Source organism: Thiobaca trueperi, assembly GCF_004342175.1.
GTDB lineage: Bacteria > Pseudomonadota > Gammaproteobacteria > Chromatiales > Chromatiaceae > Thiobaca > Thiobaca trueperi.
In genome coordinates this window covers 1-113951 of sequence record NZ_SMAO01000008.1, presented here as the reverse complement: position 1 = coordinate 113951, position 113951 = coordinate 1, and the positions used below count along the sequence as shown (strand labels likewise).

General features: G+C 63.0%; 108 protein-coding genes, 1 tRNA gene and 3 pseudogenes (1 of these 112 running past the window's edge). 61 read left to right on the top strand and 51 right to left on the bottom strand.

Annotated features, from left to right (window positions below):
* Positions 1 to 325, bottom strand: partial view of a YajD family HNH nuclease gene (locus tag EDC35_RS14705; protein ID WP_132978013.1) — the 5' portion only. The gene continues 92 nt to the left of window position 1, outside the view; 325 of the gene's 417 nt are visible here — the first part of the coding sequence; it begins with the start codon at positions 323 to 325; its stop codon lies beyond the left edge, outside the window.
* 146 nt (positions 326 to 471) lie between these two features.
* Between EDC35_RS14705 and EDC35_RS14700 the strand changes: the two genes are divergently transcribed.
* Both EDC35_RS14700 and EDC35_RS14695 read left to right on the top strand, forming a co-directional pair.
* Positions 472 to 1011, top strand: coding sequence for a thermonuclease family protein (locus tag EDC35_RS14700; protein ID WP_165903449.1), 540 nt, complete (start codon positions 472 to 474; stop codon positions 1009 to 1011).
* The gene (locus EDC35_RS14695; RefSeq protein WP_132978011.1) at positions 1008 to 1664 is read left to right on the top strand and encodes an HMA2 domain-containing protein; all 657 of its coding nucleotides are present in this window, start codon (positions 1008 to 1010) and stop codon (positions 1662 to 1664) included. The genes EDC35_RS14700 and EDC35_RS14695 overlap by 4 nt, the downstream gene beginning before the upstream one ends.
* A gap of 90 nt (positions 1665 to 1754) precedes the next feature.
* On the opposite strand, the gene pnp is transcribed toward EDC35_RS14695, so the two are convergent.
* The 8 genes from pnp to EDC35_RS14655 form a co-directional block, all read right to left on the bottom strand.
* Positions 1755 to 3854, bottom strand: a complete 2100-nt coding sequence (pnp, locus tag EDC35_RS14690; RefSeq protein WP_132978010.1) for a polyribonucleotide nucleotidyltransferase — start codon at positions 3852 to 3854, stop codon at positions 1755 to 1757.
* A gap of 311 nt (positions 3855 to 4165) precedes the next feature.
* Positions 4166 to 4435 (bottom strand): 30S ribosomal protein S15, encoded by a 270-nt coding sequence (rpsO, locus tag EDC35_RS14685; protein WP_132978009.1) that lies wholly within the window; start codon positions 4433 to 4435, stop codon positions 4166 to 4168.
* 199 nt (positions 4436 to 4634) lie between these two features.
* Positions 4635 to 5552 carry a tRNA pseudouridine(55) synthase TruB gene (truB, locus tag EDC35_RS14680; protein ID WP_132978008.1) on the bottom strand — a complete coding sequence of 306 codons (918 nt, stop codon included), beginning with the start codon at positions 5550 to 5552 and terminating at the stop codon, positions 4635 to 4637.
* Between the two features lie 6 nt (positions 5553 to 5558).
* On the bottom strand, positions 5559 to 5942 hold the full coding sequence (gene rbfA / locus EDC35_RS14675; protein ID WP_132978118.1) for a 30S ribosome-binding factor RbfA: 384 nt from the start codon (positions 5940 to 5942) through the stop codon (positions 5559 to 5561).
* Between the two features lie 2 nt (positions 5943 to 5944).
* Positions 5945 to 8746: a translation initiation factor IF-2 gene (infB, locus tag EDC35_RS14670; protein ID WP_132978007.1), complete on the bottom strand. Its 2802-nt coding sequence runs from the start codon at positions 8744 to 8746 to the stop codon at positions 5945 to 5947.
* 18 nt (positions 8747 to 8764) lie between these two features.
* Positions 8765 to 10267, bottom strand: a complete 1503-nt coding sequence (gene nusA / locus EDC35_RS14665) for a transcription termination factor NusA (RefSeq protein ID WP_132978006.1) — start codon at positions 10265 to 10267, stop codon at positions 8765 to 8767.
* Positions 10268 to 10331: 64 nt separating this feature from the next.
* Positions 10332 to 10790 carry a ribosome maturation factor RimP gene (gene rimP, locus EDC35_RS14660; protein WP_132978005.1) on the bottom strand — a complete coding sequence of 153 codons (459 nt, stop codon included), beginning with the start codon at positions 10788 to 10790 and terminating at the stop codon, positions 10332 to 10334.
* 229 nt (positions 10791 to 11019) lie between these two features.
* A complete protein-coding gene (locus tag EDC35_RS14655; protein WP_132978004.1) occupies positions 11020 to 12069 on the bottom strand; it encodes a DNA-binding protein in 1050 nt (349 codons plus the stop codon).
* Between the two features lie 145 nt (positions 12070 to 12214).
* On the opposite strand from EDC35_RS14655, the gene EDC35_RS14650 reads away from it, so the two are divergent.
* From EDC35_RS14650 to EDC35_RS14640, 3 genes are all read left to right on the top strand, one after another.
* The gene (locus EDC35_RS14650) at positions 12215 to 13210 is read left to right on the top strand and encodes a tyrosine-type recombinase/integrase (protein ID WP_207896259.1); all 996 of its coding nucleotides are present in this window, start codon (positions 12215 to 12217) and stop codon (positions 13208 to 13210) included.
* A gap of 189 nt (positions 13211 to 13399) precedes the next feature.
* Complete coding sequence (gene msrP / locus EDC35_RS14645; protein WP_132978003.1) at positions 13400 to 14362, top strand: protein-methionine-sulfoxide reductase catalytic subunit MsrP; 963 nt, start codon at positions 13400 to 13402, stop codon at positions 14360 to 14362.
* A 46-nt stretch (positions 14363 to 14408) separates the two neighbouring features.
* A complete protein-coding gene (locus EDC35_RS14640) occupies positions 14409 to 15020 on the top strand; it encodes a protein-methionine-sulfoxide reductase heme-binding subunit MsrQ (protein ID WP_132978002.1) in 612 nt (203 codons plus the stop codon).
* A gap of 67 nt (positions 15021 to 15087) precedes the next feature.
* Here EDC35_RS14640 and EDC35_RS14635 read toward each other — a convergent pair whose 3' ends face one another.
* The gene (locus EDC35_RS14635; protein ID WP_132978001.1) at positions 15088 to 15837 is read right to left on the bottom strand and encodes an RNA methyltransferase; all 750 of its coding nucleotides are present in this window, start codon (positions 15835 to 15837) and stop codon (positions 15088 to 15090) included.
* A gap of 88 nt (positions 15838 to 15925) precedes the next feature.
* Here EDC35_RS14635 and EDC35_RS14630 point away from each other — a divergent pair, with 88 nt between their 5' ends.
* Together EDC35_RS14630 and EDC35_RS14625 are read left to right on the top strand one after the other, a co-directional pair.
* Positions 15926 to 16726 carry an inositol monophosphatase family protein gene (locus EDC35_RS14630; protein ID WP_132978000.1) on the top strand — a complete coding sequence of 267 codons (801 nt, stop codon included), beginning with the start codon at positions 15926 to 15928 and terminating at the stop codon, positions 16724 to 16726.
* A gap of 73 nt (positions 16727 to 16799) precedes the next feature.
* On the top strand, positions 16800 to 17066 hold the full coding sequence (locus EDC35_RS14625) for an SET domain-containing protein-lysine N-methyltransferase (protein ID WP_243651692.1): 267 nt from the start codon (positions 16800 to 16802) through the stop codon (positions 17064 to 17066).
* On the opposite strand, the gene EDC35_RS14620 is transcribed toward EDC35_RS14625, so the two are convergent.
* Both EDC35_RS14620 and EDC35_RS14615 read right to left on the bottom strand, forming a co-directional pair.
* Positions 17048 to 17548: an EVE domain-containing protein gene (locus EDC35_RS14620; RefSeq protein ID WP_132978116.1), complete on the bottom strand. Its 501-nt coding sequence runs from the start codon at positions 17546 to 17548 to the stop codon at positions 17048 to 17050. The genes EDC35_RS14625 and EDC35_RS14620 overlap by 19 nt on opposite strands.
* Positions 17549 to 17558: 10 nt before the next feature.
* Positions 17559 to 18269, bottom strand: a complete 711-nt coding sequence (locus tag EDC35_RS14615) for a DUF2726 domain-containing protein (RefSeq protein WP_132977998.1) — start codon at positions 18267 to 18269, stop codon at positions 17559 to 17561.
* Between the two features lie 220 nt (positions 18270 to 18489).
* Here EDC35_RS14615 and EDC35_RS14610 point away from each other — a divergent pair.
* Positions 18490 to 18566, top strand: a tRNA-Arg gene (locus EDC35_RS14610).
* 168 nt (positions 18567 to 18734) lie between these two features.
* Here the strand turns inward: EDC35_RS14610 and EDC35_RS14605 are convergent.
* From EDC35_RS14605 to EDC35_RS14580, 6 genes are all read right to left on the bottom strand, one after another.
* Positions 18735 to 19382 carry a hypothetical protein gene (locus EDC35_RS14605; protein ID WP_132977997.1) on the bottom strand — a complete coding sequence of 216 codons (648 nt, stop codon included), beginning with the start codon at positions 19380 to 19382 and terminating at the stop codon, positions 18735 to 18737.
* A gap of 112 nt (positions 19383 to 19494) precedes the next feature.
* Entirely contained in the window at positions 19495 to 20346 is an 852-nt protein-coding gene (locus EDC35_RS14600; RefSeq protein ID WP_207896256.1) for a hypothetical protein, read from the bottom strand.
* Entirely contained in the window at positions 20321 to 22882 is a 2562-nt protein-coding gene (locus tag EDC35_RS14595; protein ID WP_165903448.1) for a DNA-primase RepB domain-containing protein, read from the bottom strand. Before EDC35_RS14595 ends, EDC35_RS14600 begins: the two co-directional genes overlap by 26 nt.
* A gap of 10 nt (positions 22883 to 22892) precedes the next feature.
* Positions 22893 to 23135, bottom strand: a complete 243-nt coding sequence (locus EDC35_RS14590) for a helix-turn-helix transcriptional regulator (protein ID WP_132977995.1) — start codon at positions 23133 to 23135, stop codon at positions 22893 to 22895.
* A gap of 145 nt (positions 23136 to 23280) precedes the next feature.
* Positions 23281 to 24051 carry a hypothetical protein gene (locus tag EDC35_RS14585; protein WP_132977994.1) on the bottom strand — a complete coding sequence of 257 codons (771 nt, stop codon included), beginning with the start codon at positions 24049 to 24051 and terminating at the stop codon, positions 23281 to 23283.
* Positions 24048 to 25271, bottom strand: coding sequence for a hypothetical protein (locus tag EDC35_RS14580; protein ID WP_132977993.1), 1224 nt, complete (start codon positions 25269 to 25271; stop codon positions 24048 to 24050). The genes EDC35_RS14585 and EDC35_RS14580 overlap by 4 nt, the downstream gene beginning before the upstream one ends.
* A gap of 144 nt (positions 25272 to 25415) precedes the next feature.
* Here EDC35_RS14580 and EDC35_RS14575 point away from each other — a divergent pair, with 144 nt between their 5' ends.
* The 4 genes from EDC35_RS14575 to EDC35_RS14560 are packed head-to-tail and all read left to right on the top strand — an operon-like array spanning position 25416 to position 30840.
* Positions 25416 to 27491 (top strand): type I restriction-modification system subunit M, encoded by a 2076-nt coding sequence (locus EDC35_RS14575; protein ID WP_132977992.1) that lies wholly within the window; start codon positions 25416 to 25418, stop codon positions 27489 to 27491.
* On the top strand, positions 27449 to 28909 hold the full coding sequence (locus EDC35_RS14570) for a restriction endonuclease subunit S (RefSeq protein ID WP_132977991.1): 1461 nt from the start codon (positions 27449 to 27451) through the stop codon (positions 28907 to 28909). The genes EDC35_RS14575 and EDC35_RS14570 overlap by 43 nt, the downstream gene beginning before the upstream one ends.
* 51 nt (positions 28910 to 28960) lie before the next feature.
* Positions 28961 to 30022: an AAA family ATPase gene (locus tag EDC35_RS14565; RefSeq protein WP_132977990.1), complete on the top strand. Its 1062-nt coding sequence runs from the start codon at positions 28961 to 28963 to the stop codon at positions 30020 to 30022.
* Positions 30019 to 30840 carry a DUF4435 domain-containing protein gene (locus EDC35_RS14560; protein ID WP_132977989.1) on the top strand — a complete coding sequence of 274 codons (822 nt, stop codon included), beginning with the start codon at positions 30019 to 30021 and terminating at the stop codon, positions 30838 to 30840. Before EDC35_RS14565 ends, EDC35_RS14560 begins: the two co-directional genes overlap by 4 nt.
* Positions 30841 to 30992: 152 nt before the next feature.
* Here EDC35_RS14560 and EDC35_RS14555 read toward each other — a convergent pair whose 3' ends face one another.
* Both EDC35_RS14555 and EDC35_RS14550 read right to left on the bottom strand, forming a co-directional pair.
* Entirely contained in the window at positions 30993 to 31781 is a 789-nt protein-coding gene (locus EDC35_RS14555) for a tyrosine-type recombinase/integrase (RefSeq protein ID WP_132977988.1), read from the bottom strand.
* Between the two features lie 65 nt (positions 31782 to 31846).
* A pseudogene (locus EDC35_RS14550) lies at positions 31847 to 32720 on the bottom strand (IS3 family transposase); the annotation flags it as partial.
* Positions 32721 to 33390: 670 nt separating this feature from the next.
* Between EDC35_RS14550 and EDC35_RS14540 the strand changes: the two are divergent.
* From EDC35_RS14540 to EDC35_RS14515, 6 genes are read left to right on the top strand one after another with little or no spacing between them, the layout of a single operon-like run.
* Complete coding sequence (locus tag EDC35_RS14540; RefSeq protein ID WP_132977987.1) at positions 33391 to 33711, top strand: c-type cytochrome; 321 nt, start codon at positions 33391 to 33393, stop codon at positions 33709 to 33711.
* A 10-nt stretch (positions 33712 to 33721) separates the two neighbouring features.
* On the top strand, positions 33722 to 34990 hold the full coding sequence (locus EDC35_RS14535; RefSeq protein WP_132977986.1) for an NAD(P)/FAD-dependent oxidoreductase: 1269 nt from the start codon (positions 33722 to 33724) through the stop codon (positions 34988 to 34990).
* Positions 34987 to 35559: a 2-oxoacid:acceptor oxidoreductase family protein gene (locus tag EDC35_RS14530; RefSeq protein ID WP_165903447.1), complete on the top strand. Its 573-nt coding sequence runs from the start codon at positions 34987 to 34989 to the stop codon at positions 35557 to 35559. The genes EDC35_RS14535 and EDC35_RS14530 overlap by 4 nt, the downstream gene beginning before the upstream one ends.
* Positions 35556 to 35888, top strand: coding sequence for a 4Fe-4S dicluster-binding protein (locus tag EDC35_RS14525; protein WP_132977984.1), 333 nt, complete (start codon positions 35556 to 35558; stop codon positions 35886 to 35888). The genes EDC35_RS14530 and EDC35_RS14525 overlap by 4 nt, the downstream gene beginning before the upstream one ends.
* Entirely contained in the window at positions 35885 to 37126 is a 1242-nt protein-coding gene (porA, locus tag EDC35_RS14520) for a pyruvate ferredoxin oxidoreductase (protein WP_132977983.1), read from the top strand. Before EDC35_RS14525 ends, porA begins: the two co-directional genes overlap by 4 nt.
* Positions 37101 to 37997: a thiamine pyrophosphate-dependent enzyme gene (locus EDC35_RS14515; protein ID WP_132977982.1), complete on the top strand. Its 897-nt coding sequence runs from the start codon at positions 37101 to 37103 to the stop codon at positions 37995 to 37997. The genes porA and EDC35_RS14515 overlap by 26 nt, the downstream gene beginning before the upstream one ends.
* A 17-nt stretch (positions 37998 to 38014) precedes the next feature.
* Here the strand turns inward: EDC35_RS14515 and EDC35_RS14510 are convergent, their stop codons facing one another.
* The 10 genes from EDC35_RS14510 to EDC35_RS14465 all read right to left on the bottom strand — a co-directional run bounded on the left by EDC35_RS14510 (position 38015) and on the right by EDC35_RS14465 (position 47521).
* Positions 38015 to 38449, bottom strand: a complete 435-nt coding sequence (locus EDC35_RS14510; protein ID WP_132977981.1) for a DUF29 domain-containing protein — start codon at positions 38447 to 38449, stop codon at positions 38015 to 38017.
* A gap of 138 nt (positions 38450 to 38587) precedes the next feature.
* On the bottom strand, positions 38588 to 39379 hold the full coding sequence (locus EDC35_RS14505) for an enoyl-CoA hydratase (RefSeq protein WP_165903446.1): 792 nt from the start codon (positions 39377 to 39379) through the stop codon (positions 38588 to 38590).
* A 165-nt stretch (positions 39380 to 39544) separates the two neighbouring features.
* Positions 39545 to 40330 (bottom strand): CoA-transferase subunit beta, encoded by a 786-nt coding sequence (locus EDC35_RS14500; protein ID WP_132977980.1) that lies wholly within the window; start codon positions 40328 to 40330, stop codon positions 39545 to 39547.
* Positions 40327 to 41322 (bottom strand): CoA transferase subunit A, encoded by a 996-nt coding sequence (locus tag EDC35_RS14495; protein WP_132977979.1) that lies wholly within the window; start codon positions 41320 to 41322, stop codon positions 40327 to 40329. Before EDC35_RS14495 ends, EDC35_RS14500 begins: the two co-directional genes overlap by 4 nt.
* Entirely contained in the window at positions 41304 to 42482 is a 1179-nt protein-coding gene (locus EDC35_RS14490; protein WP_132977978.1) for a pyridoxal phosphate-dependent aminotransferase, read from the bottom strand. The genes EDC35_RS14495 and EDC35_RS14490 overlap by 19 nt, the downstream gene beginning before the upstream one ends.
* A 237-nt stretch (positions 42483 to 42719) precedes the next feature.
* Complete coding sequence (locus EDC35_RS14485; RefSeq protein WP_132977977.1) at positions 42720 to 44033, bottom strand: phenylacetate--CoA ligase family protein; 1314 nt, start codon at positions 44031 to 44033, stop codon at positions 42720 to 42722.
* 10 nt (positions 44034 to 44043) lie between these two features.
* Positions 44044 to 44802, bottom strand: coding sequence for a thioredoxin family protein (locus EDC35_RS14480; RefSeq protein ID WP_132977976.1), 759 nt, complete (start codon positions 44800 to 44802; stop codon positions 44044 to 44046).
* A 10-nt stretch (positions 44803 to 44812) separates the two neighbouring features.
* Positions 44813 to 45649 carry an ABC transporter permease gene (locus EDC35_RS14475; protein ID WP_132977975.1) on the bottom strand — a complete coding sequence of 279 codons (837 nt, stop codon included), beginning with the start codon at positions 45647 to 45649 and terminating at the stop codon, positions 44813 to 44815.
* Complete coding sequence (locus tag EDC35_RS14470; protein ID WP_207896254.1) at positions 45642 to 46499, bottom strand: ABC transporter ATP-binding protein; 858 nt, start codon at positions 46497 to 46499, stop codon at positions 45642 to 45644. The genes EDC35_RS14475 and EDC35_RS14470 overlap by 8 nt, the downstream gene beginning before the upstream one ends.
* Entirely contained in the window at positions 46496 to 47521 is a 1026-nt protein-coding gene (locus EDC35_RS14465) for an ABC transporter substrate-binding protein (RefSeq protein WP_132977974.1), read from the bottom strand. The genes EDC35_RS14470 and EDC35_RS14465 overlap by 4 nt, the downstream gene beginning before the upstream one ends.
* Positions 47522 to 47868: 347 nt before the next feature.
* Here EDC35_RS14465 and EDC35_RS14460 point away from each other — a divergent pair, with 347 nt between their 5' ends.
* The 7 genes from EDC35_RS14460 (at position 47869) to EDC35_RS14430 (ending at position 55176) form a co-directional block, all read left to right on the top strand.
* Complete coding sequence (locus EDC35_RS14460; protein WP_132977973.1) at positions 47869 to 48681, top strand: NAD(P)/FAD-dependent oxidoreductase; 813 nt, start codon at positions 47869 to 47871, stop codon at positions 48679 to 48681.
* The gene (locus tag EDC35_RS14455; protein ID WP_132977972.1) at positions 48663 to 48866 is read left to right on the top strand and encodes a hypothetical protein; all 204 of its coding nucleotides are present in this window, start codon (positions 48663 to 48665) and stop codon (positions 48864 to 48866) included. Before EDC35_RS14460 ends, EDC35_RS14455 begins: the two co-directional genes overlap by 19 nt.
* Positions 48867 to 49439: 573 nt before the next feature.
* On the top strand, positions 49440 to 51161 hold the full coding sequence (locus tag EDC35_RS14450; RefSeq protein ID WP_132977971.1) for a methyl-accepting chemotaxis protein: 1722 nt from the start codon (positions 49440 to 49442) through the stop codon (positions 51159 to 51161).
* 210 nt (positions 51162 to 51371) lie between these two features.
* Positions 51372 to 52226 (top strand): sulfate ABC transporter permease subunit CysT, encoded by an 855-nt coding sequence (gene cysT, locus EDC35_RS14445; RefSeq protein ID WP_132977970.1) that lies wholly within the window; start codon positions 51372 to 51374, stop codon positions 52224 to 52226.
* Complete coding sequence (gene cysW / locus EDC35_RS14440; RefSeq protein ID WP_132977969.1) at positions 52226 to 53116, top strand: sulfate ABC transporter permease subunit CysW; 891 nt, start codon at positions 52226 to 52228, stop codon at positions 53114 to 53116. The genes cysT and cysW overlap by 1 nt, the downstream gene beginning before the upstream one ends.
* Before the next feature lie 31 nt (positions 53117 to 53147).
* Positions 53148 to 54239: a sulfate/molybdate ABC transporter ATP-binding protein gene (locus EDC35_RS14435; protein WP_132977968.1), complete on the top strand. Its 1092-nt coding sequence runs from the start codon at positions 53148 to 53150 to the stop codon at positions 54237 to 54239.
* Between the two features lies 1 nt (position 54240).
* Positions 54241 to 55176, top strand: a complete 936-nt coding sequence (locus tag EDC35_RS14430) for a CysB family HTH-type transcriptional regulator (protein ID WP_132977967.1) — start codon at positions 54241 to 54243, stop codon at positions 55174 to 55176.
* 73 nt (positions 55177 to 55249) lie between these two features.
* Here the strand turns inward: EDC35_RS14430 and EDC35_RS14425 are convergent, their stop codons facing one another.
* Entirely contained in the window at positions 55250 to 55474 is a 225-nt protein-coding gene (locus tag EDC35_RS14425) for a DUF411 domain-containing protein (RefSeq protein WP_132977966.1), read from the bottom strand.
* A 172-nt stretch (positions 55475 to 55646) separates the two neighbouring features.
* Here EDC35_RS14425 and EDC35_RS14420 point away from each other — a divergent pair, with 172 nt between their 5' ends.
* From EDC35_RS14420 to EDC35_RS14410, 3 genes are read left to right on the top strand one after another with little or no spacing between them, the layout of a single operon-like run.
* The gene (locus EDC35_RS14420) at positions 55647 to 56510 is read left to right on the top strand and encodes an ABC transporter ATP-binding protein (protein WP_132977965.1); all 864 of its coding nucleotides are present in this window, start codon (positions 55647 to 55649) and stop codon (positions 56508 to 56510) included.
* Positions 56507 to 57679 carry an ABC transporter substrate-binding protein gene (locus tag EDC35_RS14415; RefSeq protein WP_132977964.1) on the top strand — a complete coding sequence of 391 codons (1173 nt, stop codon included), beginning with the start codon at positions 56507 to 56509 and terminating at the stop codon, positions 57677 to 57679. Before EDC35_RS14420 ends, EDC35_RS14415 begins: the two co-directional genes overlap by 4 nt.
* A complete protein-coding gene (locus tag EDC35_RS14410; protein ID WP_207896252.1) occupies positions 57676 to 58479 on the top strand; it encodes an ABC transporter permease in 804 nt (267 codons plus the stop codon). Before EDC35_RS14415 ends, EDC35_RS14410 begins: the two co-directional genes overlap by 4 nt.
* A gap of 61 nt (positions 58480 to 58540) precedes the next feature.
* Here EDC35_RS14410 and EDC35_RS14405 read toward each other — a convergent pair whose 3' ends face one another.
* From EDC35_RS14405 to EDC35_RS14395, 3 genes are all read right to left on the bottom strand, one after another.
* Positions 58541 to 59686 (bottom strand): trans-sulfuration enzyme family protein, encoded by a 1146-nt coding sequence (locus EDC35_RS14405; RefSeq protein WP_132977963.1) that lies wholly within the window; start codon positions 59684 to 59686, stop codon positions 58541 to 58543.
* Positions 59687 to 59758: 72 nt separating this feature from the next.
* On the bottom strand, positions 59759 to 60007 hold the full coding sequence (locus EDC35_RS14400) for an OsmC family protein (protein WP_207896250.1): 249 nt from the start codon (positions 60005 to 60007) through the stop codon (positions 59759 to 59761).
* Positions 60008 to 60026: 19 nt separating this feature from the next.
* Positions 60027 to 60269: a TOBE domain-containing protein gene (locus EDC35_RS14395; protein WP_132977962.1), complete on the bottom strand. Its 243-nt coding sequence runs from the start codon at positions 60267 to 60269 to the stop codon at positions 60027 to 60029.
* A 292-nt stretch (positions 60270 to 60561) separates the two neighbouring features.
* On the opposite strand from EDC35_RS14395, the gene EDC35_RS14390 reads away from it, so the two are divergent.
* Positions 60562 to 61416 carry an ATP-binding protein gene (locus EDC35_RS14390; protein WP_165903445.1) on the top strand — a complete coding sequence of 285 codons (855 nt, stop codon included), beginning with the start codon at positions 60562 to 60564 and terminating at the stop codon, positions 61414 to 61416.
* Positions 61413 to 63326: an anaerobic carbon-monoxide dehydrogenase catalytic subunit gene (gene cooS / locus EDC35_RS14385; protein WP_132977960.1), complete on the top strand. Its 1914-nt coding sequence runs from the start codon at positions 61413 to 61415 to the stop codon at positions 63324 to 63326. Before EDC35_RS14390 ends, cooS begins: the two co-directional genes overlap by 4 nt.
* 109 nt (positions 63327 to 63435) lie before the next feature.
* On the opposite strand, the gene fdhE is transcribed toward cooS, so the two are convergent.
* The 5 genes from fdhE to fdnG are packed head-to-tail and all read right to left on the bottom strand — an operon-like array spanning position 63436 to position 69877.
* Positions 63436 to 64323 carry a formate dehydrogenase accessory protein FdhE domain-containing protein gene (gene fdhE, locus EDC35_RS14380; RefSeq protein WP_132977959.1) on the bottom strand — a complete coding sequence of 296 codons (888 nt, stop codon included), beginning with the start codon at positions 64321 to 64323 and terminating at the stop codon, positions 63436 to 63438.
* Positions 64324 to 64353: 30 nt separating this feature from the next.
* Positions 64354 to 65247: a formate dehydrogenase accessory sulfurtransferase FdhD gene (gene fdhD, locus EDC35_RS14375; RefSeq protein ID WP_132977958.1), complete on the bottom strand. Its 894-nt coding sequence runs from the start codon at positions 65245 to 65247 to the stop codon at positions 64354 to 64356.
* 56 nt (positions 65248 to 65303) lie between these two features.
* Positions 65304 to 65924 (bottom strand): formate dehydrogenase subunit gamma, encoded by a 621-nt coding sequence (locus EDC35_RS14370; protein WP_132977957.1) that lies wholly within the window; start codon positions 65922 to 65924, stop codon positions 65304 to 65306.
* Complete coding sequence (gene fdxH / locus EDC35_RS14365) at positions 65921 to 66796, bottom strand: formate dehydrogenase subunit beta (RefSeq protein ID WP_132977956.1); 876 nt, start codon at positions 66794 to 66796, stop codon at positions 65921 to 65923. Before fdxH ends, EDC35_RS14370 begins: the two co-directional genes overlap by 4 nt.
* Before the next feature lie 3 nt (positions 66797 to 66799).
* Positions 66800 to 69877, bottom strand: a complete 3078-nt coding sequence (gene fdnG / locus EDC35_RS14360; RefSeq protein WP_132977955.1) for a formate dehydrogenase-N subunit alpha — start codon at positions 69875 to 69877, stop codon at positions 66800 to 66802.
* A gap of 483 nt (positions 69878 to 70360) precedes the next feature.
* Between fdnG and cysK the strand changes: the two genes are divergently transcribed.
* The 17 genes from cysK (at position 70361) to EDC35_RS14275 (ending at position 87882) form a co-directional block, all read left to right on the top strand.
* Positions 70361 to 71338 (top strand): cysteine synthase A, encoded by a 978-nt coding sequence (gene cysK, locus EDC35_RS14355; RefSeq protein ID WP_132977954.1) that lies wholly within the window; start codon positions 70361 to 70363, stop codon positions 71336 to 71338.
* Positions 71335 to 72321 (top strand): serine O-acetyltransferase EpsC, encoded by a 987-nt coding sequence (gene epsC, locus EDC35_RS14350; RefSeq protein WP_132977953.1) that lies wholly within the window; start codon positions 71335 to 71337, stop codon positions 72319 to 72321. The genes cysK and epsC overlap by 4 nt, the downstream gene beginning before the upstream one ends.
* A 123-nt stretch (positions 72322 to 72444) precedes the next feature.
* Positions 72445 to 73377, top strand: coding sequence for a family 2A encapsulin nanocompartment shell protein (locus tag EDC35_RS14345; protein ID WP_132977952.1), 933 nt, complete (start codon positions 72445 to 72447; stop codon positions 73375 to 73377).
* Positions 73370 to 75079, top strand: coding sequence for a family 2A encapsulin nanocompartment cargo protein cysteine desulfurase (locus EDC35_RS14340; protein WP_243651691.1), 1710 nt, complete (start codon positions 73370 to 73372; stop codon positions 75077 to 75079). Before EDC35_RS14345 ends, EDC35_RS14340 begins: the two co-directional genes overlap by 8 nt.
* Positions 75080 to 75508: 429 nt before the next feature.
* Positions 75509 to 76333 carry an EAL domain-containing protein gene (locus EDC35_RS14335; RefSeq protein ID WP_132977950.1) on the top strand — a complete coding sequence of 275 codons (825 nt, stop codon included), beginning with the start codon at positions 75509 to 75511 and terminating at the stop codon, positions 76331 to 76333.
* Positions 76330 to 76989, top strand: a complete 660-nt coding sequence (locus tag EDC35_RS14330; RefSeq protein WP_132977949.1) for an RBBP9/YdeN family alpha/beta hydrolase — start codon at positions 76330 to 76332, stop codon at positions 76987 to 76989. Before EDC35_RS14335 ends, EDC35_RS14330 begins: the two co-directional genes overlap by 4 nt.
* Positions 76990 to 77004: 15 nt before the next feature.
* A complete protein-coding gene (locus EDC35_RS14325) occupies positions 77005 to 78327 on the top strand; it encodes an O-acetylhomoserine aminocarboxypropyltransferase/cysteine synthase family protein (protein ID WP_132977948.1) in 1323 nt (440 codons plus the stop codon).
* Positions 78324 to 79487 (top strand): homoserine O-acetyltransferase MetX, encoded by a 1164-nt coding sequence (metX, locus tag EDC35_RS14320; protein ID WP_132977947.1) that lies wholly within the window; start codon positions 78324 to 78326, stop codon positions 79485 to 79487. Before EDC35_RS14325 ends, metX begins: the two co-directional genes overlap by 4 nt.
* Positions 79488 to 79638: 151 nt before the next feature.
* On the top strand, positions 79639 to 81027 hold the full coding sequence (locus EDC35_RS14315; protein WP_132977946.1) for a pyridoxal-phosphate dependent enzyme: 1389 nt from the start codon (positions 79639 to 79641) through the stop codon (positions 81025 to 81027).
* Complete coding sequence (locus EDC35_RS14310; protein WP_132977945.1) at positions 81024 to 82238, top strand: trans-sulfuration enzyme family protein; 1215 nt, start codon at positions 81024 to 81026, stop codon at positions 82236 to 82238. Before EDC35_RS14315 ends, EDC35_RS14310 begins: the two co-directional genes overlap by 4 nt.
* Before the next feature lie 209 nt (positions 82239 to 82447).
* Positions 82448 to 83245 (top strand): MetQ/NlpA family ABC transporter substrate-binding protein, encoded by a 798-nt coding sequence (locus tag EDC35_RS14305; RefSeq protein WP_132977944.1) that lies wholly within the window; start codon positions 82448 to 82450, stop codon positions 83243 to 83245.
* Positions 83246 to 83442: 197 nt separating this feature from the next.
* Positions 83443 to 84492: a methionine ABC transporter ATP-binding protein gene (locus tag EDC35_RS14300; protein ID WP_132977943.1), complete on the top strand. Its 1050-nt coding sequence runs from the start codon at positions 83443 to 83445 to the stop codon at positions 84490 to 84492.
* A complete protein-coding gene (locus tag EDC35_RS14295) occupies positions 84485 to 85153 on the top strand; it encodes a methionine ABC transporter permease (protein WP_132977942.1) in 669 nt (222 codons plus the stop codon). The genes EDC35_RS14300 and EDC35_RS14295 overlap by 8 nt, the downstream gene beginning before the upstream one ends.
* 43 nt (positions 85154 to 85196) lie before the next feature.
* Entirely contained in the window at positions 85197 to 86318 is a 1122-nt protein-coding gene (ald, locus tag EDC35_RS14290; protein WP_132977941.1) for an alanine dehydrogenase, read from the top strand.
* Positions 86319 to 86357: 39 nt separating this feature from the next.
* A complete protein-coding gene (locus EDC35_RS14285; RefSeq protein ID WP_165903444.1) occupies positions 86358 to 86810 on the top strand; it encodes a GNAT family N-acetyltransferase in 453 nt (150 codons plus the stop codon).
* A 291-nt stretch (positions 86811 to 87101) separates the two neighbouring features.
* A complete protein-coding gene (locus EDC35_RS14280) occupies positions 87102 to 87386 on the top strand; it encodes a type II toxin-antitoxin system TacA family antitoxin (protein ID WP_165903443.1) in 285 nt (94 codons plus the stop codon).
* 13 nt (positions 87387 to 87399) lie between these two features.
* A complete protein-coding gene (locus EDC35_RS14275; protein ID WP_132977938.1) occupies positions 87400 to 87882 on the top strand; it encodes a GNAT family N-acetyltransferase in 483 nt (160 codons plus the stop codon).
* A gap of 277 nt (positions 87883 to 88159) precedes the next feature.
* Here EDC35_RS14275 and galE read toward each other — a convergent pair whose 3' ends face one another.
* On the bottom strand, positions 88160 to 89173 hold the full coding sequence (gene galE / locus EDC35_RS14270) for a UDP-glucose 4-epimerase GalE (RefSeq protein WP_132977937.1): 1014 nt from the start codon (positions 89171 to 89173) through the stop codon (positions 88160 to 88162).
* Between the two features lie 114 nt (positions 89174 to 89287).
* Between galE and EDC35_RS14265 the strand changes: the two genes are divergently transcribed.
* Complete coding sequence (locus tag EDC35_RS14265) at positions 89288 to 89788, top strand: hypothetical protein (protein WP_132977936.1); 501 nt, start codon at positions 89288 to 89290, stop codon at positions 89786 to 89788.
* Positions 89789 to 89847: 59 nt separating this feature from the next.
* Here EDC35_RS14265 and EDC35_RS14260 read toward each other — a convergent pair whose 3' ends face one another.
* On the bottom strand, positions 89848 to 90312 hold the full coding sequence (locus tag EDC35_RS14260; RefSeq protein WP_165903442.1) for a protein YgfX: 465 nt from the start codon (positions 90310 to 90312) through the stop codon (positions 89848 to 89850).
* 6 nt (positions 90313 to 90318) lie between these two features.
* Positions 90319 to 90630, bottom strand: a complete 312-nt coding sequence (locus tag EDC35_RS14255; RefSeq protein ID WP_132977935.1) for an FAD assembly factor SdhE — start codon at positions 90628 to 90630, stop codon at positions 90319 to 90321.
* A 259-nt stretch (positions 90631 to 90889) separates the two neighbouring features.
* Between EDC35_RS14255 and EDC35_RS14250 the strand changes: the two genes are divergently transcribed.
* From EDC35_RS14250 to EDC35_RS14225, 6 genes are all read left to right on the top strand, one after another.
* The gene (locus tag EDC35_RS14250) at positions 90890 to 91525 is read left to right on the top strand and encodes a vWA domain-containing protein (RefSeq protein WP_207896248.1); all 636 of its coding nucleotides are present in this window, start codon (positions 90890 to 90892) and stop codon (positions 91523 to 91525) included.
* A gap of 36 nt (positions 91526 to 91561) precedes the next feature.
* Positions 91562 to 92614, top strand: coding sequence for a TerY-C metal binding domain-containing protein (locus tag EDC35_RS14245; RefSeq protein WP_132977934.1), 1053 nt, complete (start codon positions 91562 to 91564; stop codon positions 92612 to 92614).
* A gap of 110 nt (positions 92615 to 92724) precedes the next feature.
* On the top strand, positions 92725 to 93912 hold the full coding sequence (locus EDC35_RS14240) for a PP2C family serine/threonine-protein phosphatase (RefSeq protein WP_132977933.1): 1188 nt from the start codon (positions 92725 to 92727) through the stop codon (positions 93910 to 93912).
* 26 nt (positions 93913 to 93938) lie between these two features.
* Positions 93939 to 95429, top strand: a complete 1491-nt coding sequence (locus EDC35_RS14235) for a helix-hairpin-helix domain-containing protein (protein WP_341539441.1) — start codon at positions 93939 to 93941, stop codon at positions 95427 to 95429.
* A 104-nt stretch (positions 95430 to 95533) separates the two neighbouring features.
* Positions 95534 to 96226, top strand: a complete 693-nt coding sequence (gene rpe / locus EDC35_RS14230) for a ribulose-phosphate 3-epimerase (RefSeq protein ID WP_132978108.1) — start codon at positions 95534 to 95536, stop codon at positions 96224 to 96226.
* A 225-nt stretch (positions 96227 to 96451) separates the two neighbouring features.
* Entirely contained in the window at positions 96452 to 97123 is a 672-nt protein-coding gene (locus EDC35_RS14225; protein ID WP_132977931.1) for a phosphoglycolate phosphatase, read from the top strand.
* A gap of 138 nt (positions 97124 to 97261) precedes the next feature.
* On the opposite strand, the gene EDC35_RS14220 is transcribed toward EDC35_RS14225, so the two are convergent.
* Complete coding sequence (locus EDC35_RS14220) at positions 97262 to 98161, bottom strand: DUF6268 family outer membrane beta-barrel protein (protein ID WP_132977930.1); 900 nt, start codon at positions 98159 to 98161, stop codon at positions 97262 to 97264.
* Positions 98162 to 98261: 100 nt separating this feature from the next.
* Between EDC35_RS14220 and trpE the strand changes: the two genes are divergently transcribed.
* The 3 genes from trpE (at position 98262) to EDC35_RS14205 (ending at position 105559) form a co-directional block, all read left to right on the top strand.
* Positions 98262 to 99761 carry an anthranilate synthase component I gene (gene trpE / locus EDC35_RS14215; protein WP_132977929.1) on the top strand — a complete coding sequence of 500 codons (1500 nt, stop codon included), beginning with the start codon at positions 98262 to 98264 and terminating at the stop codon, positions 99759 to 99761.
* Between the two features lie 411 nt (positions 99762 to 100172).
* Positions 100173 to 104588 (top strand): response regulator, encoded by a 4416-nt coding sequence (locus tag EDC35_RS14210; protein WP_132977928.1) that lies wholly within the window; start codon positions 100173 to 100175, stop codon positions 104586 to 104588.
* The gene (locus EDC35_RS14205; RefSeq protein ID WP_132977927.1) at positions 104585 to 105559 is read left to right on the top strand and encodes a diguanylate cyclase domain-containing protein; all 975 of its coding nucleotides are present in this window, start codon (positions 104585 to 104587) and stop codon (positions 105557 to 105559) included. The genes EDC35_RS14210 and EDC35_RS14205 overlap by 4 nt, the downstream gene beginning before the upstream one ends.
* 163 nt (positions 105560 to 105722) lie before the next feature.
* On the opposite strand, the gene EDC35_RS14200 is transcribed toward EDC35_RS14205, so the two are convergent.
* The 4 genes and pseudogenes from EDC35_RS14200 to EDC35_RS14185 form a co-directional block, all read right to left on the bottom strand.
* On the bottom strand, positions 105723 to 106403 hold the full coding sequence (locus tag EDC35_RS14200; protein WP_132977926.1) for a response regulator transcription factor: 681 nt from the start codon (positions 106401 to 106403) through the stop codon (positions 105723 to 105725).
* A 26-nt stretch (positions 106404 to 106429) separates the two neighbouring features.
* Positions 106430 to 106657, bottom strand: coding sequence for a PepSY domain-containing protein (locus EDC35_RS14195; RefSeq protein ID WP_132977925.1), 228 nt, complete (start codon positions 106655 to 106657; stop codon positions 106430 to 106432).
* Positions 106658 to 106696: 39 nt separating this feature from the next.
* A complete protein-coding gene (locus tag EDC35_RS14190; RefSeq protein ID WP_132977924.1) occupies positions 106697 to 106993 on the bottom strand; it encodes a hypothetical protein in 297 nt (98 codons plus the stop codon).
* Between the two features lie 193 nt (positions 106994 to 107186).
* Positions 107187 to 107500 (bottom strand): annotated as a pseudogene (locus EDC35_RS14185) (DDE-type integrase/transposase/recombinase); the annotation flags it as partial.
* Positions 107501 to 107715: 215 nt separating this feature from the next.
* On the opposite strand from EDC35_RS14185, the gene EDC35_RS14180 reads away from it, so the two are divergent.
* The 4 genes and pseudogenes from EDC35_RS14180 to EDC35_RS18880 all read left to right on the top strand — a co-directional run.
* The gene (locus EDC35_RS14180; protein ID WP_132977923.1) at positions 107716 to 109557 is read left to right on the top strand and encodes a methyl-accepting chemotaxis protein; all 1842 of its coding nucleotides are present in this window, start codon (positions 107716 to 107718) and stop codon (positions 109555 to 109557) included.
* A gap of 407 nt (positions 109558 to 109964) precedes the next feature.
* A complete protein-coding gene (locus EDC35_RS14175) occupies positions 109965 to 110213 on the top strand; it encodes a cytochrome b (RefSeq protein ID WP_243651690.1) in 249 nt (82 codons plus the stop codon).
* Positions 110214 to 110344: 131 nt separating this feature from the next.
* Positions 110345 to 110482, top strand: coding sequence for a hypothetical protein (locus EDC35_RS19150; RefSeq protein WP_243651689.1), 138 nt, complete (start codon positions 110345 to 110347; stop codon positions 110480 to 110482).
* A 15-nt stretch (positions 110483 to 110497) separates the two neighbouring features.
* Positions 110498 to 110926, top strand: a pseudogene (locus EDC35_RS18880) (YceI family protein); the annotation flags it as partial.
* A 152-nt stretch (positions 110927 to 111078) separates the two neighbouring features.
* Here EDC35_RS18880 and EDC35_RS14165 read toward each other — a convergent pair.
* The 4 genes from EDC35_RS14165 to EDC35_RS18685 form a co-directional block, all read right to left on the bottom strand.
* On the bottom strand, positions 111079 to 111774 hold the full coding sequence (locus EDC35_RS14165; protein ID WP_132977922.1) for a phospholipase D family protein: 696 nt from the start codon (positions 111772 to 111774) through the stop codon (positions 111079 to 111081).
* Between the two features lie 201 nt (positions 111775 to 111975).
* Positions 111976 to 112548 carry a hypothetical protein gene (locus tag EDC35_RS14160; RefSeq protein WP_132977921.1) on the bottom strand — a complete coding sequence of 191 codons (573 nt, stop codon included), beginning with the start codon at positions 112546 to 112548 and terminating at the stop codon, positions 111976 to 111978.
* A 183-nt stretch (positions 112549 to 112731) separates the two neighbouring features.
* On the bottom strand, positions 112732 to 113460 hold the full coding sequence (locus tag EDC35_RS14155) for an AbiV family abortive infection protein (RefSeq protein WP_165903441.1): 729 nt from the start codon (positions 113458 to 113460) through the stop codon (positions 112732 to 112734).
* A 213-nt stretch (positions 113461 to 113673) separates the two neighbouring features.
* Positions 113674 to 113951 (bottom strand): hypothetical protein (locus EDC35_RS18685; RefSeq protein WP_207896244.1); only part of this gene is annotated, 278 nt, incomplete at its 5' end.

Here is a 113951-nt window from a genome sequence, read left to right as displayed (position 1 = left end):
CGGCGAGCGAGGCGAGGTGTTCCTCGTATTTCTGGTGCTCGTTGTCGTGACAGTAGATGCACAGCAGCTCCCAGTTACTGCCGTCCGGGGGGTTGTGGTCGTGGTTCATGTCCTTGTGATGGACGGTGAGTTCGCGCAGATTCTCGCGGGTGAAGGTGCGCGCACAGCGTCCGCAGACCCATTCATAGAGCTTGAGCGCCTGATCGCGATAGCCGGCGGCGCGCTCTTCGCTCGCCTTGCGCGCGTCGGCGACAACACGGTCGAGCCTGGCGCTGTCGATGGGTTTGCCGGTCTTGCCGTGGCGTGGACCCTGGTTTGTGGTCATGTGTGAAGACTCCGGGCGCTATAAGGACCAAGGCTGCAATCTTAGGAGATTTGCCGGAAACCTCATACCCGGAATCAGGCTTTCAAATGGACAGGATGAAGCGGATTGCTCAAGATTCACGTCGCTTTTCATCCTGGAACCCGACTATGGCCGCTTTTCGTATTCCCTGGTATCGCATTCTGTCGCGTCGTCAACGCCCGCCCCTGTTCTGGATCCTCGCCCTGCTCGCGCTGGCCTTCTGGCTGTTCGATGGCGGGCTTTCCTCTTTCTGGCGCGCCCAAAAGGACTGTCAGATCGACAGCATCTACGATGGCGACACCCTGCGCGCCACCTGTGGTCGCAAGGAGGTCAAGGTCAGATTCTACTGCATCGACGCGCCCGAAATGGGACAACGCCCCTGGGGTCGGGAGAGCCGCGACCATTTGCGCCGCCTCACCCCGGACAGGGTGCGACTGGTGGAGCATGAGACGGATCGCTATGGACGCATCGTTGGCGAGGTGTTCGACGGTGACAGGAGCCTGAATCTGGCTCTGGTTGAATCCGGACAGGCGGCGGTTTATCCGCAGTATTGCGATGAGTCACGCTTCTTCAAGGCGGAAAAACGCGCCAAAGAGCGTCGGCTGGGGATCTGGGAAAAGCGTGGCCTCCATCAGCGTCCCTGGGAATGGAGACAGCGCAATCATTGAACGATCTGCTCGCCAGCCGGGATGATTTAACGCCGCTCGTTCGTTGCGCCATCGCCTTGTTGCTCCAGATCCAACATAACGCAAATGCGCAAACAAGATTCGATATTGTTTACATCCTTGTCCCGATTTGCTTAAACTGGTTCATCTTCCAGGCTTACCCATCCAGGGGGCGATTGACCATGCCCGACACGACAAAAAACGTCGTCTTGTTCGAGATTTGTCACCAGATTCCGGGACGGATGCGTTTGCGCGTGCCGATTCTGCTGAAGGAGCCGGCGCTTGCCCTCCGGCTGGAGGAAGCGCTGGGCAGACTGGATGGCGTGCAGACTGTGCGATGCAATCCAGCCTGCGCCAGTCTGACCTTTCATCACCGGGTTTCTCAGGTTCCAGGCACGGATGATCTGACGCGACTGCTACAGCCGCTGATCGCGCCAACGCGGCATCGGCCGCAAATGACCAGACGCGCGCCCCTGAGCCGCGCGCCGGAACGTCATCCTGTGACAGTGAAATCGCCGCGAACGGGCTCGGGCTGCCTGCTCTGCCAGATGAAACTCAGCGCCGCACGCTGGATCCTGGCCGACATCTGGCGCTGCTGGCAACACAACCTGACGCAACGCATGCGTAACCTGCTGGTCACCGCTGGCATTGCCTGATGCGGCCATGCCGTGAGTGAAGCCCTCAAAGCGCACAGAAAAGGGGCCGTCAGGCCCCTTGTCGCACGCATCAATGAGCGATGAGTGGGATTATTCGCCCGCCTCAATCGCCTTCATGCTGAGCCGAATGCGACCCTGCTTGTCCACTTCCAGCACCTTGACGCGGACCTGATCGCCTTCCTTGAGCTTGTCGCTGACTGACTGCACACGCTCCTCGCAGATCTGCGAGATATGCACCAGACCATCGCGACCGGGCAGGATGGTGACGAAGGCGCCGAAATCCATCAGACGCGCGACCCGGCCCTCGTAGATCTTGCCGACCTCGACATCGGCGGTGATGAGCCGGATGCGCCGCTTGGCCTCTTCGCCCGCCGATTTGACCACGGAGAAGATCTTGACCACGCCATCGTCGTTGATATCGATGGTGGCCCCGGTCTCTTCGGTGATGGCGCGGATGACCGAGCCGCCCTTGCCGATGACATCGCGGATCTTCTCGGGATGGATCTTGATCTCGATGATGCGCGGGGCGTGCTCGGACATCTCGGAACGGTGCGCGGTGATGACCTTGCTCATTTCGCCGAGGATGTGCAGCCGTCCGTCCTTGGCCTGGGCGAGTGCGGTTTCCATGATCTCGCGGGTGATGCCCTCGATCTTGATGTCCATCTGGAGCGCATTGATGCCGGTGGCGGTCCCGGCCACCTTGAAGTCCATGTCGCCAAGATGATCCTCGTCACCCATGATGTCGGTCAGCACCGCGAAGCGGTCGCCTTCCTTGATCAGACCCATGGCGACACCGGCGACCGGCGCCTTGATCGGCACGCCGGCATCCATCAGGGCCAGACTGGTGCCGCAGACGCTCGCCATCGAGCTGGAACCGTTGGATTCGGTGATCTCGGAAACCACGCGCACCGAATAGGGGAACTCCTCGATGCTCGGCATCACCGCCAGCACGCCGCGCTTGGCGAGCCGTCCATGACCGATCTCGCGTCGCTTCGGCGTACCGACACGGCCGGTTTCGCCGACACAGAAGGGCGGGAAGTTGTAGTGCAGCATGAAATGCTCGCGGTGTTCGCCGTCGAGCGCGTCGATGATCTGCGAGTCACGTTCGGTGCCGAGCGTGGTGATGACCATCGCCTGGGTCTCGCCACGGGTGAAGAGCGACGAGCCGTGGGTGCGCGGCAGCACGCCGGTGCGGATGGTGATCGGGCGCACGGTCTTGGTGTCGCGGCCGTCGATGCGCGGCTCACCAGCAAGGATCGATTCGCGCACCGTGCTCGATTCCAGCGCCTCGATGGCGACCTTCACCTGGGCCTCGGTCCAGGCCGGTGATTCGCCAGCGCAGAGTTGCTCGACGATGGCCGCACGCGCCGTGTTGAGCGCCGTGTAACGCTCCTGCTTCTCTTTGATGCGATAGGCGCTGGCGATTGCTGCGCCACCGGACAGGTGCACCGCCTCGGTCAGAACCGGGTCGGTGACATGCGGTTTCCAGTCCATCGGTGGCTTGCCGGCTTCGGCTGCCAGTTCGCGGATCGCCTGGATCACGACCTGCATCTGTTCATGACCGAAGAGCACCGCGCCGAGCATGATCTCTTCCGACAGACCGCGCGCCTCCGACTCGACCATGAGCACAGCCTTGTCGGTACCGGCGACGATCAGATCCAGATCCGAATCGGGTCCGAGACCGATAACGGCCGGATTGAGGATGTATTCGCCGTCCTTGTAGCCGACCCGCGCTGCACCAATGGGGCCGTTGAAGGGCAGGCCCGAGATGGCGAGCGCGGCAGAGGCGCCGATCAGCGCCGGGACTTCCGGATTGACCGCCGGATTCAGCGATTTGACGGTGGCGATGATCTGGACTTCGCTGGTGAAGCCCTCAGCGAACAGCGGGCGGATCGGACGGTCGATCAGACGCGCGGTGAGGATCTCGCCTTCGCTCGGGCGTCCCTCACGACGGAAAAAGCCGCCTGGAATGCGTCCGGCGGCATAGGTCTTTTCCTGATACTCGACGGTCAGCGGCAGGAAATCGCGCGCCACGCCGGGACGTTTATCGACGACGACCGTGACCAGGACGACGGTATCGTCGATATTGACCATGACCGCGCCATCGGCCTGGCGGGCGATCTCGCCGGTTTCCAGCCTGACGGTCTGGTTGCCGAACTGGAATTCTTTAACGATTGGGGTGGGAATCACGGATAAATCCTCGGGATGTGTGGGCCGTCGATGCGGCGGCCCCGGATGCTCTGCAACCTTAAGATTGGCACCAGCGGGATGGTGTCTGACGGCGGGGTGGCGAGTCGTGCCGTCGCCGTCGGCTGGCATCGGGCGCGGGCGGATCGGGGGCCGTCTTGACCGCCCGATCACCCAAAAGGCTAGTGCAGCACCTTAGAAATTCCGAGGCCGTTCGTTGTCGTTGTCGAAGGTTCGCAAGCCGACGACGATTACGACAACGACAACGATCAGAGACGGTCTCGAAACACCTGCACTGCTGCACCAGGCTGGAATCAGCGACGCAGACCCAGACGTGCGATCAGCGCACGGTAGCGTTCCACATCCTTGCGCTTGAGGTAGTCGAGCAGTTTCCGTCGGGAATTGACCATGTGCACCAGACCGCGGCGCGAATGATGATCGTGCTTGTGGATCTTGAAATGCTCGGTCAGTTCCAGAATCCGCGCCGTCAACAGGGCGACCTGAACTTCGGGTGAGCCGGTGTCGCGCTCGCCACGCGCATAGTCATCGACGATTTTCTTTTTATCCGCTGCGGTCATGGTCATTGGTTGTCTCCTGAGTCATTAGGAATGAAAAAAGCCCTCATCCGGCGGTGTTGGCCGCCGGATCGATCACCCCGACAATGACTTCAGGGGATCGGGCCGGTTGACTGGTATTCGTTTTAAACAGACAGGATTAACAAGATTTTCCAAGATGGACATGATTCTTCAAGCTACTGTTTTTAATCCTGTTAATCCTGTCGAATTAAATCAGCCGCTTGGGCTGCACCTTGCCGTCGTCGAGAATGGTGCCGACACCGACGAAATGGGCCGATGGATCATACAGCCGCACCAGTCCCTCGGTCGGCGACTGAGGAATCAGCACCGCCTGTCCCTGCTTGAGATAAAAGGCGGCATCGGCTGACAGACGCACCGCCGGCCAGTGTCCGAGCGCACTGTCGAGCGGCAGCAGCAGCTCATCGAGACGTTTCGGGGTCTCGTCTTCGGACCAGGACGCAACCTGATCAAGCGTGACGAAGGGCGCGGCGGACTCGGCATAAGGACCGACCCCGGTGCGTCGAAGCTGGCTCACATGGCCGCCGCAGCCCAGTTCACGGCCAATATCTTCGGCCAGGGTGCGGACATAGGTGCCTTTGGAGCAATGCACGTCGAGTTCGATCTCGGGCAGGTCGCAGGCCAGCAGATCCAGCGCGAAGATCTCGATCTGACGCGGCTGACGCTCGACTTCGACACCCTGGCGCGCCAGTTTATAAAGTCGCTGCCCCTGATGCTTGACCGCCGAATACATCGGCGGCAACTGGTCGATGCTGCCAAGGAAACCGCTCAGCACCTCACGGATCCGCGTCTCGTCGATGCCTTCCACCGGGCGCGTCTCGACGACCTCGCCCTCGGCATCGGCCGTGGTGGTGGTGACACCGAGCCGCACCCGCACGCGATAGCGTTTGTCGGCGTCCAGCAGAAAGGCGGAAAACTTGGTCGCATCGCCCAGACAGCAGGGCAGAAGCCCGGTCGCGAGCGGATCCAGACTGCCGGTGTGTCCGGCCTTGGCGGCGCGGTAGAGTCGTTTGACACGCTGAAGCGCATCGTTTGAGGTCAGGCCAAGCGGTTTGTCCAGCAGCAGAATGCCGGTGACACTGCGCCCCGAATGTTGGCGACGTCCCATCTCGATTTAACGCTCCTGGTCCGTGCCCTGATCGTTGGTGTGCGAACCGACGGCCTGATCGATCAGCGAGGACAGGCGCTCGCCATAGCCGATCGATTCGTCGAAGACAAAATGTAACTGGGGGATGGTGCGCAGACGCACCTCCTGCGCCAGCGCGTGACGCAGGAATCCGGCCAGCGGGCCATTGAGCAGACGCTCCTGCGCGGCGGCCTCTTCATCCGACGGAAAGCAGGTGAAAAAGACCTTGGCGTGCGCCAGATCGCGCGTCACCCGCACCTCGTGGACCGTGATATTGGCGAGTCGCGGATCCTTGACCTGATCGCGTACCGCAACCGCCAGCACCCGCTTCAACTCGGCACCGATCCGCTCGGTGCGGTCGAATTCCTTCACGCTCACAGGACGCGCGCCCGTTCGGTGCGTTCAAAGACCTCGATCTGGTCGCCCGGCTGCACGTCATTGTAATTCTTGACGCCGATACCGCACTCAATGCCGGCCTTGACCTCGCTCACGTCATCCTTGAAGCGGCGCAGCGATTCCAGCGCGCCTTCGTAGACCACGACATTGTCGCGCAGCACGCGGATGGGGCTGTTGCGACGAATCGCGCCTTCGCTGACCAGACAGCCGGCGATGGCGCCGAACTTCGACGAACGAAACACGTCGCGCACCTGTGCCAGACCGATGATTTCCTCGGTGACAATCGGACTCAGCAGCCCGGAAATCGCCTTCTTCACGTCATCGATCAGCTCATAGATGATGCTGTAATAACGCAGATCGAGTCCTTTCTCGTCCACCACGCGACGCGCGGCGGCATCGGCGCGGACATTGAAGCCAAGCATGATGGCGCTGGAACTCACCGCAAGATTGGCATCGGATTCGGTGATACCGCCGACACCCGAGGCGACAATGGAGACCTTGACCTCATCATTCGTGAGCTTGAGCAGGCTGTCCTTGAGCGCTTCGAGGCTGCCCTGTACGTCGGCCTTGATGATGAGATTGACGCTCTTCTGCTCGCCGTCCTTGAGCTGCGAAAAGAGCTGATCGAGGCTGACGCCGCGCTGTTCATCGAAGCGGTTCTGGCGCGACCTCGCGGAGCGGAACTCGGCGACTTCACGGGCGCGACGTTCGTCGCTGACCGTCATCACATCGTCGCCGGCATTCGGCGTGCCCGAGAGACCCAGCACCTGCACCGGAATCGAGGGGCCGGCGGATTCGACCGGCGCGCCGGTTTCGTCGAACATGGCGCGCACCCGGCCATATTCGCCACCGCTGACGATGATGTCGCCGCGACGCAGGGTACCGGACTGAACCAGCACGGTCGCCACTGGACCACGTCCCTTGTCGAGACTGGATTCGACGATGGCGCCACGCGCGGGGCCGTCCACCGGCGCCTTGAGTTCAAGCACTTCGGCCTGGAGCAGAATGGCGTCCAGCAGTTCGTCGATGCCGGTTCCCACCTTGGCGGAGACCTTCACCATCATGGTGTCGCCACCCCATTCCTCGGTCAGCACCTCGTGCTGGGTCAGCTCCTGCATGACCTTGTCCGGATTGGCGTCCGGCTTGTCCATCTTGTTGACGGCGACGATCAGCGGCACCTTGGCAGCGCGGGCGTGGTGAATCGCCTCAATCGTCTGCGGCATGACGCCATCGTCGGCGGCCACCACCAGGATGACGATGTCCGTCACCTTGGCGCCACGGGCGCGCATCGCCGAGAAGGCGGCGTGACCGGGGGTGTCGAGGAAAGAGACCGTGCCCTTGTCGGTTTCGACATGATAGGCGCCGATGTGCTGGGTGATGCCGCCGGCCTCGCCGGAGGCGACCCGGGTGCTGCGGATATAGTCGAGCAGCGAGGTCTTGCCGTGATCGACGTGCCCCATGATGGTCACGACCGGCGGACGTGGCAGGGCTTCGGCCTGTCCTTCCTGTTCCTGAACCTCGTCGAGCAGGGTTCCTTCGGCGTCGCGCATGTCGGTAAGCACCGCCGTGTGGCCGAACTCCTCGACCACCAGGATTGCCGTATCGCGATCCAGAGCCTGATTGATGGTAACCATCATGCCCTGCTTGAAGAGCTCCTTGATGACCTGGGAGGTCTTGACCGACATCCGGTTGGCCAGTTCGCCGACCGAAATCAGTTCGGGGATCTCAACCTCCCGCACCACCGGCGCGGTGGGTCGCTGGAAGGCATGCTTGTCCTGAAGCTGCGGTTTGGTGCTCTTTTTCCGGCGACGCAATCCCCGGCCCACGCCACCCGCGCCTTCGACCTCTTCATAGTCAGCACGGGGTGTCACCGCCAGATCACGGGTACGGACACTCGCGTCTTTACGCACCGGCTTTTTGACCGCGCGGTCTTTTTCGGCGACTTCGGGTGGTTTTTTGACGCCTTTTTTGGGTTTGGCGGCCTCGGCCCGACGCGCGGCGGCGGGAGCGGCGTCCTCGCCATCATCCTCCGTGCCAATCAGGGCAGGCTCTGCGGGACGGGGCGCAGCGGGGGTCGTCTTGCGAATCGCCGCTTCAGTCGCCGCTGCTTCAGCCGCTTCGCGCTCGGCTTCGAGTCGCGCCTGCTCTTCGGCGCGGAGACGGGCCTCTTCCTCAAGACGACGCGCCTCCTCGGCGGCGCGCCGACGAATCTCTTCCTCACGTGCCAGCCGCGCCTGATCCTCCTGATCGGCCAGACGACGCGCCTCCTGCTCGGCGCGCATCGCCTGAAGCTCAGTCCGGCGACGGGCCTCCTCGTAGATCGAGCTGTTCGCCGCGTTGCGCTCGCGGGCGGTGGGCGGACGCGGACGCTCGACTGGTGCGCGGCGGGTGGTGACCGGAGGCGGAGGCGTCGGTGCGGCGTCCTCGCCACGTTTGACATAGGTACGTTTGCGTCGGACCTCGACACTGACGGTCTTGCCGCCGCGCGCGGGCGGTGCTGGACGCACCCCGGCGGTGCTGCGCGGAGCGGCGGCGGGCTGCTGGCGCAGTTCGCTGACCGACTTGCGCTTGAGCGTGACCTGGCTGGGATCCGTGCTGCTTTCGTCCCCTTCCTTGCCATGACTGCGGCGCAGGTAACCGAGGAGCTTGACTTTTTCCTGCTCCGTCAGAGTGGCATCCGCGTCGCTTGCGCTGATGCCCGCCTCGCTCAATTGAGTAAGGAGTCGCTCGACCGGAATGCCGACCGTGGAGGCGAGTTGCTTGACCGTGACTTCACTCATGGACTGATTTTTAAACCTCTATTCCTCTGCGGCATCGACGAACCAGGGTTCGCGTGCCTTCATGATCAAGCGCGCCGCACGCTCTGCGTCCATCCCATCGATTTCCATGAGTTCATCGACCGACAGCTCGGCGAGGTCATCCAGGGTGGTGACACCCTGGGCAGCCAATGCGGCGGCGAGAACATCATCCATATCTTCCAGGGCCAGCAGCGCTTCTGACGGATCCGGGGCAACACCCTCTTCCGACGCGATGGCGCGGGTCAGGATCACATCCTTGGCGCGCTCGCGCAGCAGCTCGATGGTTTCGTCGTCAAAGTCGTCAATGGCCTGCATCTCGGCAAGCGGGACATAGGCCACTTCATCGACACTGCTGAATCCTTCTTCGACCAGGATTGCGGCGAGATTCTCGTCGATCTCCAGTTGATCCATGAAGGTCTGGACTGAACGGCGGGCCTCCTGTTCGCTCTTGGCGACAGCATCCTTTTCGTTCATGACGTTAAGTTCCCAGCCGCTCAACTGGGTGGCGAGCCGGACATTCTGGCCGAAGCGCCCGATGGCCTGGGCCAGATTTTCCTCCTTGACGGCCACATCCATGCTGCGCGCCTCTTCGTCGATGACGATGGAGACCACATCCGCCGGCGACATGGCATTGATGACGAACTGCGCCGGATTTTCGTCCCAGAGGATGATATCGACCCGTTCGCCATTGAGTTCGTTGGAAACCGCCTGGACGCGCGAACCGCGCATGCCAACACAGGCGCCGACCGGATCAATGCGCGGATCGGCGGTTCGAACCGCGATCTTGGCGCGCGAACCCGGATCGCGGGCCGCACCGAGAATCTGAATCAGACCCTCGCCGACCTCGGGGACTTCGAGCCTGAAGAGTTCGATCAGAAGCTCGGGCGCGGTGCGGCTGACAAAGAGCTGCGGCCCCTTGGGCTCGGCGCGCACATCATAAAGATAGCCGCGCAGACGGTCGCCAGCACGAACCGATTCACGCGGGATCATCTGATCGCGTGGCACGATGGCCTCGGCGTTGTTGCCCAGATCGAGCAGCAGACTGCCACGATCCGATTTCTTGACGATGCCCGTCACCAACTGGCCCTTGCGCTCGGCGAAGGCGTCGATGATCTTGGCGCGCTCGGCGTCGCGCACCTTCTGGACGATGACCTGTTTGGCCGTCTGGGCCGCGATGCGTCCGAACAGCTCCGACTCGATTTCTTCCTCAATGAAGTCGCCGGGGCCCAGCGCAGGCTCCAGAATGGCCGCAGCGGACTGGGTGATCTGGCGTGACGGCGCATCCAGGACGCCCTGCTCGGGGTCCGGGATGATCTCCCAACGGCGGAAGCTGCTGTAATGGCCGGTTTTGCGATCAATGACGACCCGCACATCAATGTCGCCGCCATGTTTCTTGCGGGTCGCCGATGCCAACGCGGCTTCGATGGCCTCGAAGATCACACCTTCAGGCACGTCCTTTTCGTTGGAAACGGCCTCTACGACCAGTAAGATCTCTTTACTCATTCCACCTGTATCCAACTCAGAACTTGCAGCTTAGACATCAAATAGTGTGTACCGTCATCCAGCATCAGAATTCGGGAACCAGACGCGCCGATTCCACGGATGTCAGCGGGATCTCCCAGAGGCGACCCTCTGCATCCAGCCTGACAATCCCCGACTCGCAACCCTGAAGCAGACCCTCCAGCCTGCGGCGACCGTCGAGCTTTTCGGCCAGACGGATCCTCACCCGACTCCCCGCAAAGCGCGCGAAGTGTTCGGGGAACACCAGTGGTCGATCCAGGCCGGGAGACGACACTTCGAGGTCATAATGGCCAGGCAGAGGATCTTCGACATCCAGCACGCCGCTGAGCTGGTGGCTCACTGCGGCGCAATCATCCAGCGTGATGCCCCGTTCGTGGTCAATATAAACCCGCAGTGTCGCGCCGCCGGCTCCATGCTGGAAGAATTCGACATTCACCAGCTCGTAGCCCATGGGCTCCACGACCCGCCTGGTCAGCGTGATGAGATTGCCGTCAGCCGACTGCATAATCCGCCTTTTAGAAAAAAAAATTGGGCCATCGGCCCAACCTCTATGCCGCGCCGACCGGTTTGCCGACGCATGACATCACAAACTTTGCGAGAGCGATAAAAAAACCCCTTGACGGGGCCTTGTGGACGACTGGATTCAGACGCGCCGTTCTTCTCTCCTTAAGCTGCCGAAGTCTATACGCTCTGATCGAGAATCGCAAGGCTGGCAGCGATTCTTGATTTTGAGTTCATGCATCTGGTGCAGGCGGACCCTCTGCGTCATCCGCAACCGGTCGTATCAGGCCTGCAAGCTGCTGTTGCAGATCTGCGTACAGCGCGGCCTGGGCATCCAGTTGCGCCTGCATCTGCTGCCCGCCAAGCTGGCTCTCGACCAGTTGCGCACTCATCTCCCTGAATTCTTCGGTCAGTTGCCGGTTCGCTGCTTCAGCCGCCTGTAATCGCCCGCTTGCCTGATCGTGCATCACGTCCAGTCTGGCGTGCGCGACCGCCAGCCTGTCGGCTGTCTGCCGTTGTGCCTGAAGCTGTTCCAGGGTGTCCTGGAGTTGATGCCGGGCGTCGCTCAGTTCGGCAGCGAGCCGTGCCGTCTCCTGACTGAGATGCGTGATGGCGTCCTGTTTGACGATCAGCGTCTGCGCCTGCTGCCGATTTTCCGCCTGGAGCTGCTGAACCTGCTGTTCGTGACGGCGCTGCTCCTGCTCCCGCTGCTCTTTGGCGGCCTGCCGGAAGTGTTCCAGCGATTCACGCGCATGCCGATGTTTCTCTTCCAGCGACTGAAGGTGGCGCTCATGTTCCATCAGTCGCAAGTGCAGCGATTCGTTCTCCTTTGCTGCCTCGCTGGCGCGAATCCGTTCCGCCTGCCAGTTCGCATTCGCCGTCTCATGCGCCTGCCGTTCGGCGGACCAGCCTGCGTCCAGCTCCATCACACGCGCCTGTACCGCCTCCAGCTCCTGTGCCAGGCGAATGATTTCAGCCTCTTGTGTCTGTCGCTCCGTGTCGCGACGCGCCTGCGCGCTCGCGATCACCTCTGACGCTTCTTCATGCAGCCGCCCTGCCAGGCTGGCGATCAGCGCCTTGATCGGCTCACTCAGGCATTGCTCCTGATCGACCCTGATGCCTTCTTCGTCCGACAGTTCGCGCAGATAGCGATGGAGCGTGGTTCGGGAGCCGGTATTGCCGAGTTCGACGCGAACCGCATCGATGGATGGATGCTCGCCACGCGCCAGCAAGGCGTCACGCGCCTGCTGAACCCTGAATTTACTGATGCCGCTACGCGCCATGTGCCTTCGTCAATAAAATACTGTATTACATAGTATGTCTATACATACCAAAATACGGTCAATTTGAAAAGCGTCCCGATTAAAAATAACATGGGATAAGGCTGCATTATCCCATGTTAGGCTTCTCAAACACCCACAAAACCACATGCTGGTACGCTATCTCGCCCCATCCAGCCGATTCGTCGCCGAGGACAGACGCATGACCAGTGTTGACCGCTATCTGGAAGCCGCCACGCGGACAAACACCCGTCGCGGTTATCGATCGGCCATCCGTCATTTCGAAGAGGTCTGGGGTGGATTTCTGCCCGCCACGGCGGATGCGGTGGCGCGCTATCTGGCCGATCACGCTGAATCGCTGGCGCTGAATACGCTCAGGCTGCGGCTGGCAGCGCTCTCGCAATGGCATCTGGAGCAGGGTTTTCCGGATCCGACCAAAGCGTCGGTCGTGCGGAAGGTGTTGAAAGGAATTGGCGAGCTGCATCCGGCACGCGAACAGCAGGCGCGCCCATTGCAGATCGAGGAGCTGGCGAGGCTTGATGACTGGCTCGCGGCGCGCATCCAGGAGTCAGCCAATCATGACGAACAGGCGGCGCGGCGGCGTGCGACCCGCGACCGGGCCTTGATTCTGCTCGGATTCTGGCGCGCCTTTCGCGGCGACGAATTGAACCGTCTGCGGGTCGAGCACATCCAGGTCATCCCCGGAGAAGGGATGACGCTCTATCTGCCGCGCACCAAAACCGATCACTCGGCTCGCGGCAGCGAATTCAAAGTGCCGGCGCTCTCGCGTCTCTGCCCCGTGGATGCCTATCTGGACTGGATCAGTCTGACGCAGTTGACCGAGGGGCCGGTGTTTCGGCGCATCAACCGCTGGGGTGCGGTCGGTGATGAAGCACTCCATCCCAACAGCCTGATCCCATTGTTACGCAAGCGTTTTGTCGAGGCCGGGCTCGCCATGCCCGAGCACTACAGCGGACACTCGCTGCGGCGTGGTTTCGCTAGTTGGGCCAATGCCAACCACTGGGATGTGAAGTCGTTGATGGACTATGTGGGATGGAAGGATATGAAATCGGCGCTGCGTTACATCGAGCGCCCCGACGCCTTCGGGCGCGAACGCATTGAGCGCGCCCTGGCGCAAACCTGATGATCCGCATGGTGAAAAGGACTCGAATCCATAAGCAGGCGGACGTATCTAAAGGATTGGTCAACTTCCAGCAAACAGCCGCCAGCCTGGTTTTCCGGTCAGATTTCGACGCGACCGAGACGCTGACAACTGAAAGCGGGTCGCCCATGTTCGATTTGCCGACACCATCAAGCCAGCGGGAGACGCCTCATGCTCATCAAGCCGCCCTCCGACATCGCCTCGTCCGAGATCACTCCGCCCGCCATCTGGAAGCGTCGGCGCGAATTCATCCAGGCATCCGCCGCCGGGCTCGGCCTGATCGCGACCGGCGGGCTGCTGACTGCGCTGCCGGGTCCGGCTGTCGGCGGCGAGGCGATTCCCAACCTCAAGCCCAGCCCATTGAGCACCGACGAGCCGCCGACCAGTTTCAAAGACGTCAGCCGCTATAACAATTTCTACGAGTTCGGCACCGAAAAATACGATCCGAGCACCAATGCTCAGACGCTCAGAACACGTCCCTGGACAGTCGCGGTCGATGGCGAATGTGAGTCGCCCGGCGAGATCGGCATCGAAGACATCCTGACGGGTTTCACGCAGGAGGAGCGCATCTACCGGTTGCGCTGTGTCGAGGCCTGGGCGATGGTCGTGCCTTGGGTCGGCTTTCCGCTCGGCGATCTGCTACAGCGTTTCAAGCCGACATCGAAAGCCAGGTATGTCGCCTTTGAGACGCTGCATGACCCCGAGCAGATGCCCGGTCAGCGCCGCGCAGTGCTCGACTGGCCCTATCGCGAAGGTCTGCGGATGGACGAAGCCATGCATCCGCTGACCATTCTCGCCACCGGGCTCTATGGCGAGCTGCTGCCGAATCAGAACGGCGCGCCGCTGCGCCTGGTCGTGCCCTGGAAATACGGCTTCAAGAGCATCAAGTCGATTGTACGGATTCGTTTCACCGAGCAAGAGCCGCCGGCAACCTGGAACCGGATGCAGCCCAATGAATACGGTTTTTACGCCAATGTGAATCCGGAGGTCGATCATCCGCGCTGGAGCCAGAAGCGACATCGGGTGATCGGCGAGGGGCTCTTTGCCGGGAAGCGCGAGACCCTGCCTTTCAACGGCTATGCTGATCAGGTCGCGAGTCTTTACAGCGGCATGGATCTGCGTCGTTTCTTTTAGTCCGAATCAAGCCTTCACGATTCGCGCTATTCAGGAAACCGTTCCAATGACCCCATCCCGCACCGAGACCCTGGTTCGTGTCGGCAAGCCGCTCGTCTTCCTGCTCTGTCTGGCGCCGATGGGGCATCTGCTCTGGCGGGTCGTCATGGAGACCATCGGCGCCAATCCGGTTGAGACACTGATCCATGCGACGGGCGACTGGACGCTGCGTCTGTTACTGATCACGCTCGCGGTCACACCGCTGCGGCGTCTCACCGGTCAGGTCTGGCTGATCCGCTTCCGTCGTCAGCTCGGCCTCTTTGCCTTCTTTTATGCCTGTCTGCACCTGACGGCCTATCTCTGGCTCGACCAGTTTTTCGACTGGCGCGCGATCATCGAGGACATCGTCAAACGGCCCTATATCACGGTCGGATTCGCCGCATTCGTGCTGCTGATCCCGCTCGCTGTGACCTCGACCCGAGGCTGGACGCGCCGACTTGGCCGACGCTGGAAGACTCTGCACCGGGTGGTCTATTTCATCGCGATATTGGGCGTGGTGCATTACCTCTGGCTGGTCAAGGCGGATCGCTTTGAGCCCATCCTGTATGGCGTCATACTCGCGGGCCTACTGGCGTTTCGTATACCGTGGCGGAAGGGTAACCAGTCAGGCGTGAATTAGTTGCTCGACTCTCAAAAGCTCCCGATATTTCAAAAATTGTCGAGGACAATCCCGGCCAACTGCCAATTTATCTCTCAGCGTCGCATCTCGCCGTCTTGCCTCCCTGCGCCGCACTGAGTATGCCGCGCAGGATGTTCAGCTCGACCCGGTCAGGCCGCGCGCGGTTGAAGAGCCGACGCAGACGACGCATGAGTTTGTGCGACTGCTCGGGATCGCCGAAGCGGATGGCGAACAGCGTTTCGGTCAGATGACCGTAAAACCCTTCCATTTCCTCTGCCGTCGCCAGATCGCGGGGCTGATCGGTCAGTCGCTCGCCCTGCTCCGCGCGTGCGGTGCGGCGGATCTCATAGGCCAGCACCTGGGCCGCCGCCGCCACATTGAGCGAACTGAAATCAGGATTGGTCGGGATATGCACCAGCGCATGACAGCGCGCCAGCTCGGTATTGGTCAGCCCCGAACTCTCGCGCCCGAGCACCAGCGCCACGTCGCCCCCGGCTGACTCGTCGAGCAACCGCTGGGCGCACTCGGGCGGCTCCAGCAGCGGCCATTCGATGGTGCGCAATCGGGCGCTGGCGCCGATGACGAACCGACAACCCGCCAGCGCATCGACCAGCGTCTCATGGATGCCGGCGTGTTCGAGCAGATCGTCAGCGCCGGAGGCTCGCGCCAGCGCCTCGGCGTCCGGGAGCTGGCGGGGCGCGACCAGTTCCAGGCGCGACAGGCCCATGGTCTTCATGGCGCGGGCGACGGCGCCAATGTTGCCGGTGTGGGTCGTTTCCACCAGCACGAAACGGATTCGTGCCAGCGATGCGGTCATTTGGTCTATCATGAGCGGCTGTTTCGTCAAGACTCTCGCTGTATCCTGACGCTATGATACAGCGACCGCCCTGGATAGCCTTCACAACATGCACCCAAGTCTCAACATCGCCATCCGCGCCGCCCGCAGTGCCGGCAAACTCCTGCTGCGCTACTCGGACCGGATCGACCAGATCAGTTTCGAGTCCAAGAGCCGCAACGACTTCGTCAGCGACATGGACCGCGCCGCCGAGGCCACCATCATCCAGGAACTGCGCAGTCGTTTCCCCGATCATGCGATTCTGGCCGAAGAAAGCGGCGAGCAGACGGGCAAAAGCGATTTTCAGTGGATCATCGATCCGCTCGACGGCACCACCAACTATCTGCACGGCTTCCCGCAGTTCGCGGTGTCGATTGCGCTCAAGCACAAGGACCAGCTCGAATGCGGCGTCGTTTACGATCCGCTGCGCGAGGAGCTGTTCACTGCTGCGCGTGGCCGAGGCGCACAGCTCAATGACCGCAAACTCCGTGTCACTAACCGCCCGTCACTTGAGGGTGCGCTGATCGGCACCGGATTTCCCTTTCGCGATCAGCGGCACATCGACACCTATCTCGGCATGTTCAAGGCCATGACACTCGCCACCGCTGGCCTGCGACGCCCCGGCTCGGCCTCGCTGGATCTCGCCTATGTCGCCGCCGGGCGCACGGATGGTTTCTGGGAACTCGGGCTCTCGCCATGGGACTGCGCCGCCGGCGCCCTGCTGATCCTGGAGGCCGGCGGCGCCATCACCGATCTGAGCGGCGGCAACCGCTTCCTCGACACCGGCAACATGGTCGCCGGCAATCCCAAGGTTCACCGCGCCATGCTTGATCTGCTCAAACCCTTCCTGAACGACTCGTTACGGGCCTGAGTCATTGCGTCGCGCTCATCGACCTGATGCGCTCAGTCGCCGAGTCTGCGCCGCGCCCTCGCCGATCCACGGTTTGGGCTGTTTCGCCAGAATCGGCTTCGCGGTCGGCGATTTCATCGGCACCTTCGAGGGTGCCGAAGTCGATGAGGACGGCACTCATGTGCTCTGGCTCTACGACGATGAGACCGGGGTGCTGGTCGGGCGGCGCGGCGACAATCTGCTGCGCTGGCTGAACCATCGGGATCAGCCGAATGCCGAGTTCGACGGCTTCGATCTCTATGCCTGTCAGCCAATCAGCATTGATGATGAAATCACCATCGACTATGGCGCCACACCCTGATTCAGCGGCTGCGCCAACTCTTCCAGCCCCAGAATAAACGCCCACTGTGCCGAGTTGACCGGCATGATCGAAAGCCGGTTGCCGTTGCGTACCAGCGGCATTCCTTCCAGTGCGCCCTTCGCTGCCCCCTTGAGTTCAGCGAGCGGGATGGTCCGTCGCAGATGACGGACATAACGCACATCAACCAGATACCAGCGCGGGCGGCTGGGATCACTTTTGGGATCGAAGTATCGAGCCTCGGGATCGAATGCTGTGGGATCCGGTCGCGGCGCGCTCGCCACCTCAGCGAGCCCGACCACGCCCGGCACCGCGCAGTTGGAATGATAAAAGAGAATGGGATCACCGACCCGCATCTGATCGCGCAGCATGTTGCGCGCCTGATAATTGCGCACCCCATCCCAGGGCTCGGTCTGATTTGGGCGCGCCGCCAGATCGTCCAGACTGAAGGTGTCGGGTTCGGACTTCATCAGCCAGCCGTTCATCGAGAACCCCTCAGCGGTCATCCAGCTCGCCGTCGAATTTGAAGACCGGACCCTCATCGATCCCATCCCGATCCTGAACGGTGGCCGATGCCGGCTTGTGCAGTGACAACGGCGCCCGACGGCTCTGCAAACGTGGCTCCCGGTCCGTCTCGCGGATCTCCCCGGAGAGTTGATGCAGCGCGTCCGCCGCCTCGTCGAATGGGATTTCGTCGTGTTTGGCGTCGGTGACACGCAACTGCATGGCGGCAGCGATCCGCTCCTGAACGTCCGGCAGGACATAGTGATCGCTTTCGCGGAAACGCACGAAAGGCAGTTGAGCCGCCGCACAGATGCGATCAAGCCGGTCACGGGGCAGACTCTTTCGCAGCCGCGAACGCGGCACCAGATTGATGGCGCAGGCAATGGCTGAGGTGTCCGGGCGACAGACGACGAAGTCAAAGCAATGCTCGCCGAGGCGCTCATAGGCGCGCTCACGGTCGCGACGAGGCATACGCGGTCGCACATCAATGATGTCGGCCACCCGCACCCGGCCATAGACCCGATAGGTCTTGCCAACGGCCTGTTCCAAAACAGCCTGAAAGGCGCGCTGCGCGGGGGTGAACAAGGTTCTGTCCGCCAGATAAGGAAAACGGAAACGCTTGCTGAGACTGCGCCGCAGACTCAAGAGAAAGGCCAGCAGCACGATAGCGGCGAGTCCGAGCAGAAAATACAGATGTTCCATGTTATGGATAGACCTCAGAGATACCCGGCACCCTGGATCAGAGCGTGATCCAGAGCGATTTCCAGGAGCGGCGGTAAACCGATACTATAAGACCTGCCGACAGACTATAAAATATTTGGTTGACAACAAATCACAGCGCATGGATAATTTCGCGGATCGGGTGTTTGCGTGATGATTTTTAAAAATATTCGCACATGTCCGTCAAGTTAAAAATTTTTATGCGCCCGTAGCTCAGCTGGATAGAGTACCTGGCTACGAACCAGGTGGTCGGAGGTTCGAATCCTTCCGGGCGCGCCAAATAGAACAAAGGCTTAGCATCAAATAAGGTGCTAAGCCTTTTTTGTTTTCGGGTCAAACCCGAAAATTACCCCCACTTTTACCCCCACCCCAGCAACGCTAGCTCGCGATCTTCAGGTGGAGCGGCATGTTTCGCGCTGGAGCCGCTGCCCATTTTGCGAAACAGATTCACCACTCGACATCCAGATCATCCAAGAGTCCGCCCAGGCCGTGCTCGGCCAGCCGCAACCGCGCGGCCATCCCCGCAATCGACGATCTGACGAATGCGTCGTGCTGGGCCTGCAAGCGCTCGAAGGTCCGCCGGTGCATCCCTTTTGGGCGGCGACCGGGAAAGTTCAGGATACCGGGCTCCCAACCCATCCGTTGGCGGGTACGCTCCGCCCGACGTGTCGCCCGGTCGTCGTCGCTTTCCCGCTGACAGTCGTAGGCGAGCCGATAACAATGACGGCAGACGAAGAGGCCGGCACGGCCAATGTAGAGCAACGCGACCCGGCGTCCGCATCCATCCGCCGGACAAAGGAACCAGGGACGCGCACCGCCATAAGTGCAGGCGGTCCAGTCCAACCGGACGGCGTACTCCATCGGATGCCATTCATCGCTACCGCAGCGGTGCCGATAGCTCAGAATCACCTGATCGGCGGCCGTCCTGATGGAGGTGGAGGCCAAGGCCTCCCCGTCACATTTCCAGTTCCATCCGAAAGCCTGTCCCTGTGTCAGCAACCCCTCGCGGTGCAGCCGGCGAACATCCAGTGACCGGTAATCGCTCGTCGTGTTCTTGCCGCCTTGATGGTGTCGTCCGCTGCCGATCCCGCCCATTTTTACTCCCGGATTTTGCCGAAATCATCAGTCAATTTGATTTCCCGATTGCTGCCAAAACGGGTAGAAGTCATGCCCCGCCTGACTTCAAATGTAATTCCACTGACCGCTTTTACCCGCTGCGAAGCTGTTTCAGCTTCAAAATCATGGCCAGGGTGCGCTCGAATTTGCGATCCAGATGGGTTTCGTAGCGGTTCAGCTTCTCCAGGCGATGCACTTGCAGCCCTTCACCGAGGGTTTGCACCTGGATCGCGGGGATCAATCGGGCTTCCTGTTCCATGCGAATACAGATAGGCTCCAAGGTCTTGTAAATGAACTCCGCCAACCCTTCGGCAGTCGCTGGATACTCGCCCTCCTCGACATGCTCGTCCCACCAGTCGCGGGACTCCTGAATCAGCGCCCGCCGCGCTTTCTCGTAGGCATTGAGTCCACCCTTGCGCAGGATCGCCGCCGCCTTGCGGGTAGCCGCCAGATCCAGCGCCGCATGTCGCTGTCGCTCGGCGATCTCCTCCGCACTGGCCGTCAGCAGGTCGGGCAGATCGCATCCTTCTTTCAACAGCCCTCGCTCGAAGGGTGCCGCCGCCGGGATCGGGCTGTCGTGCTGGCTTTGGGCGACGCTGCGCAAACCGCGATTGATCGCCGCCCCTTCGGCCAGCAAGACTCGGCGTTTGCGCCAGATGATCGACGCCAGTTCTTCAACCAGATGCCGCTCGGTCATGCCCGCCGGGCGATGCTCCTCGATCAGCGCCGCCAGCAGATCGGTAAACTCGGTCTGATCTTCATGCGCCAGGACCGTCAGCCTGGACAGAATGCCGTGCTTCATCGCGTTGAAGCGTACCGCCTCATAATTGCCGCTCGATGCCATTGGCACGATTTCAGCCTGAATCAGATCGGCCCCTACGCGTTCATTGTCGTGCGCCTGCATACTGAATTCCTCGTTACTCACCGCGACTGGCGCGGGCATAGGCTTCGCTGTCATCCGCCGCGACACTTGTTGCAACCGGTGCCGGGGAAACCGGAGAAAGCGACGAAACCGATTCCACCTTCCATGCCTCTGCCGAGCGGTTGCCGCTGACGCGGACAAACCGCCGGCCATCGACGATGCGTCCGGCATGGCGCTTGATCCACCAACCCAGTCGCCGCCGGTTGATCTCACCGCGTTCGTCGGCGATGTCATGCAGCACCTCGCGCAGCTCGACCTGCTCCTCGCGGAAGGCCGATGCCTCTCTGACCGCATCGCGCACCATCGCCGGGGTTTTGCCAAAAACCGTCTGCCAGGCGGTCAGGAGTCGCGCCAGCGTCTCCCGATCCGGATCTTCGGCGATGGCCTCGAATACCGAGGTGGTCGGATCGGCGCCACCCAGCCAAAGCAGCGGCTGTCGGCACAGGTCGGACCAGTCCCCATAGCTCGCCAGCGACTTGCAGTCGGTCTTGGGTCGCCCCGCCACGATCCAGGCGCGCACGATGGTCAGGGCCGCCGAGACGTAACGACCGCGCTCGCGCAGCACTTCCCGCACCAGATCGGGCCGCTGGAAATGGCGCGCCGCCGGCACCTCGCACAACGGGGACAGATTGATAGTGATACAGCGCCGGCTCATGTCCTGGATCGGCCCGACGTTGTTACCGCTGGAGAGAAACAGGGCGCGGGTGTTGACGGTCGCAGTCTTGGAGACGCCCAGGATGCGCCCGCTCATGTACTCGGCGGTCAGCGCGGTGCACAGGCTCTTGTGCGCCACCAGATCGCCGGTCAGATTGTCGAACTCGATCACCGCCGGTGCGCGCAACAGCTCCGCCAGCAACAGCTTGCGGCATTCCTCGTCATCTGCCGGGAAGGTCGTCGGGGTGCCCCGCTGGGGCGTCGCGAAGGCGGTGATCAACTCGCAGAGATAAGACTTGCCTGAGCCCACCATGTGCGCCCGCGCATGAAACATGGGCGCAGTCGCCAGACTGGAGCGGATCGCCGCCGTCAGCATCGCCGACTGCGTCGCCGCCCGATCGCTGTCCTGAGCAAAGCTGAACTCGCTCAACAGATCGTTCAGCGTGGCCAGCGCGGCCTCCGCCTCGGCGCGGGTCGGCCGCTCGGGAACGGAGAACGCCCGCGCATCGAAGACCCCGAACATCCCTGTCGCGGCGTCATAGCCCGCCGCCGTCATCAGACTGCCATCCGGACGCAGATAGGGCTGGCGCGCCAGGCCATTGAGCACCGGCAGATGCGGATAACTGGTGGAATCGAAGAGCACCGCCGCGTGCCGGGCCGGCGGATCGGTGCGTACCCAGTCCTCGCTGCGCGCATCGAACCGCTCCCAGGTCGCCGCCCCTGCCAGGGCGCGCACCAGCGCCGGTTGCGAGATGTCCTGCACCCGCGTCTCACGGGTTCCGGGATCGGTCACGACCGTGACGATCAGTCCGCCACGCTGATAGAACCGCAGCGACTGCGCCAGCTCCCGCTCCGCTGCATCGACGACACGATGGATCTCGCCGGCCACGACATGGATGGTTGGTTTCATGCGCGCGGCCTGGATCTCGATGTCGAGCAGGCGCAGCAGGTCGCGGATATGCCGCTCGGTGCAATGACCATGCAGACATTTGAAGCCACCGATCGGCCACTGATCGTCCGGTTCAAAATAGGCCGTGCCGCCATCCACCGCGCCCGTATGCTCATCGACCCAGGGGCAAGTGATGTCGTGCTTACCGTTGCCCAGCGGGGACTTATAGAGACCCCGCGCGCGCAGGGCCGCCAGCACGGCGTTCTCGTCGGGACGGGGAATCCAGACCGGATCGCCATCGGCGGGCCGCTCCTGGACCGGACGCGCCGCCGGACGCTTGACCCGCGCCGTTGGGGTCATCTCCAGTTGCAACCCCGCGACCAACTCCGCCAACGCATAACGCCGCTCGGGTGCCCAATCGGTCAGCCGGCAGTCGAACGCCGGGCGGTGCTTGCCATTGACCGCGACGGGCAACCGCGCCAGCCGGGCCAAAGGACCGTTGGCACCCGGATCGCACAGGCGTGCATCAATGATCGCCGTCATCAGCCGGTTGGCCGTCTGCGCATCCGTGAGCGGTTCATCCAGGCAGTATCCTGCCTGAAAATTTCCAGGGGAGGTCTCCAGCAGCCAGGTCGGGGCCAAGGTCAGCCGGTCGCGGTCCACTTTGGTCCCGACATCGTCGAGCATCACCGCATAGAGGGCATGGAACTGGCTCTTCCGGCGCCGATACGCCCCCTTCTCATCGGGCCGGAACGCCGCCAGGCTGAAATAGTTGTTGGCATCGGGTGACAAGATCGCTGCCCCATTGGTTTCCCCCAGCCAGGGGTATCCAGACCAGGCTTGTCGGGGGACGCTGGAAGGGTCGCCGCTGAAGCTCACCACGATGGGGTGGAGATCACCCAGATCGTCGCCGAAGACCGCCAGCAAAAACTCGTCGTTGCCAATCGCATCGGTTTCGCCGGTTTCATCGGTTTCCACCGGCTCGACAGGAAAAAGTCGCGCGGGTGCATTCATGACCACCCCCTCACGCCGCCGTCTTGCGCGCGGCTTCCAGCGCGGCGACCAGGGCGCGGATCTGCTCCGCAGTCTTGCCGGCGATGCGGGCCGCATTCAGCGCCGCGACCTCGTCCGACGGCCAGCCAACGGCTCGCGCCCCAATGGAAACCGGGTGCGTGAAGAGACCTTCCTGGATGTCGAGATAGTGGGCGCTGCGCGAACGGCCACGCTCACGCAAAACGGCGGGGAGTCGAAGGATCGTGCGGGTCATGTTGGCACCTCATGGGGTGTTGTTGAACATGACGCCATTGCGCACGAGCTAGGGCACTGGCTTGCAAGCTAGCCCGTGAAATTCAATCCAACCATCTGTTAATCAATAATTTTTTAAGTGATGCGAGCCAGGTTCAAAGGCATGTTTACCACTTCGACCCGGCTTTGGGTGGTTCGGGCTTGGCAGCGAGGATCTGCTTCAGACGTGACACGCCGATGCCTTCTTCCTCCGCGACGGTCTTGTTGAATGCCCCATTGCCTCTTGCTCTTTCGGCATCCACGCGCTTCTGGAGTCGCTCCCGTCGCTGCGCCGCTGACTCCTGGTCTCCGCCCCCAGCGATGGGTTGATCCACCAAGCGAGTCAAAGCCCGTCGATCCACCTCGAATCGCTGGCTTTCCAGGAACAGGAGATCACCCAACGCGACTGAATGACCAGCAAGGGTGAGCTTGAGCGATCCCCCGTCCGGTAAGAGCACCAGATGACCGGAATGCTGCCGGCCCTTGAACAGACCAACCTCCCAACGCGCGGAATCGGCAGTATCCGACGCACTGGGTCTGCGAAGTCCAAGTAAGCGCGCGAGTAGATCAGCGATCAGATTGGCCGAGGTCTGCCATTGTTCAAGCTGATTGCTCGCCACCGGCACCCGGCAGACATCGTTCCGCCGCCCGCAGACGACGAATGCCGCACGGCCGGTCGGATAGTTCAAGACATGCACCGGCATGACGCACTCGTCCTCGCACCCCGGACAGACCACGCTCGACGCCGGACTCGCCTTGACCAGCATTCCCTGCGACTTCAGCACCGCAACCGCCGCCGTCGGCCAGTGGGTCAGCTCATGCTCGCTGATCAGAACCGCCGTCCCATCGTTTGCCCCCAACCGCTCCAACAGGACGCAGAGGACATCGTGCGGGCTCATGCCTCAGCCTGCTCCAATGTCGGTTCCACTGCTTCCGTCATGTCCTTGGGCTCGATCCCCGACGCCGCCAGCATGGCGCGCAACCGCAGGCCCAGTTCGTCATATTTCAGGGAGCAGGAATTCGGGTGCGTGATCCGGATCGTCACCTTCCTGGCCGGCTTGTCCTCGTGCACGTCCACCACCGCCAACAGCTCCACCTGGGTCACGTTGTACAGATGCCCCGGCGCCTTTCTCAGCGCCCGGTCCATCAAAGCATAAACGGCCTCCCGGTCACGGGTTGGATCGGCTTCCAGGGTGAGACGGTCCCCGGATCGTACTGTCGAGGACAGACGCAGTTTTTTTACAGCGACGCTTTCGATGCCGCTCCAGGGATCGAAAACGAATGGAAAGCCCCGCTCCCGCAGCGGGCTGAGGTCATAGACCCGTTCGTCTTTGGGATCGGACGGCAACTCGTCGAGCTTGAGGATCGCCCGCGCAAAGACCCCTTGCAGCGGCTCGACCGCCTGACGCCCGCCGCGATAGTTCAGATCCAGCTTGCCCTCCTGTTGCGAGTAGACATAGACGATGTCGAAGGCCGGGTTGTGCGGACGCGGCTGGAAATCACCGTTCACCCACTCGGCGGCCTGTTGGGAGTGATCCTCAGGGAAGGCAAAGAAATAATCGAGATCGTTGCGCCGATAGGGTTCAACCACGCAATGCCGGCCACGACCCTCGGCATGACGAAAATAGTGGCTGATCAGATCGGCCAGCTCGCGCAGGCTCGCGGCATCGACCGCCGCCCGCTGATGGGGAAGATTCCGCCGCTTGCGCCAATAAGACAGCATGTCCGCGTGGTAGAAACGGGTTGCGCCCTTCCAGCAAGCCCGGTAGTCAAGGAAAGTGATCATCGCGCGGGCATAGTGGCTGGAAAGAGCGGAAAGCCGGTCGGAGAAAGACGTGAATGCCTGGGGATCCGCCCCGAGCTGCCAACGCGCCTCGTCGAGGATCGCCAGCCAGCCCTTCTCGCAGCTCATGTCGAAGATCTGCCGCAACGCCATCTCCAGCGGGTTGCGCTGCGTATCCGAAAGCGCCTGCCAAGCCTCAAAGAGCGCCTCGGGGGCTCCTTCCTTCATACCGGTGAAATCCAGATCGACGAACAAGCCTTGCGCCTGGAAATACTGCGCTAGCAAGGCGTTCGGCATCTGGCGGAACAGGTTCTTGATCGAGTAATGACGCGCCATCCCTTCCTCCTTGTCGTGTATGAAAGTCAACCCGTTGGATGGTAGCGGTTTTTGCTGTACCTTGCAGTTCATCCCTAGCCAGCCGGTGAGCCGCTCCATGGCTAGCACTCGCACAAAACAGTCGCAGTAAGGATCAGAGACCGCATGACCGCCCAGCCCAAGACCTACCTCGAACAAGCCATCGCAGACGGCCACGCCGAAATCATCGGCGAGGGGAAGAATCAGCGCATCCACTACATCGACGCGGATCACTCGGAACGCTGGTCCGACCCCGAGGAAAAGGTACGCGCCGAGTTCTGGGCTGAGCTGATCTACAAGTACCAGTATCGTCCCGAGCGCATCCGTTTCGAGGTCAAGGTACCGCGCCGCACACCCAACGACCGGGCCGATGTCGTCATCTACGCCGCTGATGACGACGAACTCAAATCCCCCTGGTTCGTCTTCGAGTGCAAGCGCGCCGACGTGAGCGATGCCGAGTTTGCCCAGGCCATCGAGCAAGCCTGCGGCAATCGCGCCAGCCTCGGCGCGACCTATGCGGGCACCATCGCTGGCCTGACCCGCCGCCTCTTGCGCTTCGACAACAAGTTCCCGGCCGGCGAGCGCGACACGAACCACATCGCCGATATTCCCAAGCGTTACGGCAAACCGCCCGAGTGGCGTTTTTACAAGAACGTCTACGGTCAAGATCTCGCCGCGATCCCGCGCGAGGAACTGCGCTCGGCGATTCGCAAGTGTCACCAAACCCTCTGGGAGGGCGGACGACGCAGCCCCATCGCCGCCTTTGGCGAGTTCTGCAAGATCATCTTTGTCAAACATCGCGACGAGAAGAACCCTGATCGCGAGGACGGCAAGCCCTACGCCTTTCAGCGTGGCGACGAAACCGCCGAGCAGTTGGCCGCGCGCATCCACAAGCTCTACAAGGCCGAGCAGGAACTGGAGCCGGATGTCTTCACTGATCAGATCAACATTGAGCCGCCCATCCTCGCCCAGTGCGTCGAACACCTGGAAGGCATTTCACTCGACCGCACCGAACTGGACACCAAAGGCGTCGCCTTCGAGGAGTTCATGGGCGGATTCTTCAAGGGCGATTTCGGTCAATATTTCACCCCGCGCGAGCTGATCGCCTTCGCGGTCGAAGTGCTCAACCCAGCGCGGACGGACATGGTGCTTGATCCCGCCTGCGGTTCGGGTGGATTCCTGCTTTACGCCCTGGATCATGTCCGACGCGAGGCTGACCGCAAGAAAAGCCCCGGCACCAGGGAGCATTTCGAGTATTGGCATCGCTTCGCCGAGCGGAACCTGTTTGGCCTGGAGATCAACGAAGAACTCGCCCGCGTCGCCAAGATGAACATGATCATCCACGACGACGGCCATACCAACATCGTCGGGCACGACGCCCTGGATTTCTTTGAGCGCCCCACCTCATCTGAAGGGAAACCGCTCGGCGCCAATCGCGACTACATCCTCGATAAGCATCATGGCCTCCGGCCCGGCAGCTTCGATCTCGTCCTGACCAATCCCCCGTTCGGTTCCGTCGTCAAACGCACCGAGAAGGCCGAGGGCTATCTGGAGCAATTCGAGCTGCGTCGTTTTCTGTCCAAGGGCGCGTCAGTCAATGAGCCGGATGAATCCGGCAAGGGCGAGCGCGACAGCAAGCGCGGCGCCAAGGCGGTGAAAGATCGCGCCAGCATCAAGACCGAAATCCTCTTCCTGGAACGGGTGCATACCTTCCTCAAGCCCGGCAAGGGGCGGGTCGCCATCGTGCTGCCCGACGGCATTCTCACCAATTCCTCGCTGCAAGGCGTGCGCGATTGGCTGCTGGCGCATTTCCAGTTGCTGGCCGTGGTCTCGCTGCCGCAATTCGCCTTCGCCCACTACGATGCCGGGGTCAAGGCGAGCATCGTCTTCATGCGCCGACTCGCTGCGGGTGAAACCGTCCCCGACGATGCGCCGATCTTTATGGCCTTGGCCGAGAACATCGGCTATGACGCCACGGGGCGCAAGACCTTCGCGGTGACAGTGGTAAGCGAAACACCGGGAAGGGAGAAGATCGAAATCCAGCGAAGCGACCTCTTCGATTATCGCGTCTTCTATGAGTGGAGTAACGCCAACCCCAAGAAACCGGATTGGAGCGAACGGCGCCGGGAGATCATCCCGGACACTGGCCTGGTCGCGCAGTGGCGGGCGTTCCAAAAGGATCCGACGCCTTTTTTCGTCTGAGCCCCGTCGATGCGGGCAAAGCACAATGCTTTGCTGTGCGGCGGGGCGATTTATCTTCACGAGCAGGCGCAGATTACCATCAACCTATTTATCGATTAGCAGAGAGAAGATTAAAAAATTCTCCTTTTACATGTCATTCTCTGGGTGAGCTATGCGCTGTCATTTCTGACGGAACGCATCGAACGCCTAGCTATACACCAACCGGCATTCATTTTATAAGCGTTAAAGATGTTCGCGAAGGAGCAATCTCATTTGAGAACACAAAATTTATTTCAGAAGCCGAACATGAAGTATTGACTCGGCGTTGCTCTCCAACGAAAGACGATATTTTGCTTACAAAAATTGGAACGATAGGTCTTGCCGCTGTAGTTCCTGCAGCAGCACCTACCTTCGATATTTTTGTTAGCGTTGCACTTCTGCGCGTTCATAAAAATATGGTTTTGCCTAAATTCATAGAGCACTATTTAAATTCTAGCTTTGCTAAAAATCATTTCAATAGAGTTGTTAAAGGTGTGGGGGTTCCAGATTTACACTTGGAAAACCTCTCAGCGATGTTGATTCCAGCTCCCACAATCAGCCAGCAACTTGATTTGATTAAAGAGATGAATGGCGCGTGGCAGAAATACCGCGCCAAGTTGGCAGAGGCGGACGAATTGCTCGCGGGTCTTGACAGCTATGTTCTGGACACCCTTGGCCTGACGCTACCACCGAAGGATGAGCGCAAGGTTTTTGCCGTTCTTCACAGTGATCTAAATAGAAGGCAAATCGGCGCGAATCTCTATGCTCCCCCGCTTTCCATTTTCTTTCGAGCCTTATCATCAAGCAAGTTTCCGGTTAGAAAATTACGGGAGGAGGTAGCAATTAATCCAGCTATCCACTTCAAAGTTATCGATGAGAATTTGCGGGTTTCATTTATTCCAATGGACGCCGTTGAGGATCAAGCGGCTGGAGGCGTAAAGCTCCAATCCAGGGTATTGTCCGAGGTCAAAAAAGGCTACACAGCCTTTTCCGAAGGAGATGTGCTTTGGGCAAAAATAACGCCCTGCATGGAGAACGGTAAGTCCTGCATAGCGAAAGGACTAGAGAACGGCATCGGCTTTGGCTCGACGGAGTTTCACGTTCTACGTCCATTAAGCAATCGTGTAACGGCTGAGTATGTTCATGAATTTATCTCCCAACCCGCCCTGCGTCGTGTAGCCCGCTTTGCATTCACTGGATCGGCGGGTCACCAGCGCGTACCGGCGGAGTTTCTAGCTGAGTTGCCATTTCCTGTGCCTCCGCCAGATGTCCAAGAGCGGATTGCTGCCGAAGCTCGCCGCCGCCGTGACGAGGCCCGCCGCTTGCGCGCGGAAGCCGAGGTCGGTTGGCAAGCGGCCAAGCGTTGGTTCGAGGCCATGCTACTGGGAGAAAGTGCATGACCCATGTTTCAACACACTGTTTTTCGCGGTTAGGTTAGAAGAGGCGCTGGCATGAAAATCCGGGCCATTCACACCTTTGAGGCTGGTCCGCTCCGCTCCCAGGCGTTCGACTTCAAGGACGACTGGAGCGGCGAGATCACCCCTAACATCCTCTTCAGCGGCCCCAACGGTTGCGGCAAGTCGTCGGTGCTGCGCGCGGTGGCGATGCTCTGGAATGCCTTCGGTCACTGGCTGCACCATCGCAAGACACTGCCGAAATCGAGCCTGGAACGAGAGTGGCTGCAACGCTGGGGCGGCGTGGCGCTGGTGCTGGAGGAACTGCCCTTTTCCGGTCCATCGACCCTGTTGCTGTTTGGGGTCCAGGCGTTTGCCGACCAGTTGCGGCAAACCTATCCCGATCATGCCGTGATCGGCGAGTCCGTGGTCCGTACCGGCAAACCCGGCGCGCCGGCGCGTAAGCTGCTTTGGCCTGGTGGCGATGCCCAATGGCTCGACCGCTGGACCGAAGAACGCCAGAAAATGCTGGTCTCCGCCGACAAGGGCGAATCGCCCAACATGCTCTTTCTCGATGCCGAGGAGCGCCGTTGGGTCAGCCCCAGGCGCGGTGTCGGCGAGATGCGTCCCGAGAACTCCCAACAGCGCTGGCTGACCAGCTACCGGGTCTCCGAGCAGTGGGAAGGCCAGTTGGAGGCGTCGCTGCTGGCGATGAAGTCGGCGGCCCTGCACCGCTTTCACGATCTGATCCGAGATATGAATGCCTTTCTCAGCGGCAAGGAGATCCTGACCGAGGTGAAGCTGGGCGAGAATCGTCTCAGGGTCAGGCTCAAGGACGGCAGCGGCATCACCCACGGCATCGACGAACTGAGCGCCGGCGAGCATCAGGTGCTGATCCAACTCTATCTCATCAACCGCTGGCTGGAGCGAGGCGGTATCGCCCTGATCGACGAGCCCGACCTCTATCTGCATCCGTCGCTGGTCTCGGGCTTTCTGGCCCGGCTGGAGAAGATGGTCGCTGACCGGGACGGTCAACTCATCATTACCTCCCATGTCCCGGAGGTGTGGAGCCGCTATGAGGCGCTGGGGCGGCGCATCCTGCTGGAGGCGTCGCGGTGAGTCTCGACGGAAAACGAGACCGTATCCGTCAGGAACTGATCGGCGCTCAGCCGAAGCGGGCCTTTCTGGTCGAGGGCGCTGATGACAAGGCGGCCTTTCGCATCCTGCTGGAGCGCTTCGTTCCCGGCTGGGAGCAACGCTGGGCCATCGCCGAGGCGGGCAACAAGCGCCAGCTACAGGAACTGTTGGCCTTGGAACCGGATTGGGTTGGCCTGGTGGATCGGGACGAGTGGGATGAGGCCGTGATCGCGGATCGGCAGGCGCAATTGCCGAACCTGATGATCCTGCCTCGTTTTTGTCTGGAGAACTATTTGATTGATCCGAGCGAGCTGTGGCCGGCGATACCGCCACGCCGGCAAATGGATGTTCCCGGAGGCGAAGCCGCCTTTCGGTCAAGGATCGAGAGTCAGCTTTCTGGCTTTCGGCGGCATGGCGCCCTCTGGAAGGTCGTGACGCCACTCTGGTCTGGACTACGGGCCTTGGGCTTCAAGGAGGCGCTGGCCTCGGAGTCGAGTCTGGCCACGGCTCAAGACGATGCCGAAATCCAGCGGATTCTGGGCGAGTGGGATGCATTGCTCGATCCCGCGCGGATCTTCGCCGATTTTCAGGCGCGGTTGACCGCTGCCGATGCAGTGACTCCGAGCGAACAACTCGCCCACTGGGTGCATGGCAAGGTGTTCTGGGAGAAAGTGGTCAACCCGACCATGAACGCGACGCTGGGCCAAATGGCGGAAGGAGAGAGACGCAGGAAGATACTGAGGAAATTGCCCCAGCCGGCCGACCTGCAACCGGTTTTCGACCGGCTGGCGTCAATTTGATTGCCGATGGCCAGATCCCCACAGCCTGGCAAGCGCCTCTCGTCAAGGATGTGGGGACGGGCATAAAAAACCCCTTCGCGATCTCCCCGCCGAAGCGGTTTGACCTGAAGGGGCCGTGTTGCGAGAAAAAATAGTCCCTCGCGCAATCTGGTTCAAGCAGTTTTGGCGAACCGGCCGATGATGACATTCTCCTGTTCTTCAGTTGCCAACAGCAGCGCGAGCCGGTCCCCAAGCCGCCGCCAGGCATCCCGCTGCTCCGCCTTCAACTCATGGCGCTGATAGATCCGCTTGAGCTTGTTCTGTTCGACGTGATTCAGACAGCGCTCGATGACCTCGCCGATCACGCCCAGCTCGCCCATCATGGTTGCACCCGTGCGGCGCAGATCGTGCGGCGTCCAAGCTCCGCCGGATAGCAGCAAGGCCCCCGCGGCTTTGGTTCGGTTGGACAGCGGCTCGTCGCGCATCCGGTCCTTGATCTGCTTGGTGATGGATTTCAGGCAGACATGGCCCAAACCGTCCCTGGCCGGCAAGCACCAATCCGAGTCACCGGTCAACGTCTTCAGTGCCAGAAACTGCGCCCTGGCGAAGCCAGAGAGATAGATGGTGTGATCCTTGGCATTCTTGCTGTTGCCCGCCGGGATTGACCACTCGCCTTTGTCCAGATCCAGATCCGCCCATCGGGCTTGCGACAGCTCGCCCACCCGGCAGCAGGTCGAAATCATGATCCAGATGGATAGCTCCGTCGTGTGCAGCAGGTTCGCCGACGGAAGGCGCTGTTTCAGATCGATGATCTCATCCTCGGACAGATAACGCTCCCGCTCCTTCTGGCGCCCGCCGATCTTCTCCTTGGTCAGCCCTGCCAGCGGGTGCGCATCGACCCACTCCCGCGCCAGCGCAAAATTGAAGAACTGACGCAGATCGCCGAACAGATGATTGGCCATCACCCGCGCGCCGCGCTCGACCACACTGAACCGCCCCGGGAATCTCGGAGACTCGTTGGTGTGAGTCAGGCCGTCAAGGCAGACTCGTCAAGTTGTCGATAATCAGCGGCTTCCGCTTCGGCAGGCGGGATGTGACCGATCGGCTCCAGGAGCCGTCGGTGGTTGAACCAGTCGATCCAGGTGAGGGTGGCCAACTCCACGGCCTCGCGGCTCTTCCACGACTGGCGATGGGATCACCTCGGCCTTGTACAAGCCATTGATGGTTTCCGCCAGCGCGTTGTCGTAGGAGTCGCCCACGCGGCCCACCGATGGCGCAATCCCCGCTTCACCCAGGCGCTCGGTATAGCGGATCGAGACGGACTGCGCCCCCCGATCACTGTGGTGGATCAGCTCTCCCTGGCGGGCGGGGCGACGGGCCGCCAAGGCTTGTTCCAGGGCATCCAGGACGAACTCCGTGCGCATCGAGCTGGCGACTTTCCAGCCCACGATGCACCGGGCAAAGACGTCGATGACGCAGGCCACGTAGACCAAGCCTTGCCAGGTCGAGACATCGGTAAAGTCCGACACCCACAAGGCATTCGGTCGCTCCGCCTGGAAGTGCCGGTTAACGAGATCGTCTGGACAAGCCACCGCCTGGTCGCGGGTCGTCGTGTTGACCGGCTGCCCACGCACCACGCCTTTCAGGCGCGCCATTGTGCAGCGGGCCACGACAAGGCCTTCTCGGCGCAACTGCCGCCAGATCTTTCGAACCCCATAAACCTCAAAGTTCGCGTCCCAGACCCGCTGGATCGGTGCCATCAAGACCGCGTCGCGCTGGGTCCGCACGGATCGCTGCGCCGGATCGGCCCGCCGAGCGGCATGCCGATAATACGTCGATGGGGCAATCTGCAACACATGACAGATCGGCTCGACCCCGCAGACTGGGCGATGTTCATCCATGCATACGGATCTCGGGATCCGCCCCGAGGTGACCGATGAGGGTGACGGTGTTGATACCGCGTGACATGGCTGGATCTCCTGTTGAACGAACAGCCTCAACGGGAAGACGCCACCCCCGCGCGGGGAGTCGGTCTCTCCAGTGCGCGCGGTCTTGTGAATCGCCCGCGTTGGCGATGACACGATCCCCATCAGCGGGATCATGGAAACATCTGTCGTCTCGACGCCGTCGATCACGCACGGCCAAGCCGACACGGCAGGATGGATGAGGGGCTGGCGTGCGGGCGCACGCGGGCTTCAGAATCCCGACAGTCTGGTCGGGATCAGAGGCCGTCGTGCGGCGCGTGATGGGCGCCAGGGATGGCGCGGGTGCTGCGCGGATTGTAGCCTCCGCCCTTCGGTGAGGGTCGCCAGATCCAGACCGTTCGTAGTCAGGATTGACTTGGATTCAGTGATCGCGATCCGCTGGGACATCCGCCTGCCGCGCTTCCGGGCGCGCCCCACGCGCGATACCTGAAATGATTGCTTTCGACTCCCGCGCTGATTTCCTTATCAACTTTTCTTGGTTTGCGGTCGCATCATTCTGGGGGACCCTAGCCGACGGTTTTCCACGTCGGCCATCCCTCAATCGGCCGGCAAGGCATTGCATTCACTCCATCCATCAGGAGCGCCGATGAGATCCGATCATCATCCAGCGATTATTGCATTCGGCCTGACCCTGGGCCTGTCCGCCACCAGTCTTCAGGCCGCTCCCGACGCGCATCAGGTGCGCGCCTGGGCGGCGTCCTGCGCCGCCTGTCACGGCACCGACGGTCAGGCGCAACAGGGCGCGGTCAAACTGGCGGGACGGAATGGCGAGGAGCTGTACAAGATGCTGCTCGCCTTCAAGGCAGGCGAACGGCCCGCGACCGTGATGCAGCAGCACGCCAAGGGCTACACCGACGAGGAGCTGAAACTGCTCGCTGGTTGGTTCGCGGCCCAGCCGGACCGCTGAGGAGATCCAGATGAGCATGAATCGACGCGATTTCCTCAAAGCATCAGCCGCCGCACTGGCCACCACGGCGCTGGCCGGCTGCGCCACCACAAGCGGTGCCAACGCGCGCGGGCGCGTGGTCGTCATCGGCGGCGGCTTCGGCGGTGCGACCGCCGCCAAATATCTCAAGAAATGGGCGCCCGAACTGGATGTGACCCTGGTCGAGCGCAACGCCAATTTCATTTCCTGTCCGATCAGCAATCTGGTGCTGGCCGGGGTCAAGAACATCGACGACATCACCCTGTCCTACGATGGTCTGAAGGGGCATGGCGTGCGTCTGGTCCGCGACGAGGCGCTGGCCATCGATCCGGACAAACGTCAGGTGCGACTCGCCAATGGCGAGCCCCTGCCCTGGGATCGCCTGATCGTGGCACCGGGGATCGACTTTCTCTATGACAGCATCCCCGGTCTCAACTCGTCCGAGGCCCAGGCGCAGGTGCTCCATGCCTGGAAGGCGGGACCGCAGACGGTGGCGCTGCGCCAGAAACTGCAAGCCCTGCGCAACGGCGGCACCTTCGCCATCTCGGTGCCGCTCATGCCCTATCGCTGTCCGCCCGGCCCCTTCGAGCGGGTCAGTGTGATCGCCGAGTATTTCAAGCAGCACAAGCCGCGCAGCAAGATCCTCATCCTCGACGCCAATCCGGACATCGTGTCGAAGAAGGCGCTGTTTACGGAGGCCTGGAACACGCTCTATCCGGGTATCGTCGAGTATCGGAACAACAGTGAGGTGGTGGATTTCGATCTGCGCCGCAACCGGGCGATCACCGAGTTCAACGAGGTCAAAGCGGATCTCTTCAACATCATTCCGCCGCAGCGTGCGGGAGCCATCGCCACGCCGCTGATCAACGTCAATGATCGCTGGGTTGGCGTGGAATTCCTCGGCTTCGAGTCGAAGGCGATCCCCGGCATCCATGTTATTGGCGACGCCATCGCCGCCGCGCCCAAGATGCCGAAGTCGGGCTTCATGGCCAACAACCACGCCAAGCTCGCGGCGGATGCGGTCATCGCCCATCTGGCGGGGATTCCGGTCAATAGCTCACCGATCATCGCCAACACCTGCTACAGCTTCGTCTCCGCCCAGGAAGCGGTGCATGTGGCCTCGGTCCACAAGTTCGATCCCAAGGAGCAGACGCTGGTCACGGTGGACGGCGCAGGCGGGCTGTCTGCGTCGCGCAACCGGCTGGAGGCGGACTATGCGCTGGCCTGGGCGCGCAACATCTGGTCCGATACCCTCAAGTGAGCCGACCGCACGAAACGGTCTGGCTCGGACGGGGCGGACAGGGCGCCTTCACGGCCGCCCGTCTGCTGGGTCTGTCTGCCGTGCGCTTCGCCGCACGGCAGGCGCTGGCCTTTCCCTCTTTCGGGCCGGAACGGCGCGGGGCGCCGGTGTTCGCCTATACCCGGATCGCCGACGCCCCCATTCATGACCGCAGCGCCACGCGATGCGCCGATGTGGCGGTGGTCATGGATGCCTCGCTCCTGTCGTCGGTCTCCACCAGTTTTCTCACTCCCCGGACCCTGCTGATCGTGGATACGGACGCGCCGCTGACGCTCGCTCTGCCCGGACGTCACTATGGCGTCCCGGCCAAAAGGCTGGCGCGCGAGTGGCTCGGTTCGGAGCACACCAACACCCTGCTGCTGGGGGTGCTGATCGGACTCACCGGGCTCCTGCCCGCCGAGGCGGTTGCGGACGGCATTCGCGCCGAGTTCGGGCAGGGCTCCAGGGCCGCGCGCAATCTGGATGCCTTCTGGCATGCCCATGACCTGGGCCTGAAATTGCGTGATGCCGACCCGAGCGCCGCCGCATGACTGACACACCGCCCGATCAACCCTGCCAACTCGCACCCTTCGCGCGTTCGCGCCAGATCGACGACTGGCCGCCGTCGCCGCAACGCAACTCGGGGGCGCTCGCTACATCCAATCGCGGCTGGCGCATCCGCTGGCCGGTACTGGATCTGGCGACCTGCTCGCGCTGCGGGCTCTGTTTTCTCTATTGTCCCGACGCCGCCATCCTGTTGAGCCAGGAAGGTTATCCGACGGTGGCCGACGACTGGTGCAAGGGCTGCGGTCTGTGCGCGGCCGAGTGCCCGAAGGACTCGATCCGGATGGGCGAAGACGGAGAAGATACGCAGCCATGAGTCAACTGGCCTTTCTCTCCGGCAACGAGGCCGTGGCCGAGGCGGTGCGGCTCTGTCGTCCCAAGGTGGTGGCGGCCTATCCCATCACGCCCCAGACCGTGGTGGTCGAGGCGCTGGCCGGGATGGTCGAGTCGGGACGTCTGGAGTCTGAATTCGTCCATGTCGAATCCGAGCATTCCGCCCTGGCGCTGGTGATGGGCGCGGCGGCGACCGGCGTGCGCACCTTCACCGCGACCTCGTCCCAGGGTCTGCTCTACATGGCCGAGTGTCTCTATTACGCCTCGGGCGGACGCTTTCCGCTGGTGATGATGAACGCCAACCGCGCCCTTGCCCTGCCATGGAACATCTATGGCGACCAAAGCGACTCACTGGCACTGATCTCCGCTGGCTGGATCCAGGCTTATGCCGAGACGGCACAGGAGAGTCTGGACATGATCATCCAGGCCTATGCCGTCGCCGAGGATCCAGCGGTGCGCACGCCGGTGCTGGTCAATCTGGACGGCTTCGTGCTGACTCACACCTATGAGGCGGTCAGTCTGCCCGAGCCGTCCGAGGTCGATGACTTCCTGCCGCCGCCGGTCTTTCCCGACGACTATCCCGGCACCTTCGATCTGGCGCGTCCGCAGAGTCTCGCCATCACCGCCGGCCCCGGCGATTACGCCGTCTTCAAGGCCCGGCAGCACTGGGCCATGTGTCAGGCCGCCAAGCACATTCGCACCACAGCGCACGCCTTTCGTGCCGCTTTCGGACGCGGCTGTACCGGTCTGGTCGAGGGGTATCGCAGCGAGGATGCCGAATTCATTCTGATCACCTTGGGCAGTACCGCCGGCACCGTTCGCGTGGTGATCGATGAACTGCGCGCGAGCGGTCAGTCGGTCGGCCTGATCCGTCTGCGCTATCTGCGGCCCTTTCCTACCGACGAATTGAATGATGCCCTGTTCGGGGCAGAGCGGACGGTGGCAGTGCGGGCGCTCGGCGTGCTGGAGAAGGACATCTCATTCGGCCATCAGGGCAGCGTCGCGCTGGAGGTCAAGGCCGCGCTCTACGACCGGGGCGCGGGTGTGCCGGTCCGCAACTTTGTCGCCGGACTCGGCGGTCAGGATGTGAGCCGGGCGCATCTGGCCGACTGCTTTACCGAACTGGCGGCGACCCTGGACACGGCGGCTCGCGTCGCGTCCGGGGTGCGCTTCGTCGGCCTCAAGGATCTCGTCGATGATCACGATCAAGAACCTGCCTGAACCCGAATATTTCGTCGGTCATAAAGCCTGCGGCGGTTGCGGCGGCAGTCTGGTGGTGCGCTGGACGCTCAAGGTGCTGGGCGAGCGCTGTATCGCCGTCATTCCCGCCGGCTGCATGTCGGCGGTCGGTTTCATCTATCCGCAGATGGCGCTCGGCGTCAATGCCATGATCGCCCCCTTCGCCGCCACCGGGGCCGTGCTGTCGGGCGTGGCGCGGGGACTCAAGGCGCGGGGGATTGAGGATGTCACCGTCGTCGGCTTCGCGGGCGATGGCGCGACCGCAGATATCGGGTTGCAAGCCCTGTCAGGCGCCTTCGACCGGCGCGAGCGGATGCTCTATATCTGTTACGACAATGAAGCCTATATGAACACCGGCATCCAGAAGAGCGGTGCCACCCCCTTCGGCGCGCGCACCACCACCTCGCCCGGCGGCTACCGTCCCGAGACCGACGCACCCAAGAAAGATCTCATCCGCATCGCCGCCGCCCACGGCATCCCCTATGCCGCCACCGCGAGTGTCGGTTATGCCAACGATTTCCTCAAGAAGGTCCAGAAGGCCGCTCAGGTCGAAGGACCATCCTTCCTGCATGTCTTCGCTCCCTGTCCCACCGGCTGGGGCTGCGATGCCGACAGCACGGTGCGGCTCGGCAAGTCCGTGGTCGATACCGGTCTGTGGCCGCTGGTGGAATGGGAAAACGGCGCGGTCCGCCTCAACCGCAATCCGGCCCGCTTCGCACCGCTGGAGACCTACACCGGCGAGCAGGCGCGCTTCCGCCGTCTGACCGCCGCCGATCTGGCCGACCTGGAGGCGACGCGCGACCGGCAGTGGCGGGCACTGCGGGCCTGGGTGCGGGAGTCTGCGGGGATGTGAGCGTCGCGCCTGCGCACTCAGGCATCGTCCGGCCAGAAGGCGTCGTCCATCATCTGTGAGAAAGAAAAGGGACAGGTGGCGGGAAAGGTCGATTCCGGCAGACCGGTCTCGCGTTCGGCTTCGATCAGGGCCAGTCGATAAGCCTGTGTCACGGCATCATCGAGCTTCGCTTTCAGACTCGGGTTGTCTGCAAGATGTGTCATCAAGCGAATCCGCTGCTCCTTGATGGACAGTCGCCATGAATTGCCACGCAGGCCGGGCTGATAGCGCCACTTCAGGAGATGCAGCAGCACGACCAGACGATTGACGAGTTCGCGTTTTTCGCTGCGCCCCATGCTTTCGATCTCCTCGATGAGGTTGGGCAAATCGGCCTGGGCTAGATTTCCAGCGCGTAACAGGCCGGCCTGCTCATTTGCCCAGGCATGAAAATCACGTTCGTAAAGGCTGGTCATGCCTGTTCCTCCGTTTGCGGGAGCTGCCGAGCAGCATTAGCTTCCAGGGTTGCGCACGTCAAGAGTTTCTCAACCCCTACTGCCTGGAAGGCTATCGGGCGGGTTAATCCGGCCCCTCAGCGTGGCAAGATCACTGTCTCAACGCCCGCACCAGATCGGCTGACGTTTCTCCAGAAAGGCGTCGATTCCTTCCTGCGCGTCCAGGGCGGCGAGGTTACGCACCATCACCTCCCGCGTGTAGTCATAGGCATCTGCGATGGACAGCGGGAGCTGGCGATAGAAGGCTTCCTTGCCGATAGCCAGTGTCAGGGGCGATTTGCTCGCGACCTGACGCGCGAGCGCGGCGGTGCGCGCGGCCAGCTCGGCTGGCGCCACGACCTCGTTGATCAGACCGAAACCCAGCGCGGTCGGGGCGTCAATGGCCTCGCCGGTGAGCAGGAGCTGCATCGCCTGTTTGGTGCCCAGATTGCGCGACAGGGCGACCATGGGGGTGGAGCAGAAGAGTCCGATATTGACGCCGGGGGTGGCGAAACGGGCATCCTCGGCGGCGACCGCCAGATCGCAGGTGGCGACCAACTGACAGCCAGCGGCGGTCGCGATCCCCTGCACCTGGGCGATCACCGGCTTGGGCAGACGGACGATGTCCAGCATCAGTGCGGCGCAGTCGGCGAACAGCGACTCGGCATAGTCTTCGCTATAGCCTTTGGCGCGCATCTCCTTGAGATCATGCCCGGCGCAGAAGGCCGGCCCGGCGCCGGCCAGAATCACCGCCCGCACCGTCTCGTCGGCAGCCAGCCCGGCGAAGGCTGCACGCAGCGCGCGCAGCATGTCGCGCGACAGGGCATTACGTGCCTGCGGGCGGTTGAGGGTCAGAGTGGCGACACCCGCCTCATCCTGGCGCAGAACCAGCGCCTGTTCATCATGCATCATATTTCTCCAGCAAAAGGAATGGGAACCGCCAAGGCGCAAAGGACGCGAAGCAACTCTTTATCTTTTAAACCGTTTTATCTCTTAAACCGTGCCGGCGATAACGGTCATGAAGAGGCGCGAATCCCGACTCCCCGGCAACACCGTGCGGATGAATGCAGGCACGGTTTAACGGCGAAGCATGCCGGTCTCATCGACGCGGCGCAACGCCTCCAGTTCGTCCGCCGTCGGTTCGGGGACGATCTGGACATTGGGGCTGATCTTCAGCTCCCAGGCGGTCTGGGCGCGGATCTCTTCGACGCTGGAAAAGGGAAAACAGGCGTCGAGCACGAACTCCCGCGTGACCGGATCGGGACGCAGAATCCCCAGCGTGGTGATGATGGCCGAGGGACCGCCGCCGACCAGGCCCAGCCGTTCGCGGGCGTCGCCACCGTCCAGATAGCCGGGCGAAGTCAGATAGTCGAGCCGTTCCACGAAACGTTTGGACTCATGCGAGACCATGATCAGAAAACGCTTGCAACCGGTGGCGATGTCGTTGGCGCCGCCCGCGCCGGTCAGACGGGTCTTGGGCGGACGGTAGACCGGGCCGATGTCGCCGCCCCAGATGCCGGTGGTGTTGACATTGCCGAAGCGATCAACCTGGGCCGCGCCGATGATGCCGACATCGCAGCGACCCGAGGCGACCAGACAGCCAAGTGCGTCGATGGCATTGGTGAAGCTGACCGCGTTGGCCGACAGCCGATTGCATTCGATCCCCCACGGCAGACCGCCGACGGGTGTGGCCCCATAGACACCGCCCTCGGTCATGGCGCGGACACGGGGCGCATGATGGGCCTGGGCGAAGAAACCGGCCAGCATCGACAATCCGACCCCGAAGATCGCCAGCTCGCCGTCGCGGATCTCGCGCCCGGTGGCGATGGCCATCATTTCCTGACGGGTATAGGGCTGGGTCATGCCGCCGCTCCTTCGCGCGAGAGTGCGAGCGCATCCGCATGCGGCAGAATCCAGCGCCGATAGGGATCGAGCAGGAAGCTGGTCGGTCCCCGGCTCAAGGCGGCGATGCGCTCACGCCCGATGCGATCCAGATAGTCATCGACCCCGTCGATGCCATCGACATAGTCGGCGAGATAGGCGGCGGTTCCCGCCTCGCTGCCCAGGGCGTCGTTCATGGCTTTCATATGGGCCTCGTCGCCGTCGTACATCCCTGGCGAGGCTTGCGGCCAGGCCGCGAAGGGCCAGTAGACCACCGCCTCGACGAGGAGGCCGGGGATGCGCACCAGATTGGGAAACTGCCGCATACAGTCGGTCTCGACGATGGCGTCGGCGATCAGGATCACCCGTTTGGCGGCACGCGACAGCTCGAAGCGGCTCCATTCGGTGCCCAGCATGATGGCGTTGCCCTCCGGATCGGCGAGGGTCACATGGATCGCCGCCAAATCGGGCTGTAAGGTCGAGAAGGCGCCAATCGTGCGTCCCGAGAAGGGATCGGTCACGGTGCGGATCTTGTCGCGGTTTGGAGAGTGCTCCGGGTCGAAGGCGCTGCGGAACTCCAGATCGGTCCCGACATTGACGGTCGCCGGCACGAAGGGCCAGTTGAGCGCGCCCCCGAGCAGCCGCAGGGGCATGGCGAGATTGGAATAATCCTCCAGCGCCACCGCGCCGCTCTGGACGGCACGCCCCAGTCCCTTGGCAAAACCGAAACCTTCGAGTCCGGAAAAGCCGCATTCGGCGCGGCTCACCGCGCCGGCTGCGGCGAGCAGATTGAGCTGCTGGGTGTTGCAGTGGAAGATGGCGTGCAGGTCGCGCCGACCCTGACGCAGCAGTTCGCGCCCGAAGACGATCGCGTCCGAGCCGACCGGCAGGGCCGCGCCGCTGGCGTATTGCATCCCGTCCCAGGTATGACGGCGGACGGCCTCCGCCAGGCTGATTACTTTATGGTGTGACATGCAGCGGCTTTCCGGCGCAGCGATTCCAGGCGCGTCAGCGCCTCGTCCAGGGTCGCGGCGCGCTTGGCGAAGTGGAAACGGATCAGGTGATTGATGGGCTCGCGGAAAAAGCTGGAGCCGGGCACGGCGGCGACGCCCACCTCGCGTGCCAGCCATTGGCAGAAGGCCAGATCGCTGTCGGCACCGAATTCGGTGATATCGACCAGGACGTAATAGGCCCCCTGCGGGCGCGTATAACGCAGATCCAGCCGATCCAGACCATTGAGGAAGAGATCGCGCTTGGTGGTGTAATCGACCACCAGTTGGCGGTAATAATCGTCAGCGAAGTTGAGCGCGGTGACGGCGGCTTCCTGGAGCGGCGCGGCGGCGCCGACGGTCAGGAAATCATGCACCTTGCGCGCCCCATTGACGATGGTCGCCGGGGCGATCAGATAACCGAGCCGCCAGCCGGTGATGGAATAGGTCTTGGAGAGCGAGCCGCAGGAGAGCGTGCGCTCGAACATCCCCGGCAGGCTGGCGAAATAGACATGCTCGTGCGGCGCATAGACGATGTGCTCATAGACCTCGTCGGTGATGACGAAGACATCGTAACGCCCGGCCAGGAAGGCAATCGTCTCCAGCTCGGCGCGGCTGAAGACCTTGCCGCTGGGATTGGACGGATTGCACAGGATCAGCGCCTTGGGTCGCAGCCGGAAGGCATCCTCCAGACGCTCGGCATCCAGCGCGAAATCGGGCAGACGCAGCGGCACATGGATGGGCTCGGCGCCGCTGAGGATGGCGTCGGCGGCATAGTTCTCATAGAAGGGCGAGAAAACCACGATCCGGTCGCCCGGATCGCAGACCGTCAGCATCGCCGCCATCATGGCCTCGGTACTGCCGCAGGTCACGACCACCTGGGACTCGGGATCGATGGGGATACCCATGCAGCGCGACTGCTTGCGCGCCAGTGCGGCCCGGAAATTGGGTGCGCCCCAGGTCACGGCATACTGATGGAGACTCCCGCCCGCGACCGCCGCGAGCGCCTGTTTCAGCGCCTCGGGCGGATCGAAATCGGGGAATCCCTGCGACAGATTCACCGCATCGTATGCATTGGCGATGCGGGTCATGCGGCGGATGACCGAATCGGTGAAACCGCCGATGCGGCGGCTCAGGGCTGGCATGACATAAGCCTCATGAGGTATGGATGTGACGGGGTTAACAACTGCAACGACTGGACTTTGGGCTATTTTCAAGAAAATTCGTACCCGCCCGAAACGCCGTCAATGGACTGGATTAACAGGATCATTCAAGATTAAAATGATTAAAAACAACTGGTTAAGATCCTGTCCATCCTGGAAAATCCTGTTAATCCTGTCTATTTAAGGCGTGCATCAGGCATAAATTTTCAGAAAATCACCTTAACGCTCATCGATCAGGCGCTTGGCCTTGTGCGTGGCGCGTGGCAGCGCGCCGTGCTCCAGGACGGCGACCGCGCGCGGGCGCACCCCGATGCGTGCCTTGATCCGGTGTTCCACCAGCTCGGCCAGACCCTCGGCAGGATCCGTGTTGCCCAGCGCACGCTCGACCTCGACCCTGAAGCGGGTCGTGAAGTCCTCGGTATAGGCCGTGATGCGGTATTCGCCCGACAGCTCGGGCAGATTGCGCACGACATATTCGATGTCGCTCGGAAAGACATTGACCCCGGAGACGATCAGCATGTCGTCGCGCCTGCCCGTGATCTGGATCCGGGCATGGGTGCGACCGCAGGCGCAGGGCGTCTTGTCCACCGTGCCGATGTCGCCGGTGCGGAAGCGGATCATGGGCCGCGCCGTCTTGCGCAGGGTCGTGAAGACGATCTCGCCGCGCTCGCCCTCGGGCAATGGGGCCAGGGTCGCGGGATCGATCACCTCGACCAGGATGTGATCCTCGGCCAGATGCAGTCCATCGCGCTCCTCGCACATGCCGGCGCAGGCGCCGAAGATGTCCGAGATGCCGAAGAAATCGTAAACCCTGGCGTCCCAGAGCGATTCGATCGCCTCGCGCGTGGCGGCAATCGAACCGCCCGGCTCACCGGCCACGATGATGCGGTTGATCGCCAGATCGCGCGCCGGGTCGATGCCCTGATGAAGGGCGGTCTCACCCAGATACCAGGCATAGGACGGCGTGGTCCAGATCACCGTCGGCTGGAACTCGCGCAGGATGAACAGCAGGCGTTCGGAGGGAATGGTGCCGGCCCAGAGACAGAGCGCGCCCAGGTTCTGCGCCCCGATCACATCGGGTCCGCCGACGAAGAGGGTGAAGTTGAGCGCATGCACATAGCGGTCGGTCGGGCGCATCCCGGCGGCCCAGAAGAGCCGCGACTGCACGTCCTGGAATTCCTCGAAGTCCTGCCGGGTGAAAGGACTCAGGGTCGGCACGCCGGTGGAACCGCTCGAAGCGGAGACGAAGACAACGTCTTCCTCGCGCACGGCGGTCATATCGCCCAGCAGCGGGCGCTGCAACTGGCGCTGGCGTTCGATGTCCTTGTCGACGAAGGGAAAGCGGGCGAGATCCGCGAGCCGTTCGAGACTGGCAGGGGTAACGCCGGCCTGCTCGAAGGCATCGCGGTAATAGGGCGATTCACCATAAGCCAGCGCCAGATGCTGGCGCAGGAGCGCGAATTGATGTGCCTCCAGCTCGGCGCGCGGCTGGGTCTCGATCTTGGTATCCCAATAACGACGATATTCACTCATCGGTTCGATCTCATGGTTCCGGATGCCAGGCATCGAAAGGTGCCGTTTCATAACCCTTTGCGGCGGCATAGCGCGCCAGACGAATCAGGGTGCCCGCGTCGGTCCCGCCGCCACTCTGGCGGGCGACCGGGAGGCCATTGAGGTCATAGAGCACGACCGTCGGCAACGCGACCACCCGCTGTCCGAGCGCGAACGCGGCGGACGTGGTCGCGGTGCCGTCGAAGGCGCGCAGCGGCTGAGGGGTGTCGGCGTGCAGACCAAGCGTCACGAACGGCTGCCGGTAAGCATCGCGCACGCCGGGATCGCTCAGTGGACCGGCGCGCAAGCGGGCGCATTCGCCACAGTCAGTCATCTCGAAGAGGACGGCGACGCCGGTCCGACCCTCGCGCGCGGCCTGCGCGAGTGCCCCGGCGAGATCCCCCCCGGCGGGAAAGAGCGGATCCTGTGCGACCGGCATCGTGGGGTCGCCAGGCGTCTGCACGGGCACCTTGTCCAGCGGCGCTTGCGTCGGCAATCCGCCTGATTCCCCAGTCGCGAGCGATGGCGCGGGCGCGGCAGCAACATTCCGCACCAGGGCGATGGTGAAGAGCAGCGGCAGCGTCTGCCCGATCAGGACCATCATGAGCAACAGTGCCAGCGCCTCGCTGCCGAGCGAGCCGCGCGGCGAACGCCGCCGGGGTTTGGTCATGGCCTGCCCTGGGGAGATCACCATCGCCCCGGAATAGCGGGGCGCTGCGACAGGGATAAGATTTCGGGCCGGATGGTTCATCTCAATCTCCTCAGCGTTGCCAGAACAGCGCGCGGTGACGCGCCTGTTCGAGCAGGGTCATGGCGCCCCAGGTCACGGCGCCGGTATAAAGGATGCCGGCGACCATGCGCGGATAATCGGCATAGTCGGCGTAATACTGGACGAAGCGTCCCAGACCCGCGTTGGCGCCGAACAGCTCGGCGACCGTGAGCAGGATGAAGGAAAAGCCCAGCCCCACCCCCATGCCGCAGAAGATGTGCGGCAGGCTCGCCGGAAAGACGACCTTGCGCAGCGACTCGAAATGCGAGAAACCCAGCACCCGCGCATTGTCGCGGTGCCGACCTTCGACCGCTGCCGCGCCGGCAGCGGCATTCAGAAAGATCGGCCAGAAGGCGCCCAGGAAGACGACGAAGGTGGCCGAGAGATGAAAGGTCGGCAGCACCGCAATCGCATAGGGAATGAAGACCGTCGGCGGAATCGGGGCCGCAACCTTGGCAACGGGGAAAAAGGCGCGCCCGAGCCAGGGCGTGGTGCCGGCCAGCAGACCGAGCGTGACCCCCAGCACCAGCGCCGTCCCATAGCCGGGCAGCAGGATGAGAAAAGACGAGATCGTCCCGCGCCACAGTTCCGGCAGGGAGTCGCGCAGGGCCGCGAACACGACCAATGGGGGCGGCAATAACGGATTGCCCTCGCCGGCCAATGCCTGACCGGCGAGCTGCCAGGCGGTCAGCAGGATGGCCGCAAGCGCCCAGGGTTCCCAGGCGAAGCCGGACAGGCGGCGGCGGCGCGGCTGGCGTACCACCGAGCGGGTAGCCGGTACGGCACCCCTATCGAGCGGCACGCTCAAGACGTTGGTTTGACTAGACATAGCGAGCTCCTTGGTTGGCGGCATGGAATCCAGCCTCCGGGTTGGCATCCAGACGGGTCAGGGTGTCGGCGTCGAGCGTCTCGGCGATCTCCTCGCGCAGACGCTGGAAGCCCGGATCCTGATAGAGCGCCACGCGCTCGCGCGGACGGGCGAAAGGCACCGGATAGTCGCGGATGATGCGTCCCGGATTGGCACCCATCACCGCCACTCGATCCGCCAGCAGCAGTGCCTCGTCGATCCCGTGGGTGACGAACACCAGGGTCGGACGCGGCGAGCTGCCCTGCCAGACCGCCAGCAGCAGATCCTGCAACTTGGCGCGATTGACCGGATCCAGCGCCCCGAAGGGTTCGTCCATCAAGAGAAACGGCGACTCCAGTGCCAGCGCCCGCGCAATCGCCGCGCGCTGTTGCATTCCGCCCGACAGCTCGAAGGGATAACGCCCGGCCGCCTCGCCCAGCCCCACCCGCTCCAGATGCGCCCTGGCACGGGCGCGCCGTTCGCTGCGCGCCAATCCCGGATGGGCCTTGTGCACCGCCTCGGCTACGTTGTCCGCGACCGTCATCCAGGGGAAGAGCGCGTAATGCTGAAAGACCACCGCCCGCTCCGTGCCGGGGCCGTCGATCGGATCGCCGGCGGCGGTGAGCCGCCCCGAGGTCGGGCGCTCCAGACCGGCGAGCAGACGCAGCAGGGTGGACTTTCCCGAGCCGCTGGGTCCGAGCAGGGCGAGGAACTCGCCCGCCTGGACCGCCAGATCGATCCCGCGCAGGATGAGCGATTCGCCATAGGCGAAATCCAGCGACTCGATCCGCAGCCCCTCGCGATGCTCAACATGGGCGATGATCTTGCTCACAGCACGTCCCTGCGCTTGGCTTCATCAATACGTTCCTGCCAGAAGGACTCCTTGGGCTGTTCCTTGGCCAGGCTCTTGAGCGCGCTGTTGTAGAGTTTGACCTCGAAGATCGGATCGACCGGACGGGTGTTTGCGACGAATTCCGAAGACACCAGCACATCCCAGAACTGACGCGTGCCCTCAATATTGGGGTCGGAACGCTGCTCCAGATGCGGCGAGTAATAGGCCTGTTCGAGCAGTTCGCGATCCAGCTTCACATACTTCTGGATGGCGTCGATGGTCTCTTTGCGGTTCTCGGCGGCGAACTTCTCGGCCTTGAGGATGGCACGCAGGAAGTGTCTCAAGACCTTTTTGTCCTGGAGTTTCTCCGAACGCACCACCAGCCGGCAGCAGGGATGTCCCGGCTGCAACTCGGACGAGCGGATGACGACCTTCAGGCCCTGCTGCTCGGCACGGATGTCATGTGGACCCCAGACGACGCCGGCATCCACCTGACCGGACTTGACGGCCTCCAGCACGGCGGGCGGATTCTTCAGCTCGAAGATCTCCAGATCCGTCTTCCAGTTCACCTGGGCGTCCTTCAGGGCGCCGCGCAGCACGGCATCGCCGGTGGCCAGACGGACCGTAGCGACCTTTTTACCCCTGAGATCGGCAACGCTACGGATCTTGTCCGCGTTTTCAGCCTTGACCACGATGGCCGCATCCTCGCCCATGATGCCGCCGATGATCCGGAGATCGGCGCCCTTGGCGTAATGAACCAATGGGGCCGTGGTACCGAAGGCACCGACATCCAGCTTGTTGGCAACGACTGCGTTGAGACCGTCGGCGGAGTTGGCAAATTCAATCAGTTCGACATTCAGACCTTCCTCCTTGAAGAAGCCCTGTTCCTGGGCGACGAAGAACTTGGCATGACCGGTGACCGGCAGATAACCGACCTTGAGCGATTCGGCCAGCACGGCACTGGTGCCCAGCAGCAGGGCCAGACCGGCGAGACCGGGGGCGAGCAGACGAGAGGGATTCATGGCTGACTTTTCCTGTACGGTTGGATTCCGGAGACGATGCGGCTTGCGTGTCACGCCATCGTTGAGGCATCCGGAGCGGATGCGGCGACGGCCAACTCTAGGCCGTCGCACCTCACCGCCAAACCAAGAAAAATTCAGTTGAATTGCAGGAATCGTTAAAAGACGGGAATGGTCTGTCGGTATGCCATTGCCTTTTTCTTGATTCCTGCGTTGCTTATCAGAAGACCTTGTTTCTCCCGAGTCGTCGCGATCCCCGACAATGTCTCTATTAGCCAAGGGCTCTTTTAGATTGGCCTTGGATTGGCCTTGCGCCCTGTTCAACTTCACTGCACCACAGAGTGTTTGCTATGGCACGTATCCTCATCCTCGGCGCCGGCATCTCCGGCCATACGGCGGCTCGCTGCCTGGGTCGCTGGGTCGGCAGGCAACATCAGGTCATCGTGGTCTCACCCAAACCGACCTGGAACTGGGTGCCCTCGAATATCTGGGTCGCCGTGGGCGAGATGACCGAATCTGAAGTCACCTACGAACTGGCGCCCATCTACAAAAAAGTGAATGTGGATTTTCGTCAGGCCAGCGCCCTGTCCATTCACCCGGAAGGCGACGCCGAACACACCAAACCCTTTGTCAGGATCGAATACACCGATCCGGCGCGGGTCGGTGAAGCCGAATCCATCGCGTACGATTTTCTGATCAATGCCACCGGACCCAGGCTGAATTTCGCCGCGACGCCGGGGCTTGGACCCGAGACCGGCCACACCGTGTCAGTCTGTACTCCGCCCCATGCGCTGGAGGCGAACCGTCGTTTGCAGGCCGCCATCGCGGCGATGAAAAACGGCGTGCGCCAGACACTGCTCATCGGCACCGGACATGGCATGGCGACCTGCCAGGGCGCCGCCTTCGAATATATCTGCAATGTCGATCACGTCCTGCGCGAGGCCGGTGTGCGCCAACAGGCGCGTCTGATCTGGCTCAGTAACGAATACGAAGTGGGCGATCTCGGGATAGGCGGTGTGCTCATCACGCGCGGCGGTTATGTGACCAGCGGCAAGGTCTTCGTCGAGTCACTCTATCTGCGCACGGCGGTTATCTGGCAGTTCATCCGCTTCTGGGTCATCGGTTATCGCGTCCTCAAGCTCATGTGGAAACCGCATGGCTGATCGTGCTGGGCGAATTGTCTCAGGCGAGGATGGACGGCCTGCGGCGCAGCGCACATGTCTTTGATCTGCGACCGGAACAGATCCTGGCTCATATCCCCGCCGGACTCCTGGGCGGATTTGTGGGCGGCGCACTCTCCGGGTTCCTGCTCGAATACCTCGGTTTTCGTCTCGAAGCCGGGCGTTAGGCGATTTCCTGAAAACAATCTACCCACGGAGAGGATGTGAATGGACAGGATTTACAGGATTTTTCAAGATTGACAGGATGAAGAAAGGTTTTTCTCCTGCGAAATCCTGTTCATCCTGTCCATTTGGAGTCTTGACTCTGGTAAAAACTTTCCCGGAAACCACCTTAAGCCGCGCTTCTCGTCACCGGCCGACCAAGCTGGTGACATGAATAATCATGCCGACCGGAGCCGTGGTTATCGCATCGACATCGACGATTTCGGCCGTGAGAACTCGGCGGCGCGGTCAGAGTCGCGAGAGTGAGGGCACCACGATCTCGGACTTGTCCGCGCCGAATTCCTTGAGAGTCAGGAAGGCTTCGTTCTCCAAGTCAACTCTGCCGTAAAACATGCGCACCAGAGGATCGCCGGCTCCTGATAAAATGGCTCAAGTCTCGAACCGGCCTCAACCATCGATCGTCGGATCCGATCGCCCGGCGTGCCCAAATCGAGACCCGGCCGATCCGTCTCACGCTGCCGCACAAAAGGCGCCTGCCGCATCAAGCCGTCCATTCCTCACAACGCCTCTCAGATACCATGAATTTAATTGATCGTACCAAGGTCAGTACCAAACTCGCGCTCCTGGCGCTCCTGCCCATCACCTCCATGCTGCTGATTGCACTGCTTGCCGCGAATCTCCTGCATCAGGTTCACGAAGGGGTTGACCGCATCTATCTGGATCGCGTGGTCCCCCTGCAGGATCTCAAGACCATCGCCGACGATTACGCCGTGCTCGTCATCGATGCGGTCAACAAGGCCAATGCCGGCCGCTTTACCGCCGAGCAGGCACTGCAAAGCGTCAACGAGGCGCAGGCGCGGATCCGCGCACGCTGGTCCACCTATCTGCAAAACCATCTCACTGCGGAAGAAAGAGTGCTGGCCGATCAGGCTCAGGAACGCTTCACGCAAGCCGACGCCATGATCGAACGCCTGGTGGAGCGGTTGCAGGGAATGAGCGGTTCAGTCGCGAATCGTCTGACGGATTTCGACGGCCCGCTCTATGACCAGATCGATCCCATCAGCGAAACGATCAGCGAACTGGTTAGTTTGCAGTTGCGGGTGGCCGGCGAGGAACGCGAGTCGAGTCTTGCGCTGTACGAGACCGCGCGTCTCTGGTTTGCGGGACTGGCCGTCGTCACCCTGCTGGGCGTGGTACTGCTGGGATGGGTCTCTTACCGGTCCATCGTCGGACAGCTCAAAACGCTCCAGCACGCCATGACCCGCATCGTCGAACACTCCGATCTCACCGCCCGCACGACCCTGGGGACACCGAACGAGATCGGCGACATCGCGCGCGACTTCGATCACATGGTCGCCCGTCTGCGCGAGCTGGTCGGACGCATCAATGGCTCGGCCATGACCCTGTCCGCCGCGACCGGGCAGATGTCGGACAGCCTGATCCAGGCCCGCGAGGTGGCGCAGCATCAGGCGACGGAAACCGAGCAGGTGGCGACGGCCATGCAGGAAATGACCGCTTCTGCCGAAGAGGTCGCGCGCAATACCTCCTTCGCCGCAGAGGCCGCGCGGCAGACCAAGGTTCTCGCCGATCAGGGACAGGGAGCGGTTGCCGCAACCGTCAATGCGATGTCGGCCCTGAGCGAGGACATCGCCGCCGCCGCCGAGACCATTCAGTCACTGGAACAGGACGCGCTCAGTATCGGCGCCGTCCTCGATGTCATCCAGGGCGTTTCCGAGCAGACCAATCTGCTGGCCCTCAACGCCGCCATTGAGGCGGCGCGGGCCGGTGAACAGGGACGCGGTTTCGCCGTCGTCGCCGCTGAAGTCCGCACCCTGGCTCAGCGTACCCAGGTCTCGGCGCAGGAGATCGCCGCCATGGTGACAGATCTCCAGCAGCGTTCCCGGCAGGCAGGCGGCGAAATGGCCCGCAGTCAGCAGAGCGCCACCTCGGCCACCACGACAGCCACTCAGGCCGGTCAGGCGCTGACGGCCATTACGACAGCGGTTAACGGGATTTCCGAGAGCATGATCCAGATCGCGAGCGCCGCCGAAGAACAGACCGCCGTGGCGAATGAAATCAATCAGGGTGTCGTGTCGATCAGCGACGCCAACCATCAGGGCAGCGCGGGGATGATTCAACTGGAGGCAGCGGGCCATCAACTGACCCGGCTTGCGGGCGACCTGAAGGATCAGGCCGGACACTTTGCCGGAGTGCAGACCGCGCCTGTCACGGCAGACAGACCGTCACCGCAGCCCCGGTATCCGAACTGGCGGGGAGACGTTCAGGGTCTGACCGCTTGAATCGCGTCCGACCCCGCATTCCCGGCGCGCCTTGATATTCTGAGCGATCCTGAGCGCCGGCTGCGTTATGCTGAAAATCGCATAACAAAATAACACTTCGGTCGTTCCAGTTATTTCGTCATTGCACTAACCTCTGCGCTTTCTCATGAGAGATCAGAACTAACCTGCCATGACGAACCGGACTCCTTTCCAGCTTGGCGCCGCACTGACATGAGTGTGGCGCCCTTCTTCAACCCCACCCGCCAGACACGGGTGCTGCCGGGTTTCCATCTGGCGCTCGGCTACACCCTGGTCTATCTGTCGCTGATCGTGCTGATCCCGCTGGCGGCGGTCTTCATCACGAGCGCGACCCTCTCCTGGTCCGAATTCTGGGCGGTGGTCTCTTCACCGCGCGTAGTGGCCACCTACAAGCTCTCCTTCGGTGCCTCGCTGCTGGCGGGGGCAATCAACACCGTCTTCGGGCTGATGCTGGCCTGGGCGCTGGTCCGTTACAGTTTTCCGGGCAAGAAGCTGATCGATGCCCTGGTCGATCTGCCGTTCGCCCTGCCCACGGCGGTGGCCGGCATCGCGCTCACCGCGCTCTATGCCGGCAACGGCTGGATCGGCTCGCTGCTGGAGCCGCTCGGGATCAAGGTCGCCTTCACCCCGCTGGGGGTGCTGGTGGCGCTGGTCTTCATCGGCGTGCCCTTCGTGGTCCGCACCGTGCAGCCGATCCTCGAAGACCTGGAGACCGAGCTGGAAGAGGCCGCCGCCAGTCTCGGCGCCAACCGCTGGCAGACCTTCACCCGCGTCCTGCTGCCGGTCCTGCTGCCGGCGCTGCTGACCGGCTTCGCCCTGGCCTTTGCCCGCGCGGTGGGCGAATACGGTTCGGTCATCTTCATCGCCGGCAATATCCCCATGATCTCGGAGATCACGCCGCTGATCATCATCACCAAGCTCGAACAGTACGACTATGTCGGCGCGACCGCCGTGGCGGTGGTGATGCTGGTCTTTTCATTCATCATGCTGCTCGCCATCAATCTGTTGCAGGCGTGGAGCGCCAAACGCACCGGGAGGGATCGCTGATGGCCGTCGCTGGCGTCCTGCACGCGCGGGTCGATGCCCGTCGTTACCAAACCAATGCCGCCACCCGCGAGTCGCCCTGGGTCAAACGTCTGATCCTTGGCCTGGCGTTGGCCTTCTTTGCGCTCTTTCTGCTGATGCCGCTGATCGCGGTCTTCGCCGAGGCGTTCCGCAAGGGCTGGTTCACCTATGTCACCGCACTCTCCGACCCGGACGCGCTGGCGGCGGTGCGTCTGACGCTGCTGATTGCGGCGATTGCGGTGCCGCTCAATCTGGTGTTCGGCGTCGCCGCAGCCTGGGCCATCGCCAAGTTCGAGTTTCGCGGCAAGCGGTTCCTGACCACGCTGATCGATCTGCCGTTCTCGGTCTCGCCGGTGATTGCGGGTCTGATCTTTGTGCTGCTGTTCGGCGCGCAGGGCTGGTTCGGGGAGTGGCTGTTTGAGCATGACGTCAAGATCGTCTTTGCTGTGCCCGGACTGGTGCTGGCGACGATCTTCGTCACCTTTCCCTTCGTCGCCCGTGAGCTGATTCCGCTGATGGAGGCGCAGGGGCGCGAGGAGGAAGAGGCCGCCGTGGTGCTGGGCGCGAACGGATTCCAGCTCTTCTGGCGCGTCACCCTGCCCAATATCAAATGGGGTCTGCTGTATGGCGTGATCCTCTGCAACGCGCGGGCGATGGGCGAGTTCGGGGCGGTGAGCGTGGTCTCCGGGCATATTCGCGGTCAGACCAACACCCTGCCGCTGCATGTCGAGATCCTCTACAACGAATACAACTTCTCCGCCGCCTTCGCGGTCGCCTCGCTGCTGGCGCTGCTGGCAATGGTCACCCTCGGGTTGAAGTCCTTCATCGAATGGAAGGCCAACCGGAACGCCCCGACTGTCGGGGCGATTTAAATCGCCCCGACACCGAATTCAGGATTTCACCATGAGCATTCAGGTCGCCAACATCCACAAAACCTTCGGCTCCTTCGTCGCGCTCGATCAGGTCTCGCTCGATTTCCCGACCGGCGCGCTGACGGCGCTGCTCGGTCCCTCCGGCTGCGGCAAGACCACCCTGCTGCGGATCATCGCCGGGCTGGAGACCGCCGACAGCGGTCAGGTCATTCTCGCTGGCGAGGACGCCTCGGACACCCATGTGCGTCAGCGCCGGGTGGGCTTCGTCTTCCAGCACTATGCCCTCTTCCGGCATATGACGGTGTTCGAGAACGTCGCCTTCGGGCTGCGGGTCAAGCCCCGGCGCGAGCGTCCGAAGGAGGCCGAGATCCGGCAGCGGGTGCATCGTCTACTCGATCTGGTGCAGCTCGATCCGCTTGCCAATCGCTTCCCCAGTCAGCTATCCGGTGGCCAGCGCCAGCGGGTCGCGCTGGCCCGCGCGCTGGCGGTCGAGCCGAAAGTCCTGCTGCTGGACGAACCCTTCGGCGCGCTCGATGCGCAGGTGCGCAAGGAATTGCGCCGCTGGCTGCGGCGGCTGCACGATGAGCTGCACATCACCTCCCTCTTCGTCACCCACGATCAGGAAGAGGCGCTGGAGGTGGCCGATCAGGTGGTGCTGATGAATCGCGGACGGGTCGAGCAGGTCGGCACCCCGAACGCGGTCTACGAGCAGCCAGCGACCCCGTTCGTCTATGGCTTTCTGGGGGCGGTCAATACCTTTCACGGTCGCATTGAGGGGGCGCATCTGCGGGTGGGCGAGGCCACCCTGGCGCACAGCGAGGATCAGGGTGAGGTCGCGTCCGGCGCCCAGGCGGTCGCCTTCGCCCGTCCGCATGAACTGACGATCATCACCGATCCGGGTCACGACGCGGGGATTGCCGCCAGCGTGGTGCGTATTCTCAGCTTTGGCGCCAGCACGCGGGTGGAACTGGACAGTCTGACACCAGCCTCAGACAGCGAGTTGCCGATCCATTACGAGGTCATGCTGCCACGCGACCAGATCCAGGCGCTCAAGCTGGTCGAAGGTCAACGGGTGCGGCTGGTGCCTTCACGGATCCGTATCTTCCAGAGTCAGGCCGCCTGAGATGAACTTTCAGCAGTTGCGCATCCTGCGCGAGACCGTCCGGCGCGACTTCAGTCTGACCGAGGTCGCCAATGCCCTTTTTACCGCCCAATCCGGCGTGTCCAAGCACATCAAGGATCTGGAGGACGAGCTGGGGGTGGAACTCTTCACCCGGCGCGGCAAGCGTCTGCTCGGTCTCACCGAGCCGGGCAAGGAACTGCTGCCCATCGTCGAACGCATCCTGCTCGATACGCAGAACATCAAGCGTCTGGGCGAGCAGTTCGCGCAGCAGGATACGGGGCATCTGGTGCTGGCCACCACGCACACCCAGGCCCGTTACGCCCTGCCGCCCGTGGTGACGCGCTTCAAACAGGCGTTTCCCAAGGTCCATCTGGAGCTGCATCAGTGCGGCCCGGAAGAGATCGTCGCGCTGTTGCGCGCGGGTCAGGCGGACATCGGCATCGCCACCGAGGCGCTGGCGAGCGAGGCCGACCTGGTGAGCTTTCCCTTTTACACCTGGCGACATGCGCCTATCGTCCCGGACGGTCATCCGCTGCTCGCTGTCGCGCCCCTGACCCTGGAGGCGCTCGCCGAGTATCCGCTCATCACCTACCATCCGGGCTATACCGGGCGCGCGCGCATCGATGCCGCCTTCGCCTGCGCCGGACTCATTCCGGATGTGGTGATGTCCGCGCTCGATGCCGATGTCATCAAGACTTATGTCGAGCTGGGTCTGGGGGTCGGGCTCATCGCGGCCATGGCGTATCACCCCACCCGCGATGCGGGGCTGCGTCTGCTCGATACGCCCGATCTGTTCGAGGTCAACACCTCCCGACTGGCCCTGCGGCGCGGTCATTATCTGCGCGACTACGCACTCCGCTTCATTCTGGAGTGCGCCCCAACGCTGACCACGGAGCAGATCAAAGAGGCGGCCTTTCCCAAGGTATCAATCGCCTGAGACTGACGGCGATCAGGTGCCGCTGCGATAGAGCTGCGGCGGTTGCTCGGCAAGGTAGCGGGCTATCGCGTCGTCAATGCCCGGCAAACACCTGCGTCTTCCCCTCGGCATCAAAACTCATCACCTGATAGAACTCGGCAGGAGACGGCCCTTCCATACCCGGCGAGCCGAGCGGCATGCCAGGGGCTGAAATCCCCATCACTGGTGGGCGTTCGGCCAGCAGACGCCGAATATCGCCAGCGGGCACATGGCCCTCGACGACATAACCGCCGATTCTGGCGGATGGAAATGATCGCATGGGCTCTGCTCTTTTTCGCTGCCTTCATGGTGGCGGTCATCTCCGGGACGTTATGCACTGATCGCCTTTGGCTGAACGCCACACCGCGAAATCATTAGCAGAAAAAATTGGTTTGGATGGCGGCGAACTTCTTGCAGGCTTGTGCCTCATCAAGGTCATCCGGATTCACAGCATGCCAACACCGCTCCTCGCCGCGCGCGGGCTCGCATTAAACTACCGCCGTGGCGCGCCACCTGTTTTCACGGGCGTGGATCTGACCGTGCGCCCACGCGAGATCGTCGCCCTGGTCGGCGAGTCGGGCTGCGGCAAGTCCTCGCTGCTCGGTCTGCTGGCCGGACTGGCCCGCCCCTCGGCGGGCGCGATCCAGTTTCGCGGCACGCCGGTCCAAAGCACGCCGGGCGAGGTCGCGGTGGTGTTCCAGGATCCCTGTCTGCTGCCCTGGCTGTCGGTCGAGGGCAATGCCGGCTTCGGCCTGGGCTTCCGCCGTCTGGGTCTGCCGCGCGCCGAGCGTCGGGCGCGGGTCGCGGCGGCCCTGACCGATGTCGGACTCGCCGACCACGCCCGACGCTATCCCCATCAACTGTCCGGCGGCATGGCCCAGCGTCTGGCGCTGGCGCGCGCACTGGGACGCCAGCCGGCCCTGATCCTGCTCGACGAACCCTTTTCCGCCCTGGACGCCATCACCCGCGAGGCGATGCAGGCGCTGCTGACCGAGCTGGTTCATCGGCACGCGAGCGCGGCCCTGCTGGTCACTCATGACATCGACGAGGCGCTGCGGGTGTCGGATCGGGTGTTGCTGATGGGCGGACGTCCCGCCGGCATCGTCGGCGAATGGGATCTGGTCGATGCGCTCGGACCGGCGCCGCGTGAACGTCATCTCCCCCGCATCCTCGGCCTGCGCGCCGAGATCCTGGACGCCCTGACCCGGCATCGGTCTCCGGCGTTTCCTGGTGCAGGTCTGGGCGCGGGCGCGTCCGCACGCGACGCCGCAACCAGCTTTTCATTCGACCCCATCGCCTTACCGGAGACACCATGAGCACGACACTCGATCGCTCGCGGCGCGACTTTCTGCGCCTGTCCGCCCTGCTCACCGCCGCGACCGCCCTGCCGGCCTGGGCCGCACCCGCCGACGACGCCGTCCGCATCGGTTATCTGCCGATCACCGACAGCTCGCCGCTGCTGATTGCCCATGCGCGCGGTCTGTTCGCGGCAGAGGGACTGACCGCTGAGCCACCGCGTCTGTTCCGCTCCTGGGCGCAGCTCGTCGAAGCCTTCATGTCTGGGCAGGTGAATGTGGTGCATCTGCTGTCGCCGATCACGGTCTGGGCGCGCTATGGCTCGAATTTTCCAGCGAAGGTGACGGCCTGGAATCACATGGCCGGCTCGGCGCTCACTGTTGCGCCGACCATCGAGTCGGTCAAGGATCTGGGCGGCCAGCAGGTCGCGATCCCCTTCTGGTACTCGATCCACAACGTGGTGCTGCAACAGATTCTGCGCGATGCCGGTCTGACCGTGGTCACGCGCCCGCAGGGCAAGCCGGCACCGAACGAGGTGGTCCTGACCGTGATGGCCCCGGCCGACATGGGACCGGCGCTCGCCAACGGTGCCATCGCCGGCTTCATCGTCGCCGAGCCCTTCAATGCCGCCGCCGAGACCCAGGGCATCGGCAAGATCCTGCGCTTCACCGGCGATGTCTGGAACAACCATGCCTGCTGCGTCGTCTTCCAGCACGAGAAGGATCTGACCGAGCGGCCTGCGTGGTCGCAACAGGTGGTCAATGCCATCATCAAGGCCCAGCACTGGATGCGCGATCATCGCGCGGAGACCGCCGCCCTGCTCGCGCGCGACGGCAGCGGGAAATACACGCCGTTTCCGCAGCCCGTGCTGGAACGGGTGCTGGTGCCCAATGCCGAGCGCGACCGCGAGTATCTGGCCACCGGTGCCAATCGTCATGCCGACTGGAATCGCGAGCGCATCGACTTCCAGCCCTGGCCCTTCCCCTCCTACACCGAGGCGCTGGTGCGGGCGCTCAAGGACACCCAGGTCGAAGGCGACAACGGGTTTCTCGCCACTCTGGATCCGGCCTTCGTCGCGCGCGATCTGGTCGATGACCGCTTCGTGCGCAACGCCATCGAGTCCGTCGGCGGCCTCCGCGCCTTCGGCGTGACCGGCGGCTGGGAACGAAGCGAGAGGATCGCGGTGTGAGCGAGTCCGCCGAAATCCAGCCAGATTGGTCGATCACCTCGGGTTGGCGGATCGATGCGGGCTGGCTGCTGCCGGCCAGCGGACTGCTCCTGAGTCTGGCGCTCTGGTGGCTGGCGACCGCGCCCGAACTGGGCGCCTCGGCGCTGGCGGCGCGCTTCTCGCCAGCCGCGACCTGGGAGGCCACGCTGGCGCTCGCCGCCACCCATGAGCTGTGGCCGCACACCCTCGACAGCCTGCGCCGCGTCGTCGTCGGGCTCGTTCTGGCGCTGGCCGTGGGGGTGCCGATCGGTCTGCTGGTCGGCGTCTCGCGCACCTTTGAACGCTCCACCACAGCGACCTTTCAGTTCCTGCGGATGATCTCGCCGCTGTCCTGGATGCCGCTGGCGGTGATGGCGCTCGGCATCGGCGACGCGCCGGTCTATTTCCTGCTCGCCTTCGCCGCCGTCTGGCCGATCGCGCTGAACGTCGCCGCCGGGGTCCAGGCCATCGACCCGCGCTGGCTGCGTCTGGCACGCAGTCTTGCCGCCCGGCGTCTGGAGGTGCTGGTCGGCATCATCATCCCGGCCATCGTCAGTCACCTGCTCACCGGGGTGCGGCTCGCCATCGGGCTGATCTGGGTGGTGCTGGTTCCGGCCGAGATGCTTGGCGTCCAGGCCGGACTCGGTTATTTCATCCTGGATACCCGCGACCGCATGGCCTACGGCGAGCTGATGGCCGTGATTCTCTTCATCGGTCTGCTCGGCTATCTGCTCGATCTCGCGGCACGGCTCGCTCATCGCGCCTGGGATCGGCGGGATTGAGTGGAGGCAGAGCACGGCGATGACCATATCGCACCGGCGCCCGGAGATGACGCGCGCCGTCTCAACCCAGCGCCTGATCCAGATCGGCCAGCAGATCCTCCACCGCCTCAATGCCGACCGACAGCCGCAGCAGATCCGGCGGGCAGGGCGTCCCCGGTCCTTCGATGCTGGCGCGGTGCTCGACCAGACTCTCGACCCCGCCCAGCGAGGTCGCGCGCTTGAAGACCCTGAGCCGTGCGGCAACCACCCAGGCCTGCGACTCGCCCCCGGCGACCCGGATCGAGAGCATGCCGCCGAAGCCGCCGCGCATCTGCCGGGCGGCCACTGCATGGCCGGGATGCGAGGGCAGGCCCGGATAGCACACCTCGGCCACGCGCGGATCGGTTGCGAGGATGCGGGCGATCCGCTCCGCGCTGGCACAGGACTGTCTCACCCGCAGATGCAGGGTGCGCAGACCGCGCAGCAGCAGCCAGGACTCCATCGGTCCCAGGATGGCCCCGGCCAGCGGACGCGCGGCACGGATGCACTGCCAGGCCGGGCTGTCCTCGCGGGTCACCAGCACCCCGGCGATCACATCCGAATGCCCGTTGAGATACTTGGTGGCCGAGTGCAGCACCAGATCCGCGCCCAGTTCCAGCGGGCGGGTCAGCACCGGCGTCGCGACCGTGGAGTCCACCACCACCAGCGTCTGGCCGGCATGGGCCAGATCCACCGCCGCGCGGATGTCGGTGATGTCCCAGGTCGGATTGGCCGGGGTCTCGATCCACAGCAGATCGGTCGGGGCGCTCGCGAGTCCGTCCGCCAGCGAATCCAGGTCGCCGTTGTCGTACCACGCGAGATCGATCCGCCAACGCGCCGCGAATGCCTGCATCCAGTGGCGCAGCGCCCAATAGAGAATGCGCGGGACGAGGAGGCGGCGACCGGGTTCCAGTGATTGCAGAACAGCGGTCGCGGCGGCCATGCCGGAGGGATAGAGCAGCGCGCCGGAGCCGCCTTCGAGCGCGGTGAGCAGGGCCTCGACCGCATCATAGGCCGGGCTCTGGTCGCGGGCATACAGACGGCCGCCGGGGTAACTGCCGTCGCCGGCCCGCTCGAAGGTGGACGACAGATGAATGGGTGGAATCAGGTCGCCGTGAGGGGCATGAGTCAGACCCATGGCTTGGACGGCGAGAGTTTCGAGAGAACAGGGTTCGCTTGCGTTCGACATGATCGTCATCCATAAAAAAAGCGCCCTGAGGGGCGCTAAAAGATCACCACACGATGAAAAACGAAATTAGCTTCAGACTGGCTGGCGCTCCAGGCTCAGAACAGGCGGCTGTCTGAGCGATTGCGCGATCACACAGTAACGCTCGGCGAGCTTGAGCAGGATCGCGAGCTGGTCGTCGCTGGCGTCCGTGTCCAGCTCGAAACGCAACCGGATATGGCTGAATCCGACCGGTTCTCCCCTGTGATGCGTGCGTTCCGAGCCACTGGCCATCACGATGACCCGATCACTCAAATAGACTGCCTTGGCAAGGTCGTGCGTCACCAGCAGCAGGGATGTTTCCTCATGATGACGAATCAGCGGACGCCTCGCGCAGCCGCGCGATCAGCACATCGCTGGACTTGATCAGAGCCAGCACCTCACTGCCGACGGTCAGCCCCAGTTGTTTGATGGAACGGGTCGTGATCGTGGCGGTGACGATGCCGGCGCTGGTCTGGACATCCACCTCCGAGACCACCGGGCCTTCGACGATTTCGCGAATTTTGCCCTTGAATTGATTGCGGGCGTTGACGGCAACGATGGACATACATGACCTCCCGTGTGAGCGGACCGAGCGGCGATGATGCCCCTGACCGCCCGTGCCGTGAACTCAGAAAATCTGCCAAGCTCATGCCATTTTGCGACATCCGCGCCAGATCACAGCCTCCATGCCCGATGGTGGTCCATGTGCGATTTCGCGCCAATGCTTTGCAGAAATCCTTGGTTGGTCCGACCGCCGCCGCCGTCTTAAGGTGGCCTGATCGTCAGTACCGGCTCCCGGCGACCCGGAATGGCACCAACTCACCGGCCCCCTGGGCCATCCAATGGAGCGTCAAGCCATGTGCCAGGCCCCGACTTCTGCACACCTCGATCAGCGAACGGCCCACCCCGCCGTCCGGCATCCGCTGCGCATCGCCATCGTCGGCAAGGGCGGCGCGGGCAAAACGACTGTGGCCGGCGCGCTGGCGCGGACGCTGGCGGCGCAGGGTCGGCGTGTGCTGGCGCTGGACGCCGATCCAGACGCCAATCTGGCCTCGGTGCTGCCGCTTGACGGGGAGCAACGGCCGCAGCCGCTCGCCCGCCAGCAAGCCCTGCTTCACGCAGCGACTGACGCTGGCACCTTGCCGGTCGGACTTTTTCAGCTCAATCCAGACACCGGCGATCTGCTGCTGCGTGGCACCGTGACCTGGGGCGGCGGCAATCCACTGGTGGCGCTCGGTTGGGGCAAGGCCGGCGGAGAAGGCTGTTACTGCGCCGAACATGCCGTGCTGCGGCGTCTGCTGTTCGATGCCTCGGCCCTGCCCGCCGAGGTGACGCTGATCGACAGCGAGGCCGGGTTGGAGCATCTGAGCCGGGGCACCATCGCCGGGGTGGATCTGGTGCTGGTGGTGGTCGAGCCGGGACAGCGGAGTCTGGAGACCGCCATCGCGGTACGACGGCTTGCCGGGGATCTCGGGATCGCGCGCGTCCATGCCGTGGTCTGCGGTTATCGGGATCACGCTGAATTGCTCCGGCTGCGCTGCTGGCTCGGCGACTGGCCGGCGGTCGCCGCCTTTCCCTATGACGAGCAGGTACGCGCGGCCGATCTCGCCGGCACGCCGCCGGTGCTGGCGGGTGAGTTCCTGGCTGCGGCTGAAACGCTGGCAGCCAGCGTCCTGCAATTGGACGGCACGCTTCAGACGGCACACGCATGAGCCCACAGACACCCAGGGAGGCACGCAAAGGCTTCCCCACCAAGGCCGATGTCATGGCCCAGACCCCCGATCCGGCGGTGCGCCAGATGCTGGTACGGATGGAACAGCTCGGCATCGAGACTGCTTTCGACCGCTTCGATGCGCAGAAGGCCCACTGCGGGTTCGGGCTCGACGGCACCTGCTGTCGCATCTGCAACATGGGTCCGTGCAAGGTGACGGCACGCAGTCCGCGCGGGGTCTGCGGGGCGGATGCCGATCTGATCGTGGCGCGCAACATCCTGCGCTGGGTCGCCGCCGGTGTGGCCTCGCATGGCGCGCGTGGACGCGAGGTGATGCTGACGCTCAAGGCCGCCGCCGAAGGGCGCGTGGCCCTGCCGATCCGGGGCGAGGCCAAGGCGCGCGCCATCGCCCGCGCCTTCGGCATCGACGACCCGGTCAAGAGCCTGCCCGAACTCGCGGGCGAGATCGCCGACCTCCTGCTGGAGGATCTATCGCGCAGCGTCCCCGGCGCGCACCGCACCCTCCAGGCGCTCGCGCCGCCGGAGCGGCAGGCTATCTGGAAGGCACTCGACATCCTGCCGATCAGCGCCTATCACGAGGTTTTCGAGGCGTTGCACCGCACCGGAACCGGCACCGATGGCGATTGGGAGAACGTCATGCGCCAACTGCTGCGCTGCGGACTCGCCTTTGCCTGGAGCAGCGTGCTCGGCTCATCGATCGCGATGGACATCCTCTATGGCCCGCCGCGCCGTGATCGCATTGCCGCCAATCTCGGCGCGCTGGATCCGGACACGGTCAATATCGCTATCCACGGTCATTCGCCGGTGCTGCCGATGGCTATCGTCGCGGCGGCCGACGATCCGGAACTGCGCGCGCTGGCGAGCGCACGCGGCGCGACCGGCATCCGCTTCTACGGCATCTGCTGTTCCGGACTCTCGTCGCTCTACCGTCACGGCGGGGTCAGTCCGCTCGCCAATGCCATCGGCGCCGAACTGGTGCTGGGCACCGGCGCGCTCGATCTCTGGATCGCCGATGTCCAGGATGTCTATCCCGGCATCATGGATGTGGCGCGCTGCTTCCATACCCGCGTCGTGACCACCAGCGACTCCTGCCGCCTGCCGGGGGCCACGCACATCGGTTTCGACCATCATCACGCCAACCTCGCCGAGGTCCATGAGTTGGCTCGCCGGATCGTGCGGATGGGCATCGATCAATTCCCGCAGCGGCGTGCCGCCAATGTCTTCGTGCCGCGTCAGGTGATGGAGGCCGAGATCGGCTTTTCGGTCGAGAGCATCACCGAGTCGTTCGACGGGCTGCCGAATCTGCTGGCGGCGCTGGCCGATGGCCGGGTGCGCGGCATCGTCAATCTGGTCGGCTGCAACAACCCCAAGGTGCTCTACGAAAAGACCCTGTGCGAGGTGGCCGATGCGCTGTTGGCCGCCGATTGTCTGATCCTTACCAACGGCTGCGCCTCCTTTCCGCTGCTCAAGCTCGGCTATTGCACCGAGACGGCGCTGGAGCGCACCGGTCCCGGTCTGCGCGCGCTGCTCGGCGAGCGCGGGCTGCCGCCGGTCTGGCACATGGGCGAATGCCTCGACAACGCACGCGCCTCGGGACTCTTTCGGGCGCTGGCCGATCTGGCCGGACAGCCGATCAAGGCCATGCCTTTCGCCTTCGCCAGCCCGGAATGGAGCAATGAAAAGGGTGTAGGCGCCGCGCTCGGCTTCCGGCTACTCGGCGTGCCCTCTTATCATTGCGTGCCTGCCCCCATCGGTGGCTCGGCGGCGGTCTCGCGGTTCTTTCACGAGACGACTCAAGACGCACTGGGCGCGGCGATGGTCGTCGAGCGTGATCCGCAGCGTCTGGCACAGCGGATCATTGATGATCTGAGTCGTGCAGAGAGACGATGACCGAGCCGCTCCTTGACGGGGCCGAGATGCGCGATTCGCTGCTGATGCGCTGATTCAGGAAAACTCGCGACAGGCGTCGTTCACGCCGATACGGCTTGAGCGTGAACGACTATGCCGCCTCGCCCTCACACAGAAGCAGATTCGGGGCCGCCCGCGCGTATCCCTGTTCGCCGACCAGCACGTCGAGGGCCAGCGTCGCCAGATCATCAGCGGTTGGATCGACCTGGATATCCCTGGACTGAAAAAAGAGTTTGGTATAGGCGTGGCATTGGTCGCAGGTTTCGGCTGCAACGGCGGGATATTCGCCCTCCAGACTCAGATATTGGACCACCGAACCGGAATCGCAGAGCGTGCAGCGGGCGCGCACGCTATTCCAGCGCGTGGCGCACAGACAGCATTCCTGGTAGCGCAGCCCTGCCCTGCCCTCTCCGGCCAGGATGATGCTGCCGACGGCAACGCTGCCGCAATGCGGACAGGTCGCGGCATTGGCGGCGCTGGCATTGGATGTCGCGGTCTGGCGGGCATCGACACTCCAGGCGACCTGCATCGAGGCGGCAATCAGCAGGTCTTCGAGTTCGCGACCCGCGCCAATGGCCTCACCCCTGGCGATGAGTCGGTTGCGTTCGAGACGGGCGGTCAGTTCGGATGGCGTGATGTCGATCGCGAAGCGCGGATAGCGGGTGACACCCGGCGGGGCCTGGGTCGGAAGAAACGGGATCAATCGCGAGCGGATCTCGGCAATGCGTGCTGGCGGAATGGAAGGAGGCGCGCTCGGCGTCGTTTCACCGTTCGCGTCGTCGGAGCGCGAACCGGCCTGCCGTTCGAACGCGAGCTGTTGAGCGGCACACAATTCGGCAAACCAGGACAGCCATGGCCCCAGCGTGTGCGTAGCAGCCAACTGGCGCAGACGTCTGCCACGTTGCGCGAACAGATCCGCTGCCGGAGTCAGCCGGAGTTGGGGGGCGATTGGGGTCGGAATCGTTTGTTCGGTGAGCATGGGGAACCGGGTCGGTTGGATGTCGGCGATTCACATGATCGCACTGGGATGGGTGGCTGCTTGCGGTGTCAGGTCGAGCCGCTCGGCATTGCTGTAGGCGACCCGCTGTCCGGTACGAGCGAAGCCGACCAGCAGGATGCCGGCCGCCTCGGCCTGTTCGATGGCGTAGCTGGTGGGAGCTGAGACGGCGACCAGGGATGAAATCCCGAAGCGGGCCGCCTTCTGGACCATCTCGTAAGAGGCACGACTGGTGATCAGGGCGAAGCCCTCTTCCAGCGGCTGACCCGTGCGCGCCAGCGCACCCAGCAGCTTGTCGAGTGCATTGTGGCGACCGACATCCTCGCGTAGAGAGAGGATGCGCCCCTGTCCGTCGACCCAGGCGGCGGCATGGCTGGCGCCGGTGCGGTTGCGCAGGGGTTGCAGATGGGGTAGCTGGCGCAATGCCTCGTCGATCGCCGCGACGCTCAGTCGCCTCGCGGCATCGACCCGCACCCCGGTGGCGTGAGCCGACAGGGTATCGAGGCTGTCGATGCCGCACAGACCGCAGCCGCTGCGTCCGGCGAGATGGCGTCGGCGCTCCTTGATGGCGGCAAAACGTCGGGCGGCGATGACCATGTTCAGGACGACACCCTGACCATGGGTCTGGATGTCGAGAGTGTGGATTTCATGCGCGTGCTCGACGATGCCTTCGCCCAGACTGAAGCCAATGGCGAAGTCCTCCAGGTCAGCGGGTGACGCCATCATGACCGCGTGTGAAATCCGGTTGTAGACCAGGGCCACCGGCACTTCTGCGATGACCTCGTCGTCTTCGCGTGCCGCTTCGTCGTGGCGAATCCGCACGACCTCGCGCCAGGCGGTCGCGATTGGCGTGCCGGCCTCGTCCCGCCATACAGCGGCGGAAGACTCCAGATGAGTATGGAGCATGGAGTGTCTCCGGTCAGTTGTCGGCATCGGCGCCAGCGGCGCCGATGCCGGTTCCATTAATCGCGGGTGACCTGGCGATACCAGTCGCGATGATGCTGCTTGGCCCAGGCGCGGGTGACGGTGCCGTACCACATGGCGCGGATGGTGCCCGTGACCCAGATGGCGGCGTAGACATGAACGAAGATCAGACAGATCATGACCACGGCGGTGGCCGAATGCACCACGGCGGCCCAGCGGACCCACTCGACCGGGAAGTCGAAATAGGCCCGCCAGAGGACGATCCCGGAGGGGATCAGCAGCAGCATGCCCAGCAGCAGCAGCCAGAACAGCAGCTTCTGTCCGCCGTTGTATTTACCCTGTTCCGGCATGCCTTCGTCATTGCCGTTCACCATCTCGCCGATGCGCCCGATCCATTGCCAATCGACCCGGCTCATCAGGTTGTGTTTCGTGAAGCGGATGACCATGAGGATGAAGGCCAAACCCATCAGCACCCCGAAGATGGGATGGAGGATGCGCGCCCAGGTGCCGCCTCCGAAGAGCATCGTGAAGGGGTAGAAGGCCGGATGGAAGAACGCCAGCCCGGACATCCCGAGCAAAATGAAGCTGATCCCAACGACCCAATGCGTGGCGCGCTGGCCGGGGGTGTAGCGGGTCAGGTCTCTCGGGTTGCGTCTCATGCCGCTTCCTCCTCTTTCTCGATCTCTTTGGAGACCGCGTTTGGTCCCTTGGTGACATAGTGGAAAAGGCTGGCGAAACCGACCAGGGCCATGGTCGCGATCGCCAGGGGCTTGGCCAGTCCCTTCCACAGCTCGACCAGCGGACTGATGGCCGGATCCTGCGGCAGCCCGTAGAGTTCCGGCCGGTCGGCATGGTGCAGCACATACATCACATGGGTACCGCCGACGCCTGGGGGATCGTAGAGTCCGGCGTTGGCGAAACCCCGCTGTTGCAGGTTGGCAATCCGCTCGGCGGCGATGACCTGCATGTCCTCCTTGCTGCCGAACCGGAGGGCGCCCGTGGGACAGGTCTTGACGCAGGAGGGTTCCTGGCCCACGGCCACGCGATCCGAGCACAGCGAGCACTTGTAGACCTTGCCATCTTCCTCGGACAGGCGGGGAATGTTGAAGGGACAGCCGGTGAGGCAATAGCCGCAACCGGTGCAGTGCTCCTGATGAAAGTCCACGATCCCGTTCTTGAACTGAACGATGGCATCAGGCGCCGGGCAGGACAGGACGCAGCCGGGATCCGCGCAATGCATGCAGCCATCCTTGCGGATCAGCCATTGCAACCGGCCCCCCTCCTCTACCTCGGCGTAACGCATCACCGTCCAGGCCTGCGGCGAGAGGTCGATCGGGTTGTCATAGACGCCGATGTTGCTGCCCACCGGAGCACGGATGTCGTTCCACTCGGAACAGGAGACCTGGCAGGCCTTGCAGCCGATACAGGTGGTGACGTCGATCAGTTTGGCCACTTCCAGCGGGGTCCGCACGCCGGGAACAGGCGTGGTGGTGGCGGAACGGCGCTCGATATCGAGAGATTGCAATGCCATGGTTCACGCCCCTGCCGCGATCGTCGGGATCTTTTCGAGGTTGACGAGGAATGCCTTGTATTCCGGGCACTGCGTGTTGCAGTCACCCACGGCTGGCGTCAGGACATTGGTCAGGTAGCCCTTCTTGGCCAGGGTTTCCCAGCCCCAGTGCAGGGGGATGCCGATCTGGTGCACCGTCTGCTGATTGACCGTCAATGTCTTGAGACGCTTGGTCACCACCGCTTTGGCCCTGATGAAACCGCGATTCGAGCTGACCTTGACCATGTCGCCCTGCGCGATGCCTTTCTCCCTGGCCAGCGCCTCGCTGATCTCGACGAACTGCTCGGGTTGGGCGATGGCGTTCAGGCGCACCTGCTTGGTCCAGAACTGGAAGTGCTCGGTCAGCCGGTAGGTCGTGCCAACATAGGGGAAGTTGTCGCGACTCCCGAGACGCTCCCGATCACCGGGGAAGATGCGCACCGCCGGGCTGGTGATCTGGTTCGGGTGCAGCGGGTTGGTGACGAGCGGCGACTCCATCGGCTCATAGTGTTCCGGCAAGGGGCCATCGGCCAGCTTATCGACGGCGAACAGACGGGCCTGACCTTCGGCGGTCATGATGAACGGATCCATGCCGCTGCCCGGCGCGGCATCGGCCTTGAAGTCGGGCACGTCACCGCCGCCCCAGCGTTCGCCGTTCCAGGCAATGATCCTGCGTTTCGGGTCCCAGGGTTTGCCGTCCGGATCGCAGGAGGCGCGGTTATAGAGAACGCGGCGGTTGGCCGGCCAGGCGAAGGCCCAGTTCGGCGTGTTGCCAAGGCCGGTATCGGTATTGTCGCGCCGCGCCATCATGTTCCCGGCCTCGGTCCAGCTACCGGCGTAGATCCAGACCGCGCACAGGGTGCTGCCATCGTCGCGCAGCACCGTGAAATTAGGCACCTGCTCGCCTTTTTTGACCAGCAACTTGGTCGGATCCTTGGGGTCAGGTACGTCGGCCAGCGCACGACCGTTCATTTCCCGGGTCAGTTCGACCGGGCTCGGCGACAGGGGATCGTTGTACGGCCAGGACAGGTTCAGGATGGGCTCGGGAACGCTGCCACCCTCCTGCTGGTACAGGTCGCGCAGGGCCATGAACAGTTCGGCGAGGATTTCCGGATCGGCCTTGGCCTCAGCCGGCGGTTCCGCGCCCTTGTAGTGCCATTGCATCCAGCGTCCGGAGTTGACTGTCGAGCCCTCCTCCTCGGCAAAGCAGGTCGAGGGCAGGCGGAAGACCTCGGTCATGATCTTGGACGAATCGACGTTGTTCGATTCGCCGTGGTTCTGCCAGAAGCTCGCCGTCTCGGTGGCAAGGGGGTCGATGACGACCATGTACCTCAGCTTGGAGAACGCCTCGACCACCCGGTTGGCGTCCGGGAACGAGCCCATGGGATTGAAGCCCTGGACGATCAGGCCGTTCACCTTGCCCTGCTGCATCAGCTCGGTCAGGTGCAGCGTGTCGTAGAGTTTGTCCCACTTGGGCAGCCAGTCGTAACCCCAGTCGTTGTCCCGGGTCGCCTTGTCGCCCCAGAACCATTTCATCTGGCTGACGAAAAACCTGGAGGTGTTCGACCAGTAGTTGAGCTGACCGTCACGCAGCGGTGCAGGCGTCACCTTCGCGATGTAGTCGGCGAAGGTCGGGTGGTTCTTCTCGTTGGGCAGCGACATGTAGCCTGGCAGGTTGGTCGAGAGCAGGCCAATGTCGGTGATGCCCTGGACGTTGGCGTGACCGCGCAGGGCGTTGATGCCGCCGCCGGCCATGCCGATATTGCCGAGCAGGAGCTGGATGATGGCCATGCTGCGGATGTTCTGGGTGCCCACCGTGTGCTCGGTCCAGCCCAGTGCATAGAGGACGGTCGCCACCTTATTGGGCGCCGAGGTCTCGCCGAGCAGTTCGCAGACCGTCAGGAAATCTTCCGTGGGCGTCCCGGTCAGGTCATTGACGACCTCCGGCGTATAGCGGGCGTAGTGGGCCTTCAGCAGGTTCCAGACGCAGCGGGGATGTTGCAGTGTCGGGTCGGTCTTGATTTTGCCCTGCTCGTCCAGTTCGTAGTTCCAACTGCTGCGGTCGTAGCGGCCCTGTTCCTTGTCGAAGCCGGAGAAGACGCCGTCTTCGAAGCCATAGCCCTCACCGATGATGGAACGGGCGTTGGTGTAGGCCTTGACGTATTCCCACTGGATCCTGTCGTTGGCGATCAGCCAGTTGATGACGCCGCCAAGGAACACGATGTCGGAACCGGCGCGCAGCGGCACATAGAGGTCGGCCACCGAGGCCGTGCGGTTGAAGCGCGGATCGACGACGACCAGCTTGGCGCCGCGCTGCTTCATGGCCTCGATCGCCCAGCGGAATCCGACCGGGTGGGCTTCGGCGGCATTGCCGCCCATGACCAGCACGAGGTCGGCGTTCTTGATGTCTACCCAATTGTTGGTCATCGCACCGCGCCCGAAGGAGGGGCCGAGGGCCGCTACCGTCGGCGCATGGCAGATGCGGGCCTGGGTGTCGGTGGCGACGATGCCCAGGGCGCGGATGATCTTCTGGGTCAGGATGCCGGTTTCGTTGGAGGCCGCCGAACAGGTCAGCACGCCGGTGGAGAGCCAGCGATTGACCGGTACGCCGTCGGCATTCCTGGCGACGATATTGGCGTCGCGGTCGGCCTTCATGTGTCTGGCGATGCGCTCGATGGCCTCGTGCCAGGAAATCCGCGTCCATTCCTTGCTGCCAGCCTCGCGCACTTCAGGGTACTTCAGGCGGTGCGGACTGTGGATGAAGTCGAGCAGGCCCGACCCCTTCGGGCACAGCGCGCCACGGCTGACCGGATGGTCGGGGTCGCCCTCAATGTGGATGATCTCCGCTTTCGAGTTCTTGCTGCCGGTGCCCAGGCTGTACATCAGCAGACCGCAGCCAACTGAGCAGTAAGTACAGATATTGCGGATTTCCCGGGCACCCGTCAGCTTGAACTGTCGCACCTCCGCCTGGGCGGCGATCGGCGCCATGCCGACCGCCGCCAGACTGGAATAGCCCAGCCCTGCCGCCGAGATCTTGAAAAACTGCCGTCGCGAGATCTGCATGCGATGAGTCCCCCTCTAATTATTTGTTATCAAGAACAAGAGGTTTGTTTTTAACGCCATCTGCGTGGCGCCAATGCAGCATGGTGAACACAGGGTCTTGAGGTGGAGAAAATAGCCTGCTTGATCTGAATCAGAGTACAGCCATGTTGTTTGCCGACTTTATCACCACAGTATTTGTCTTGTATATGCTATGCATAAAACACGCTTGGTGGCTACGGGCGGCCTTATTGAAGTGCCTGATGATCCCAAAGGCATAAGCATCAAGCGCCGATCTGGCAGGTTGGCAGCACATTCAATCACTTCTTTGCGCCCTTTGCGGTTCGACGACTTCCTTCGGGTTTATCAATTCCGCTGCATTCGATCTGAATTCTTCTTCGTTCGACTCCGGCAGCGAAAACCTTAAAGTGAAACCTCTGTGGCCGTCCGGCACACAACCGGCGTCACACCCCAGTCCAGGCCGATCCGGCCTGAGGAGCACTCCCGATGTCCAGTTGGTTTGCAGACAATGCGCAGTCGATCGGCCGCACCCCGCTGGTGGCCCTCAATCGTGTCACCGATGGCGCGCCCGCCCGCGTGCTGGCGAAGATCGAGGGCCGCAATCCGGCCTATTCGGTCAAGTGCCGGATCGGCGCGGCCATGATCTGGGATGCCGAGCGGCGCGGTCTGCTCGGCCCCGGCAAGGAGCTGGTCGAGCCGACCAGCGGCAATACGGGGATCGCGCTGGCCTTCGTCGCCGCCGCCAAGGGGATCCCGCTGACACTGACCATGCCCGAGACCATGAGTCTGGAGCGGCGCAAGCTGCTGGTGGCCTATGGCGCCAGACTGGTGCTGACCGAAGGGGCCAAGGGCATGAGCGGGGCGGTGGCGAAGGCGGAGGAGATCGCCGCCGCCGATCCCGAGCGCTATGTGCTGCTGCAACAGTTCAAGAACCCGGCCAATCCCGCGATCCACGAGACCACCACCGGCCCCGAGATCTGGCACGACACCGAGGGCCAGATCGACATCCTGGTTTCGGGCGTGGGCACCGGCGGCACCATCACCGGCATCTCGCGCTACATCAAGCAGACCCAGCGCAAGCCCATCCTCTCGGTCGCGGTCGAGCCCGAGGCCAGCCCGGTACTGACCCAGGCCCGTGCCGGCGAACTGCTCAAGCCCGGCCCGCACAAGATCCAGGGCATCGGCGCCGGCTTCGTCCCGGACACCTTGGATCTGTCGCTGGTCGATCTCATCGAGACCATCAGTAACGAGGAGGCCGTGCAGTACGCCCTGCGTCTGGCGCGTGAGGAAGGCATCCTCTCCGGCATCTCCAGCGGCGCGGCGGTCGCGGTCGCCGCGCGGCTCGCGCAGCGTCCGGAGCACAGCGGTAAGACTATCGTCGTGGTCCTGCCGGATTCCGGTGAGCGGTATCTCAGCTCGATTCTCTTTGAGGGGCTGTTCGACGAGAAGGGCGTTGCCATATGAGCCGACCGGACAATGTCACGCCACTCAACGCCGGTCCTCCGGCGCACTGGGATCTGGCCCCAGTGGTCGCCGGGCTGCGTGCGGCGCGCGAACGCTGGCGCATCGCGCACCAGCGCGAGCGTGAATCGGGCGGGCGCGAGTTCCCCTCGCGCGAGGCGCTGGAGACTGTGGTTCACGATCTCTGCGGGCTGCTCTTCCCGATGCGGCTCGGTCCGCCCGAGCTGCGCCAGGAGACCGAGGATTATTACGTCGGTCACACCCTTGACCATGCGCTCAATGCACTGCATCAGCAGATCCGGTTGGAACTGGCCTATGCGAGCCGTCACACCGGACGGGGCAGCGACGACATCGAGATCCGGGCGGTGCGTGTCGTGCGCGAATTCGCCGCCGATCTGCCATCCATCCGCCTCCTGCTCGATACCGACATTGATGCCGCCTTCCGTGGCGATCCGGCCGCGCACAGCGTCGATGAGGTGGTGCTCTGCTATCCGGGCGTACTGGCAATCATCCATCACCGTCTCGCCCATCGGCTGTATCGGATGGGCGTACCGCTGGTGGCACGGATCATCAGCGAGATCGCCCACGGCCAGACCGGCATCGATATCCACCCCGGCGCGCAGATCGGCAAGGGATTCTTCATCGACCACGGCACCGGTGTGGTGATCGGCGAGACGGCGGTCATCGGCGAGAACGTCCGGCTCTATCAGGCCGTGACCCTGGGCGCCAAACGCTTTCCGGTCGATGACCAGGGCGGTCTGCAAAAGGGTCTGCCGCGTCATCCGGTGGTCGAGGATGACGTGGTCATCTATGCCGGGGCCACGGTGCTCGGACGCATCGTCATCGGACGCGGTTCAACCATCGGCGGCAATGTCTGGCTGACCCACAGCCTGCCGCCCGGCAGCCATGTCACCCAGGCCGACTCGCAACAGGCGTCCGCCTTCAGGGAAAACGATTTCCCGCAAACCTTCCTTGAATCCTTGTAGAGATTTTCCGGGAACGCTTTAGACAGGATTAACAGGATTGATAGGATTTTTTAAGAGCCTGTTTTTAATCCTGTTAATCCTGTCGAAAAAATTTCCAAACACCCCACATCAGGAGAGCCCTTCATGGCCGAGACCCAGAAACTGCATCACGCACTGAGCGACGATGCCGCCCGCCAACTGGCCAACGCGACCAAGACCCCGCCGCAACTCGTCACCATCACACCACGCTGGCTCTTGCATCTGTTGCATTGGGTGCCGGTCGAGGCGGGTATCTACCGTTTGAACAAGGTCAAGGATCCGTCACGGGTGGAGGTCGCGCTCTCGCAGCGGCGCGAAGAGACGACCCTGCCCGAAACCTTCGTCGATTACGAGGACAAGCCACGCGAATATTTCCTCAATGCGGTCAGCACGGTGCTCGACATCCACACCCGGGTGTCGGACCTCTACAGCAGCCCGCACGACCAGATCAAGGATCAACTGCGACTCACCATCGAGACCATCAAGGAGCGTCAGGAACGCGAGCTGATCAACAATGCCGACTATGGCCTGCTGGCCAATGTCGATCCGGGCCAGCGTCTTTCGACCCGCAGCGGCGCACCGACGCCGGACGATCTGGACGAACTCATCGTCAAGGTCTGGAAGGAGCCGGCCTTTTTCCTCGCCCATCCGCTGACGATTGCCGCCTTCGGACGCGAATGCACCCGACGCGGCGTGCCGCCGGCAACCATCAGTCTCTTCGGCTCCCAGTTCATCACCTGGCGCGGTCTGCCGCTGATCCCTTCCGACAAGGTGCCAGTGGTGGACGGCAAGAGCAAGATCCTCTTGCTGCGAGTCGGCGAGCAGCGCCGGGGCGTGGTCGGGCTCTATCAGCCGGGCCTGGCTGGCGAGCAGGGGCCGGGGCTGTCAGTGCGTTTCATGGGGATCAACCGCAGCGCCATCGCCTCCTATCTGATCTCGCAATACACATCGCTGGCGATTCTGACCGAAGATGCCCTGGCCGTACTCGATGATGTGGAGGTCGGCAAGTACCATGAATACGCCCACACCTATGAGTGAGACCATTGGGGCGGGCAGTGGCTGGCCGGTCGGCTTCCCGGATGTCGGCACCCTGGAGCGGCTGGCGCACGAAATGATCGCCGGTCTGCGTCAGGCGGTCGCGCCGGAGATCCTGTCGTCCGCGCTGGAATCAGCCAAAGCGGCCAGTGCGGGCGGCTGGTCATCCGGTTGGTCGGGGGCACCGGCACTGGACAGCGATCATTTGACGCCGCCGGATGCTGTCGCTGGACTCGGACTGGCTGATCTGGCAGCGGCCCCGTTCGCCAATCCGGGCGACTGGCTCCAACCCGATACCTTCGGCCTACCGGGCGAAGCGGACTTGCAGCGTCTGCTGTCGGGGGTCTTCTCGCGCCCCGTCACCACCACAGCGGACACGTCACCAGCGCACGACAGCGGCTTCTATTTCCTCGACGCCCGGACGACCGAACTCCCGCACACCGCGCCCGCCGCCATCCGGCCCGCACGCGAGGTCTTCGATGTCGCCACGATCCGGCGCGACTTTCCGATCCTCGCCGAGCGCATCCACGGGCGTCCGCTGATCTGGCTCGACAACGCGGCAACCACCCAGAAACCGCAGGTGGTGATCGACCGTCTGGCCCATTTCTATGCCCACGAGAACTCCAACATCCACCGCGCGGCCCACACCCTCGCGGCGCGGGCGACCGAAGCCTATGAGCAGGCACGCTCGACGGTCGCGCGCTTCATCAGCGCGTCCTCGCCCGAGGAGATCGTCTTCGTGCGCGGGACGACCGAGGCGATCAATCTGGTCGCCCAGAGCTGGGGTCGGCAGCACATCGGCGAGGGCGACGAGATCATCGTCTCGCAGTTGGAGCACCACGCCAACATCGTGCCCTGGCAGCAGCTGGCGATCGAGAAGGGGGCGAAGCTGCGCGTCATCCCGGTCGATGATCACGGCCAGATCCTGCTCGACGCCTATCAGCGTCTGCTGACGCCGCGCACCCGGCTGGTGAGCATCAGTCAGGTCTCCAATGCGCTCGGCACCGTCACGCCGGTGCGCGAGGTCATCGAACTGGCACATGCCGCTGGGGTGAAGGTGCTGGTGGATGCGGCGCAGTCGGTGTCGCATCTGCCGGTCAATGTCCAGGCGCTGGACACGGACTTTCTGGTCTTTTCGGGTCACAAGGTGTTCGGCCCGACCGGCATCGGCGTGCTCTATGGCAAGGCGGACGTGCTGGAGTCGATGCCGCCCTGGCAGGGCGGCGGCAACATGATCGCCGACGTCACCTTCGAGCGGACGCTGTATCAGCACCCGCCGTCGCGCTTCGAGGCCGGCACCGGCAACATCGCCGATGCGGTGGGTCTGGCGACCGCGCTGGAGTATGTGGAGTCGATCGGACGCGAACGCATCGCACGCTATGAGCATGAACTCCTGCTCTATGCCACCGAGACCCTGCAACAGGTGCCCGGACTGCGTCTGATCGGCACCGCGCCCGACAAGACCAGTGTGCTGTCTTTCGTGCTGGAGGGACATCGTCCGACCGACATCGGCGAGGCGCTCAACCGCGAAGGCATCGCGGTGCGCGCCGGGCATCACTGCGCCCAGCCGATCCTGCGCCGCTTCGGGCTGGAGGCCACGGTGCGACCCTCGCTGGCCTTCTACAACACCCACGAGGAGATCGACACCCTGGTGCGGGCGCTGCGGCGACTGGCGCACCGCACACTCTCCAACAGTGGTCACTGACCGGATCAACAGTCGTCAGGGGCATTCAGGGAGAGATGGATCGGGCCAGGGACGGCCCAGGGTTTCGGGTCCGTGCGGCGGAGGATGAGCCAGGGCGGTCGCGGTTCGCCAGTCTGTTCAATTTTATACTCCAAACCTTCGCCATCTCCCGACCGCGAGCGGATCCTCGCCTGCCGCGACCGCGACCGCGACCGCGACCAGCTCAAACGCTGGCTGCTGGCCGCCGCGCGCGGACGATCCGGCGCGGCTTTTTGCGCCAGACTGACCCATCCTCTGCGGCGCGAGGCGGACTGCCCCGCCTCGCGGGATTTATTCCCTGCCAATATAAAGAAATCAGTTCATATTCTTTCCTGTCGCGACGACCAGACGCTATCGTCCACTCCCAGGATCATCCCGATCCGCCCCATTTTCTGAGGGAGACAGGCCGCCATGCCGTTGTCCAGCGTTGTCGAGTATCTCAACGAGCGTCTGCATCAATTGCACCCGACCGCGCGATTGAGCCAACAGGCCGGTTTTCGCTATCACAATCGCGTGCTCACCGCCGGGATTGCGGGTTTTCGCCTCTTCCCGCATCAGGTGCCGGTGGTGCGTCCCGCCGATGGCGCACTCGTCGCCTATCGCGCACAACTCCGGGTCGAGACCAGTCGCGGACATCCGATGCGCCCGGAGTCGCTCTATGTCCATGCCTGGGATGCCGAGGACGTGCTCTTTCTCGACCGTTTTCTGCGCACCTTTCACGCCCTGCATCATCTGAGCGAAGGGCATGACGCCGACGCCTGGCTGGCCGTCGATGTGCACCTGCGCCATGTCAGCGCCATTCCGGAGCAGCATGGTCAGGTATTTCAGGAGCTGCTCCACCGGCTGGGGCTGGCGCCTGCTCAGGTCGTGCTGCGTCTGAATGGCCGCGCGCTCCAGCAGGATCCGCATGTGCAGGCGGCGGCCCGGAGCTTTATCGGCCACGGCTACCGCCTGCTGGCGACCCGTCCCGATGTCGAGGACACCGACTGGACCCTGCTGCGCGAACTCGGCGTGGGCTGGGTTGGGATACCGGTGCCGACGCTGGCGTCGAGACACGGTCAGGAAACCCTGAGCGCCTGGGGCCGGCAGGCGCAGTCCCACGGCATCGGTCTCTGGATCGAGCGCATCGCCAGTGCCGAGGCGCTCGAACGCGCGCAGGCACTGGGCGCCGAGCTGGTCGAAGGCGAGCTGTTTCAGGCGGTCGCCCACCTGCCGATCCGGGAGGCCGCCCGATGAGCCGGACCGTCCTCATCCTCCCCGGCTATCACGGCAGCGGCCCGACGCACTGGCAGACCTGGATGCAGGATCGGTTGCCCGGCGCGCGGCGCGTCACGGGCATCGATTGGGCATCGCCCGTCCTCAGCCAGTGGGCCGAGGCCGCGCGGCGCTCGATCCTGGAAGCGCCCGGCCCGGTGTGGCTGGTCGCACACAGCTTCGGCTGTCTCACCGCCGTGACGGCCAGCCGGGGATTGGGCGAACGCATCGCTGGCGCGCTGCTGGTGGCCCCGGCGGATCCGGAGCGTTTCTCGCCCAACGGGGTGCGCACCGGGACGCGACGTAACGGTCAGCGCTCGCTGGCGGTGGATCTCCCGTCCACGCCACTGCCCTTCCCGAGCCTGGTGGTGGCGAGCCGCAACGATCCCTGGATGCGTCTGGAGACGATCGAGCACTGGGCCGGGCTCTGGGGCAGCGCGGTGATCGACATCGGCGATGCCGGCCACATCAATATCGACTCGGGCTTTGGTCCCTGGCCGCAGGGACTGGTGCTGCTGCGCGCCCTGCAATCCGGACGCTTCCAGCGGCGACCCGTGATGCCGATCCCCGCACGCCGTGCCGGTCCCGCTTTGCGAACACCACGACCGTCTACCATCCACGCCACTCAGACCCTTTGATCGAGGAATTCAATCGTGACCGACCTCAAGACCAACTATCGCTACGAAACGCTCCAGGTCCATGCCGGTCAGTCGCCCGCGCCCGGTACCAACGCGCGCGCGGTGCCGATCTATCAGACGACCTCCTATACCTTCAACGACGCCGATCACGGCGCACGTCTGTTCGCGCTCAAGGAATTCGGCAACATCTATACCCGCATCATGAATCCGACCACCGATGTCTTCGAGCAGCGCATCGCCGCGCTCGAAGGCGGCGTGGCGGCGGTGGCGACCGCCTCCGGCCAGGCCGCTCAGTTCACGGCCCTGACGACCCTCGCCCAGGCCGGCGACAACATCGTCTCGACCAGCTATCTCTACGGCGGCACCTACAACCAGTTCAAGGTCACGCTGCCGCGTCTGGGGATCGGCGTGACGTTCGTCGATGGCGACGATCCGGACGATTTCCGTCAGGCCATCGATGAACACACCAAGGCGCTCTATGTCGAGACCATCGGCAATCCGCGCTTCAACGTGCCGGACTTCGAGGCGCTGGCGACACTCGCCCATGCGCACGGCATCCCGCTGATCGTCGATAACACCTTCGGCGCCGCCGGCTTCGTCGCCCGCCCGATCGACTTCGGCGCGGATGTGGTGGTGGCCTCGGCGACCAAATGGATCGGCGGACACGGCACCTCCATCGGCGGCATCATCGTCGATGCCGGCACCTTCGACTGGGGCAACGGCAAGTTCCCGCTCTTCACCGATCCCGCCCCCGGCTATCACGGGCTGAATTTCTGGGAGGTCTTCGGCAGCGGCGGCCCCTTCGGCAACATCGCCTTCGCCATCCGTGCGCGGGTTGAGGGGCTGCGCGACATCGGCGCGGCGCTGTCCCCCTTCAATGCCTTCCAGCTCATCCAGGGGGTCGAGACCCTGTCGCTGCGGGTGCAGCGTCATGGCGACAATGCCCTCGAACTGGCGCAATGGCTCCGCTCGCATCCGCAGGTGGCCTGGGTCGAGTATCTCGGTCTGCCGGACAACCTCTACAACGCCAAGGCCAAACGCTATCTCCGGAATGGCTTTGGCTCGGTGCTCAATTTCGGGATTGCGGGCGGTGCCAAAGCGGCGCAGCGCTTCATCGACCATGTCGAGCTGGCCAGTCATCTGGCCAATGTCGGCGACGCCAAGACCCTGGTCATCCATCCGGCCTCGACCACCCATCAGCAACTGAGCGACGCGGAGCAGCGTCAGGCCGGGGTGCGCCCGGATCTGATCCGGGTCTCGGTTGGCATCGAGCACATCGAAGACATCAAGGCCGACTTCGATCAGGCGCTGCGACGCGCCTCCGAGGATGCCGCGTGACGCCGTTCCGGCTCCATGATGAAACCCGGTGGCTGACCCTCGGTCAGCCATTCGCGCTTGAATCCGGCGCCTTCCTGCCTGAGGTCAGAATCGCCTACCGCACCTGGGGCACACTGGCCCCGGCGGCTGACAACGCCATCGTCGTCTGTCATGCCCTGACCGGATCGGCGGATGCCGACCGCTGGTGGGCGCCGCTCTTCGGTCAGGGTCGCGTGCTGGATCCCGAGCAGGATTTCATTCTGTGCAGCAATGTCCTGGGCGGCTGCTATGGCACCACCGGCCCCACCAGTCCGGCCCCGGATGGCCGACCCTGGGGCCGCAGCTTCCCCATCGTCACCCTGCGCGATCAGGTACGGGCGCAGATGGCGCTGGCCGATGCGCTCGGCATCCGGCGCATCCGGCTCGTCATCGGCGGTTCCATGGGGGGCTTGCAGGCGCTGGAATGGGCGCTGCTCGATCCCGTGCGGGTGGGGGCGGTCGCGACCCTTGCCGCCAGCGGACGTCATTCACCCTGGTGTCTGGTCTGGAGCGAGGCCCAGCGTCTGGCGCTGGCCGCCGATCCCAACTATGCCGACGGCGATTACGACCCACGCGACCCGCCCGTGGCCGGCCTGGCCGCCGCGCGCGCCATCGCCATGGCGACCTACCGCAGCCCGCGCTCGTTGAGCGAGCGATTTGGGCGGCAGACGGGCGGCGAGATCTTCGGCGTGCGGGCGCAGACCCCCGACGATTTCGCCGTCAAGGGCTGGCTGCGTCATCATGGCCGGGCGCTGACCGAACGCTTCGACGCCAACAGCTATCGGGTGCTGCTTGATGCGATGGATACCCATGATCTGGGTCGCCAGCGCGACGATTATGCGTCCGTCCTGCGCGCCATCCGCCAGCCGGTGCTGGTGGGCTCGATCGCCAGCGATGCGCTCTATGTGCCCGGCGATCAACTGGAGCTGGCGAGCCTGATCCCCAATGCCACCTGGCTGCCCATCGACTCCGCGCACGGTCACGACGGCTTCCTGATCGATGCCGCCCGTTTTCAGGCCGGTCTGCTGGCCTTCAAGTCCCGGCAGGCGGTCGATCACGCCGCGCCTGCGAGACACACGTCCGTCCAGGCTTCCTGCCCGCAATCGCATCGGCGCTCGACCCTGAACCGCGCATGGGGATGACCAAGACACGACAAACGCCGCCATTTCACTTTCACTGCAAACCATCTGCGATTTTCTTCGTTCGGCCTCGCGATCCAGATCGCTACAGTGCACAGCAGACAACCACCTTGCAGCGCCCCTTCGATCCGCGTGCGATAGGGCGGAGAACACCATGTCAGACAGCATCAACGCACACACCAGCCGCCCCGCCGTCCTCGATCTGATCGGCAATACCCCATTGATCGAGATCACGCGCCTGGATACCGGCCCCTGCCAGCTTTTTCTCAAGCTGGAGTCCCAGAATCCCGGCGGGTCGATCAAGGATCGGGTGGCGCTCTGGATGATCGAGGCCGCCGAACGCAGCGGTCGGCTCCAGCCCGGCGGCACCATCATCGAGGCCACTGCCGGCAATACCGGGCTGGGTCTGGCGCTGGTCGCCCGCGCCAAGGGCTATCGGATCCTCCTGGTGGTGCCCGACAAGATGTCGACCGAGAAGATCCTGCATCTGAAGGCGCTGGGTGCCGAGGTGCACATCACCCGCTCGGATGTCGGCAAGGGTCATCCCGACTATTACCAGGACTATGCCGCCCGTCTCACCCGCGAAACCCCCGGTGCCTTTTTTGCCGACCAGTTCAACAACCCGAATAATCCGGCGGCCCATCGTCAATCGACCGGCCCCGAGATCTGGGCGCAGACCGGTCATGCGCTCGATGCCATCGTCTGCGGGGTCGGCTCCGCCGGCACCCTGACCGGTCTGACGCAATTCTTCCGCGAGGCGGATCCGGCGGTCGAATTCGTCCTGGCCGATCCGGCGGGCTCGATCCTCTGCGACTATGTGCACACCGGCGCCTTCGGCGAGGCCGGATCCTGGGCGGTCGAGGGCATCGGCGAGGATTTCGTCCCCGGCATCGCCGATCTCTCGGCGGTGCGTCATGCCTATTCGATCCCGGATACCGAGAGCTTCGCCACGGCGCGCGAGCTGCTGCGGGCGGAGGGTCTGCTCGGCGGCTCCTCGACCGGCACCCTGGTCGCCGCCGCGCTGCGTTACTGCCGCGAACAGACCGCGCCCAAGCGGGTCGTCTCCTTCGTCTGCGACACCGGCACCCGCTATCTGTCCAAGGTCTACAACGACAACTGGATGATCGATCAGGGACTGCTGGCGCGGCCCCACTTCGGCGATCTGCGCGACATCGTCGCCCGCCGCTATGAGGAAGGCTCGGTGATCAAGGTCGCCCCGACCGATACCCTCAAGACCGTCTTCCAGCGCATGCGCTATGCCGATGTCTCGCAGCTGCCGGTGATCGATGATGGCCGCATCGTCGGCCTGATCGATGAGTCCGATCTGCTGCTGCGGGTGCAGGCCGATCCGTCCCATTTCGACGCCACCGCCGCCAGCGCCATGACCCAGGCGCTGGAGACCCTGGCCCCGGATGCGGGGCTGGAGGCGCTTCAGCGCGTGCTGGATCAGGATCTGGTCGCCATCGTCGCCGACGCGACCGGCTTCCACGGACTCATCACCCGTGTCGATCTGCTCAACCATCTGCGCCGGAGTCTGTCGTGAGCAGAGCCTTTGACCTTGAAGCGGAACCGGGCACGCCCGCGCGACCCGGTTTCGGCACCCGCGCCATTCATGCGGGTCAGACCCCCGATCCAACGACCGGCGCGCTCATGCCGCCGATCTATGCCAATTCGACCTATGCCCAGTCCAGTCCGGGGGTACACCAGGGTCTGGATTACGGTCGCTCGCACAACCCCACGCGCTTTGCCTTCGAGCGCTGCATCGCCGACCTGGAGAGCGGCGCGCAGGCGTTCGCCTTTGCCTCGGGGCTGGCTGCCATCGCCACGGTGCTCGAACTCCTGGATTCCGGCGCGCACATCATCGCTGGCGACGATCTCTATGGCGGCACCTACCGGCTGCTCGAACGGGTGCGGCGACGCAGCGCCGGTCTGAGTTTCAGCTTCGTGGATCTATCCGATCCGGCGGCGCTCATCGCGGCGATCCGTCCCGAGACCCGGATGCTGCTGGTGGAAACACCGACCAATCCACTGCTCAAGCTGGTCGACCTGGATGCGCTGGCAATCATCTGCCGCCGTCACGACCTCATCGCCGTCGCCGACAATACCTTCGCCAGTCCCTATATCCAGCGCCCGCTGGAACTGGGCTTCGACATCGTGGTGCATTCGACCACCAAATATCTCAATGGACACTCGGATGTGATCGGCGGGGTCGCCATCGTCAGCGGCGAACCCCGCCAGGCCGAATGGCGCGAACGGCTCGGTTTTCTGCAGAACGCGGTGGGCGCCATCCCGAGTCCATTCGACTGCTTTCTCGCCCTGCGTGGACTGAAAACGCTCCAGGTGCGCATGCAGCGTCATGGCGAGAATGCGCTGGAACTGGCGCGCTGGCTGGAGACGCAGCCCGGCATCCGTCGGGTTCGCTATCCCGGTCTGCCCTCACATCCGCAGCACGCGCTGGCGCGCCGCCAGATGCACAGCTTCGGCGGCATGATCGCGCTCGAACTCGATACCGATCTCGACGGCGCCCGACGCTTTCTGGAGGCCTGCGAGGTCTTCGCCCTGGCCGAGAGCCTGGGCGGGGTCGAGAGCCTGATCGAGCATCCGGCGATCATGACTCACGCGACCATCCCGGCGGAACAGCGCGCCCGCGCGGGGATCGGCGACGCGCTGGTGCGTCTCTCGGTGGGGATTGAGGATGTCGATGATCTCAAGCGCGACCTCAGACAAGCGCTCGCCCGCACGCTAACCGTTTAGGCGATTTCAGAGACAGGAATCCGCCCCCCAAATGCAATTATCAAAAACCTGCTATCAATCGCAGATTAAATCGTTTTCTAACGAAAAGAATGACTTGTTACCATCATCTCCGGGTTAATCTTCCTATTTCAGGAGCGAGTCAAATCATGCGTCTCAGTTCATTGCTTAACCGTCTCGCAAATCATGTGCCGGCCTTGGTTCTCGTTTTTATGACCGGCATCCTTTCAACCGCTTACGCGGCAGATCAAACCATCGTTTTCGGTGTGGCCCCAGGCCCTTATGGCGATCTGATCAAGCAGGCCATTCAACCGGGGCTGGAAAAGAAAGGCTACAAGGTCGTCTTGAAAGAATTCAGCGACTATGTACAGCCGAACCTGGCGCTCGCCAATGGCAGCATCGATGCCAATCTCTTTCAGCATGTTCTCTATCTGAAAAAGTTCTCCGCCGATAAAGGTCTGGATCTCTCGGAAATCATCGCGGTGCCGACCGCCGGGCTTGGTTTGTATTCCAATAAGATCAAATCGCTCGGCGAGTTGAAAAAAGGCGACGTCATCACGCTGGCCAACGATCCGACCAACCTGGCCCGAGCGCTACGCTTTCTGGCCAAGCTTGGACTGCTGACCTTCAATCAGAACATCGATCCCACGACGGCCTCGGAAAAGGATATCGATCAGAATCCGCGCGGACTGGTCTTCAAACCGCTCGAAGCCGCTCAACTGCCACGCACCCTGGACACCGCGACGGCCTCGGTCGTCAATGGCAACTACGCCATTGCGGCCGGACTGGATCTCGCCAGTGCACTGGAGCTGGAAGTGCTGGATGAGAACGTCAAAATCGTTCTCGCGGTGCGGACCCCGGACAAAGATAAGCCATTCGTCAAGGATATCGCTGCGGTCATCGAATCCGATGAGTTCATCGCCGTCATTGACGATCCGAATCGCGTCTTCAAGTCCTTCCAGCGCCCCGACTGGATCACGGACCGTCTGGCATCCAAGAGCGCCCAGTAACTGAACGCCCGGTGTTCAAGGTCCGGTTGTCGGATGACATCCGGACCTTCTCATTGCTGGCGTTTCCCCAGGGATCGCAATCCAATAACCAGCCACATCAGGTTTGATCGGCGAACGACCCGATATCAAAACGCTTGATGGCGGATGACTGACCGTGGCGCGGTGGATCGCCACCCGCCACACCGAGGACAGGCCAGGTGATTGAACTACAGAATATCTCCATCGAATTTCGCACCAAGGATCAGGTCATACGCGCCGTCGATCAGGCGTCGCTGCACATTGGGACAGGCGAGGTATTTGGTATCGTCGGGGCCAGCGGTGCGGGTAAAAGCAGCCTGTTGCGCACCATCAATCTGCTTGAACGACCGAGCGCAGGCCGGGTGCGGCTGGACGGCAGGGACATCACCGACCTGAAAGGGGCCGCGCTGCGTCGCGAGCGGCAGAAGACAGGCCTGATCTTTCAGCATTTCAATCTGATGCACACCCGCACGGTCTTCGACAATGTCGCCTTTGCGTTACGGGTGGCCGGCAAGCAGGCTGCGGAGATCGCCGCGCATGTGCCGGAGATCCTGGATCTCGTCGGCCTGAGCGACAAGGTGCAGGTCTACCCTTCACAGCTTTCCGGCGGGCAGAAGCAGCGCGTGGGCATTGCCCGCGCCATTGCCAATCATCCGGCAGTCCTGCTGTGCGATGAGCCAACCTCGGCGCTGGATCTGGAGACATCCGGCGCGATCCTCGAACTGTTGAAGGAGATCAACCGGCGGCTGGGCATCACCATCGTCCTGATCTCCCACGAGATGAGCGTCATCAAGACGATCTGCGACCGGGTGGCGGTGATGGATCAGGGTCGTATCGTCGAGCAGGGCGATGTCTATGACATCTTTGCCCGACCGGAACACCCGTTCACGCGCCAGCTCGTTGATCGGACCTTCAACCTGGATCTGCCGGAACGCTTGACGGCGAATCTTCAGGGCACGCTGCTCAAGATTCTGTTTCTTGGCGAGCGCGCCGAACATCCGCTGCTGTCGGAGGCCGCGCTGCGCTTCGGCATCTCCGTCAATATCCTGCACGGCAAGATCGAATACATCAACAATCGGGCCATCGGGCTGCTGGTGGCCCTGCTCGGCGAATTACAGGAATGCTCGACTCATGCCGCCCATATCACCGAACCCTTGACAGGGCGCATCGCCGCCGCCGTCGATTTCATCCGGCAGGGTTCGGCCCGCGTGGAGGTGCTGCATGCCTAGCGAATGGGCTTCTCTGACCGCTGACCTGGTCCACGCCTTCGGCGAAACCTTCCTGATGGTCGGAATCTCCGGCTTTTTTGCCATCGTCGGCGGGCTGCCCCTGGGATTCCTGCTCTTTATCGCCGAGCGTCGGCTGTTCTGGGACAACAAAGCCGCCTACGCCACCGGCAGTGTGACGGTGAACATCATCCGCTCCATCCCCTTCGTCATTCTGCTGGTCCTGCTGCTGCCGTTTACCCAATTCGTACTCGGCACCACCATCGGACCCGCCGCTGCGACCGTGCCGCTGTCGGTGGCAGCCATTGCCTTTTACGCCCGTCTGGTGGAAGCCGCCCTCTGCGAGGTCGATCCCGGGATCATCGAGGCGGCACAGGCCTTCGGCGCCAGCCCCCTGCGCATCGTGGCCACCGTGCTGTTTCCCGAGGCTCTCGCCGGTTTCCTGCGGGCGCTGACGGTCACGCTCATCAGCCTGATCGGCTATTCGGCCATGGCCGGCATCGTCGGCGGCGGCGGGGTGGGCGACCTGGCGATCCGTTTCGGCTATTACCGTTACCAGACCGATGTGCTGATCGTCACCGTCATCGCACTGGTGATCCTGGTGCAGTTGGTCCAGACCCTGGGCGACCGGCTGGCCAAACATGCCGACAAGAAAGGTGTCTGACTGAACACCGTCCTGCATCATCCAAAATTGAGAGGATGACACGATGAAAATTGGCGTACCCAAAGAGATCAAGAATCACGAATATCGCGTCGGCCTGACGCCGGCCTCGGTCAGTGAGCTGACCGCCAGAGGCCATCGGGTCGTCGTCGAGACCCAGGCCGGCGCGGCGATCGGCTTCGCGGATGCAGACTATCGCGCCGCCGGGGCTGTGATCCTGCCCTCAGCGGTCGAGGTCTTCGATCAGGCCGAGCTGATCGTCAAGGTCAAGGAGCCGCAGGCGACGGAGCGCGCCTGGCTCAAGCCGCATCACACGCTCTTCACCTTCCTGCATCTGGCCCCCGATCCCGCGCAGACCCGCGATCTACTCGCGAGCGGTGCCCTCTGCATCGCCTATGAAACCGTTACCGATGGGGCCGGACACCTGCCATTGCTCGCGCCCATGTCGGAGGTGGCGGGACGACTGGCGATCCAGGCCGGTGCCCATTGTCTCGAACAGGCGCAGGGCGGACGCGGGGTACTGCTCGGTGGTGTGCCGGGTGTCGAAGCGGCCCGCGTCGCCGTAATCGGTGCAGGCGTCGTGGGACGCAACGCCATCGCGATGGCCGTCGGTCTGGGGGCCGAGGTGACGGCGCTGGATCGAGACATCGACGCCCTGCGCCGGCTCGATGAGCGGTTCGGTAACCGGATCAGGACGCGCCTGTCCACGACCCAGCATCTGGAGACGGCGGTGCTGGAGGCGGATCTGGTGATCGGCGCGGTGCTCATCCCCGGCGCCACCGCGCCCAAACTGGTCAGCCGCGAGCTGGTCGCCCGGATGCAGCCGGGCGCGGTGCTGGTGGATGTCGCCATCGATCAGGGTGGCTGTTTCGAGACCTCGCGTCCAACCACACATCAGGATCCGACCTTCGTGACCGAGGGCGTCGTGCACTATTGCGTCGCCAACATGCCGGGCGCCGTGGCCCGTACCGCTACGCTGGCGCTGAACAACGCCACCCTACCCTTCGTCCTGGCGCTGGCGGACAAAGGTCCGCGACAGGCGCTGCGCGATGATCCGCATCTGCTCGATGGTTTGAACGTCGCAGCAGGACAGCTCTGCCAGCAGGCCGTGGCGGAGGCCCAGCAACTAGATTTTATTGCTCCGGTGGATACGCTGGTCCGAAGTTGAATGACGACAGAACCGCACACCGTCAGAGGAATAGATGAGATGACCGAACCGCTCATCGACGAGGTTGAGGCACATGATCCGGCACTGGCAGCGATCCTGCGTGAGGCCGGTTTGCCCACTGCAGATCTGGTCGAGACACCAGCCGACCGGGAGCGGCGCTTTTTCCGCTTTCGCGAGGAACACGGCGGGATGATCGGTTGCATTGGCTGGGAAGCGACCGGCCAGATCGCGCTTCTGCGCTCACTGGTAGTAGCGCCGGAGCGGCGTGGTCAGGGCTGGAGTCGGGTCATGACCGACTGGGCGCTTCAGCGACTGGCCGTCACGGGCATCGCCGACGTCTATGTCCTGACCACCAGTATCGAACCGCTCGCCCGCCACTTCGGCTTCTCCCGTATCGAGCGGAACCAGGCGCCGCCCGCCATTCGGCGCAGCCGCCAGTTCGCGTCCATCTGTCCGGTCAATGCCGTCCTGATGCATCGGTGTCTGCGCTGATCCTCGAACGCCCCGGTATCGAGGTTGACGCATCACTGAACAGCGTATCGCAGCGCATCGGATTGCATTGGCCATGGGTTGCTCGCTGGTGGCAGCAGACAAGGCAAGCCTATCCCAGTGCACGGGGTTCGTCAGGGCAAAACGGTCCCTTGCGTGCGGCACCGTTTTGCGGTTGGCTCCCGTCTGGATTGCAGAGGTTGCGCCACGGTGGCTCAGAGGCGCGCCTTGCGCGCACGCTGAAGCCCGCCTATCATGACTCCGTACATTTCCCGTCTTGGTGAGGAGTCTGACATGCATGCCGCCTTGGAACGAATCGATCTGCGCACATCGGCGGAAACGAAGGCATTGATTGGCCGCGCGGCCGCCATCGCGGGGATGTCGGTGAGTGCGTTTCTGCTGAGTGCCGCCCAGGAACGCGCCAAGGCCGTGCTGGGTGAGGCGGAATCGCTCACCCTGACCCCGCGCGACTGGGAGGCTTTCGTCGACGCCCTGGACCACCTCGACCAACCCCGCCCCAAGCTGGCGGCGGCGATGCAGCGCTATCGTGCCTGGCAAGCCGAGCAGACAGGCTCGTGAGTCCGCGCCGAGGATGCTGATCGAGCCCCTGACGACGGTGCATCATCGCCGTGCCTTCTCCTGCGGCGAAGCGGAATTGGATCAGTACCTGCGCCGCTTCGCCCGCCAACATGCCGCAGCCAACGTGAGTCGCACCTATGTGGCCGTCGAGGGGCCGAGGATTCTGGGGTTCTACAGCCTGGCCATGGCAGCCATCCTCAAAGACCATTTGCCACCGGCGTATGCGACCCGATTTCCCCGCTTCCCCCTGCCGGCCGCACGGCTGGCCCGCCTGGCTGTCGACCAGCGCGACCAACGCCAGGGGTTGGGTGAGCGTCTCCTGGTGGACGCGCTGCAACGCTGCGCGCGGCTGGGGGAGGAGATCGGCATGATCGGTGTAATCGTCGATGCCAAGCACGCGCGGGCGCGGGCCTGGTATGAACGCTATGAATTCGAGCGGTTTCCCGATGCGCCGCTGACCCTGTGGTTGCCCACAGCAACCATCAAGCGACTGTGAGTGCGACAGCTCACGGGCGCGCCAAGTGGCGGGGCAGCAAGCGACGCTGGCGCTGGAGGCCGGCTACGTCCTGCCCGGTTGACCGGCTGGTGGCCGCTCGGCTTCCTCCGTCGCGGCAGACATCCCCGCGACCTCCATGATCCGGGTACCGTGCTGTTCCAGGCAGGGATGGCGGTCTCGTTGCCCTCAGGAACCCAGGCAACAAGGGAATCAGTCAGACTCCCTTGGAAGACGAAAAACCGAGGGAACCTCAGTTCCAGGATCACTTGCAAGCCGTCTACTCTGCATATCCAAGCGGATTCCCCGCCTGCCAGCGCCAGGCATCCCGCACCATGTCGTCGATCCCATATTCGGCCTGCCAGCCCAGCTCGACGCGGGCGCGGGTCGGATCGGCGTAGCAGGCGGCGATGTCGCCGGGACGCCGGGCGACGATCTCATAGTCGATGGTCCGCCCGCTCGCCCGCTCGAAGGCGGCGATCATCTCCAGCACGCTGTAGCCCTGACCGGTGCCCAGGTTGTGCACCATCACGCCTGGCCCTGTCTGGAGCCTGCGCAACGCCGCGAGATGGCCGCGCGCCAGATCGACCACATGGATATAGTCGCGCACGCCGGTTCCATCCGGGGTCGGATAATCGTCGCCAAAGACCCGCAGTCGCGGCAGCTTGCCGACCGCGACCTGGGCGATATAGGGCATCAGATTGTTCGGGATGCCCTGCGGATCCTCGCCGATGCGTCCACTCGGATGGGCACCGACCGGGTTGAAATAACGCAGCAATGAAATGTTCCAGTCGCTGTCCGAGACATGCAGATCACGCAGAATCTCTTCGATGAAGAGTTTGGAGCGACCATAGGGATTGGTCGCGGAGAGCGGAAAATCCTCCCGAATCGGCACGCTGGCCGGATCGCCATAGACGGTTGCGGATGAGCTGAAGACCAGATTGCGCACGCCTGCTGCGGCCAGTGCCTGACAGAGCGTGAGGGTGCCGCCGAGATTGTTGTCGTAGTAAGCCAGCGGCATCGCGACCGATTCACCTACCGCCTTGAGCCCGGCGAAATGAATCACGGCATCGAATGGTCCATCACGCAGGATGGCGTTCAGCGCCGCGCGGTCGCGCAGATCGGCCTGAACGAAGGTCAGCGGCTTGCCGGTGATCGTGCGTACCCGCCGCAGCGATTCCTCGCGACTGTTGCTCAGATTATCGACGACCACTACCTCCAGCCCCGCATCCAGCAGTTCCACGCAGGTATGACTGCCGATATAGCCCGCGCCGCCTGTGACCAGAATGCGCATTGCAACGCTCGCCTTGATGAATTGAAACCAGCCGCCAGTTTAACAGCCTGTCAGGCGTATGGAGCGACGCAAGACCCGCTAGACTGGTGGCACCCACAATCGATGAGGTAATGAATGATGACTGGTCAATCGTTTTCCCGTACAGCCTTGATCGCGGCAACCCTGGCGCTCACAGCCATCGATGCGCAAGCCCAGACCGAGGGCGCCGCTGCGCCCATCGCCGTGCCAACGGCAGCGCCCGCACCGATGGCGGTGCCGGAACCTGCACCCGCCGTGACCTCCGCACCAGCACCCGCCGTCCAGGCCGAATCGGCCTTCGACGGTTATCAGGCGCTGGCGGTCTCTGCCGGGGTGATCGGCGGTGCCGTGATTGCCGGAATCCTGACCGAGGGGCTGATTGTGCCGCTGTATTGCTGGGCGACCGGTAGCGCCGGGATGGGCGCGGGTGCCGGAGCCGGAATGGGTGCCGGCATGGGCGCCGGCGCGGCAGGAAGCGGCGCCGGCATGGGCGCGCAGGCATTCAAAGGGGTGATGCAGACCCTGGGCGCGGTCGGCGGCGGGTTCTACGGCAATGCCTGGTATCAGGCCAGCGCAAGTCAGCCAGCCGTTCAGTAAGCTGGCGTTTCAGTTCAGGCGGACCACTCGTGTCCGCCATTCTCCGCCAACGAGCAGCCTCAAACGGCATCCGGATCCGGCGCACTGACCGCGCCATCGCTGCGTAACCGCTGGCGCAGCCGACGCAGCGTCTCGGGATCGAGCGCATCGCGAAACAAGGGGATCGCATAGCGGCGCAGTCGTCCGGCGCGGAAATTGAGCACTACCAGCGACAGGCTCACGAAGGTCGATGGGGACAGGGTCACCTCCTGCTGCCGACCATCGACAAAGGTCAGAAACCAGCTTCCGTCCGATTGCCAGAGCGCCGTTTGAATCGAACGGGGCGAACGTCTCAGCACCTGAGCGGAGATAACCCGGAAACAGCCAAGACCGATCAGCAGCAGTAAGGGGAGACGATAGAGCCCGATCGGCAGGGCCAGCACGACCACAAACGCCAGACCATGAACCAGCCCGACAAAGATCGCCAGTTGACGTGACCGTCGGGGACGGATCAGGAGCGGTGGGCGTTCGCGATGCGCGCCCATGCCGGATCAGTCGGGATCAGCCGGCGCCTGATCATGGGGACGCTCACCCACCACCTCGACGATGCGCCGGATCAGCGCACCGAACGCCGGATCCGGTGGCTCCGCGCGCGACATGAACCAGTCGCTCAACAGCGTATCCTGCTGGCCGAGCAGCGCCAGGAAGGTCGCCCGTTCCGACTCATTCAGAGCGGCGTAACCGAGATCGAGAAAGCGGTCAAGCAGGTGATCGAGTTCCAGCATCCCGCGCCGGCACTGCCAGCGCAGTCGCCGGATTTCCAGGTCGGTGGCCTCGTCGGCGGTCGCGGTCAAATCAGTCATGTCAGTCGTCCCGGTTGCACCGCGTCTGATCTGGCAGGCGGTCTTGGTGGATGGCGGTCAATTGAGCGCCCAGTAACGGGCATTCAGGGATGATCGGGCGTGACCCATGATAACCCGTCAATGGCTGTCGCCGCTCCAGTGCCGCGCCGCAATGGCCGACTGCCGGATCAAGACATCGAAATTCTTTGCACGCCCGGCATTTTCGGCTTAAATGCGATTTTAACCCCTGCTCCCGGCCGGCTCGCCAACGGTGGAAACAATGAGTATCAGAAGACTCCCCGTCTATATCCTGCTCGACACCTCGGGATCGATGCGCGGCGAACCCATCCACTCCGTCAATGCCGGGCTGCAAAGCATGTTCAGCGCGCTGCGGCAGGATCCCTATGCGCTGGAGACCGTCCATCTCTCGATCATCACCTTCGATGTCGAGGCGCGCGAATATCTGCCGCTTACGCCCCTGGACGCGATCCGGCTCGACGATATTCGCGCGCCCGACTCCGGCGCAACCTTCCTGGGCGCCGCGCTGGAACTCTTGATCCGGTGCGTTGACCGCGATGTCAGAAAGAGCACGCCCGACAGCCGGGGCGACTGGCGTCCGCTGCTGTTCGTCATGACCGATGGCAGTCCGTCCGATCTGCATACCTTTCGCCAGACAATCCCCGAGATCAGGCGCCGCGATTTCGGCTCAATCGTCGCCTGTGCCGCCGGACCCAAGGCCCGGCAGGATTATCTGCGCGAGCTTACCGCGCAGGTGATCGCGCTCGACACACTCGACGCCGCCGCCTTCGCGGGTTTCTTCAAATGGGTGTCGGCGAGCGTCGCCGTCGGCTCGGGCCATGCCGGCACCGGAGACGCAGACGCGCTGCCGCCACTGCCATCCGAGATCCAGTTGTAACCTGCCCCGTCATTCATTTGCCTGGAGTCTCGCCACATGCGCCGACTGCCCGTGTTCTTCGTGCTGGACTGCTCGGAATCGATGGTCGGGGACAATCTCCGGAAAATGGAGGATGGCCTGCAATCCGTCGTCCGCGTCCTGCGCGCCGATCCGCACGCGCTGGAAACGGTCCATCTTGCCGTGATCGCCTTCGCCGGGATTGCGCGGACCATCGTCCCGCTGCTGGAGGTCGTTTCTTTTTACCCGCCCAAGCTGCCATTGGGCGGCGGCACCAGTCTCGGCGCCGCGCTCGATGTGCTCATGGCGGAACTCGATCAGTCGGTCGTGAAGACCACCGCCGAGCGCAAAGGCGACTGGAAACCCATCGTTTATCTCTTTACCGACGGTCATCCGACCGACGATCCGGGACCGGCAATCGGGCGCTGGCATGCCCGTTATGCCAGCCGGGCCACCCTGATCGCCATCGGTATCGGTAAGGACGCCGATTTCTCGCTGTTACAGCGTCTCACCGAGCACGTCATTCTCTTCGAGGAGCGGCGTCCCGGCGACTTCACCACCTTTGTGAATTGGATCAGCGCCTCGGTCGTGGTGCAGAGCCGGAGTCTGGGCGAAGGCGCTGACGGTCATGCGCTGCCGCCACTCGATCAGCGGGTGCTGACGCTGATCAAGGATCCGTTGCCGACCCCGATCGACGAGTCCTGCGTGACCCTGGTGGGCCGCTGCCAGAAGACGCAACGCCCCTATCTCATCAAATACGAACGGGAGTTGCAGCCCGTCACTCAGCTCGACTTCAACTTTGCCGTGCCGATCTATCGGCTTGAGGGCTGTCATCCGCTGGACGAGGACTACTTCGTCTGGTCCGATCCGCGCACCGTGGAACTCAAGGTGAACACGTCCGAACTGATTGGCGCACCCGCCTGTCCGCATTGCGGTAACGCCACCGCCTTTGCCATGTGCGGCTGCGGCAAACTGCTGTGCATCAACGGTCCCGGCGAGGCGCTCTGTCCCTGGTGCGACCGGCAGGTCACTTTTGCGCCCGGACCCTCGCCGGATGAAGGCGGATTCGAGGTCGGTCGCAGTCGCGGTTAAACGTCAATCAGACAGGATTAACAGGATAAGTCCAGATTAAAAAGATTGAAAACAATGGCTTAAAAAGCCTGCCTATCCTGGAAAATCCTGTTAATCCTGTCTATAAAGCCATGACGCTCCAGAATCCACCGCCCCAGGCCACATTCCATCTGCCCAATGCGCGGTTCGGCGTTCACTATGACTCGCCACTCAGCGGGCGCGACTTCAGCGGCGCTCCGGTGCGGATCCTGGAGGTGGCGCTTCCGGACAGGCTGGGCTTGCAATTCGATCCGTCAACCGGCCATCTGACCGGAACCCCTGCCGACGCTGGCGACTACCGGCTGCGGCTGCGCTGGACCACCGATGGCAGGACCAGCCACGCGGGCGACTGTCTGCTGATCGTCAATCCGGATCCCAGAAGCCTGTGGAAGATCGTCGAGCCGCCCATTGACGCACCCTGCCCCAAACCACATCTGGACAGCCGGCTGCTGACGGCAGGCGGACGACGGATCGTCGCCGCCAGCCGGCGCGGCCGTTCCCATGAGCATGTCGGCGGCTTTCGCGAAGACGACTGTTTCATCCGACATGATGCATATAGCGGCTGGAGTCTCCTGCTCGTCGCCGATGGTGCCGGCAGCGCGCCCTGCTCCCGCGAGGGTTCAAGGCTGGCCGTCACGACAGCGGGCGCCTGTCTGTCCGAAAACCTGACGGGCGCGCTCGGCGCACACTTGAGCGCCGGGCTGGATCGATGGGGCGCGGATAGCGACGCCCCACCATCCCTGACCGCCGGGTTTGCACGTCTCTTCCAGCAGGCGTCTCTGCACGCCGTGCAGGCCATTGAAGACGCCGCACGGGAATCAGGAGGCACGGCGCGCGATTACGCCACGACCCTGCTGGGCGCCGCCGTCAAGGAATCCGGGCGCGAGACCGTTCTTGCGACCGTCTGGATCGGCGATGGGGCGATTGCGGCCTATGGTCCGCGCGGTCAGATCCGGCTCATGGGCACGCCTGACAGCGGCGAGTTCGCCGGTCAGACACGTTTTCTGGATCGCGCCACGCTCGCCGATCCCGGTTTCGCCACCCGCATCGGCATCGCCCATCACCCTGATCTCACCGCCATGCTGCTGCTGACGGACGGGGTGTCAGATCCCTGTTTTGAAACCGATAACGGCCTGCGGGATCCGGCCAGATGGGATCGTCTCTGGGACGACCTCTCTCCCCTGCTCGGCGCGCCCGATCCGGAGCGGCGTCTGCTCGACTGGCTGGCCTTTTTCTCGCCCGGAAATCATGATGACCGCACCCTGGCGGTGCTGTGGTAACGGAGTTAACGAGAATGGCGAAGGTCGTGACATGCAGAACAGTCGACGGGCAGACCATCGCGTTCGTCGATGAGATCATCGGCTCGGGCGCCATGAAGGACGTGTATTTTTCGCCCGACCGCTCCTATGTGGTGGCCTTCTACAAATCGCCCCAGGACGATCTGACCAGGGAACGCCTGCAGATGATTGCCGGGCGCTACCGGGAGAGCATCTTCGAGCAGATCGGCGGCGATTACTGGCGCAACCTCTTCTGCTGGCCGACCGCGATCCTGGAACACGAGGGACGGCTCGGGCTGGTGGCACCGGCGTATCCCGGTCATTTCTTTTTTGCGCACGGCTCGCGCAACCACGACATGCTCGGGATCCGGGGCAAGGAAAAGCAGGGCAAATGGTTCGCGACCGCCAGCCTGCGCAACCGTTTCATCGATCCGCGCGAGCTTGGCGACTGGCGCGGTCATCTCTTTGTCTGTCTCCGGCTGGCGCGCGCCGTGCGCCGTCTGCACATGGCCGGGCTGGCGCACTCCGATCTGTCGTACCGCAACGTCCTGATCGATCCCTCCGAGGGCTGGGCCTGCGTGATCGACATCGACGGTCTGGTGGTGCCCGGCAAATATCCGCCCGACGTGGTCGGCACGCCGGACTTCATCGCCCCGGAAGTGGTGATGACCAGCCATCTCGCACGCGACGATCCGGCCCGTCGCCTGCCACAGCGCGAGACCGACCTGCACGCGCTGGCGGTCCTGATCTATCTGTATCTGCTCTACCGGCATCCGCTGCGCGGCGGCAAGATCCATGATCCCGACGACCCCCAGCGCGATGAACGGCTGGCGATGGGCGAAGGGGCGCTCTTCATCGAAGATCCGCATGACCCATGCAACCGGATCCGGCGCAGCGATGTCAGGCTGACCGATCTGCCCTGGGCCGATACGGACCGTCTGCCGTTCACCCTCACTGGCCCCTATCTGGCGCCGCTGTTCAGACAGGCCTTCGTCGAGGGTCTGCATGACCCGGCGCAACGCCCTTCCGCAAACGACTGGGAAACGGCGCTGATCAAGACGCTCGATCTGCTCCTACCCTGCCCCGGTTCGCGCTGCGAGCAGAAATGGTACGTCTTCGACAACTCGACCCAGCCCTGCTGCCCCTTCTGCGGCACGCCCTTTCCGGGTCTCCTGCCCGTCCTCAACTTTTATTCGTCACGACAGGCGGGACAGTTCAGAACGGATCATCACCGCCTGCTGGTCTGGCCCGGCCAGTCGCTGTTTCTCTGGCACGCCAACAGTCTGATCGCCCCCAACGAAAAACTCGCCGAGACGCAGCAGATGCCGGTCGGACAGTTCGTTTTTGACGAGGGATGCTGGTCGCTCGTCAATGCGCGCCTGCCCGATCTCATGGACCTCGCGACCCAGACCCCGGTGCCCCTCGGTGGCCGGCTCGCACTCTCCGACGGACAGCGCATCCTCCTGTCCAGGGAGGATGGCGGGCGGCTCGTCGTGGTCCAGATGATCGAGTCCAAGTGAAAATCTCGCCCGCATGGGTTAGAGTTCACGGCTTCAAAATCACACTAACGACCTGATCCGGACGAGCCGTGCGCGCTCTGCCCGAGATCCTGGGGGACACCGACATGACGCCCGATCTGATCGCACCATCCATCCTCTCGGCCAATTTCGCGCGGCTCGGCGAAGAGGTCGATAACGTCCTTGCCGCTGGCGCCGACATCGTTCACTTCGATGTCATGGACAATCACTATGTGCCGAATCTGACCATCGGCCCGCTGGTCTGCGAGGCGCTGCGCAAACATGGGGTCACGGCCCCCATCGATGTGCATCTGATGGTCAAGCCGGTGGACCGCCTCATCCCCGACTTCGCCGCTGCGGGCGCGACCTACATCACCTTCCACCCGGAGGCGAGCGAGCATATCGACCGTACCCTGCAACTGATCCGCAACGAGGGCTGCAAGTCCGGGCTAGTGTTCAATCCAGCGACGCCCCTGAGCTATCTGGATCATGTGCTGGACAAGATCGACATGATCCTGCTGATGTCGGTCAACCCCGGTTTCGGCGGTCAGAGCTTCATCCCGGCGACCTTCGACAAACTGCGTCGGGTGCGCCGGATCATCGACGAATCGGGACTGGACATCCGGCTGGAGATCGATGGCGGGGTCAAGGCCGACAACATCGCCGAGGTCAAGGCCGCTGGCGCCGACACCTTCGTCTCCGGCTCCGGGATCTTCGGCAAGGGCAAGGACACGGACCCGCACCACTACGACAGCATCATTCGCGACATGCGCGCGGCCATGGCCGGCGTGAGCCGTTAAACCGCGCCCAGTGCGACAGGCGATGTTTTTGGGTTGGATCGACCTTGGCAGCATCGACGACCTTGGGAGCTGGCGCGGTTTAAGATATTAAAAAATATAAAATTTTAAACCGCGCCCCGACCAGGGCCGTAGATGCGTTCAAACATTGAACTCACTCGAAACTCAGCATATCGCTCTTGGCGCGGTTTAATCCTGTCCATTCGAGAAACCCGGAGCAGTCACCGCATGCATCGGCCCAAGATGATCCTGATCGACCTGGACGGAACGCTGGTGGACAGCGTTCCGGATCTGGCCTTTTGCGTCGATGCCATGCTGGCGCGGTTGGGACGCGCCCCGCGCGGCGAAGCGGCGGTGCGTACCTGGGTGGGCAATGGACTTGAGCGCCTGGTGCGCCGGGCGCTGATCGGTCAACTGGATGGCGAGCCGGAGGAGTCGGACTATCGGCTCGCTCATCCGATCTTTCTCGAACTCTATGCCGATAACGCCTGCAACCGCTCGGCGCTCTATCCGGGAGTGCGCGAGGGGCTCGATTTCCTCAAGTCGGCGGGCTATCCGCTCGGCTGCATCACCAACAAGGCGGCCCAATTCACCGAGCCGCTGCTGAAACACCTGGGACTCTGGAACGATTTCGGGCTGGTCGTCAGTGGCGATACCCTGCCGCGCCGCAAGCCCGATCCACTCCCCCTGCTGCACGCCGCCAGTCATTTCGGCGTCGCGCCCCATGACGCACTCATGATCGGCGACTCGGTCAACGACGTGCAGGCCGCCCGCGCCGCCGGTTTCGGCATCGTCTGCACCAGCTATGGCTACAACCACGGTCAGGACATCCGCGACGCCCGGCCTGATGCCGTCATCGATTCATTCGTCGAACTCCGGGAGCTGATTGGACAGGATTAAACCGCGCCTGTGCCATATTTCTCTGGTCACGAAGCTCCGGCTTCGTGACCTCAGCAATGAAGCGCTGCTTCACTAGACCGCCGCTTCGTCACCAGATCCGATCCTGTCCATCCTGCTAATCCTGTCTATTCAAGGCGATCAAAAACGACCGATCAGGGACAGGCCCAGCATGGCTGCCGGATCCTGATCCTCTTCATACAGCCGGTTGCCGTCGGCGTCCTCGACCCGCAGGGTCGCGCTGGTCGCCGCGCCCGCATAGAGGCTCAATTTCAACCCCTCCGACAGATCCCGACCGATGCGCAGATACACGGGGATGTAGCGATTCTCCCCGACGCCACCGGCGAATGGTCCGTCCTGGTCCAGACGATGGCGATAGGAGCGATAGGAGGCACCGATGCCCGCCTCCCAGTTCGGGGTGAGCGCATAAGACATCTCCAGTCCGGCCGGACCTGCCGGGCCGGCCAGAAAGGGATTCGACAGACGCAGACGATCCGTGATGCGCCAGTCGATGATCAGAAACGGGAACAGGCTGTTCTCCTCAATGCGCGCGAAGGCGCCAACGCCCAAACCCAGGGTCAGATCGGGATTCATGCGCCGCACCGCTGAGACCGTCGCCCCGTACTCCAGCGCATCGGAGAATTCCGCGCCGGACTCGCCCGCGTATTCGACCGTCGGGGTGACGCCCAAGCGCCAGCCATCGTCAGTCGTGTAATTGTATGGAGCGGACAGACCGACCCGGTAGAGCTGGCCCCAGGGCTCGACGCCGCCGAAACCAGCAACCCGGTCGAAGCGCCAGTCCTCGTAATCGGCGTGCAGCCGCACGCCCAGCGACGACTGCGGATCGAGCGTCCAAGACCGCCCGAATGTGGTCAGCACGCCCGCGAAACCCGCCTCGCCGCCACCATCGAGATCGCTCTCGGTATGCAGGAGCGGCGAGATGGAATAGCTGACATCCGCTGGCGCTTGGGCAGCGGCGCTTCCGGCAACGATGAGTGCGGTCAAAACCAATGGGCCGTGAAACGAAACACGCGTGGACATGATGGTTAATCCGTATTATTTAAGTGCCAAAACATCGCATACCATACCGGACGCAGTTTAACCCGCTTTACCTTGACGGACTTTTGCCCGGAGATCCCCGATGACCCCCAAGACCTTTCGCGCCCTCGCCGAGCAGGGCTACAACCGGATTCCTGTCGCCTGCGAGGTGCTGGCCGATCTCGATACACCTCTGAGCGTCTATCTCAAGCTCGCCAGAGGGCCGTATTCCTATCTGCTCGAATCGGTCCAGGGCGGCGAGAAATGGGGGCGCTATTCCATCATCGGTCTGCCCGCGCGGACGCTCATCCGGGTTCGCGGTCAGCAGGTCCAGGTCGAACGCAACGGCCAGGTCATCGAGGAAATCGAGGCCGCCGATCCGCTGGCCTGGATCGAGTCCTTTCAGCAGCGTTTCCAGGCCGCCGAGGTCGCGGGTCTACCGCGCTTCACCGGCGGTCTGGTCGGTTATTTCGGTTATGACACCATCCGTTATATCGAGCCCAAACTGGCGGTCTGCCCCAATCCGGATCAACTCGGGACGCCGGACATCCTGCTGCTGGTCTCGGATGAAGTGGTGGTGTTCGATAATCTCAGCGGACGGCTCTACATCATCCTGCATCTGGATCCGACCGCCGGGGACACCCTGGAAGCGGGCGAGGCGCGTCTCGCCGAGCTGAATGCACGCCTGCGCGATCCTGTCCCCGCCGGTCAGAGCGCCCCGCCGCACGCGGTCGATGAGACCGATTTCGTCTCCGGTTTCACCGAGGACGGCTTCAAACAGGCGGTGGAGCGGATCAAGGGCTATATCCTCGAAGGCGACTGCATGCAGGTGGTGCTGTCGCAGCGGCTCTCCATCCCCTTTCATGCCCCGCCGCTGGATCTCTACCGCGCGCTGCGCGGTTTGAATCCCTCGCCCTATATGTACTTTCTGGATCTGGACGACTTCCACATCGTCGGCTCCTCACCCGAGATCCTGGCCCGGCTGGAGGATGAGGTGGTCACGGTGCGTCCCATCGCCGGCACCCGGCGGCGCGGTCAGACCGAAGCGGAAGACCGGGCACTGGAGGCCGATCTGCTGGCTGACCCCAAGGAACTGGCCGAGCATCTGATGCTGATCGACCTGGGGCGCAACGACGCCGGGCGCGTCTCCGAACTCGGCAGCGTGCGGCTGACCGACAGGATGATCGTCGAGCGTTATTCGCATGTCATGCACATCGTTTCCAATGTCACCGGCACGCTCAAGGAGGGGCTGACCGCCATCGACGTGCTGCGCGCCACCTTCCCCGCTGGCACCGTCTCTGGCGCGCCCAAGATCCGCGCGATGGAGATCATCGACGAACTGGAGCCGGTCAAGCGCGGCATCTACTCCGGCGCGGTCGGCTATCTCTCCTGGAACGGCAACATGGACACGGCGATTGCCATCCGCACCGCCGTCATCCAGGACGGGCGGCTGCACATCCAGGCCGGTGCCGGCATCGTCGCCGATTCGATCCCCGAGATGGAATGGCAGGAGACCATGAACAAAGGCCGCGCCATCTTCCGCGCCGTCGCCGCCGCCGAGATGGGGATTGATCGCTATGGGTGTGGGGTGAAGCGGGGTTAAACCGCGCCCAGCACGGTATGCGATCTTTGTGGATCGGATCGACCCTGGCAGACTCAAGGATTATCGGAGCTGGCGCGGTTTAAGATATTCAATAATATGAAATTTTAAACCGCGTCTCCACTGAGGTCGGTGACACCCCCAGAGCCAAACACAAACTGAAAATTACGCATGTCGCGCTGGACGCGGTTTAACAGGATTTTTAACCTATTGCTTTAAATCCTGTTAATCCTGTCTAAGAAATCTTTCCATTCGACGAATCAGGGCGCTGACCTGACGACTGACGACGGCCCGGAGTCTGCCCCCCCATGTTCACCGGCATCATAACCACAGCGTTTTTCATCACTCATTGCCCAGAGTTATGATTGACTCATCCATGCCTTCAGCCCATCAATGTGATCGAGGGATGCCTCCATGCCGCGCCTCAGCGCCACAGCACTCTCCGATCCTCAGACCGGGAAGCCCGCCAAGTCTCCGCTGACGCGCAGTCTGCTGATTGAATGGCTGCTGCTCGGCGGCGCCCTGCTGGTGCTGGCGGCGAGCATGGCTTACAACCTGATCGCCGATTATCGGGACACCGAACAGCGCGAACAGGAACGGCTGACGACCCAGGCGCGGGTCATCCATGACAACCTGAGCCGCCAGCTCGACGCCATCAACCGTGCGCTGACCAATATCGTCGGCGAATGGGCGGACTGGAATCAGAAGACAGAGGGCATGGACCACGCCAGCAGTCATCTCAAGGCGTTCACCGACGCCATGCCGGGCGTGCGAACCATGAACATTCTCGATGTCGAGGGTTTCATCCGCGCCACCAGCCGGCCCGAACTCCTTGGTCAGAACTTCCGAGAGCGCGATTATTTCCAGACGGCTCAACGCCAGCCCGATCCCGCCCGACTCTACGTCAGCTCCCCATTCAAAACCTCGCTCGGTGTCTGGACGCTCAGTGTCGTGCGCATGATCCCCGGCGCAAATGGCGAGTTCGCCGGCATCGTCAGCGCCACACTCAACCCCGAGGAATTCAAGATCCTGCTTGATTCGGTACGGCATGCGCCGGACATGTGGTGCACCCTCGCGCACAGCGATGGCGAGGCCTTTCTGACGATGCCAGAGCCGATCAGCGCCGAAGATCGGCCACCGCCGCTCCCGGATCAGGTGATGGAGGCGCATCGGTCAAGCGGTCATCTCACAAGCGTGCTGCGCCATCTTGACGCTGATACCGGCCACCAACATCTCCTGGCCCTGCACAGCATCCAGCCCGACACCACCCAGATGGACAAATCGCTGGTGGTCCTTGTGGGCCGCGATCTGGCCGCCATCTACGCCCCCTGGTTCAATAAGGCCCATCTGCTCGGCGGTCTGTTTGTGCTGCTTGCGCTCATCACGGTGCCCAGTCTCTATGCGACGCAGCGTCGGCGCCGCTTCGCCCTTGGCCGGGCCGCCACCGCCGATGCCGCCTTGCGTGAAAAGAGCGCCGAGCTGGAGCGTTTCTTCAGCGTGTCACTCGATCTGCTCTGCATCGCCGACATGGACGGACGGTTTCGCAAGCTCAACCCGGCCTGGGAGCGAACCCTCGGCTACCGTCCTGACGAGATGGAAGGCGCCTTTTTCCTGGATTTCGTTCACCCCAAGGATATCGCCGCCACGCTGGAAGCCATGTCCGATCTGATGGAGCGGCAGTCAGTCAGCCGTTTCAGCAACCGTTACCGTACCCGCGATGGCGGCTACCGGGTGATCGAGTGGTATGCCGCGCCCTATGAAAACCGGCTGATCTATACGGCAGCGCGCGACATCACCGAACAGCGTCAGGCCGAGCAGGCATTGGCCGACCGCGAACGTTTCATGCGGTCGCTGATCGACATCCTGCCCGGCATGGTCGGCTACTGGGACACCGATCTGCGCTGCGGTTTCGCCAACAGTTGCTATCGCGACTGGTTCGGGCATGACCCCGACGCCTTGCGTCAGATCACGCTCCCCGAGCTGCTGGGCGAGACACTCTTTGCCCAGAACGAATCCTTCATCCGTGCCGCGCTCCAGGGCAAACCGCAGCGCTTTGAGCGCACCCTGACCAAGGCCGACGGTTCGACTGGCTATACCTGGACGCATTACATCCCGGACGTAGTGGACGGCAAGGTGCGCGGCTTCTTCGTCCTGGTCTCGGATATCACTGAAATCAAGCAGGCCGAAATGGCGCAGCGCGAGGCGCTGGTTCAGGCTGAACGCTTCCGTGAGGCGCTCGATCATGTCTCCTCCTTTATTTACATGAAGGACCGCGAACATCGTTATCTCTACGCCAATCGGCCGACGCTTGATCTGTTCGGCGTCACCGCCGACGAACTGGTTGGTGCGGTCGATGCCCGATTCTTCACCCCCGCCATTACCGCACGCCTGCATGAGGTGGATGAGCGGGTGTTTGCCGGCGAGCGCACAGCGGAAGAGATCGACATCACAGACGAGCAGGGTCGGCGGCATGTCTACTGGGAGATCAAAACGCCCATTTATGAGGCCGGGCGGACGCAGATCTGGGGACTCTGCGGCATCTCGACCGACATCACCGCGCGCAAACTCCAGGAAGAGGAACTGGCGCGGGCGCGCACCACCGCCGAAGCCGCCAGCCGCGCCAAGAGCGCCTTTCTCGCCAACATGAGCCATGAAATCCGCACGCCGATGAATGCCGTGCTGGGTCTGTTGCAGTTGCTGCGCCACACTGACCTGAGTGCGCGCCAGCTCGATTATGCCTGCAAGGCGGAGACGGCGGCGCAGTCGCTGCTCGCCATCCTCAACGACATCCTGGATTTCTCCAAGGTCGAGGCCGGCAAACTGGTGCTCGATGAGACGCCGTTCCGGCTCGACGACCTGCTGCGCAACCTCTCGGTAGTGCTCTCGTCCGCCCTCGGCAGCCGCGAGATTGAAGTGCTGTTCAAACTCGATCCCGGCATCCCGCGCGTGCTGCGCGGCGATGCGCTGCGTCTGCAACAGGTGCTGCTCAATCTTGCCGGCAATGCCATCAAGTTCACCGAGCGCGGCGAGGTGGTCGTCAGTCTGCATGCACTGGAGATCAATCCGGCGCTGGCGCGCATCGCCTTCTCCGTGAGCGACACCGGCATCGGCATCGCCCCCGAACGCCTGCAGGCGATCTTCGAGGGTTTCACGCAGGCCGAAAGCTCGACCACGCGACGTTATGGCGGCACCGGTCTGGGTCTGGCGATCTGTCAGCGGCTGGTGCGTCTGATGGGCGGCGAGCTGACCGTGGAGAGCGCACCCGGCGCGGGCAGCCGCTTCGGCTTCACCCTGAACTTCGCGCGGGATGCCGAAACCCTGGCGCACGAGCACGACATCCGACAGGTCAGCGCACCGCTGGCGCCAGTGCGTCCGCAGCGGGTGCTGATCGTCGATGACAACGCCATCGCCCGCGAGATCCTGGCCGGCATGGTGGATTCCTTCGGCTGGTGCGCGGAAACCGCCGCCGCTGGCGCCGAGGCCATCGCCCTGCTGCAACAGGAGGCGAGCGCCGGTCGCAGTTTTGACGTGATCTGCATCGACTGGCGGATGCCGGGACTGGATGGCTGGGAGACCGTCCAGGCGATCCGCGCCCTGACCCTGGATCCGGCGCCGGCCATCATCATGGTCACCGCCCACGGCAAGGAATTGCTGGGCGAGCGCCCGGCTGCCGACACCAGCCCGCTCAACGGTTTTCTGGTCAAGCCGGTGACGCCTTCGATGCTGTTCGATGCGGTCGCCAATGCCACGGGCGGGCGTCCGCTCCTGGAGCCGCCAGCGCCGACGCAACCCGGCAGCACCCGACTCGCCGGCCTGCGTCTGCTGGTGGTCGAAGACAATCCGCTCAACCGGCAGGTGGCACAGGAACTGCTGACGCATCAGGGCGCCGAGGTGGAGGTGGCGAACGACGGGCGTCAGGGCATTGAGCGTGTCAGCACGGCGCAACCGCCCTTCGATCTGGTGCTGATGGATCTCCAGATGCCCGATCTGGACGGCTTTGAGGCCACCCGCATTCTGCGCGAAGACATGGGCCTGACCGAGCTGCCGATCATCGCCATGACCGCCAACGCGCGGCCCTCCGACCGCGCGGCCTGTCTCGCCGTCGGCATGAACGATCATGTCGGCAAGCCAATCGAGATCGAGCAACTGGTCGCCGCCGTGCTGCGGCAGAGCGGACGCGCGCCGGTCGCGACGACGCCGCTGGCCGGTTTGGCTGAGGATGCGGACACGCAGGAGTCGCCGACCGGGCTGGAGCTGGTTCAGGCGCTGGCGCGACTCGATCATGACCGCGCACTCTTTGCCGGTCTGGCGCAACGTTTCGCCGATGATCAGGGCGAGGTGGTGCGGCGGGTGCGTCAATCACTGCAAGCGAACGACCGGGAGACGGCGATCCGCGCGCTGCACACGCTCAAGGGTGTCGCCGGCACCCTGGGTGCGACGGCTCTGGCGCAGGCGGCGGCGCGGCTGGAGATCAGGCTGTACGCCGACACCACGCCCGCCGAAGAGGAGACCCTGCTCGCCAATTTACAGGAACGTCTGAACGACGCCATCGACCTCCTGCTGGAGGCCGCCGCGACCCTCACACCGCCGCCCGCATCGCGACCCGACACCACGTCCGACCCGGCGCATCTGGTCAGACTGCTCACCGAACTGGAAATCCTGCTGGGCGAGCACAACATGCGTGCCATTGCACTGCATGACACGCTCAAGCATGAATGCGGCGCGGCGCTCGGCGAACATCTCGCCCCCCTCGACGAGGCCATGGGGCGGCTCGATTTCCCGCGTGCCCGCCAGATCGCGATCAACCTCAAGGATCTGCTCGCCGCATGACACCTGACAACCTGCCGCCGCCGCTGCAACGACTCACCGCCCTGCCGGAACGCCCGCGTCTGCTGCTGGTCGATGATCAGCCGATCAACATCCAGACCCTTTACCGGATCTTTCACGCCGATCACGAGGTCTTCATGGCAACCAGCGGCGTGCAGGCCATTGATATCTGTCAGCGCGTCCTGCCCGATCTGATCCTGCTGGATGTGGTGATGCCCGAACTGGATGGGCTGGAAGTCTGTCGGCAGCTCAAATCCAGCCCGCTGACGGCGGATATCCCGGTGATCTTCGTCACCGCCCAGAACGATCCCGCCGACGAGACCCGCGCCCTGGAAGCCGGCGGGGTGGACTTCATCAGCAAGCCGCTCAATCCAGCCGTGGTGCGCGCCCGTGTCAGGACGCATCTGACGCTCAAGGCGCAGAGCGATCTGCTGCGCGAACTGGTCTTTCTCGACGGACTCACCGGCGTCGCCAACCGGCGTCGCTTCGACGACACGCTGCCCGTCGAATGGCGTCACTGTCAGCGCAGCGGCGCACCACTGACCCTGCTGCTGCTCGACATCGACCACTTCAAACTCTACAACGATCATTATGGTCATCAGGCCGGCGATGCCTGTCTGCAACAGGTCGCCGCGACGCTCAGACGCGCCTTCCGGCGCCCGCACGATCTGGTCGCGCGCTACGGCGGCGAGGAGTTCGTCTGTCTCATGCCGCACTGCGATCTGGCCGCCGGTCAGGCGCAGGCCGAGACCATCCGTGCCGATCTGGCGACCCAGCGCATCCCGCACGACGCCTCACCCACCGCCAGCACGGTCACGGTCAGCATTGGCGTCGCCACCGCCGTCGCCAGTCCTGATATCAGCGTCGAGGCGCTGCTTGCCGCAGCGGACGCCCAGCTTTATCTCGCCAAAAAGAACGGTCGCAATCGCGTCAGTGCTGTTGAACTTGGCATTCCAGGAAACCTAATCGGTTGATTTACTGAACAATTCATACCTGACAAACGCCTTAAATAGACAGGATTAACAGGATTTTCCAAGATGAACAGGATTTTCAAATGATTGTTTTTAATCATTTTAATCTTGAAAAATCCTGTTAATCCTGTCCATTGACGACGTTTCGGGCGGGGACAAACCTTCGTTAACCGCTATCCTCGCCAGCCAGGCGATAACCGCGTCCGCGCAGGGTTTCGATCAGATCAAGCCGACCATCGGGATCCAGTTTGCGTCGCAGACGACCGACCAGCACCTCGATGACATTGCTTTCGCGGTCTTCATCGTGCGGATAAAGCCGGTCGGCGAGATCCTGTTTGGAGAGCACCGCGCCCCGGCTGGTCGCAAGCTGTTCCAGCAGACGGTATTCATAGGTGGTGAGATCCACCGGATGCTCCTGCATCCAGACCTTCTGCGCGGTCAGATCCAGCCGCAGCGGACCCCGGCGCAGCTCGCGCGAGGCGGTTCCGGCAGCACGCCGGACCAGCGCCCGTAGCCGGGCCAGAAGCTCCTCGGCCTGAAAGGGCTTGACCAGATAATCGTCCGCGCCGGCCTCCAGCCCTTCCACCTTGTCCTGCCAGCGGTCGCGCGCAGTCAGAATGAGGATCGGCAGCAGACTGTGCGCCGCCCGCAACTGGCGGATGATCTCCAGACCCGAGAGTCCGGGCAGCCCCAGATCGATGACGGCGGCGTCAAACGGATAATTGCGGGCCAGATAGAGACCTTCCCGCCCCTCCCCGCTGCCCTCGGCGATCAGACCGGCCTGAGTCAGACGCGCGATGAGCTGACGGCGCAGATCGGGCTCGTCCTCGACAATCAGAACGCGCATGCCGTCAGCGCCTCACCCGATGGTCTTCAGCGACCGGCAACAAAGACATAACGCACCTGCCCATCCGGCGTGAGGATCTTGACCTGATAACCGCCAGCGGCGGGCTTGACCGCGAGCACGCGCCCGCCGGTCTGCCGGCTGGCGATCTCGCCGGCCTCGCCCGGCGAGATCCCCCCGCCCGGCGGCTGATCAGCCCGGCTGGATGGCAGTGAGACGAACAGCATCAGGGCGGCAAGTGCAATCCTCAGTCGCATGGCGATCAGGCTCCGGTGAGGGTGAGCTGAAATCCCGCGTCAGTCGAATACGCCGCGATAAATGATGGTGAGACCGTTATCGCCGCCATAACGGCGCGGCGGCTCCCGATAGATCACCCGTGGCGGCGGACTCTCGATGACGATGGGACGGTAACGGCGATCATAACGGTGCCGATGATGCCATTTTTCGTGTTTGTACGGGTGAGCGACCCAGCGACCGTCATCGCGATAGCCCCTGTCGTGCGGGCCGCCGTGGGCTGCCGCCAGGGTCGGGAGCAGCAGCGCGCCACTCAGGATGGCGGCGACCAGGGCGATGCGAACATGTTGACGTTTCATCGAAAATGTCCTCTGTGCATGCGACCGGGAGCCCAATCTCCCGTCGTCGAGGCCATCTTATGCGTGCGATCCTGAACCCGAACTGAACGCTCGAACCGACTCAGGCCGACTGGTTACAGAAAGTCGCACTGACATGGTGACGGAACAGCCGGCGCCCCTTGCCAAAAACGACGGCCGTCGCCTTCATCGCGTCGCGGGTCAGGAAGCGCTCCCCGAAGACCCGCTCGTTCTTGAAGCTGTTGAACCAGCTCTCGGTCGGGGCATTGTCCCAGCAATTGCCCTTGCGGCTCATGGAGGGCATGCCGTATTCCTGGAGTTTGTCTTGGAAGGCATGGCTGGCGTACGGCTCCCGCGATCGGAGTGAAGGAGTAGACCTGGTGCGGGCTGGCGGCGGAATCAGGCCATGGTCAGGGCATCGGTGACGAGATCGGCTGTCAGGCGCGGCTTCAGTGACCAGCACACCACCTCGCGGTTGAACAGATCCAGCACGATGGCCAGATACAGCCAGCTTCTGCATTTTCGTCTCCCGTGTGACGGTCAGTCTACGTCACTCTTGGAAGACGAAATTTCGGGGGAACCTCACTATGAACATCGTCCTGATCTGTGGCATTGTTTGCGAACGATACGGGACAGACTGATCTGACCTGCATGGAAGCAGATCGCTCGAACCGGCAAGCCCTTGACGCATCGACTCGACCATCGCTCCAGGAGACGGATAACCCATGACGATTCGACACAGACTCTTTGGCCTCTCGGCACTCTCGGTTGCGGCGCTCCTGCTGGTGCTGGCGGCGGCCTGGCTGACCTGGCGCCACCTGGACATGCTGGACTCGGCCAGCGACCTGACGCAGGATCTCAGTCATGCGCTGCTGCGCGTGCAGCAGCGCGAGAAAGATTTTCTCATGCGGCTTGCGGTGGATGACGCGGAGGCGCTGCGTCGTGAGGCGCAGGCATTCGATACCGGCCTGGGACAGCTCATCGCATTGCTGCGCCGGGAAGACCTCCCGCTTACGGCGTCGGAATCGCTGCGCGACGCCATGACGCAGTATCTCGATCAATTCGAGCAGTTCTTTGCCGAGTACAGGATGATCGGACTCGATCCCGAGTCCGGGCTTTACGGCAGTCTGCGCCAGGCCGTGCATCAGGCGGAGGAGAGCGTCAAGGCGACCGGTCGCGACGACCTGCTGGCGGGCATCCTCCAGCTTCGCCGTGACGAGAAGGATTTCATGCTGCGTTCCCAAACCCGCTACGTGGAACAATTCGAGGCCGACTACCAGCGCCTCATCGCCCGCCCCGATCTCGATCCATCCGTCACTGAGACACTGGGGCACTACCGCCAGGACTTTCTCGCGCTGGTGAAGGCACAGACGCAGATCGGGCTTGCTGCCGATCAGGGTCTGAGGGCTGCGCTCGATGCCCGGATGCAGGCGGTGCAAAACCAGGCCGAGACCATCGAAACGGAGCTGGCCGGCGTCCTGAGCCACGCCGAACAGCGGGCGGGATGGATCCTGCTGGCCTTCGTCGCGGTCGTGACGGCGCTGGTCGGGCTCCTGACCCTGATGATCGCACGCACGCTCAACCGCAGTCTGAGCCAGACCGTTGGGGTCATTCAGCGGATCTCCAGCGACCACGATCTGACCCTGCGTCTCGGGCTCAAGGGTCAGGACGAGCTGGCGCGAATGGGCGGGCACCTGGATTCCATGCTCGACAGCGTCGCCCTGGTCATCCAGCAATGCCAGCAGACCGTGGAGGGTCTCAGTCAGATGACGGCCAGACTCTCGGCCAACGCGGATCAGACCTCTGCCGGCGGACAGCGTCAGCTCCAGGAAACCGACCAGATCGCCACCGCGATGAACCAGATGGTCGCCACCGTCGAGGAGATCGCGCGCAACACCGGAATGGCCGTCGAAGGCGCCGGACAGGCCGACGCCAATGCCCGACAGGGACAGGCCCAGGTCGCCGCAACCATTGAGCGCGTCGATTCACTCGCCCAACGCCTCGCTGGCTCCACGCAGGCGGCGCAAGAGCTTGTGGAGAGTTCGGCCAGCATCGGCACGATGCTGGATGTCATCAGCGGCATCGCCGAGCAGACCAACCTGCTGGCCCTGAATGCCGCGATTGAGGCCGCACGCGCTGGCGAACAGGGACGCGGCTTTGCCGTGGTCGCCGACGAGGTCAGAGCCCTGGCGCAGCGCACCCGGACCGCGACCGGGGAGATCGGGGAAATCATCGCGAGGCTGCAGGACAAGACGACCAACATCGTTGTGCTGATCGAGGAATGCCGCGACGAGGGCGTCGCCGGCTCGGCGCAGGCCAATGAGGCGGGCGGCTGTCTCCGGCGCATCACCGAGGATGTCACGCGGATTCAGGACATGAGCACTCAGATCGCGACCGCCGTCGAGGAGCAGACGCATGTCGCGGCCGAGATCAACCGCAACATCGTGGCGATTCGGGACATCGCCGCACAAACCGCCACCGCTGCGGAATCCAACGCGACCGCCTCCACTCAGATCGCACAGGACGCCGAAGCGCTGTCCCGGACCATCAGCCGCTTCCGGTGCTGAACCGCATCCGGTACGGCATGCGGTGTTCGTGCATTGGCCCGGTCTCGCTGGCGACTGATGAGCATCGCCTCAATCGTCAGTCGCCGGCCCCGCCCTTTGCGCCGGTCGGAGCTGACCCGCCTCTCCAGCCTGAAACTACGCGACTGACCCTTGGCTCTGCGCGGATGGCTGTAATCGCGGCGATCCTGTCGTGAACGCCGCTCCGGCCTCTGGTAGTCGTGACGGGCGGAGGAGTCCTCTATCACCCGATATTTTTTCTGCTCTTTCGGGCTCTTGGGAGCGACGAGAGATATGGGACTCTGGATCGTCGATCTGACTGACCTATTACGACTCCTGGTACACGCGGGCGCCGAACCTGCATCGCGCGCCTGACGCATGCTCTCCTTTATCTGCTGCTGTTCCTGGTGATGGCGAGCGGCTATCTGATCTCGACCGCCGATGGCCGGTCGCTCGATGTCTTCGGCCTGTTCAGCGTCCCGGCGATTCTGACCGGGCTGCCGGATCAGGCCGATCTGGCGGGCGAGGTCCATCTGGTCCTCGCCATCGCACTGGTGACCCTGGCTGCCGTTCATGCGCTGGCGGCGTTGAAGCATCACTTCATCGACCGCGACGCGACCCTGCTGCGGATGCTCGGGCGCCGTCCCGCGCGGCGTTAGCTGCGCCTCCCGCCAGCCAGACCGTCATCCCGACGGCTGCGCCAGCCCGATTCCGACGCCCGGCGGAATGCTTCTCCGCCGGGCTGGTCTGAGCGTTTTTCGACCGTCAACTCAAACAGAGGAAAACCATGATGACGAGCAAGCAACTCACCGCCCTCTCACTCGCCGCCGCGCTGGCGCTGCCCGGCCTCGCAACGGCTGCGGACTATGTGATCGATACCAAGGGCGGCCACGCCTTTATCCAGTTCCGCATCCCCCACCTCGGCTAAAGTTGGCTCTATGGCCGCTTCAACGAGTTCTCTGGCGACTTCAGTTACGACAAGGACAACCCGAGCGCCGCCAGGGTCGAGGTCACCATCAAGACCGCGAGCATCGACTCGAACCATGCCGAGCGCGACAAGCACCTGCGGGAGAAGGATTTCCTGGATGTGAGCAGGTATCCGGAAGCGACCTTCAAGAGCACGTCCTTCACCGCCAAGGGTGACGGCACGGCCGTCCTCAAGGGCGATCTGACCCTGCGCGGGATCACCAAACCGGTGTCGATCGATGTCACCGAGATCGGCGAAGGCCCGGATCCCTGGGGCGGCCAACGGCGCGGCTTCCAGGGCAGCACCCGCTTCGCGCTGAAGGACTTCGGCATCGAGCGGAACCTCGGCCCGGCCTCGCGCGATGTCGAGATGATCCTGAGCATTGAGGGGATTCGCCAGGATTAGACGCGGCGGACCCTGCCCGGCTCGGGCGGCACGCCCGAGCCGGGGATCGTGGTTGAATTCAGGCACCGCATCGTTCGCGATTGATCAGACACCATCCAGCAGCACCGTCTGCATATCCTGAGGGGTCGCGAAGTCCGCACCGGTTGAATGCTTTATGGTTTGAAATCATGTGGCCAAAGAAAATATGGGCCATGCTTCGGGCTCATACGAAACTCACCGCCTGAATCCTTGCCCTTTGGCGTGAGGTAATGTTTTCCCTCCTTGATCTCCAGATAACCAAGTGATACCAGCTTTTCCATCAGCTCCGTGGTCTTGAGTTTGAGGCGCTGACCGAGCTTGGACGACGTAAGCTTTGCGGTTGGTTCATCTTCATCCGATTTTCCCACATCACCCTGTGCGGCGACACGCTCCAGCGTAATTCTGACCTCATCACTGATGCGGATGATGCGCTGTGATTCTTCGTAAGCATCACGGTAAAGCTCGGCGTCCTCCGAGCGGCGGATCAGCACACCCATCTCGTTGTTATTGACCTGACTGAACTCATAGAGGTTGAGGCTCGTCACAATGCAAAGTTCTTCATTCATGTAGCACTTGGCGTGCAGGTTGCGGCAAAAGCTGGTGCGAACATAGGAAAGCTCGTTGAGCCAGCCAATCTCTTCCGGTTGCAGTTCGCTCTTGCCATAGACAATTCTTACGTCGATCTTGAGACGATTCTTGTCCGCGAGAAGCTCCTTGATGCGATCATTGAGCCGGAGGAATGGGCTGATAAGAATAAGGCGATCTTTTGCGTCCTTGATCATTTCCTCAAGGAAGTAATTCGTCGCACTGGTGTTCAGGAATTTTGCCATTGTCAGACCGTCATGAAGGCTAATGCGAAGGCTGGGAAATTAGGTTAATCGGCACCGTTGTAAAATTTTGCATGACGAGCACTGCGCCGCCCGCGAAGCCAGCTCTATGAGCCGCTTGCAAGGCATTGATGGGTTTCGCTATCGCTCTACCCATCCTGCCTCGCTATGCTGCTGCGGCACCTCGTTGGGTGCCGAAGGTACTTACGCCTTGCACAATGCCAAGGCTTTTCGTCTGTATTCGTTCATCTCAGATCGTAGAGATTGTGTATTGGCAAGCAACTGCCGAGCAGCTTCGAGCGTGAGATACGTGAAGGGATCCTTGAGCGTAGTTTCGGTACCCAGTCGGGAGCTAGCGATTTCGAAGCTCCACTCGGAGTGGTCAGAGTGCGCAACGATCTTGTCGCGTAAGCCAAGAACCTTCTTGTGAACATCGTGATCGAAGGGAAGCAGTCTGTCTTCGGGATCCTCGCGCTTGAGCAGTTGAGCCATGTCAGAAAAAAGCTTATTCGGGAGACGCAGGCGGCCGGCTGGGCCTCGATTGTTTGACCAAGGTCGGCTGTAGCTGATAACCACAGCGGTCACGAGAGATCGACCTAGTATGTCGAGGAAGTTGTGGTCGCGTCCGAACTCTCGCGACCTGAGGTTCAGCCAAGGATCGGATTCCGGGTTCTCGGAAAGTGTCATCAACTCGATATACGCAACGAGATACCGTTGGCACCACATGAGGTCAAAATCTGCAATGGCGTACTGCTTCGCTTGCTCATCAACATCCACGTGACTTACCCATGTATAAAAACGGGACAGATTTATTTTTAGCCAGTGTAGGATGGGTAGAGCGTAGCGAAACCCATCATTCCGCCATCGACGCGATGAAAGATGGGTTTCACGGCCAATCGGCATCGGTGCCAATCATCAACGTCATCGCATAGCCGTTCTACCCATCCTACCTTGCTAACGTTAAAGCTCAGGCGCGCCGCTTTTTGGCGTCGCTTGGAGCACCTTGTTAGCCGCAACGACTATTGGATTTGTCATGCTTTCGGTTTGCCAATGGGCACGTAATGACTGGAAGGCGCGATCCAGCATTTCAACGGCTTGTTCCTTTGTAATTTGTTCCAAGGGGGAAATTACTGCGGCATCCTGAACATCTACATACGTTGAATTATTCTTGTGGTTCACACGGCTTTTTGATGCAACCTTTGCTGCCTCTAGCCACTTTAGGTCAGAGTCACGCAATAGGTCGAGTTCAATACCAAACACATACTGATGAAAATCGTCAGAATCAACTTTGGCTTTGTGATCACGAAAGCGCCGCATTACCTTCCTCCAATCTACCGCCTCATTCTTGAGCAGGCGACCAATGGCGCCGACAACAATGGGAATCTTTCCAAGCTCTTCGCAAGTGAAGTGCGCCAACAGAAATGCTCGCGCATAGTATCCGTTGTCGAGTAGCAGCGTTGCTTCTTTGTGCAGAGACTCTGCGTTATCGAAGATACGCAACCTCAACTCATGCAGTTGGTCAATCGTGAGTTTTTCCATACGGCTAACGTTTGAATTGGGCCTCGATTCATTTCCTGAGGTCTGGGAGCACATATCCAGGCCGAAGATCGCTGCGAATACGAGAGTTAAGATCTGAGTCCAGAGAGAGAAGCTCAGGCCAAGGCTCTGCTCGATTTGCACGAAGCTCATCGTGGCAAACATAGCCAGCGTAGGATGGGTAGAGCGTAGCGAAACCTATCATTCCGCCATCGACGCGATGAACGATGGGCTTCACGGCCAATCGGCATCGGTGCCAATCATCAACGTCATCGCATGGCCGTTCTACCCATCCTTGTATGTTCTACCTTGCTAACGGCAACCATCAGCGGCGCGCTCCTTTGGCGCGTCCGCTGGATGGTTTTGTTATGCGAATTTTATCAATGCCCTGCATAATTCTCTAAGCTGGGGTTCTAGAAACTGCAATTCTTTGAGTCTTTGGTCACCCGGCAAATACCCATATTTGTATTTCTTTAGGTGAGCACACTTTCCCCTTGCATCCACAAGGCTATCTATTAGGCCCTCGAAAGCAGCATCATTATTTGAGCTCGCGTAGATACTCTGTTCTGACGCAAGTCCTTTTTGCCTCCTGTCCATCAAATTGATGAATGATTCAGACCGCTTGCGGGAGGACATAGAAGCGT

Excerpts from the sequence above, each read along its gene's own strand:
- EDC35_RS14405 (WP_132977963.1), bottom strand. The coding sequence starts at position 59,686 with ATGTCGAACGCAAGCGAACCCTGTTCTCTCGAAACTCTCGCCGTCCAA.
- EDC35_RS14155 (WP_165903441.1), bottom strand. The coding sequence starts at position 113,460 with ATGAGCTTCGTGCAAATCGAGCAGAGCCTTGGCCTGAGCTTCTCTCTC.
- EDC35_RS14330 (WP_132977949.1), top strand. The coding sequence starts at position 76,330 with ATGAGCCGGACCGTCCTCATCCTCCCCGGCTATCACGGCAGCGGCCCG.
- ald (WP_132977941.1), top strand. The coding sequence starts at position 85,197 with ATGAAAATTGGCGTACCCAAAGAGATCAAGAATCACGAATATCGCGTC.
- porA (WP_132977983.1), top strand. The coding sequence starts at position 35,885 with ATGAGTCAACTGGCCTTTCTCTCCGGCAACGAGGCCGTGGCCGAGGCG.
- EDC35_RS14275 (WP_132977938.1), top strand. The coding sequence starts at position 87,400 with ATGCTGATCGAGCCCCTGACGACGGTGCATCATCGCCGTGCCTTCTCC.
- EDC35_RS14430 (WP_132977967.1), top strand. The coding sequence starts at position 54,241 with ATGAACTTTCAGCAGTTGCGCATCCTGCGCGAGACCGTCCGGCGCGAC.
- nusA (WP_132978006.1), bottom strand. The coding sequence starts at position 10,267 with ATGAGTAAAGAGATCTTACTGGTCGTAGAGGCCGTTTCCAACGAAAAG.
- EDC35_RS14605 (WP_132977997.1), bottom strand. The coding sequence starts at position 19,382 with ATGGGCGGGATCGGCAGCGGACGACACCATCAAGGCGGCAAGAACACG.
- EDC35_RS14565 (WP_132977990.1), top strand. The coding sequence starts at position 28,961 with ATGAAAATCCGGGCCATTCACACCTTTGAGGCTGGTCCGCTCCGCTCC.
- EDC35_RS14595 (WP_165903448.1), bottom strand. The coding sequence starts at position 22,882 with ATGAATGCACCCGCGCGACTTTTTCCTGTCGAGCCGGTGGAAACCGAT.
- EDC35_RS14190 (WP_132977924.1), bottom strand. The coding sequence starts at position 106,993 with ATGAAACGTCAACATGTTCGCATCGCCCTGGTCGCCGCCATCCTGAGT.
- EDC35_RS14180 (WP_132977923.1), top strand. The coding sequence starts at position 107,716 with ATGACGATTCGACACAGACTCTTTGGCCTCTCGGCACTCTCGGTTGCG.
- EDC35_RS14305 (WP_132977944.1), top strand. The coding sequence starts at position 82,448 with ATGACCGGCATCCTTTCAACCGCTTACGCGGCAGATCAAACCATCGTT.
- cysT (WP_132977970.1), top strand. The coding sequence starts at position 51,372 with ATGAGTGTGGCGCCCTTCTTCAACCCCACCCGCCAGACACGGGTGCTG.
- infB (WP_132978007.1), bottom strand. The coding sequence starts at position 8,746 with ATGAGTGAAGTCACGGTCAAGCAACTCGCCTCCACGGTCGGCATTCCG.
- EDC35_RS14265 (WP_132977936.1), top strand. The coding sequence starts at position 89,288 with ATGATGACTGGTCAATCGTTTTCCCGTACAGCCTTGATCGCGGCAACC.
- EDC35_RS14535 (WP_132977986.1), top strand. The coding sequence starts at position 33,722 with ATGAGCATGAATCGACGCGATTTCCTCAAAGCATCAGCCGCCGCACTG.
- EDC35_RS14630 (WP_132978000.1), top strand. The coding sequence starts at position 15,926 with ATGCACCCAAGTCTCAACATCGCCATCCGCGCCGCCCGCAGTGCCGGC.
- EDC35_RS14335 (WP_132977950.1), top strand. The coding sequence starts at position 75,509 with ATGCCGTTGTCCAGCGTTGTCGAGTATCTCAACGAGCGTCTGCATCAA.
- EDC35_RS14205 (WP_132977927.1), top strand. The coding sequence starts at position 104,585 with ATGACACCTGACAACCTGCCGCCGCCGCTGCAACGACTCACCGCCCTG.
- EDC35_RS14485 (WP_132977977.1), bottom strand. The coding sequence starts at position 44,033 with ATGAGTGAATATCGTCGTTATTGGGATACCAAGATCGAGACCCAGCCG.
- EDC35_RS14340 (WP_243651691.1), top strand. The coding sequence starts at position 73,370 with ATGAGTGAGACCATTGGGGCGGGCAGTGGCTGGCCGGTCGGCTTCCCG.
- EDC35_RS14635 (WP_132978001.1), bottom strand. The coding sequence starts at position 15,837 with ATGACCGCATCGCTGGCACGAATCCGTTTCGTGCTGGTGGAAACGACC.
- EDC35_RS14345 (WP_132977952.1), top strand. The coding sequence starts at position 72,445 with ATGGCCGAGACCCAGAAACTGCATCACGCACTGAGCGACGATGCCGCC.
- fdhE (WP_132977959.1), bottom strand. The coding sequence starts at position 64,323 with ATGCTCACCGAACAAACGATTCCGACCCCAATCGCCCCCCAACTCCGG.
- EDC35_RS14650 (WP_207896259.1), top strand. The coding sequence starts at position 12,215 with ATGCTGGTACGCTATCTCGCCCCATCCAGCCGATTCGTCGCCGAGGAC.
- EDC35_RS14500 (WP_132977980.1), bottom strand. The coding sequence starts at position 40,330 with ATGACCCAGCCCTATACCCGTCAGGAAATGATGGCCATCGCCACCGGG.
- EDC35_RS14480 (WP_132977976.1), bottom strand. The coding sequence starts at position 44,802 with ATGAACCATCCGGCCCGAAATCTTATCCCTGTCGCAGCGCCCCGCTAT.
- fdnG (WP_132977955.1), bottom strand. The coding sequence starts at position 69,877 with ATGCAGATCTCGCGACGGCAGTTTTTCAAGATCTCGGCGGCAGGGCTG.
- EDC35_RS14285 (WP_165903444.1), top strand. The coding sequence starts at position 86,358 with ATGACCGAACCGCTCATCGACGAGGTTGAGGCACATGATCCGGCACTG.
- EDC35_RS14700 (WP_165903449.1), top strand. The coding sequence starts at position 472 with ATGGCCGCTTTTCGTATTCCCTGGTATCGCATTCTGTCGCGTCGTCAA.
- EDC35_RS14175 (WP_243651690.1), top strand. The coding sequence starts at position 109,965 with ATGGCGAGCGGCTATCTGATCTCGACCGCCGATGGCCGGTCGCTCGAT.
- EDC35_RS14390 (WP_165903445.1), top strand. The coding sequence starts at position 60,562 with ATGTGCCAGGCCCCGACTTCTGCACACCTCGATCAGCGAACGGCCCAC.
- EDC35_RS14515 (WP_132977982.1), top strand. The coding sequence starts at position 37,101 with ATGATCACGATCAAGAACCTGCCTGAACCCGAATATTTCGTCGGTCAT.
- EDC35_RS14490 (WP_132977978.1), bottom strand. The coding sequence starts at position 42,482 with ATGCCAGCCCTGAGCCGCCGCATCGGCGGTTTCACCGATTCGGTCATC.
- epsC (WP_132977953.1), top strand. The coding sequence starts at position 71,335 with ATGAGCCGACCGGACAATGTCACGCCACTCAACGCCGGTCCTCCGGCG.
- EDC35_RS14495 (WP_132977979.1), bottom strand. The coding sequence starts at position 41,322 with ATGTCACACCATAAAGTAATCAGCCTGGCGGAGGCCGTCCGCCGTCAT.
- EDC35_RS14460 (WP_132977973.1), top strand. The coding sequence starts at position 47,869 with ATGGCACGTATCCTCATCCTCGGCGCCGGCATCTCCGGCCATACGGCG.
- EDC35_RS14600 (WP_207896256.1), bottom strand. The coding sequence starts at position 20,346 with ATGCCCGCGCCAGTCGCGGTGAGTAACGAGGAATTCAGTATGCAGGCG.
- EDC35_RS14200 (WP_132977926.1), bottom strand. The coding sequence starts at position 106,403 with ATGCGCGTTCTGATTGTCGAGGACGAGCCCGATCTGCGCCGTCAGCTC.
- EDC35_RS14590 (WP_132977995.1), bottom strand. The coding sequence starts at position 23,135 with ATGACCCGCACGATCCTTCGACTCCCCGCCGTTTTGCGTGAGCGTGGC.
- EDC35_RS14585 (WP_132977994.1), bottom strand. The coding sequence starts at position 24,051 with ATGAGCCCGCACGATGTCCTCTGCGTCCTGTTGGAGCGGTTGGGGGCA.
- EDC35_RS14505 (WP_165903446.1), bottom strand. The coding sequence starts at position 39,379 with ATGATGCATGATGAACAGGCGCTGGTTCTGCGCCAGGATGAGGCGGGT.
- EDC35_RS14555 (WP_132977988.1), bottom strand. The coding sequence starts at position 31,781 with ATGGCCAATCATCTGTTCGGCGATCTGCGTCAGTTCTTCAATTTTGCG.
- galE (WP_132977937.1), bottom strand. The coding sequence starts at position 89,173 with ATGCGCATTCTGGTCACAGGCGGCGCGGGCTATATCGGCAGTCATACC.
- EDC35_RS14640 (WP_132978002.1), top strand. The coding sequence starts at position 14,409 with ATGACCCCATCCCGCACCGAGACCCTGGTTCGTGTCGGCAAGCCGCTC.
- cooS (WP_132977960.1), top strand. The coding sequence starts at position 61,413 with ATGAGCCCACAGACACCCAGGGAGGCACGCAAAGGCTTCCCCACCAAG.
- EDC35_RS14575 (WP_132977992.1), top strand. The coding sequence starts at position 25,416 with ATGACCGCCCAGCCCAAGACCTACCTCGAACAAGCCATCGCAGACGGC.
- EDC35_RS14475 (WP_132977975.1), bottom strand. The coding sequence starts at position 45,649 with ATGTCTAGTCAAACCAACGTCTTGAGCGTGCCGCTCGATAGGGGTGCC.
- rimP (WP_132978005.1), bottom strand. The coding sequence starts at position 10,790 with ATGCAGTCGGCTGACGGCAATCTCATCACGCTGACCAGGCGGGTCGTG.
- EDC35_RS14210 (WP_132977928.1), top strand. The coding sequence starts at position 100,173 with ATGCCGCGCCTCAGCGCCACAGCACTCTCCGATCCTCAGACCGGGAAG.
- EDC35_RS14255 (WP_132977935.1), bottom strand. The coding sequence starts at position 90,630 with ATGACTGATTTGACCGCGACCGCCGACGAGGCCACCGACCTGGAAATC.
- EDC35_RS14425 (WP_132977966.1), bottom strand. The coding sequence starts at position 55,474 with ATGCGATCATTTCCATCCGCCAGAATCGGCGGTTATGTCGTCGAGGGC.
- EDC35_RS14260 (WP_165903442.1), bottom strand. The coding sequence starts at position 90,312 with ATGGGCGCGCATCGCGAACGCCCACCGCTCCTGATCCGTCCCCGACGG.
- EDC35_RS14245 (WP_132977934.1), top strand. The coding sequence starts at position 91,562 with ATGCGCCGACTGCCCGTGTTCTTCGTGCTGGACTGCTCGGAATCGATG.
- EDC35_RS14250 (WP_207896248.1), top strand. The coding sequence starts at position 90,890 with ATGAGTATCAGAAGACTCCCCGTCTATATCCTGCTCGACACCTCGGGA.
- msrP (WP_132978003.1), top strand. The coding sequence starts at position 13,400 with ATGCTCATCAAGCCGCCCTCCGACATCGCCTCGTCCGAGATCACTCCG.
- EDC35_RS14240 (WP_132977933.1), top strand. The coding sequence starts at position 92,725 with ATGACGCTCCAGAATCCACCGCCCCAGGCCACATTCCATCTGCCCAAT.
- EDC35_RS14465 (WP_132977974.1), bottom strand. The coding sequence starts at position 47,521 with ATGAATCCCTCTCGTCTGCTCGCCCCCGGTCTCGCCGGTCTGGCCCTG.
- EDC35_RS14450 (WP_132977971.1), top strand. The coding sequence starts at position 49,440 with ATGAATTTAATTGATCGTACCAAGGTCAGTACCAAACTCGCGCTCCTG.
- EDC35_RS14370 (WP_132977957.1), bottom strand. The coding sequence starts at position 65,924 with ATGAGACGCAACCCGAGAGACCTGACCCGCTACACCCCCGGCCAGCGC.
- EDC35_RS14420 (WP_132977965.1), top strand. The coding sequence starts at position 55,647 with ATGCCAACACCGCTCCTCGCCGCGCGCGGGCTCGCATTAAACTACCGC.
- EDC35_RS19150 (WP_243651689.1), top strand. The coding sequence starts at position 110,345 with ATGACGAGCAAGCAACTCACCGCCCTCTCACTCGCCGCCGCGCTGGCG.
- EDC35_RS14280 (WP_165903443.1), top strand. The coding sequence starts at position 87,102 with ATGCATGCCGCCTTGGAACGAATCGATCTGCGCACATCGGCGGAAACG.
- EDC35_RS14540 (WP_132977987.1), top strand. The coding sequence starts at position 33,391 with ATGAGATCCGATCATCATCCAGCGATTATTGCATTCGGCCTGACCCTG.
- cysK (WP_132977954.1), top strand. The coding sequence starts at position 70,361 with ATGTCCAGTTGGTTTGCAGACAATGCGCAGTCGATCGGCCGCACCCCG.
- truB (WP_132978008.1), bottom strand. The coding sequence starts at position 5,552 with ATGGGACGTCGCCAACATTCGGGGCGCAGTGTCACCGGCATTCTGCTG.
- EDC35_RS14510 (WP_132977981.1), bottom strand. The coding sequence starts at position 38,449 with ATGACCAGCCTTTACGAACGTGATTTTCATGCCTGGGCAAATGAGCAG.
- EDC35_RS14395 (WP_132977962.1), bottom strand. The coding sequence starts at position 60,269 with ATGTCCATCGTTGCCGTCAACGCCCGCAATCAATTCAAGGGCAAAATT.
- EDC35_RS14525 (WP_132977984.1), top strand. The coding sequence starts at position 35,556 with ATGACTGACACACCGCCCGATCAACCCTGCCAACTCGCACCCTTCGCG.
- EDC35_RS14165 (WP_132977922.1), bottom strand. The coding sequence starts at position 111,774 with ATGGCAAAATTCCTGAACACCAGTGCGACGAATTACTTCCTTGAGGAA.
- cysW (WP_132977969.1), top strand. The coding sequence starts at position 52,226 with ATGGCCGTCGCTGGCGTCCTGCACGCGCGGGTCGATGCCCGTCGTTAC.
- rpe (WP_132978108.1), top strand. The coding sequence starts at position 95,534 with ATGACGCCCGATCTGATCGCACCATCCATCCTCTCGGCCAATTTCGCG.
- trpE (WP_132977929.1), top strand. The coding sequence starts at position 98,262 with ATGACCCCCAAGACCTTTCGCGCCCTCGCCGAGCAGGGCTACAACCGG.
- EDC35_RS14620 (WP_132978116.1), bottom strand. The coding sequence starts at position 17,548 with ATGAACGGCTGGCTGATGAAGTCCGAACCCGACACCTTCAGTCTGGAC.
- EDC35_RS14655 (WP_132978004.1), bottom strand. The coding sequence starts at position 12,069 with ATGGCGCGTAGCGGCATCAGTAAATTCAGGGTTCAGCAGGCGCGTGAC.
- EDC35_RS14295 (WP_132977942.1), top strand. The coding sequence starts at position 84,485 with ATGCCTAGCGAATGGGCTTCTCTGACCGCTGACCTGGTCCACGCCTTC.
- EDC35_RS14615 (WP_132977998.1), bottom strand. The coding sequence starts at position 18,269 with ATGGAACATCTGTATTTTCTGCTCGGACTCGCCGCTATCGTGCTGCTG.
- EDC35_RS14220 (WP_132977930.1), bottom strand. The coding sequence starts at position 98,161 with ATGTCCACGCGTGTTTCGTTTCACGGCCCATTGGTTTTGACCGCACTC.
- rpsO (WP_132978009.1), bottom strand. The coding sequence starts at position 4,435 with ATGACCATGACCGCAGCGGATAAAAAGAAAATCGTCGATGACTATGCG.
- EDC35_RS14195 (WP_132977925.1), bottom strand. The coding sequence starts at position 106,657 with ATGCGACTGAGGATTGCACTTGCCGCCCTGATGCTGTTCGTCTCACTG.
- fdxH (WP_132977956.1), bottom strand. The coding sequence starts at position 66,796 with ATGGCATTGCAATCTCTCGATATCGAGCGCCGTTCCGCCACCACCACG.
- EDC35_RS14315 (WP_132977946.1), top strand. The coding sequence starts at position 79,639 with ATGTCAGACAGCATCAACGCACACACCAGCCGCCCCGCCGTCCTCGAT.
- fdhD (WP_132977958.1), bottom strand. The coding sequence starts at position 65,247 with ATGCTCCATACTCATCTGGAGTCTTCCGCCGCTGTATGGCGGGACGAG.
- EDC35_RS14580 (WP_132977993.1), bottom strand. The coding sequence starts at position 25,271 with ATGGCGCGTCATTACTCGATCAAGAACCTGTTCCGCCAGATGCCGAAC.
- EDC35_RS14225 (WP_132977931.1), top strand. The coding sequence starts at position 96,452 with ATGCATCGGCCCAAGATGATCCTGATCGACCTGGACGGAACGCTGGTG.
- EDC35_RS14435 (WP_132977968.1), top strand. The coding sequence starts at position 53,148 with ATGAGCATTCAGGTCGCCAACATCCACAAAACCTTCGGCTCCTTCGTC.
- EDC35_RS14415 (WP_132977964.1), top strand. The coding sequence starts at position 56,507 with ATGAGCACGACACTCGATCGCTCGCGGCGCGACTTTCTGCGCCTGTCC.